The sequence below is a fragment of the Shinella yambaruensis genome, from assembly GCF_022899355.1.
GTDB classification, from domain to species: Bacteria; Pseudomonadota; Alphaproteobacteria; order Rhizobiales; family Rhizobiaceae; genus Shinella; species Shinella yambaruensis.
The window spans coordinates 1-113,127 of sequence record NZ_JALJCK010000009.1 but is presented as its reverse complement, the minus strand read 5'-3'; the positions used below and the strand labels follow the sequence as shown (position 1 = coordinate 113,127).

Genomic DNA, 113,127 nt, shown 5'->3' with positions numbered 1-113,127 from the left:
GCCGGCCATCGAGAGCCACGCATCGGTGAAGCGCCAGCCGAGCGACGGGTCCTTCTTGCCGTAGTCCATGTGGCCATAGACCTTCTTGCCGTCGATCTCGCGGCCGGTGAAGAACTCGGCGATGTCCTCATAGGCCGACCAGTTGACCGGAACGCCGAGGTCGTAGCCGTACTTCTCCTTGAAGTCCGCCTTGTTCTTCTCGTCGTTGAACCAGTCGTAGCGGAACCAGTAGAGGTTCGCGAACTGCTGGTCGGGCAGCTGATAGAGCTTGCCGTCCGGCGCGGTCGTGAAGGACTTGCCGATGAAGTCGTCGAGGTCGAGGCCGGGATTGGTGACGTCCTTGCCTTCGTTCGCCATGAAATCGGTCAGCGAACGGGCTTGCTGGTAGCGCCAATGGGTGCCGATCAGGTCCGAGTCGTTGACATAGGCGTCGTAGATGTTCTCGCCCGACTGCATCTGCGTCTGGAGCTTCTCGATGACGTCGCCTTCGCCGATCAGGTCGTGGGTGATCTTGATGCCGGTGATGGCGGTGAAGGCCGGCGCAAGGACCTTCGATTCGTATTCATGCGTGGTGATCGTTTCCGAAACGACCTTGATCTCCATGCCGGCGAAGGGCTTGGCGGCATCGATGAACCACTGCATCTCCGCTTCCTGGCCGGCGCGGTCGAGCGCGGACAGGTCGCCGATTTCCGCATCGAGGAATTTCTTGGCGGCATCCATGTCCGCGAATGCGGAGCCGGTGAACGCCAGCAGCATGGCTGCCGTCGTCGTCAGAAGTTGCTTTCGCATATTGATCCTCCCTTGGGGTTTTGCGATTGCATGCGCGAAGGCCCCTATTCTCCCCGGGGCCTCCCTTTCCTTTGCCTAGACGAAGCGGAACACGCCGATGGCGTAGACCACGGACAAGGCAAGAGCCCACCACAGGTTGGGGCCGACGAGCCCCAGCCATGCGAGATGAATGAACGCCGAGCCGAGCAGCGACACGAAGAGCCGGTCGCCGCGGGTCGTCTCGAAGCGCAGGATGCCGACGCGCGGGGACCCGCCCGGACGGGCATATTCCCACACCGCCATCAGCGCGATCAGCGTGAAGATCGTCAGAAAGAACATGGCCGTCGGGAACGACCAGGCCATCCAGCCGCCCGGAATGAGCGAGGCGAACCAGTCGCGCGCGCCGTCCTTGACGGGGATCGCCATGACGAGGAGGCCGGTGATGACGGCATAGGCGGCGAGCACGGCGGCAAGCGCCACGGGCCAGCGGTTGTTGCGGTTTGCGACGGCGGCCATCAGACCCTCCCCAGGGCAAAGCCCTTGGCGATGTAGTTGCGGACGAAATAGATGACGAGCGCGCCGGGAATGATGGTGAGCACACCGGCGGCGGCCAGCACGCCCCAGTCCATGCCCGAGGCCGAGACCGTGCGCGTCATCGTGGCGGCGATCGGCTTGGCGTCCGTCGTCGTCAGCGTACGGGCGATCAGGAGCTCGACCCAGGAGAACATGAAGCAGAAGAAGGCGGCGACACCGATGCCCGAGGCGATCAGCGGCACGAAGATCTTGGCGAAGAACTTCGGGAACGAATAGCCGTCGATATAGGCGGTCTCGTCGATCTCCTTCGGCACGCCGGACATGAAGCCCTCGAGGATCCAGACGGCGAGCGGCACGTTGAACAGGCAGTGCGCGATGGCGACGGCGATATGCGTGTCGATCAGGCCGAAGGCCGAATAGAGCTGGAAGAACGGCAGCGCGAAGACGGCCGGCGGCGCCATGCGGTTGGTCAGCAGCCAGAAGAACAGGTGCTTGTCGCCGAGGAAGCGGTAGCGCGAGAAGGCATAGGCCGCCGGCAGCGCCACGGCGACCGAGATGACCGTGTTCAGGACCACATAGAGGATCGAGTTGATATAGCCCGAATACCAGGCCGGATCGGTGAAGATCACGGCGTAGTTGCGGAGCGTCGGCGACTGCGGCCAGAGCGAGAAGACGCCGGTGATCTCCTGGTTCGTCTTGAAGCTCATGTTGACGAGCCAGTAGATCGGCAGCATCAGGAAGACGATGTAGAGCGTCGGAATGAGCCAGGAGAGGCTGCGCTTCGAGCCGGCCCCGGCCTTCGCGCCGGCATTGCTCGCAACGCCCGTCTGGATGGTGTTTGCGGTGGTTGCCTGTGAGGTCATGGTTTCCTCCCTCACGCCTGTTCGTCGCTGCTGGTCATGACCGTGTAGAAGATCCACGAGAGCAGCAGGATGATCAGGAAGTAGATGATGGACATGGCCGCGGCCGGGCCGAGGTCGAACTGGCCGATCGCCATCTTGACGAGGTCGATCGACAGGAAGGTGGTCGAGTTGCCGGGGCCGCCGCCGGTGACGACGAAGGGCTCGGTATAGATCATGAAACTGTCCATGAAGCGCAGCAGGAAGGCGATGAGCAGCACGCGCTTCATCTTCGGCAACTGGATATAGCGGAACACGGCCCAGCGCGAGGCGCCGTCGATCTTGGCGGCCTGGTAATAGGCCTCCGGGATCGAGACGAGGCCGGCATAGCAGAGTAGCACGACAAGGCTCGTCCAGTGCCAGACGTCCATGATGATCAGCGTCAGCCAGGCATCGAAGACGTTGTTGACATAGTTGTAGTTGATGCCGAGCGAATGGAGCGTGCGGCCGAGCAGGCCGATGTCGACGCGGCCGAACACCTGCCAGATCGTGCCGACGACATTCCACGGGATGAGCAGCGGCAGCGCCATCAGGACGAGGCAGACCGGCACGCCGAGGCCCTTCTTGGGCATGTTGAGCGCGATCAGGATGCCGAGCGGGATCTCGATGGTCAGGATGATGCCGGAAAAGAGCAGGTTGCGGCCGAGCGCCTGCCAGAAGCGGTCGGATTCCAGAACGTCGGAGAACCAGCCGACGCCGTTCCAGAAGAACTGGTTGTTGCCGAACGTGTCCTGCACCGAATAGTTCACCACCGTCATCAGCGGGATCACCGCCGAGAAGGCGACGAGCAGCAGGACGGGCAGGACCATGAACCAGGCCTTGTTGTTCCAGGTCTTGTTCATCGTCAGCCCTCCCTGCCGACACGCCAGGAATCGGCGTAGATGTTGATGGCCGCGGGATCGAAGGTGACGCGCGGCTCGGCGGGGATTTCGCCGTCCTCGGGAACGACGATGGCGATCGGCTTACCGGCGAATTCGGCGCGCACGATCTTCTGCCGGCCGATATCCTCGACCTTGCTGATCGAGACCGGCATGCCCTCGCGCGACAGCGCGATGAATTCCGGGCGGATGCCGAGTTCCGTCTTCGCGCCGGCGGCGACCTGCGGCCGGTAGTCGAGCGTAAGCGTCTCTTCACCGACCCTGATGCTGTTGCCGTCGATGAATGCCGGCAGCACGTTCATGCCCGGCGAGCCGATGAAGTAGCCGACGAAGGTGTGGCTCGGCTTTTCGAAAAGCTCGGCCGGCGTACCGATCTGCACGATCTGGCCGTCATACATGACCACCACCTTGTCGGCGAAGGTCAGCGCCTCGGTCTGGTCATGCGTGACATAGACCATGGTGAAGCCGAACTGCCGGTGCAGCTTCTTCAACTGCGAGCGCAGCACCCATTTCATATGCGGGTCGATGACGGTCAGCGGCTCGTCGAACAGGATGGCGTTGACGTCGTTGCGCACGAGGCCGCGGCCGAGCGAGATCTTCTGCTTCTGGTCGGCGGTGAGCCCGCGCGCCGTCTTCTTCGCCCAGCCCGCGAGATCGATCATTTCCAGGATCTCGCGCACGCGGCGATCGACTTCCGGTTCGGCGACGCCGCGGTTGCGCAAGGGGAAGGCGAGATTGTCGTAGACCGTCATCGTGTCGTAGATGACCGGGAACTGGAAGACCTGCGCGATGTTGCGCTGCTGCGTCGAAAGGTAGGTGACATCCTTGCCGTCGAACAGGATGCGCCCCTCGGACGGCTGCAGCAGGCCGGAGATGATGTTGAGCAGCGTGGTCTTGCCGCAGCCCGAGGGGCCGAGCAGCGCATAGGCGCCGCCGTCGTTCCACTCGTGGTGCACTTCCTTCAGCGCATAGTCCGCTTCCGATTTCGGCTTTTCGCCGTAGGCGTGGCGGATGTGGTCGAGATTGATGCGTGCCATGGTCTCCTCCTCAGGCCGCCGCGGCCGCGGGTTCCGCGATCGCCCTGCCGTCCGTGCCGAAGGCCATCAGGTGGCGCGTGTCGACATGGACGGTGATGACCGCGTCCGGCTCGATGTCGTGGATGCCCGGCGAGAGCATGACCCAGCGGCTGCCCTCGAACTCGATGTGAATGAAGCTTTCCGAGCCGGCGATCTCGGAAATCGCCGTGCGCGCCTGAAGGCTCGCAGAAGCCGGATGCTGGCTGGCGAGCGAAAGGTGATGCGGATGGAAGGCGATGGTGCAGGGGCCGTCCGGCAGCGCGACAAGATGCGCCGGCACCGGCAGGACCGGCTTGCCGCCGATCTCGAAATGGCCGCCGGTCTTCAGCACCTGCATCGTGTTGAGCGGCGGGTCGGCGAAGGTGCGGGCCGTCAGAAGATCGTTCGGCCGGCGGTAGACGTCGATCGTGCGGCCGAACTGGGTGATACGGCCCTCGGAGAGCGTCGCCGTGTTGCCGCCGAGCAGCAGCGCCTCGGAGGGTTCCGTCGTCGCGTAGACGAAGATCGCGCCGGAGGCGGCGAAGATCTTCGGCAGTTCGAGGCGCAGTTCCTCGCGCAGCTTGTAGTCGAGGTTGGCGAGCGGCTCGTCGAGCAGCACGAGGCTGGCATTCTTGACGATGGCGCGGGCGAGCGCAGTGCGCTGCTGCTGGCCGCCCGAAAGGTTGAGCGGCGTGCGGTCGAGATAGGGCGTCAGCTTCAGAAGATCGGCCGCCTTGCGCACTTCCCGGTCGATGGTCCCGTTGTCGGCGCCCTTGATGCGCATCGGCGAGGCGATGTTCTCGTAGACGGTCAGCGCCGGATAGTTGATGAACTGCTGGTAGACCATGGCGACGCCACGATCCTGCACGCGCACGCCCGTCACGTCCTTGCCGTCGAACCAGACGGAACCGGATGTCGGCGTGTCGAGGCCGGCCATCAGCCGCATCAGCGAGGTCTTGCCCGACAGCGTCGGGCCGAGCAGCACGTTGAGCGAGCCGCGCTCGAGCACGAGGTTGGTCGGATGGATGTGCGTCTCCGCCCCCGCCACCTTCGTGATGTTCTTGAGTTCCAGCATTCCTGTCTCCGTCGTTCCTCCCAGCCACCGGAAAAGGTCGCTAGTGGGGGGCCGCCTGTGCAGCCGCCATGTAGTCTTCCAGAACAGCCGCCTCCGCGGCTGTCAGATGCAATCCGCGTTTGGTCCGCCGCCACAGCACGTCCTCGGCATGCCGGGCCCATTCTTCCTTCATCAGCCAGCGCACTTCGCGCTCATAAAGGTCGCTGCCGAAATGCCGGCCGAGATCGTCGATGCCCTTCGCGCCGTCCAGCATCGCCGCCGCCCGCGTGCCGTAGAGCCGCACGAGCCGGCGGGCATGGGCCGGGGCGAGGAAGGCGAACCGCGCGGAAAGCCCCTTCACCTCGGCATCGAACCCGTCGACCTTGAAATCGCCGCCGGGCAGGCGCGAACCGGCCGTCCAGCGGTCCCCCTTCGCGCCGATCGCATCCCCGATCTTCTCCAGCGCCGATTCGGCGAGGCGCCGGTAGGTGGTGAGCTTGCCGCCGAAAATGTTGAGCAACGGCGCCTGGCCATCGCCGCCCTCGACCTTCAGCACGTAGTCGCGCGTCGCTTCCTGCGCCTTGCTGGCGCCGTCGTCGAAGAGCGGGCGCACGCCGGAATAGGTCCAGACGATGTCGTCCCGCTTCACCGGCTCGGCGAAATATTCGCTCGCCGAGGCGCAAAGATAGTCGATTTCCGCGTCGCTGATGCGAACATCCCGGGGATCGCCCTGGTAGTCCCGGTCGGTCGTGCCGATCAGCGTGAACTCTTCCTGGTAGGGAATGGCGAACATGATACGCCCGTCCGGGTTCTGGAAGAAGTAGGCGCGCGGATCGGAGAACTTCGTCTTCACGACGATGTGACTGCCCTGCACGAGACGGACATTGTGCACGTCGTTGCGGCCGAAGGCGGTGGAGAGGACCTTGTCGACCCAGGGACCGGCCGCATTGACCAGCATGCGCGCCCGGAAATTTTCACGCGCGCCCGTCTCGACATTCTCGGTCTCGACGGCCCAGTGGCCATTTTCGCGGCGCGCGGTGACGACCCGGGTAGCCGTGCGGATATCCGCGCCGCGATCGGCGGCGTCGCGGGCATTCAGGACGACGAGGCGGGCATCGTCCACCCAGCCGTCGGAATATTCGAAGGCCTTGCGGAAGAGCTTCTTCAGCGGCCCGCCCGCCGGGTCCTTTGCAAGGTCGAGCGTGCGGGTGGCCGGCAGCAGCTTGCGCCCGCCGATATAGTCATAAAGGAACAAGCCGAGGCGGATGAGCCAGGCCGGGCGCAGGCCGCCCTTCTGGAAGGGAAGCACGAAGCGCATCGGCCAGATGACGTGCGGCGCCATGGCCCAGAGCACTTCGCGCTCCATCAGCGCCTCGCGCACCAGGCGGAATTCGTAATGTTCGAGATAACGCAGGCCGCCGTGGATGAGCTTGGTGGAGGCCGAGGACGTGCCCGACGCAAAGTCCTTCATCTCGGCAAGCACGACCGAATAACCACGGCCCGCCGCATCGCGCGCGATGCCGCAGCCATTGATGCCGCCACCGATAACGAAAATATCGCGGATCACGTCGCCGTTCAAATTCCCCTCCCATTTCGCATCGCACAAATCTGCGCAGTTGCGAAAGCCAGTGGAGTTAAAACGAAAACATTTCGAATGTCAAACGAATGTGAGTGAAAACGTCATTTCCGCCCTCAGGGTGGAGAGGACGTCTCCACGAGACGCACGTCATGCTCCTGGCAAATGCTGCGAATGCCCTCGAAAGGACAGCTGTCGGTGATGAAAGTGTGGACCTGCGAGAGGTGGCCGATGCGAACCGGCGCGGTCCTTTCGAATTTCGTCGAATCCGAAACCAGGATGACGTGGCGCGCGTTCGCGATGATCGCCTGCGCCACCTTCACCTCGCGATAGTCGAAATCGAGCAGCGCGCCGTCCTCATCGATCGCGGAAACGCCGATGACGGCATAATCCACCTTGAACTGGCGGATGAAATCGACCGCCGCCTCGCCGACGATGCCGCCGTCCGCGCCGCGCACGACACCGCCGGCAATCACCACCTCGATCGAGGGGTAGACGCGCAAACGGTTGGCGACGTTGATATTATTGGTGATGACCATCAATTCCTTGTGATCGAGCAGCGCTTCGCCCACCGCCTCCGTCGTCGTGCCGATATTGATGAAGAGCGAGGAATTGTCCGGGATCATGGCGGCGGCGGCGCGTCCGATCGCCTGCTTTTCCGGCGCGGCGATGGAGCGGCGCGCCTCGTATTTGACATTCTCGTTGCCGCTCGGGAACAGCGCCCCGCCATGGATGCGCGTCAAGACCTTGTTATCGCAGAGATCGTTGAGATCCTTGCGGATGGTCTGCGGCGTCACGGAGAAGCGCGCCGCAAGGTCCTCCACGAGCACGCGGCCCTCGGCCTTGGCGAGATCGAGGATCTCCGCCTGGCGACCTGTCAGAAACATTGGCTCCTCCCATTGCTTTCGTTTGTTTTCATAATATGCAAAAACGAAAGCACATCAATTGATCCGCCCCGCCTTCTTGGAGTGCGCCCCACTTTTTGTGATACTGGGCGGGCAGCGGGTTGCGGCGAGCATCGGGAGGAAAGCACATGTTTCATCCGGCCTTGTTCAAGGGCGCCAACGTCGTCGTGACGGGCGCGGGGCGCGGCATCGGCCTGGAGATCGCCCGGCAGTTCCTCGATTGCGGCGCCCATGTGCTGCTGCATGGCGGGCGGGCGCCTTCCGGCCCATTGCCCGATTTCCTGGAAAACGCCGTCGCGGAGGCCCGCGCCCATATCGTCTATTCCGACTTCCTCGTCGAAGGCGGCATCGGCGCGATCCTGCAGCGGGTGGACAGCCTCTTCCCGCATGTCGACGTGCTCATCAACAATGCCGGCACGATGGTCGGCCGCTTCCCGGCCGCCGAGCTGACGGACGAGCAGTACGAGACCGTCGTGCGCCTCAACCAGACCTCCGTCGTCGAGGTGACGCGCGCGCTGCTGCCTTCATTGCTCCGGGCGCCAAGCGCCGCCATCGTCAACACGGTCTCGATCTCGGCGCTCACCGGCGGCAGCCCGGGTTCGGCGATCTATTCGGCGACCAAGGCCTTCGTTTCGACCTATTCCAAGGGGCTGGCGCGCGAGCTCGCGCCGGACGGCATCCGCGTCAACTGCGTCTCGCCGGGCACGATCACCACCGACTTCCATTCGCGCTATTCATCGGCCGAAAAGCTGGAGGCGACACGCAAGACCATTCCGCTGCAGCGGCTCGGCACGACGGAGGACTGCGCCCCCGCCTATCTCTTCCTCGCCTCCAAGGCCCTTTCCGGCTATATCACCGGCCAGGTGCTGGAGGTGAACGGCGGCCAGCTGATCTGCTGAGACCGGTGGCCCGGTCAAGCGTTGACGTCTATGACGACGCGGCCTTTCACCTTGCCCTCGAGGATCCTGCCGGCCAGCTCCGGCAGGTCGGACAGCCGGTGCTCCACCACCATGGCCTCCAGCTTGTCCATCGGCAGGTCGGCGGCGATGCGATTCCAGGCATCGACGCGCTGGTCGTAGGGCCGCATGACCGAATCGATGCCGAGCAGGCTGACACCACGCAGGAGGAACGGGATGACTGTGAAGGAGGGAACCGCGGCACCGGCGGCAAGGCCGACCGCGGCGACGGCGCCGTCATATTTCATCTGCTTGAGCACCCGCGCCAGCATGTCGCCGCCGACCGCATCGACGGCACCGGCCCAGCGCTCCGATTCCAGCGGCTTGCTGCTCGCCTCCGACAGTTCGCCGCGGTCGACGATCGTTTCGGCGCCCAGTTCCTTCAGGTAGCCCGCCGCTTCCGGCCGCCCCGTGACGGCGGCGACCGAATAGCCGAGCCGTGCCAGCAGCGCGACCGCCACCGAGCCGACGCCGCCCGCCGCGCCCGTCACCAGAACCTCGCCCTTCAGCGGCGAAAGGCCGGCCTCTTCCAGCGCGATGACGGACATCATGGAGGTGAGTCCCGCCGTGCCGATCGCCATGGCCTGCCGGGTCGACAGCTCCTCCGGCAGCGGCACCAACCAGTCGGCCTTGACCTTCGCCCGCGTCGCGTACCCGCCCCACCAGACTTCGCCGACCCGCCATCCGGTCAGCACCACCCGGTCGCCGGGGCGGTAGCGCGGATCGTCCGAGGCTTCGACCGTGCCGGCGAAATCGACGCCCGGCACATGCGGGAAGGCACGCACCAGCCCGCCCTTGCCGTTGATGCAGAGCCCGTCCTTGTAGTTGAGCGTCGAATATTCGACGGCGACGGTGACGTCGCCGTCCGGAAGCCGCGAATCGTCCAGTTCCTGGACCGACGCGGAAACCGCGCCATCCGCCCCCTTCTCCACCAGCAATGCCTGGAACGTCATGGCTTTCTCCTCGTGCTCATCCATTCGTCCCAGATATAGGGCGCGGGGCATTGGTGCCGCCACTGTTCTTTTGTATCAAGGACGCGGAGGCACGGGATGATAGACAAGCTCGAATACTTCATTGCGCTCGCCCGCGAGAGACATTTCGCCCGGGCGGCGGAAGAGCTCGGCATCTCGCAGCCGACGCTTTCGGCGGCGATCCGCCAGCTGGAGGACCATCTGGGCGTGATGCTCGTCGTGCGCGGCTCGCGCTACCAGGGCCTGACGCCGGAAGGCCAGCGCGTGCTCGAATGGGCCCGCCGCATCGTCGGTGACACGCGCACCATGCGCGAGGAGATGCGCGCGGCGCGCAAGGGCCTGTCCGGCCATATCCGCCTTGCCGCCATCCCGACGACGCTCGCCATGGTGCCGCGCATCACCGCGCCCTTCCAGGAAAAGCACCCGGACGTCACCTTCTCCATCGTCTCGACCACGTCGATCAAGATCCTCGGCCTCCTGGAGAACCTGGAGATCGACGCCGGCCTCACCTACCTCGAGAACGAGCCGCTCGGCCGCGTCACCAGCGTGCCGCTGCTGCACGAGCACTATTGCCTCGTCACCGCCCGCGGCACGCCCTTTGCCGATCGCCAGACCGTGACCTGGCAGGAGGCCGGCGGCGTTCGACTTTGCCTATTGACCGCCGACATGCAGAACCGGCGCATCATCAACCGGCACTTTGCCGAAGCGGGCGTTTCGGTGGAGCCCTCGCTGGAAGCCAATTCGATGATCGTGCTGTTCTCCCATGTGCGCACAGGACGCTGGGCGAGCATCATGCCGCGAAACGTCGCAAAATCGTTTGGATTTCCTGATGAAATAAGTATAGTTTCCCTCGTCGATCCCGAGCCGCACCACACCGTCGGCCTCGTCGCCACCCATCGCGAGCCCTTCACCCCGCTCGTGTCCGCCCTGCTGCACGAAGCGCGCGTGCTGGCGGAAAAGGGAATCGATTGATAGGTTTTTTCTATCGATCAACGGCTTTGCTTTATTGACCGGTCGTCTCCCGGCTGAGAAGCTGTTAGAATAGCGCGTGGATCGACAGGGTTCCGGTCTTCGCCGAGCAGTTTCAATGGTATCGGCGCGGCAGAACCCGGAGGCCTTGCGGTTCATTCGTGTCGGTTGGGAGGCCTGACGATGAATGTGCACGTACCCGGCAGCGATGTCGGCGCAAGAACGCTGGCGATCGTCAGCGAACTGAAGGGGCTCGAAGGGCCGCTTCTTCCCATCCTGCACGAGATCCAGGCGGAGTTCGGCTTCGTGCCGCAGGAAAGCCTGCCGGTGATCGCCCGCGCGCTCAACCTGTCGCGCGCCGAGGTGCATGGCGTCGTCACCTTCTATCACGACTATCGTGACCACCCGACCGGACGGCATGTGCTCAAGCTCTGTCGCGCCGAGGCCTGTCAGTCGATGGGCGGGGACGAGCTGGCGGAGCGCGTGAAGGCGCTGCTCGGCATCGATTTCCACCAGACGACGCTGGACGGCGCCGTCACGCTGGAACCGATCTACTGTCTCGGGCTCTGTTCCTGCGCACCCGCCGCGATGCTCGACGGCGAGGTGCATGGACGGGTCGATGCGGATCTGGCGAAGGAACTCGTCGCGGAGGCACGCCGATGACCGTTCGTCTTTACGTTCCCCGCGATGCCGCAGCCCTTGCGCTCGGCGCAGACCGCGTCGCCAAGGCCTTCTCCCGCGAGGCGGAGACCCGCGGGCTCGACATCACGATCGTGCGCAACGGCTCGCGCGGCATGCACTGGCTGGAGCCGCTGGTCGAGGTCGAGACGGCCGAAGGCCGCATCGCCTACGGGCCTGTCAGGCCCGCCGACGTGCCCGCCCTGCTCGATGCCGGCCTGCTGGACGGCAAGGCTCATCCGCTCTGTCTTGGCGGAACGGAAGAGATTCCGTTCCTGAAGAACCAGACCCGCCTCACCTTCGCCCGCTGCGGCGTCATCGATCCCCTTTCGCTCGAGGACTACAAGGCCCATGGCGGCCTCCGAGGCCTCGAAAAGGCCATCGCGATGGCGCCCGCCGACATCGTCAAGGAAGTCACCGACAGCGGCCTGCGCGGCCGCGGCGGCGCAGGCTTTCCGACGGGCATCAAATGGAAGACGGTTCTCGATGCGCCGGGTGACCAAAAATACATCGTCTGCAACGCCGACGAGGGCGACAGCGGCACCTTCGCCGACCGCATGATCATGGAAGGCGATCCCTTCGTGCTGATCGAGGGCATGGCGATCGCGGGCCTTTCCACCGGCGCCACCAAGGGCTACGTCTACACCCGCTCCGAATATCCGCACGCCATCGCCGTGATGAACGATGCCGTCGCCATCGCGCGTGCCGCCGGCATGCTCGGCCCGTCTGTGCTCGGCTCCGGCAGGGCCTTCGACATGGAGATCCGCGTCGGCGCAGGCGCCTATGTCTGCGGCGAGGAGACGGCGCTGCTCAACAGCCTGGAAGGCAAGCGCGGCATCGTGCGCGCCAAGCCGCCGCTGCCGGCCCTGCAGGGCTTCATGGGCCGCCCCACGGTGGTCAACAACGTCATCTCGCTCGCCTCCGTGCCGGTTGTGATGGATAAGGGCGCCGCCTATTACCGCGATTTCGGCATGGGCCGCTCGCGCGGCACCATCCCGATCCAGATCGCCGGCAACGTCAAGCATGGCGGGCTCTACGAAACCGCCTTCGGCCTGACGCTCGGCGAGATCGTCGACACGATCGGCGGGGGCACCGCCTCCGGCCGGCCGGTCCGCGCCGTGCAGGTCGGCGGCCCGCTCGGCGCCTATTTCCCACGCGCCCTGTTCGACACGCCCTTCGACTACGAGGCCTTTGCCGCGAAGGACGGCCTCATCGGCCATGCCGGCATCACCGTCTTCGACGACACGGTCGACATGCTGAAGCAGGCGCGCTTCGCCATGGAATTCTGTGCCGTCGAAAGCTGCGGCAAGTGCACGCCCTGTCGCATCGGTTCGACGCGCGGCGTCGAGACCGCGGACAAGATCGCCCAGGGCATCGAGCCCGAGAAGAACCGCGAACTGCTCGCCGACCTCTGCAACACCATGAAGTTTGGTTCGCTCTGCGCCCTCGGCGGCTTCACGCCCTATCCTGTCATGAGCGCCATGACGCATTTCCCGGAGGATTTTTCCCCGGCCCCGATGGTGGAGGCGGCGGAATGAGCGCGACGGAAAAGGTCAAGGGCCCCGCATCCTACTTCCCCTCGATCGAGAAGACCTACGGTCAGCCGATCGAGCACTGGAAAGAGATCATCCGCGCGCAGGACGGCAAGGCGCATATGCAGATCGTCGCGTTCCTCAAGGAAACGCACGGTCTCGGCCATGGCCATGCCAATGCGCTCGTCGCGGCGACGCTCGCCGAGACGAAGTCGTAGAAACAAGTGAAGTCGCCGCCCACCCGCGGCGCAACGGATTGACCCGGAGGTTCCCATGTCCCTCGTTCCAGAAATCGACTTCGGCACTCCCGCCTCCCGCTCGGAAAGGATGGTGACGCTCACCATCGACGGGAACGAGATCACCGTTCCCGAGGGCACCTCCATCATGCGCGCCTCGATGGAGGCCGGCATAAAGGTGCCGAAACTCTGCGCCACCGACATGGTGGATGCCTTCGGCTCCTGCCGGCTCTGCCTCGTCGAGATCGAGGGCCGCAACGGCACGCCCGCCTCCTGCACGACCCCGGTGGCGCCCGGCCTCATCGTCCACACCCAGACGAGCCGGCTCAAAAACATCCGCAAGGGCGTGATGGAGCTCTACATCTCCGACCACCCGCTCGACTGTCTCACCTGCGCGGCGAACGGCGACTGCGAGCTGCAGGACATGGCCGGAGCGGTCGGCCTGCGCGACGTGCGCTACGGCTACGAGGGCGACAACCACGTCAAGGCGCGCAGCAACGGCGAGATCAACGCCCGCTGGATGCCGAAGGACGAATCGAACCCCTATTTCACCTACGATCCGTCGAAATGCATCGTCTGCTCGCGCTGCGTGCGGGCCTGCGAGGAGGTGCAGGGCACCTTCGCGCTGACCATCGAGGGCCGCGGCTTCGACAGCCGCGTCTCGCCCGGCATGCACGAGCACTTCCTCGAATCCGAATGCGTCTCCTGCGGCGCCTGCGTGCAGGCCTGTCCGACGGCGACGCTGACCGAGAAATCCGTCATCGAGATCGGTCAGCCGGAACACTCCGTCGTCACGACCTGCGCCTATTGCGGCGTCGGCTGCTCCTTCAAGGCGGAAATGCGCGGCGAGGAGCTGGTGCGCATGGTGCCCTGGAAGGACGGCCAGGCGAACCGCGGCCATTCCTGCGTCAAGGGCCGCTTCGCCTATGGCTACTCGACCCATAAGGAGCGCATCCTCAACCCGATGATCCGCGAGAAGATCTCGGACCCGTGGCGCGAGGTGACCTGGGAGGAAGCCAATGCCCACGTCGCCGCCGAGTTCCGCCGCATCCAGTACCAGTACGGCCGGGATTCGATCGGTGGCATCACCTCCTCGCGCTGCACCAACGAGGAGACCTTCCTCGTCCAGAAGCTGATCCGCGCCGGCTTCGGCAACAACAATGTCGATACCTGCGCCCGCGTCTGTCATTCGCCGACGGGCTACGGCCTCGGCCAGGCCTTCGGCACTTCCGCCGGTACGCAGAATTTCGACAGCGTCGAGCACACGGACGTCGTCATCGTCATCGGCGCCAACCCGACGGACGGCCACCCGGTCTTCGCCTCGCGCCTGAAGAAACGCCTGCGCCAGGGCGCCAAGCTGATCGTCATCGATCCGCGCCGCATCGAGCTCGTCTCCTCGCCGCACATCAAGGCGTCCTACCACCTGCCGCTGAAGCCCGGCACGAACGTCGCCGTCGTCACGGCGCTCGCCCATGTCATCGTGACGGAAGGCCTCTTCGACGAAAAATTCATCCGCGAGCGCTGCGACTGGTCGGAGTTCGAGGATTGGGCCGCTTTCGTCGCCGAGCCGCGTCACAGCCCCGAGGAAACCGAAGCCTTCACCGGCGTGCCGGCGGAGACGCTGCGCGGTGCCGCCCGCCTGTTCGCCACCGGCGGCAACGGCTCGATCTATTACGGCCTCGGCGTCACCGAGCACAGCCAGGGCTCGACGACCGTCATGGCGATCGCCAACCTTGCCATGGCGACCGGCAATATCGGCCGCGAGGGCGTCGGCGTGAACCCGCTGCGCGGCCAGAACAATGTGCAGGGCTCGTGCGACATGGGCTCCTTCCCGCACGAACTGCCGGGCTACCGCCACATCTCCGACGACGCGACGCGCGAGATCTTCGAGAAGCTGTGGGGCGTGACGCTCAACAACGAGCCGGGCCTGCGCATCCCCAACATGCTGGACGCCGCCGTCGAAGGCTCGTTCAAGGGCCTCTACATCCAGGGCGAGGACATCCTCCAGTCCGACCCGGACACCAGGCACGTCTCCGCAGGCCTCGCCGCCATGGAATGCGTCGTGGTGCAGGACCTCTTCCTCAACGAGACGGCGAACTATGCCCATGTCTTCCTGCCGGGCTCGACCTTCCTCGAAAAGGACGGCACCTTCACCAATGCCGAGCGCCGCATCAACCGTGTGCGCCGCGTGATGACGCCGAAGAACGGCTATGCGGACTGGGAAGTCACCCAGAACCTCGCCAGGGCCATGGGCCTTGCCTGGAACTACAGCCATCCTTCCGAGATCATGGACGAGATCGCCGCGACGACGCCGAGCTTCGCCCTCGTCTCCTATGACTATCTGGAGAAGAACGGCTCGGTGCAGTGGCCCTGCAACGAGAAGAACCCGCAGGGCTCGCCGATCATGCACGTCAACGGCTTCGTGCGCGGCAAGGGCAAGTTCATCCGCACGGAATATGTCGCGACGGACGAGAAGACCGGCCCGCGCTTCCCGCTACTGCTCACCACCGGCCGTATCCTCAGCCAGTACAATGTCGGCGCTCAGACACGGCGTACGGAAAACGTCGTCTGGCACGAGGAGGACCGGCTGGAGATCCACCCGCACGACGCGGAAAACCGCGGCATCCGCGACGGCGACTGGGTGCGCCTCGCCAGCCGCGCGGGCGAGACGACGCTGCGCGCCCTCGTCACCGATCGCGTCGCGCCGGGCGTCGTCTACACGACCTTCCACCACCCGACGACGCAGGCGAACGTCATTACCACCGATTTCTCCGACTGGGCGACGAACTGTCCGGAGTATAAGGTGACCGCCGTGCAGATCTCGCCGTCGAACGGCCCGTCCGACTGGCAGATCGAATATGACGACCTGGCCCGCCGCTCGCGCCGGATCAGGGGCAAGCTGGAGGCAGCGGAGTAGGATAGCAGCGTGCCGGATTTTTCCACCACGACCAAGGTCGCCGAGATCGCCCGCCGCAACGGGCGGCTTGCGGAGGGCGAACGCTTCGTGCCGGAGGAGACCCCGGTCGCCTTCTCCTATGCCGGCTCGACCCATGCCGTGATGATGGCGACGCCCGCCGACCTCGAGGATTTCGCCGTCGGCTTCAGCCTGACGGAAGGCATCATCACCGACCCCGGAGAGATCGAGACCATCGAGGTGCTGGCCGAGGACAAGGGCATCGACGTGCAGATCCGGCTGGCGGACGCGCAGAACGACGCGCTGACCGCCCGCCGCCGCCACATGGCCGGCCCCGTCGGCTGCGGTCTGTGCGGCATCGAATCGATCGAGCAGGCGGTGCGCGTGACGCCCTCGGTGCGTGCCTCCTCCCTTACGCTCAGCGAAGATGCGGTCGTCGAGGCGGTACGCCTCCTGAACGGCCAGCAGCCGCTGCACATGGTGACGCGCGCCGTGCATGGCGCCGGGTTCTATGTCCCGGGCGACGGCCTCATCGCCGTGCGGGAGGATGTCGGCCGGCACAATGCGCTCGACAAGCTCGTCGGCGCCGCACGGCGGGCGGGGCATGCGGGCAGCGCCGGCGCCGTCGTGGTGACGAGCCGCGTTTCCGTCGAGATGGTGCAGAAGACCGCGATCATCGGCAGCCCCTTCATCATCGCCATTTCCGCGCCGACGGCGCTTGCCATCCGCACCGCCGAAGAGGCCGGCATGACGCTGATCGCGCTGGTGCGCGGCGAGGAGTTCGAGATTTTCACCGGCGCGGAGCGCATCGTCTCCGGCACACAACGCCGGATCGGCAACGGTTAGGAGACAGGAATGTCGGAAGGCAACAAGCTCGTCAGGATGGCAAACCAGATCGCCACCTTCTTCCACTCGCAGCCGGCGAGCGAGGCGGCGAACGGCGTGGCGACCCATATCAACAAGTTCTGGGAGCCGCGCATGCGCCGGCAATTCTTCGACATCATCGACAACCATGGCGGCGAAGGGCTCGACAGCCTGGTCCTTCAGGCCGCGCCGCTGATCCACCGCCCACCGCCGGCCGAGGTGCCGCCGGCAGCACGGGCCGGCAACGCCGCCGCCCATTGATCCCATCCCGAGAACGCGAACGGCCGGCATTGCTGCCGGCCGTTTTCATGCCGCGGTGCGCTCAGAACTCTTCCCAGTTCTCCGCTGCCGGCGCCGTGGAGCCGCGCGGCGCACGCAGGGCGCGCGCCATGGCATGAAGCTGCGATACGGGGGTGGGCGACGGCGTGCGCTGCACCGGCTGGGCGGGGTTGCCCGCAAGCCGGAACCGGCGGATGAGCGCGTGCAGCGCCTCCGCCTCGCGCGCCATGGCGTGGCTCGCCGCGGTGCTCTCCTCGACCATCGCCGCGTTCTGCTGCGTTGCCTGGTCCATCGCATTGACCGACTGGTTGATCTCGCGAAGCCCGGTCGATTGCTCCCGCGAAGCCTCGACGATCGCCACCACGTTGGCATGCACGCCCTGCACCTGCACCAGGATTTCCTGAAGCGCCCGCCCCGTCTCGTCGACCAGCGCCACGCCGCTCCTGACCTGCTCGCCGGAGGTGGTGATCAGCGCCTTGATGTCCTTGGCGGCGCTGGCGGACCGCTGGGCGAGCTCGCGCACCTCCTGCGCCACGACGGCAAAACCCTTGCCCGCTTCGCCCGCCCGTGCCGCCTCGACACCGGCATTGAGCGCCAGGAGGTTGGTCTGGAAGGCGATGTCGTCGATGACGCCGATGATGTTGGAGATCTCCCGCGAGGAACTTTCGATCTGGCCCATCGCGTCGATCGCCTTCTTGACGACCGCGCCGGATTGTTCCGCGCCCGCCCGGGTCTTGCCGACCAGCATGCCGGCCTCGTCTGCCCGCCGGCTCGAATCGCCGACCGTGGTGGTGATCTCGTCGAGGGCGGCGGCGGTTTCCTCGACGGAAGCCGCCTGCTGCTCGGTGCGCCGCGCCAGGTCGTCGGCGGCCGAGCGGATCTGCTGCGCACCGGAGGCGATCGCATTGGCGTTGCTCTCGACCGTGCGCATTGCCTCGTGCAGGCCGGCCACCGCATCGTTGAAGTCGCTGCGCACCGTCTCCATCGACGGCACGAAGGCCGTGGCGAGGGTTTGCGTCAGATCCCCCTCGGCCAGCGCCTTCAGCCCGGCGCCGAGCGCATTGATCGCCGACATGCGCTCGGTCACATCCGTCGCGAACTTGACCACCTTGTAGACTCGGCCGGAAAGGTCGCGGATCGGGTTGTAGGCCGCCTGGATCCAGATCTCGCGCCCGCCCTTGCCGTAGCGCACGAATTCGTTGGAGATGAAGCGGCCCTCGGCCAAGCTTCTCCAGAAAGCCGCATAGGCCGCGGTCTGCACATAGGCGGGGTCGCAGAACATGCGATGATGCTTGCCGCGGATTTCGGAAAGGTCATAGCCAAGGGCCGCACAGAAATTCTCGTTGGCGGTCAGGATCTCGCCGGTCGGCGTGAACTCGATCACCGCCTGCGAACGGGCGATCGCGTCGAGCTTGCTGGCATCCTCCGCCGCCCGCTTCCTCGCCTCGGTGATGTCGGAAGCGAACTTGACGACCTTGTAGGGTTTTCCGCCGCGGAAGACCGGATTGTAGGTCGCCTGGATCCAGATCTCGCCGCCGTCCTTGCGCAGGCGCTTGTAGCTGTTCGAATCGTATTCGCCCCGCGCCAGCCGCGCCCAGAACTGACGGTACTCGTCGCTCGCCGTATAGGCCGCCTCGCAGAACATGCGATGGTGCTTGCCGACGATCTCCTTCAGCTCGTAGCCGAGCGTCCGGCAGAAGTTTTCGTTGGCGGTCAGGATCGTACCGGTGAGATCGAACTGGATCACGGCCTGCGAACGCGACAGCGCGTCGAAGATATGGCCCGCATCCATGGATTTTGCGAATGAAAGCATGCCCTGTCCCCCTGTGCGATGACCACGGCCGGGATTGCGCGCGTGGCGATCGTCCTGGTGTTGACTCTCAGGCACGGACGCCTCGGCGGCCGCGCACTGGCAGCGGTGAAAACAATCTTCGCGGGAGGCTTCATGCCGGAGCGATGAAATGCGCATCTACAATCAAAGATGGCATTACAGGCTTAAGAATCCATGAAAATCGAGCGACAGGATTCGGGAAATCCTATATAACAATGCCTTACGCCTGATCCTGGAGCGACGGACTCAGGTTACGCTAGGTGAGCGTCATCCTGAGCGCAGGCAAACTATCGGTAAAGTTGCATAAACAGGCCGGCAACAAAAAACCGCCGTACAATCGTACGGCGGTCCGGATAGCGGTGATGTGTCGGAAAGGTCAGGCTGCCATCTCTTCCACGTCGCGCTCCTTGAACATGCGCGCCAGGTTGAGGAAGCAGATCATGCCGTTCTCATGGGCGATGATGCCTTCCGCATAGACCTTGTCGAACGAGGTCGTCACTTCCGGCACCGGCTGAATCTGCTCGCTGCGGATGGTGAGGATGTCGGAGACGCGATCGACGACGAGGCCGACGACCATGCTGTGCACTTCGGCAACCACGATGGCGCTGCGCTCGTTCGCTTCGGTGCTCTTCATGCCGAGCTTGTGGGCAAGGTCGATGATCGGGATCACCGTGCCGCGCAGATTCATCACGCCGATGACATCCGGCGGGGAATGCGGGATCGGCGTGGACGGTGCCCAGCCGCGGATTTCGCGGATCGTCGTCGTCTTCACGCAGAATTCCTGATCGTGCAGGCGGAATGCGATGATTTCGAGCGTGTCGCCGGCAAAGCCGGCCGTCTTGATGGAGGTCATCGGGGTCTTTCCAGTTTCATCTGCTTCGTGACCCGATCCTATGCACGCCCTAGTTAAAATCTTTCAAACGCACCGCGGTTTGTCGTGCCGGAAATGCAAAAGGCCCCGCACCATAGCGGGGCCGCATATTTTCAGCCTTACCGGCAGAATATTCACAGCGGAACAACCGGCCGCCTCGCCGGCACCCGTCAATATTCCTTCTCGTAAAAGATGCCCGCGCCGGCGCTGCCGGCGCTGCCGGCCTCGCCGCGCAGCTTCAGGCCGCGGCCGACATCGAGGTTGATGACCGCCTTGGCGCCGTTCGTCTCCGGGTCCTGCTTCAGTTCGATATAGGTCCGCTCGTTGAGATATTTGCCGGCGGAGACCGCCGCCCGGCCTTCCGCATCCGTCGTGATGTCGAGATCGTCGACGCCGAGCTTGCTGCGCAGGCTGTCGAGCAGGCCGGTCGAGCTGCCGCCGGCAAGCTGGCTGGCAGCGGAGGCGAGCTGGGCGATCTGCACCGCGGAAAGGTTCGACATCGAGCGGTTGAAGATCAGCTGCGCCAGGATCTCATCCTGCGGCAGCGAGGGAGAGGAGGCGAAGGTGACCGTCGGGTTGTTGGCAAGGCCGGCCACCGTCACCGTGATTTCCGTCGAGCCGGCCGTGCTGGCGGCCACCAGATTGACCGTCGGCACGAGGCCGCCGGCAAAGCCGATATGGGCGCTGGTGAAGTCGAGACGACGCGTCAGGATCTCCATGCGCCCGCGCTCCAGTTCGAAGCCGCCGGACACGACCGGCGAGGCGGACGTGCCGGTGATCTTCAGGCTGCCGCCGAGTTCCGCATTGATGCCGCGGCCGCGCACGAAGAGCTGGCCCGGCGCCTCGATGGTGAGGTCGAGCGCGATGCCGCGCGAGGCACCGCTACTGCCCTGGTCACGCTGCACGTCCGCCGTCATGCGCTTGACGTCGGCCGGCGCGTTGCGGTGCTTGATGTCGATCTCGGAGAGCGAGGCCGGCAGTTTCTGCGGAATGGTGATGTTCGCCTTGTTGATGCGCAGCTTGCCGCCGAGCGAAAGCCCTGCCACCGGCCCCTTCAGCGTCAGGTCGCCCGCGACATTCGCCGTCACCAGCGTGCCGTCGACATAGGTGATGTCGCCGAGCTTGATGGCGACGTCCACCGGAAAACCGCTGGCCGGATCGATGCCGACGCGCCCGCTGGCCGAAAGCTGGCCGCCGCTGGCGAGCCTGCCGGAGACCGTCTCGATCACCGCCTGCCGTCCGTCCATGGTGACGCGGATCGTCAGGTTCTCCACCGCGAGGTTGCGGCGCACATCGACGAGCCGCGCGCCACCGGCGGTGATGCTGCCGGTGATCGAGGGTGCGGCCGCCGTGCCGCCGATGGAGACATCGACATCGGCATTGCCGGTCAGGACGAAGCCCTGGGCGGAAAGCTGGCCCTGCAAGAGGCCGAACGGCACCGTGCCGTTGAACTTGAGCCCGAGCGGCGTCGCCCCGCCGATGCCGACCGTGCCGCCGCCGCGGAAGGAGAGGCCGCCACCGCCCGAAAGCACCGTATCGAGCCGCACCTGGTTGTTGGCGAATTCCCCCTTGGCATTGATGGTGAGCGCGCCGATGCCCGCGCCGCGGGTCTGGCTCGTCACGGCCCCGTCCCAATCCAGCGCATAAGTGACGACCGGCGCCGCCGCGCGGCCCTTCACAGTGACCGTGCCGCCGATCGTGCCCTCCGCACCGAGGCCGGCGGCGAAATTGTTGACGAGCGCCGCCGGCAGCGCCGTAAGGCGGACGGACAGATCCAGCGTCTCGCCCGCCCGGCCGGAGACCGTGGCGGAGCCGCGGCCGGCCTGGATCGTCAGCCCGTCGAGCGCGGCGACGCCATTGGTGACGCCGATCGTCGTCGGCTTGGCCAGTTTCAAGGCAATGCGCCGCGGGGCGGCCTCGAAGGCCTCGAGGGCGACGTCCAGCCCGCCGTCACGCTGGATGACCTTGCCCTTCGTCAGAAGCGGCGCGTCGTCGAGGCGGCCGGTCAGGTCGAAATTGGTCGCCTGCCCTTCGCGCGAAAAGTCGAGCTTGAGCGCTTCGAGCCGGTTCTCGCCCGAGGCGACCCGCTCGGCGCGCACCGTGCCGGTGATCGCCGCGGTGGAAAGATCGGCAATGGTGAGGTCGACCGCCGGCCTGGTGATGCTGAGGGTATCACGCCGGATGGCGGAACCCGAAGCCTGGACGGTCGCGGACGTCCTGCCATTGCCGGTTGCGATTTCCACCTGGCCGGAGAGATCGCCGGCCGCCTGCTGGCCCGCCATTGCGGCGAGCAGGCCGAGATCGGGGAAATCGAAGCGGATCGTGCCGTCCGGCATGAAGTTCTGCGCCAGCGCGAGCGAGCCCTTCAGCGTGTTCGGACCGATTTCCGCCTCCAGCACCGGCACGGAGATGCGCCCGCCCTGAGAGGTGATGCTGGAGCGCACATTGATCGGCTGGCCGTCGAGCGCACCGGTCACCGTCAGCTCGCCGGACGGGCTGTCGGCGACGGCCTTGCCGGTCAGCGTCACCACGAGATCGCTGAGCGTGCGGCCGGAGAGGGTCGCCCCGCTCGACGTGACCTTGGCGGACACGTCGAGCCCCGCGACAGGGCCGGTGGCGGAAAGTTCGAAGGCCGCCTCGCCCGCCGCATCGGCGAGCAGCTTGCCGAGGTCCAGCACCTTGCCGGTCAGCGCGGCGTCGAGCGTGCCATTGCCGAGCGACACCGTGCCCGCCGTCTCCAGCGTGCCGGACTTGACCTGCAGCCCGGAGACCTGAACGGCGCCGTCACCCGCCAGCTGGACCCGCCCCTCCATCGCGATCGTCGTGTCGAACTTGCCGGCCAGCGCCGGCGGCAGCACGGCCGGCAGCGCGAAGAGGCGGAAATTGACGTCAGCCTCGCGGCTCGTGAGCCCGTAGCGGCCCGACAGCGTACCGCCGATGCTGGCGCTTTCGAGCGTCGCGGGATCGAAGGCGATCTCGTCGGGCGAGACGGCAAGTGTCGCCACCAGCTTTGCCGGTCCCTTCACCATGCGGTCGAGATCGGCGCTGGCAAAGGCCGTCACGCCGGTTTCGAGCACCGCGTCGATGCGGCCGGACTGACTGGCGACGTTGAAGGCGTCACTTTTTGCCGTGAGGCGGATATTTTCCACCCGGCCGGCCGGCAGCGCGGCCGAAACGACGGTGGCATTGGCCTCAAGCGCCGCCGCGGTCGCCTCGCCGGTGAGCGACAGGTCGGCGCCCTCGATCAGCACGCGCGCATCGCCCTCGGCGAGCGGCCAGCGGAAATCGATCGGTCCATCCTTGCCGGAAAGCTTGACGTCGAGGTCGTTGGCGCCCTTGGCGCTGACGGTGCCCGAGGCGGCCAGCGTCATGGCGCCCGTCGAGATCGAGCCCTTCTCGATGCGCAGCATGTCCGAGCCGTCGAAGGCAGCGACGACATCGATGCCCGTCTCGCCGGCAAAGAGCGGGCGAAGCTGCGGCGGCATCAGCGCATCGAACGTGCCGCCGCCATTGAGGGCGATCGTGTGCAGGCCGTTCGCCGAAAGGTCGTGGCGCCCGTCGACCCGCAGCATTTCCGTGCCGTCCAGCGCGGCGGAAAGCCGACCCGTCCATTCGGAGAGCGGACCGTCGCCCGTCAGGCGGATCGCGACGGCAGGGTCGTTCGGCAGCTTGAGCAGCGCCGCGAGCAGCCCGCCCTTCGGCTCGGCGACGTCGGCCTCGAGGCGAAGCTCGTTGTCGGCGGGATTGAAGACGATATCGGCGGCGACGCGCGCATCCGGCCGCGCCTTTTCCGAGGCGGAGAGCTTGATCGCGACGCTCTCTGCGGTCGCATCGCCGCTGCCGGAGACGACGATGCGCTGGTCGCGGCCGGCGACCGTGCCGGAGACGAAAAGCTCCGGGATCGCCAGCGCATCGACATGCACCTCCACCGGCAGGGTGAACGGTTCGTCCGATGGTTCCGGCTCGGCCTTCGGCTCCGGCAGGCGCAGCAGGGAAACGGAAGAGGCGGAGACGCGCTCGGCCTCGAAGCTGAAGAACAGAAGCTCCCAGGGCGACCAGTCGACGGCAAGGTCGCGGATTTCCGCATAGGTGCCCTTCGCATCCCCGACCGTGATCGTGCCGGCCCGGAGCCTGCCCGTGAGCAGGCCCGAGGGCTCGCTGATCGAGATCACCTGCCCGCTCGCCGCGGCGATCTTTTCCACCTGCGAGACGGCAAAACGCGCGCCCGCATCCGTAAAGCCGACAAAACCGATCAGCCCGGCAAGAAGGACCACGAGAACGGCAAGGCCGTAGCCGATAAAACGGAGCGTGGCGCGGAGAATTCGGGACAGCCTGTTCATGCCTTATCCATTTCGCGTGCGAAGAGCGCAAGGAATCGCTCCGGTCCGTCTTGAATCTGAATCGCGCGGCCGATCAAGAGCCTAGACGAAAATTGAGGCGACAGTCAGAAGGATTGGCCGATGCCGGCATAGACGCCGAAGGAGGTGCCGCCGGGATATTTCTTCAGCGGCACGGCGACATCGAGGCGCAGCGGCCCGAACGGCGTCGCATAGCGCAGGCCGATGCCCGCGCCGGCCCGGATGTCCTTGAAATCGGGCACTTCGTCGGTCGAGACCGTGCCGACGTCGATGAAGGGCACGACGCCGATCGTCTCGGTGACGCCGATGCGCGCCTCGGCCGTGGCCGCGACATAGGAACGGCCGCCGAGCAGCTTGTTGCGGCCGTCGCGCGGCGAGATCTCCTGGTAACCGTAGCCGCGCACCGTGCCGCCGCCGCCGAGGAAGAAGCGCCGCGTCGCCGGAATGTCCGAGAGGTCGTCGCCGCCGATGATCGTTCCGGCGGCAAGCTTTCCGGCCAGCACGAAACGCTTTTCCTCGCCGAACGCCTGGTAGCCCGTGATCGCGCCTTCAAAACTGGAGAAGAAGGTGCCGCGCTCGATCTCGTAGCTCGGCTTCGCGTTGATCATCGCGCGATAGCCCTCGGTCGGGTTCAGCTTGTCGTCGCGCGTGTCGCGCACATATTCGATCGGGATGGCGAGCGTGAGGTACTTGTTCTTGCCGAAAGCGTCCTCGACATCGCTCCACATGACCTCGCCGCCCGCGCTGACCGTGTCCGTGTCGGAAAGCTCGATGCTGACGCCGGCGGCAGCCGTTGTGGTGAAGGCCTTGTAGGCATCGGGATCGACGATCGAGGCCTTGAGGCTGGCATTGAAGGTCGAGGCCGGTCCGAACGCGCCGGGCTTGGAGAAGAGGATGCCCGCCGAATAGTCGAGATTGCCGATATCCGACTCGCCGATGCGGCTGACCGAGCCTTCCAGGCGCAGGGACTCGGCCTGGCCGAAAAGGTTGCGATGGCCCCAGTAGCCCTGCAGGCCCAGGCCATCCGTGTTCGAATATTGCGCGCCGACGCCGAAATAGCGGTGCTTGCCTTCGGAGACCTCGATGGTCATAGGCAGCGAGCCGTCCGGCGCCAGCTTGTCGGCCTCGCGGATCGTCACGCTGGAGAAGACGCCGAGCGTGCGCAGCCGCTCGGCCGCCTTGGTGAGCGCTTCCGGCGAATAGGGCTGGCCGGCATTGATGCGCGAATAGCGCTGCACGAAGGCCGGATCGACCGTCTTGGTGCCGGAAACGCCGACCTCGCCGACGGGCGCGACCGGCCCGCCCTCGGCCGCGATCACCACGTCGACGGTCTGCGTCTTGTGGTCGGCCGTCGCATTGCGCTCGGTGAGCCTCGCCAGCGGCCGGCCCTCGGCCTTCAGGTCGACGACGACCTTTTCGCCGGCTTTCAGGATGAGGGTGGAATCGGCCCGGGCGCCGGGCACCAGCCCGTAATCGGCGGGATTGCGTCCCTCCGCATCGCCGGAAAAGGCGATCTCGCCGAAGGTGAAGGCCGGGCCGGGCTCGACGCTGATCGTCACCGGAACGGCGCCACGCTGGTTGAATTCGGGGTTGGGCGGCAGCGAATCGAGGTCCTGCCCGCCGACCGTCACGGTCACCACGCCGCCGTAGCGGGCCTTTTCATAAAGCGCCGCCAGGATGCGGTCCCGGTCGTCGCGCGCCTTGATGACGAGGCCGAGATCGCCGGACACCGGCTTGCCCTCGTCCTGCTTGAGACGGGCGGTGTTCTCGATCGCTTCCTTGAGATCGGCGTCGTCCGTGCCGGGATCGAGCGTCAGCGTGTAGTTGACGGGATCGATGACGGCGGCGGCGGCTTCCTCGTCGTCGTTCTCGAAGAACTTCATGCCGAAGATCTCGAAGGCCGAGGCGGGCGCGGCGGACAAGGGGCCGCATACGAGGGCGGCCGCGACCGCGAGCGCGGTTCCAGCTCTCAAAAACGCAAAACTCTTTTCCGGCCGGTTCACTTTATCCCGCATCCGCAGCTATCCGTCGCCTTTCTCCTTCAGGTGCGGTGCACGCGGCAAACCGACAGCTTCCGTCACGAACTTCAGGCGCCCCGCCTCATACGGGGCTTTCAGGCAGGAAAAGACCCTAACGCGTTAGGTTTTCCGTAATGTTAACGGCGGTTTTACACGCATGGAGACAAGATTTGAAGCACCGGAGCGGTGATTTTCCGTCACCCTCGGAAAAGCAAAAGCCCCGGAGACACTCCGGGGCTTCGCATAGGTTGCATGAACCGACGATCAGTAACCTGACGGGCACCGGTCGATGTAACGGCGGCCGTAGCGGTCACGGTAGTAGCACTGGCCCGGCTGTTCGGAGACGCTGCCGATGACAGCACCCGAGACGCCGCCGATGGCCGCGCCGACGGCGGCACCGCGCACGTTACCCGTGACAGCGCCACCGATGATCGCGCCGGAGACGGCGCCGATACCCGCACCCTTTTCCGTCTGCGTGCAGCTGGCCACGGCCAGGCCGACCAGAACGAGCGCAATGACTTTCTTCATGAAGATATTCTCCAAAGTTGAGCGGCGGCCGCGTTTGCCGGGTCCGCCCTATCCCCTTCTACTCAGGAAACATACCGCGGCCGTCTTCAACGGTGAGGTTTGTCCAAGACCGAAAATATACCCGGAAATCGGGAAGTCCATGGCATTCAACTATTTTTTTGACATGCGAATAAATATCGTTTCCATTTCGTTTGATTGCTCCCGGCCTGTCGACCGGTCACGAGAAATTTCGCGATTGCCTGAAAGTACCGGTTGATCGCCGCCGCAAAAAGTCAAATGATATGACTGTTGATGCCGCGCCGGCGGTCGGAGGAACGGCCGGCGGCATCCCGCTACGAATGTAATGCACGCGAACAGACAATGCTGGTGTCGTTTGATCCCAGGCCCGCGTCGTGAGGACGCCCGCTGCATGTGACGTCGGATCGATCGCCCCAGCGGACAGTGAACCGCCAGGGAGGAACGCATGGCGAAAGTGGCAATGACCGTCAATGGCCGGAAGGTAAGCCGCGAGTGCGAGGACCGCACGCTGCTTGTCCATTTCATCCGCGACCAGCTCAGTCTCACCGGAACCCATGTCGGCTGCGATACGTCCCAGTGCGGGGCCTGCGTCGTGCATATGGACGGCAAGGCGGTGAAGAGCTGTTCGATCCTGGCGGCTCAGGCCGCCGGCGCCGAGATCCTCACCATCGAGGGCCTTGCGGCCAATGGCGAGCTGCATCCCGTCCAGGCCGCCTTCAAGGCCAATCACGGCCTGCAATGCGGCTTCTGCACGCCCGGCATGGTGATGAGCGCGGTCGACATGATCAACCGCTACGGCGCAAGGCTCGACGAGAAGACGGTGCGGGAAAACCTCGAAGGCAACATCTGTCGATGCACCGGCTACCACAACATCGTGAAAGCCATCCTGGCCGCCGCCGAGGAAATGGGCGCGGCAGGCCGGCAGGCAGCGGAATAGGCGTTAGGCAATAGGCAGTAGCCAGTAGGGCGGCCAATTGCGCGACGGTGAATCCCTAGCGCCTATTGGCTAACGCCTACTGCCTCACTTCTCTGGAGGAGATGAAGATGGGTGTCGAAGGCATCGGCGCGCGCGTCGCGCGAAAGGAAGACAAGCGGTTTCTCATGGGCCAGGGCCGCTACACGGACGACATGTCCGTGCCGGGCATGCGCTATGCGGCCTTCGTGCGCTCGCCGCATGCGCATGCGAGGATCAGGAGCATCGATACGTCGGCGGCAGGGGACATGCCCGGCGTCATCGCCGTGCTCACCGGCAAAGAGATGCTCGACGACGGCATCGGCAACCTGATCTGCGGCTGGATGATCCATTCCAAGGACGGTTCGCCGATGAAAATGGGCGCCTGGCGGCCGATCGCGCATGAGACGGTGCGCTATGTCGGCGACGCCGTCGCCGTGGTTGTCGCCGACAGCATGGGCGAGGCGCGCGATGCGGCCGAGGCTGTCCTCGTCGACTACGAGGTGCTGCCGGCCGTCACCGACGCCGTCAGGGCACTCGAAGCCGGCCAGCCGCAGCTCCATCCCGAGGCGCCCGGCAACCTCATCTTCGACTGGCAGCTCGGCGATTCCGACGCCACCGATGCGGCCATCGCCGCCGCCGCCCATGTCACGGAGATACGGATCGTCAACAACCGGCTCGCGCCGAACCCGATGGAACCGCGCGCCGCGCTCGGCATCTATGATTCCGCCGAGGACCACTACACCTGCTACACGACCAGCCAGAACCCGCATGTCGCCCGCCTCGTCATGAGCGCCTTCTACAATGTCGCGCCGGAAAACAAGCTGCGGGTCATCGCCCCGGATGTTGGCGGCGGCTTCGGCTCGAAGATCTTCATCTATCCGGAGGAGATCGTCTGTCTGTGGGCCTCCAGGCGCGCGGGCGTGCCGGTGAAATGGACGAGCGACCGCACCGAGGCCTTCCTCACCGATGCGCACGGCCGCGACCATGTCTCGACCGTCAAGATGGCCTTCGATGCCGACAACCGCATCACGGCCCTGAAGGTCGACACGATCGCCAATTTCGGCGCCTACATGTCGCTCTTCTCCTCCTCGGTGCCGACTTACCTCTATGCCACCCTGCTCTCCGGCCAGTACGCCATCCCGGCCATCCATGCCAATGTGCGCGCGGTCTACACCAACACCGCCGCCGTCGATGCCTATCGCGGCGCCGGCCGGCCTGAGGCGACCTACCTGCTCGAACGCACCATGGAGACGGCGGCGCGCGAGCTCGGCGTTTCGCCGGCGGAGCTGCGCCGCATCAACTTCATCCGCGCCTTCCCCCACCAGACGCCCGTCATCATGAATTATGACGCCGGTGACTACGAGGCCTCGCTGGAAGCCGCCATGGCGGCCGCCGACTGGAACGGCTTTCCCGCCCGCAAGGCGGAAGCCGCAAGCCGCGGCATGAAGCGGGGCATCGGCATGAGCTGCTATATCGAGGCCTGCGGCATCGCACCGTCGGCGGCGGTCGGCTCGCTCGGTGCCGGCGTCGGCCTCTGGGAATCGGCCGAGGTGCGCGTCAACGCCGTCGGCACGATCGAGGTTCTGACCGGCTCGCACAGCCACGGCCAGGGCCATGAAACGACCTTCGCCCAGCTCGTCGCCGAACGCTTCGGCGTGCCGATCGACAGCGTCTCCATCGTGCATGGCGACACCGACAAGGTGCAGATGGGCATGGGCACCTACGGCTCGCGCTCCGGCGCCGTCGGCATGTCCGCCATCGTCAAGGCGCTCGACAAGGTGGAGGCCAAGGCCAAGAAGATCGCCGCCCACCTGATGGAGGCCGACGAGAGCGACATCGTCATCGAGAACGGCGCGCTGAAGGTCGCCGGCACGGACAAGTCGGTGCCGTGGTTCCAGATGGCGCTGGCCGCCTATACCGCGCACAACCTGCCCTCCGGCATGGAGCCGGGCCTGAAGGAAGGCGCCTTCTACGACCCGTCCAACTTCACCTTCCCGGCCGGCTGCTACATCGCGGAAGTCGAGGTCGACCCGGAAACCGGCAAGACGACAATCGTCCAGTTCGTCGCCGCCGACGATTTCGGCAACATCATCAACCCGATGATCGTCGAGGGCCAGGTGCATGGCGGCATCGCCCAGGGCATCGGCCAGGCGCTGCTCGAAGGCGTGCACTACGATCCGGAAACGGGCCAGCTTCTGACGGCGAGCTACATGGACTACACCATGCCGCGTGCCGACGACCTGCCCTCCTTCAAGGTCTCGCACCAGGTGACCCCTTGCCCGGGCAATCCGCTCGGCATCAAGGGCTGCGGCGAGGCGGGCGCGATCGGCTCGCCGCCGGCGCTGATCAACGCCATCACCGACGCCATCGGCAACAATGACCTCACCATGCCGGCAACGCCCCAGAAGGTCTGGGCGGCGGCGCTGGCCGCCGGCAACTGACGGAGGACGCCATGTACGCCACGAATTACCATCGCCCCTCCTCGATCGCCGAGGCCGTCGCCCTGCAGTCCTCTTCCGATGAGGCGAAATACGTCTCCGGCGGCATGACGCTGATCCCCACCATGAAACAGCGCCTCGCCGCCCCGTCCGATCTCGTCGACCTCCGCCACATCGCGGAGTTGAAGGGCATCTCCGTCAACGGCAGCCGGGTGCGCATCGGGGCCGGCACGACGCATGCCGAGGTCTCGGCCTCGCCCGAGCTCGCGGCCGCCTGCCCCGCGATCTGCCACCTCGCCACCCATATCGGCGACCCGCATGTGCGGCATATGGGCACGATAGGCGGTTCCATCGCCAACAACGACCCGGCCGCCGACTACCCTTCCGCCATGCTGGCGCTGGGTGCGACGATCGTCACCAATGCCAGGGAGATCCCCGCCGACGACTTCTTCACCGGCCTCTTCGAGACGGCGCTGGAAGACGGCGAGATCGTCGTCGCGGTGACCTTCGACGCGCCGGCGAAAGCCGGCTATTCCAAGTTCCCGAACCCGGCCTCGCGTTATGCCATGACCGGCGTCTTCGTGGCGAAGGCGGAGGGCGGCGGCGTGCGGGTGGCGGTGACGGGCGCCGGCGCCAACGGCGTCTTCCGCCATGCCGGGCTGGAAGCCGCGCTTTCCGCCGACTGGTCGGCCGATGCCGCGGCAAGCGTGACCGTCGATGCCGGCGACCTGCTCTCGGACATCCACGGCAGCGCGGAATATCGCGCCAATCTCGTGAAGGTCATGGCCAAGCGCGCCGCCGCCGCCGCCTGACCCTTCGAAAAACTTGAAACTGTTCGATTAAAAGGACGGTTGAGGCCGTCCTTTTTTCATGCAGACTTGACATGCATCAACAGGAAATGGCCTTTGGGGGCTTAGGATACATTGGAATGGTTCAAAGGTGGCGCCGATTTGCCGCAGCGGATACCGTTGCGGGAAAAGGGCGACTGATATAGCCGATTGAACGACCGCCAACGACGATGATGTCCGGGTTTCCGCCGGACAGGAGACTCTGGATGGACTTCGAGACCTACTTCAAGAACGAGCTGGATGGCCTGCATCAGGAAGGCCGCTATCGCGTTTTCGCCGACCTGGAGCGCCAGAAGGGCAATTTCCCGAGGGCGACCCGCCACACGGCGAACGGCCCGCAGGACGTCACGGTCTGGTGCTCGAACGACTATCTCGGCATGGGCCAGCATCCCAAGGTGACCGAGGCGATGAAGCTCGCCATCGACCAGTGTGGCGCCGGTGCCGGCGGCACCCGCAACATTTCCGGCACCAACCACTACCATGTCCTTCTGGAGCGCGAGCTCGCCGACCTGCACGGCAAGGAATCGGCCCTGCTCTTCACCTCGGGCTACGTGTCCAACTGGGCCGCGCTCGGCACGCTCTGTTCCAGGATCCCCGGCATCATCTGTTTCTCCGATGCCGGCAACCACGCCTCGATGATCGAGGGCATCCGCCATTCGAAATGCGAGCGGGTGATCTGGAAGCACAACGACCTGAAGGATCTTGAAGCCAAGCTTTCCGCCGCCGATCCGAAGGCGCCGAAGCTGATCGCCTTCGAATCGGTCTATTCCATGGACGGCGACATCGCCCCCATCAAGGAGATCTGCGATCTTGCCGATAAATACGGCGCGATGACCTATCTCGACGAAGTGCATGCCGTCGGCATGTATGGCCCGCGCGGCGGCGGCATTGCCGAACGCGAAGGCCTGATGCACCGCCTCACCCTCATCGAGGGCACGCTCGGCAAGGCCTTCGGCGTGATGGGCGGCTACATTGCCGGCTCCGCGGCGCTCTGCGACTTCGTGCGCTCCTTCGCCTCCGGCTTCATCTTCACGACGTCGCTGCCGCCGGCGATCGCCGCCGGCGCGGCCGCGGCAATCCGCCATCTCAAGGAAAGCCAGGTCGAGCGCTTCGCCCACCAGGAGCGCGTGCGCAAGCTGCGCGGCCTGCTCGACCGCAGCGGCATTCCGCACATGCCCAATCCGAGCCATATCGTGCCGGTCATGGTGGGCGATGCGGCCAAGTGCAAGTGGATCTCGGACCTGTTGCTCGACAATTTCGGCATCTACGTCCAGCCGATCAACTATCCGACCGTGCCGAAGAAGACCGAGCGCCTGCGCATTACGCCGACGCCGCTGCATTCGGATGCGGATATCGAGCATCTCGTCGGCGCCCTGCATTCGCTCTGGTCGCGCTGTGCGCTCGCGCGCGCCGTCGCCTGACGGCGCGGCGTAAGCCGGCACTATCCGATGAGCCCGGCGGCCACCCGCCGGGCTTCTTCGTCCGCGGCGAAGACATCGTCCATCGCGGCGGCCGGCGGCAGGTGGGCAAGCCTGTCCATCACCGCCTCGGCAATATCGGCCATCGCGAGGAAGCCGATGCGCCCGCCGACAAAGGCGTGGAACGCCACCTCCTCGGCCGCATTCATCACCGCGCCCTGCAGGCCGCCGCGCGTGAGCGCCGTGCGGGCCAGGCGCAGCGCCGGGAAGCGCTCCTCGTCCGGCGCCTCGAAATCGAGCCGCGACAGTTTCGCGAAATCCAGCCGGTCGACATTGAGCGGCGAACGCCCGGGATAGGTCAGCGCATAGCCGATCGCCGTGCGCATGTCCGGCGCGCCGAGCTGCGCCAGCACCGAGCCGTCGACATAACCGACCATCGAATGGATGATCGACTGCGGATGCACCACCACCTCGATCTGGTCCGGCCGAACGTCGAAGAGGTGCTTCGCCTCGATCATCTCCAACGCCTTGTTGAACATGGAGGCGCTGCCGATCGAGATCTTGAGGCCCATCGACCAGTTGGGATGAGCCCGGGCGATATCGGCGGTGACATCGGCCATCTGCGCGCGGCTCCAGGTGCGGAACGGCCCGCCGGAAGCCGTCAGCACGATGCGCTCGACCGCATGGCGCTGGTCGTCCTCCAGCGCCTGGAAGATCGCGCTGTGCTCGCTGTCGACCGGGATGAGCCGCCCGCCGCCCGCGGCGACGGCCCGGACGAAGAGGTCGCCGGCCGAGACGAGGCATTCCTTGTTGGCAAGCGCGATGTCCGCGCCCTTCCTCGCCGCCGCCAGCGTCGGCGCAAGGCCGGCCGTGCCGACGATCGCCGCCATCACCCACTCCGCATCGCCGGAGGCCGCTTCCAGCAACGCCGCGCGTCCGGCAGCCGCTTCGATGCCGCTGCCGGCAAGGGCCTCCTTCAGCGCGCCGTAGCGGCTCTCGTCCGCCGTCACCGCCATCCTCGCTCCGCAGTCCTTCGCCTGTGCGGCGAGGAGATCGACATTGCCGTTGCCGGTCAGCGCCAGGACCTCGTAGCGATCCTGCCCGCCGAGCTGGCGCACCACGTCGAGCGTGCTGGTGCCGATGGAACCTGTCGAGCCGAGAATGGTGATGCGGCGCTTTTGCCGCGCGTCGGGAGCCATGGTGAAGTCCGCGATTTTCTTGTTATCGACAAAAGGCTCTACAGGCGAAAGACGCCTGCAACAAGTCATGGAAATGCTGTAAAGCGAAGGCTGCGCCCGTCTTCGCAAACCCGCGGCTTGACCTTTTCGCCCGGACGGCCATAACGTCCCGGCAAAGCGGTCTTCCGCCCTGACGCGATTGGAGAAATCTGTGCACCGACGCCTGAGAGTATGGACCCTCGCCTGCCTCGCCTTCATGGCGGCAGTTCCGGCCTATGCCGACGAGCCGGTCCCGGGCGGTCTCGGCGGCACCTGGCTTGCCGAGGATATCGGCGGCAACGGCGTCATCGACGACCTGCAGACGACGCTGGAGATCAAGCCGGACGGTTCCTATGGCGGCAATGGCGGCTGCAACACCTATCGCGGCAAATTGAAGGTACAGAACGGCAACATCGCCTTCGCCCCCGCCGCCGCCACGCGCAAGATGTGCGCGCCGGCCATCATGGACCAGGAGCAGAAGTTCTTCGACGCGCTCGGCACCGTCACCTCGTGGAAGCTCGAAAACGGCATCCTCCACCTGACGGGCAAGGAGGGCGCCCCCGCGATCCGCCTCGCCGGCCTCAAGAACAACACCGACATCGTCATCCGCCTGCCGGGTCCCGAACAGAGCGTGGCGCGCGAGACGATCAACTACCAGTGCGACGCCGAGCAGCGCGTCGTCGTCGAATACATCAATGCAGGCACCAATTCGCTCGCCGTCCTGAGGATCGCCGAGGAGACGGTCATCGCCGCCAACGTGCTCTCGGCCTCCGGCGCCAAATATGCCGGCGGCCAGTATGAATGGTGGACGAAGGGCGACGAGGCGACGCTCTACGACCTGACCAGGGGCGAGAACGCGCCGGGCGTCAACTGCCGCAAGACCGGCTGAGCCGGCCGGTCATTGGAGGAGGGACATCGCATGCCCACATTCCGCGTCGGACAGAAGGTCGTCTGCATCAACGACCGCTTCAAGAACGTCTCGATCGACCAGGGCATCCGCAAGGGGCAGGTCTACACGGTCCGCTGGACCGGCCACTACCGCCACTATGTCGACGGCGATTTCTACGGCATCAAGCTGATGGAGCTCTACCGCGGCAAGGACGACGGCCCGGAAGGCTACGGCGCCGACGACATGCCCTTCCGCGCCACCCGCTTCCGCCCGCTCGTTTCCGACCGCATCCGCAGCCTCCTCGGCCTCAAGGCCCCGCAACCGAAGGTCGTCACCAAACCCTCCGCCATCCCCTCCATCCGCCCGAAACCCCGCGTCGTCACGCCGGAGCGCGAGACGGAAGACGTCTGACGCAGCTCCTCGCGGGAACAGCGACCTGAAGCGATTCGCGCCAACGGCTTCGGCGTGCGAGGCGTACAGGAACACGAAGGTGAAGGGCCGGATGCGCCACATCATTCTCATCGCCGCCATCGCCTTGCTCGGCGCCTGCACGGCCGGCCGGCCCGCAAACTGCGTCGTCACGCCTATGGACCTCGTCGAGTGCCATGAGAAGTGAAGGCCCTGAGGAAGCGAAGCGGGCGTCATTCCTGAATGACGAAACAAACCGTCGGTGATCCGCACCGTCCTGAATGGCGCGGCACCACGCAAGCCTCGAAAATGAGTGGTGATCCCGCCGCGATTCGAACGCGGGACCCCCAGATTAGGAATCTGGTGCTCTATCCTGCTGAGCTACGGGACCACTGATTGCACCCATACAAAAGCCGGGGCTTTTAGCCAAGTGGTTTTCAGGCGGGAAGGCGGCTTTCGGCGAGCTTGACCCAGTAGCTCACCCCATGGGGGATGGCATCGTCGTTGAAATCGTAGGCCGGGTGGTGCAGGCCGGCGCTGTCGCCGTTGCCGAGGAAGACGAAGGCGCCCGGCCGGGCGAGCAGCATGTAGGAGAAATCCTCGCCGCCCATCATCGGGTCGAGCGCCGGGTCGACGGCGGCCTCGCCGGCGATCTCGCGCGCGACGGCGACGGCGTGGCCGGTCTCCTCGGGGTGGTTGGCCGTGACGGGGTAGTTGCGGTGGTAACCGACCGTGATCTCGGCGCCGTGGGCGGCCGCAAGGCCGTCGCAGACCTGGCGGATGCGGGTTTCCGCCTCCTGGCGCATTTCGGCGCTGAGGGTGCGCACGGTGCCGGCAAGCTGCGCCGTCTCCGGGATGACGTTGTGGGCGAAGCCGGCGTTGAACTTGGTGACGGAGACGACGAGGGACGCGATCGGGTCGGCGACACGCGAGACGATGGTCTGGAGCGCGGAAACCACCTGCGCGCCGATGACGATCGGATCGACCGTCTTGTGCGGCAGGGCGGCATGGCCGCCGCGCCCCCTCACCGTGATGCTGAACTCGTCGGTCGCCGCCATGATCGGGCCGGGGCGTGTGCCGAAGGAGCCGACCGGCATGCCGGGCAGGTTGTGCATGCCATAGACCTCGGCAATGCCGAAGCGCTCCATCATGCCGTCCTTGACCATCTCGTTGCCGCCGCCGCCGCCCTCCTCGGCCGGCTGGAAGATGACCGCGACATTGCCGGAGAAATTGCGTGTCTCGGCAAGGTATTTCGCCGCGCCGAGCAGCATGGCCGTGTGGCCGTCATGGCCGCAGGCATGCATCTTGCCCCTGGCGGTCGAGGCCCAGGGCTTGCCGCTCGTCTCCTCGATCGGCAGCGCGTCCATGTCGGCGCGAAGGCCGATCGTGCGCCCCGCGCCCCTGCCGCGGATGAGGCCGACGACGCCGGTGCGGCCGATGCCGGTCACGATTTCGTCGACGCCGAATTCACGCAGCTTCCCGGCCACGAAGGCGGCGGTCTTCTCCACGGCGAAGAGGATTTCCGGCTCCCGGTGGATCTGCCTGCGCCATTCAGCGATTTCGTCCTGCATCTCTGCGGCGCGGTTGAGGATGGGCATGCAACACTTCCTGTCATTTCGGCCGCAAAACCGGCCATCTGCTTTCGATGGCTTTGCCATCACGGTGCCATATAGGTTAAATAGGGCGACGGTTCGAGACAACTCCCGATTTCGAGGTGAGACCTTTGCAGACGAACGGACGAACGACGCGCCGGAGCACACGGTTTTTGGGCTCCAGCCTGCTGCTCGCAGCCTCCCTTCTGGCAACCGCGGCAACCGCCGCCCCGCGTATCCTGGTGGACGTCAACACACTGAAGGTCATCGAGCACGAGGATGCCTTCCAGCGCTGGTATCCGGCCTCGCTGACCAAGCTGATGACCGCCTATACCGTGTTCCGCGCCATCAAGGCCGGCGAGCTGACGCTGGAAAGCCCGGTCGTCATGAGCAAGCACGCCGCCGCCGAACCGCCGAGCAAGATGTATTTCAAGCCCGGCCAGAAGATGACGCTCGACAGCGCGCTGAAGATCATCCTCGTCAAGTCGGCCAACGACGTCTCCGTCGCCATCGCCGAGGCGGTCTCCGGCTCCGAGCAGGCCTTCGTCGACCGCATGAACGCGGAGGCCGCCCGCATCGGCATGAGCTCCTCGCGCTTCATCAACCCCAACGGCCTGCCCGGCAAGGGGCAGTACACGACGGCGCGCGACCTGGCCGTGCTCGCCGTGACGCTGAAGCGCGAATTCCCGCAATATGCCTCCTATTTCGCGTTGGAAGGCTTCACCACGGGCAAGAAGCAGTATCCGAACTTCAACATGCTGATCGGCCGCTTCGACGGCGCGGACGGCATGAAGACCGGCTTCATCTGCGCCTCCGGCTTCAACCAGGTGTCCTCGGCCACCCGCAACGGCCGCAGCGTCGTCTCCGTCGTGCTCGGCTCCGACAGCCTTGGCGCGCGCGCGGACATTTCCGCCGGCATGCTGGAAAAGGGCCTGACGAAGCAGGCGGGCAATGTGCCGACGCTCGGCCAGCTGCGCCCCTATGGCGAGACGCGCGACGTCGTCGCCGACGTTTCGCAGGAGATCTGCTCGAAGCACGCCGCCAAGGTGCGCAGCGAAAGCCGCGACGAAGCCGGGCGCCAGAAGCTCGTCTCGCCCTATATCCATGAGCTGAACCGGCCGTTGAGGCTGGTCTTCGCCGGCCTCATGGGCGGCGACACGGCCAAGCCCGCCGGCAACGAGCAGGTCGCCGTCGGCGATACCGGCGGCCTTGCCAACGTGCCGATCCCGATCCCGCGTCCCACGACCTTCTGATTGGCCCCGTTTGATTGGCCCTGTTTGATTGGAAAGACCATGACCCTTGCTGAGCGGCGCGTGCCGGTTTCCGTGCTGACCGGATTTCTGGGCGCGGGCAAGACGACCCTGCTCAATCGCCTGCTGAAGGACCCGGCGCTCACCGACACGGCCGTCATCATCAACGAATTCGGCGAGGTCGGCATCGATCACCTGCTCGTCGAACAGTCGAGCGACGGCGTCATCGCGCTTTCCGACGGGTGCCTGTGCTGCACGATCCGCGGCGAGCTGGTCGACACGCTCGCCGACCTGATGGACCGCATGCAGACGGGCAGGATCCAGCCGCTGAAGCGCGTGGTGATCGAGACGACCGGCCTTGCCGATCCCGCGCCGGTGCTGCAATCCGTCATGGGCAATCCGGTGCTCAGCCAGTCCTTCAGCCTCGACGGCGTGATCACGGTGGTCGATGCCGTCCACGGCCTGTCGACGCTCGCCAACCATCCCGAAGCGGTCAAGCAGGTCGCCGTCGCCGATCGCGTGCTGATCAGCAAGATCTCGCTTGCCGATGCCGCGGCGGTGGAAGCGGTGAAGCGAGAGATCGCCGCACTCAATCCGCGGGCGAGCATCTCGGACATCGACACCCCCGGCCTCGTCGGCCCGGCCCTCCTCGCCAACGGCCTCTACGATCCCGGCAGCAAGATCCCCGACGTCCGCCGCTGGCTGCACGAAGAGGCGCACGACCACCATGATCATGGACACGGTCACGCGCATCACCACGATCATGACCATCACCATCACGGCCATGACCACGAACATCATCACCCTCATGCCCACCAGCACGCTCATGACGTGACCCGTCACGACGCGACGATCCGCTCCTTCAGCATCGTGCACGACCGGCCGGTCGATCCGATGGCGCTGGAGATGTTCATCGACCTCCTGCGCTCCGCGCACGGGGAAAAGCTCCTGCGCATGAAGGGCATCGTGCTGATGTCCAACAATCCGGAGCGGCCGCTGGTGCTGCAGGGCGTGCAGAGCGTCTTCCATCCGCCGGAGCGCCTTTCCGCCTGGCCCGATCCGGCCGACCGGCGCACGCGGCTGGTGCTGATCACCAGGGATCTGCCGGAAGCCTTCGTGCGCGATCTCTTTGATGCCTTCACCGGCACGCCGAAGATCGACCGGCCGGACCGCGCCGCGCTGTCCGACAATCCCCTCGCCATTCCGGGCCTGCGCCTCTGATACCGGGCGGGGCAGGCGCTTACGGCACCCGCTGGAAGCGCCTTGCCATGCGCATCGTCGGCGCAGTGGCGCTGCGCAGGCATTCCGCACCGCGGCCGTCGTCGATCGTCAGCATCCTGCCTTCGATGCGATAGGGGCAGGATTTGTAGATGGAGCCGTCGTGCTCGAGCATGTCGACGCTGCCCTTCCTCTCCAGCTGCCAGCCGACCCGAAGGATGGTGCGCGTCGGCGCGGCCGCATAGACGAAATCGAACTCGCCATTCTCCCGGAACTCGATCGTCAGGCCCGAGCCATCCTCCGGCGCCCACAGGCCGATCAGCGCCGCGCGGTCCTCCGGCGTCGCGGATGACGAACAGCCGGTGAGCGACAGGGCAAGAAGGAGCGCGATGAAGGCGGGTTTCATGGAGAAGATCCCTGAAGATGGCCTCTTGCGCATGACGCTGAACGGCGGGCGTTTATTCACCGCCGCCAGAAACGGCAAAGACCCGGATGCAGGGGACATCCGGGCCTTCGGGGAAGTCAGCGGGAAAAGCGCTTACTTGCAGACCTTGATCTTCTTGATGACGACATTGCCGTAATAGTCGTAGGCCTTGACCTTCTTGATGAAGCAGTGCGGCTTGTAGCCGTAGTAGCCGGCCTGCGAAGGGGCGGCGAAGGAGACGGCGGCAACGAGGGCGATGGTGGCGGAAACGATGATCTTGCGCATGGGTCTCTCCTGATCTCTTTGAAGGATGAGCCTCTCTCATCCGATGATCAGAAGGTCTCACATCCCCCCGCCCGCCGCTGTTCCGCAGGAAACAGGCAGGTTTGCACCTCCCCGGCGCTCAGAAACGCGCGCCGGCGAAATGGGCGACCTGCGCGCCGAGCTCATAGTAGCCCTCGCGCATCGAGCGGAAGGATTGCGCCTCGGGCGCGCTCACCGGCAAAGGCAGGTCCATCTCGGCGATCTCGCCGGAAATGAGCGCGGCCAGCGTGCGGCCGAAGACCGTGCCCGGCGCGATGCCACGGCCATTGTAGCCGGAAAAGCCGATGACGTTCTCGGCAAGGCGGTGAAAGCGCGGCAGGTTGTCCGTCGTCATGCCGATCTTGCCGTACCATTCCGCCTCGAAGGCGACGTCGCCGATCGCGGGGAAGAGCTTTTTCAGCGCGCGGCGCGCCCAGGCCTTGTGGATGCCGGTGCCCGTGCCGCGCAGCGCGCCGACGCTGCCGAACACCAGCCGGCCGCGCTTGTCGAAGCGGAAGGAGGAGAGCACGTCCTTCGTGTCCCAGGCCCCCTGTCGCTCCGGCAGGATCTTCGCCTGCATCTCGGGCGAAAGCGGCACGGTGGCGAAGTTGAAATAGGGCAGGTGTACAAGCTCGGCGCGCACCTCGTTCCAGGGTGCCACCGTATAGGCATTGGTGGCGACGACCACCCAGTCCGCCGTGACGGAGCCGCGCGCGGTCTTCACCGTCCAGCGTTTTCCCGTCCGCTCCGCACCCGTCACCGGGCTTGCCGTGAAGACGGCAGCACCGGCCGCAATCGCCGCGCGGGCAAGACCGCGCGCATAGGCGAGCGGCTGGATCGTGCCGGCACGCAGGTCGAGAAGCGAGCCCGCATAGGCCTCCGTGCCCACCTTCGCCGCCGTCTCGGCCGCGTCCAGCAGGCGTACCGGCGCGCCGCGGCGGACCCATTGCTCGGCGCGCTGCTTCAGTTCGTCGAGACCGGATTGGCCGACGGCGCAATGCAGCGTGCCGGCCGGGTTGATCTCGCAGTCGATCGCATGCTTCTCGACGAGGTCGAACACGGCGCGCGGCGCATTGCCGAGAAGCTCCAGCAGCCGGCTGCCGTACAGGTCGCCGAGCACGCCGGGCAGTTCGTCGGGCATCACCCACATGCCGGCATTGACGAGGCCGACATTGCGGCCCGAGCCGCCATAGCCGATCTCCGCCCCTTCGAGCAGGACGACCCGCGTGCCGCGCTCGGCCAGATGCAGCGCCGTCGAAAAACCGGTATACCCGCCGCCGACGATGACGACATCCGCCTCCGCCCTGCCGGAAAAGGCGACGGTTTCGGGGGCGGGCGGAGCGGTCATCTCCCAAAGGCCATGGGAGCGCGGGTCGTTGAGCATGGCGTCAATCTTTTCCGAGGAGGAGGGTGTCTCGCCGCACAATCGGCCATGCGGCAGGACGACTAAAGCAAAAAATGAGAACGGGGTCATGCCCCCGCCGCATGATCGGCCGCCGAAATGCTATGCCGGGACCTGCTTGGAAATCCAGCTGCGAAATGCCTGGCTCAGCGGGTTTTCGAGCTTTCCTTCCGGCACGACGAGATAATAGCTGTTCTCCGTCTCCATCGGCCGGTCGAAGACGACGGCAAGCCGGCCGCTCGCCAGCTCCTGCTCGATCAGGTAGTGCGGCAGCAGCGCGAAGCCGAGCCCCGCGACGGCCGTCTCGATGACCATGGAGAACTGGTCGAAGCGATGGCCGCGATAGGCGGTATCCGCCGAGCCGCCGTTCAGCTCGAACCATTGCGCCCAGAGCTTCGGGCGCGTCGCAAGATGCAGGAGCGGCGCCCGTTCCAGGTCCTTCGGTTCGGCAAGGTTCCAGGATTTCACCAGCTCCGGGCTTGCCGCGGGCAGGATGACCTCGCTGCACAGATAGGTGCAGGCGGCCCGCGCCCAGACCGGCTGGCCGTAGTGGATCGCGAGGTCGAAATTCTCCTCGTCGAAATCGAACGGCGCCGAGCGCGAGGCGATGTTGATGATCGTGCCGGGATTTTCCGCGAGAAAGCCGGGAATGCGCGGCGTCAGCCAGCGGCTGCCGAAGGTCGGCAGCGTCGCGATGGAAAGGCTGTGCTCGGAGGAGGCCGACGCCATGGCGCGCAGCATGGTCTCCTCCGTCTGGTGCAGCAGCTTGCGCACTTCCGGCAGGAAACGGCGGCCATCGTCGGAGAGCACCACGCGCTGGCGCACGCGCTCGAACAAGAGCACGCCGAGCTGTTCCTCGAGGTCCTTGATCTGACGGCTGACGGCGCTCTGGGTGAGGTTCAGCTCATGGGCCGCCTGCGTGAAGCTGCCGTGGCGCGCGGCGCATTCGAACGCCTGTAGCGTGGTGACGTCGGGGATCAGCCTACGACTGAGCTTCATTCTTTCCTCGCATCAACATAGTCAGAACGGTCGCAATCGCGGGAAGAAACGATCCGGTATGATCCGTTTTGAGAATGATCAGGGCCTCCACCCCTTCTAAAGCAATTCCCGGAAAAGTGTGAAGCGGTTTTCCATCCGGAATTGCGCAACACCAGGATGAGACCGCTCCCATGAACGCAAATTCGCACGTTTCCGCTGATAAGATCCGCGCGGATTTCTCCGCCGCGATGTCCGCCATGTACCGCAACGAGGTTCCCGCCTATGGCACGCTGATGTCGCTGGTGGCCGAGGTGAACGCGGAAACGCTCGCCGCCGATCCCATCCTCAAGGGGCGCCTGGAGGCGACCGACACGCTGGAGCGCATCTCCGAGGAACGCCATGGCGCCATCCGCCTCGGCACGCCGGGCGAGCTTTCCATGATGCGCCGCGTCTTCGCCGTCATGGGCATGTTCCCGGTCGGCTACTACGACCTCTCCACCGCCGGCGTTCCCGTGCACTCCACCGCCTTCCGCCCGGTCGGCGCCGAAAGCCTCAGCCGCAACCCGTTCCGTGTCTTCACCTCGTTGCTGCGCCTCGATCTCATCGCCGACGAAAAGCTGCGTGAAGAAGCGGCCGACGTGCTCGCCGCACGAAAGATCTTCACCGACGAGGCCGTCAGGCTCGTCGAGAAGGCTGAGCGTGACGGCGGTCTCGGTGAAGCCCATGCCGCCCGCTTCGTCACCGAAGTGCTGGAAACCTTCCGCTGGCACGACCAGGCCATCGTCAGCGCCGGCATGTATAAGCGCTTGCACGACGCGCATCGCCTGATCGCCGACGTCGTCTCCTTCAAGGGTCCGCACATCAACCACCTGACGCCGCGCACACTCGACATCGACAAGGTACAGGCCCGCATGCCGGAAGAGGGCATCGCCCCGAAGGCCGTCGTCGAGGGCCCGCCGACCCGCACCTGCCCGATCCTCCTGCGCCAGACCTCGTTCAAGGCGCTGGAGGAGGCCGTCTCCTTCATCGGTGCCGACGGCGCCTGGCAGCAAGGCTCCCACACGGCCCGCTTCGGCGAGATCGAGCAGCGCGGCGTGGCGCTGACGCCGAAGGGCCGCGCGCTCTACGACCGGCTGCTCACCGAGACGCGCGCCCGCGTGCGCCCGGCCGCCGATGGCTCCAACGCCGCCGAATACGAGGCCGCGCTCGCCGACGTCTTCAAGGCTTTCCCGGATGACTGGGACGGCATCCGCAAGGCGGGCCTCGGCTATTTCACCTATTGCCTGACGGAGAAGGGCAAGTCCGTCACCGGCCGCAACGCCGATCTCGAAACGGCGATCGAAGCCGGCCTCATCCGCTTCGACCCGATCGTCTACGAGGATTTCCTGCCGGTCAGCGCCGCGGGCATCTTCCAGTCGAACCTCGGCGACGACGCGACCCAGGACTTCGTCGCCAGCCCGAACCAGGTGATGTTCGAACGCGATCTCGGCAGCGCCGTCCTCGACGAATTCGCCCACTATGCCGCCATCCAGCGCGCGTCGCTTGAAATGTGCCTCGGCATCGTCAACATGGCTGCCGCTGCGGAGTGACGGAAGAGCGCATGATCGAGGCACGCCATATCGAAGCGCTGAAGGGCCTTGCCGGCGAGAAGGGTCTTCTCACCGAAGAAGCCGACATGGCCGCCTACGAGACCGGCGCACGCTACGACAGGGGCCGCGCCGCCTTCGTCGCCCGCCCGGCCACGACGGCGGAGGCCTCTGCCATCGTCTCCTATTGCGTGCGGAACGCCATCGCGCTCGTGCCGCAGTCCGGCAATACCGGCCTCGTTTCCGGCTCGACGCCCGACGGGAGCGGCCGTCAGGGCGTGCTCAGCCTCAACCGCCTGACCGCCCCCTTCGACCTCGACCGGGTGAACCGCTCGGTCAGGGCCGGGGCGGGCCTGCGCCTTTCCGACCTCAACGGCCGGCTGGAAGAGAGCGGCCTGTTCTTCCCCATCGACCTCGGCGCAGACCCGCGCCTCGGCGGCATGATCGCGACGAACACCGGCGGCTCGCGGTTCCTGCGCTACGGCGACGTGCGCCGCAATGTTCTCGGCCTCACCGTGGTGCTCGCCGACGAGGCCGGCACCGTGCTCGACCTTTCCTCAGACCTGCGCAAGAACAATACCGGTGTCGACTGGAAGCAGCTCTTCATCGGCACGTCGGGCGCCTTCGGCGTCGTCACCGAATGCGTGCTGAACCTCGAACCCGCCCCGAAACAATCCGCCACCGCCCTGCTCGTGCCCGCCTCGGCAGACCAGGTCGCGACGCTGCTCGTCGCCATGGAAGACGCGCTCGGCAGCTATCTCTCGGCCTTCGAGGGCATGTCCGGCAACGCCGTCGCCGCCGCGCTCGACCATGTGCCGTCGCTGCGCAATCCCTTCCAGGGCGGCGTGGTGCCCGGCTTCGTCATCCTCGCGGAAATCTCCCGCGCCACCCCGCCGCGCGCGGGCGAGCAGCCGCTCGACGCGGTGCTGGAAGAGGTGCTGGCCGCGATCTGGGAGCGCGAGGACGCACCGCTCGCCGACGCCTTCGTCGGCCAACCGCACGAGATCTGGGCGCTGCGCCATGCGCTCTCGGAGGGCGTGAAGCATCGCGGGCGATTGATCGCCTTCGATCTGTCCTTCCGCCGGGGTGACATCATGCCCTTCCTCGCCCATATGAAGGCGGAAATGCCGGACCATTTCGAGGACGTCACGATCTGCGACTTCGGCCATATCGGCGATGGCGGCGTGCACTTCAACCTGGTCGTCGCGAAGGACGACCCGCGGCTTGCCGATCCCGATTTCGAGGCGGACCTGCGCGAATGGGTCTTCACCGTCGCGGTCGAGCAGTTCGGCGGCAGCTTCAGCGCGGAACACGCCATCGGCCGCAAGAACCAGGCCTTCTGCGACAGATACACCCCGGAAAAGCTCCGCGCGCTTGCGGCCGGGCTGAAAACCATCACCTCGCCGGGCCCGCTCGGCACCATCACATTCTAAAAACAGACAGGGAGACACCCCATGACGAAAGTCGACGTGAAACAGGAAACCGAAACCCTTCTCGACAAGCTCGGCATCGCACGCAGCGCTTGGCAGGGTGGCGACATGGCCTCCTACAGCCCGGTCACCGGCGAGGAGATCGGCAAGCTGAAGACCGTTTCGGCCACTGATACCGACAAGGCGATCGACGCCGCCCACGAAGCCTTCAAGGCCTGGCGTCTCGTTCCCGCCCCCAAGCGCGGCGAACTCGTCCGCCTGCTCGGCGAGGAACTGCGCGCCGCCAAGGCCGATCTCGGCCGCCTCGTCTCCATCGAGGCCGGCAAGATCACCTCCGAGGGTCTTGGCGAAGTGCAGGAAATGATCGACATCTGCGATTTCGCCGTCGGCCTCTCCCGCCAGCTCTACGGCCTGACGATCGCCACCGAACGCCCCGGCCACCGCATGATGGAGACCTGGCACCCGCTCGGCGTCGTCGGCATCATCTCGGCCTTCAACTTCCCGGTCGCGGTCTGGTCGTGGAACGCCGCGCTCGCCATCGTCGCCGGCAATTCCATCGTCTGGAAACCCTCCGAAAAGACCCCGCTGACCGCCCTTGCATCGCAGGCGATCTTCGAGCGCGCCCTTTCTCGCTTCGGCGACGCCCCGGCGAACCTGTCGCAGGTTCTCATCGGCGACCGCGCCATCGGCGAAGCCCTTGTCGACAACCGCAAGGTCGCGCTCGTCTCGGCCACCGGCTCCACCCGCATGGGCAAGGAAGTCGGCCCGCGTCTTGCCAAGCGCTTCGCCCGCTCGATCCTCGAGCTCGGCGGCAACAATGCCGGCATCGTCTGCCCCTCGGCCGACCTCGATATGGCGCTGCGCGCGATTGCCTTCGGCGCCATGGGCACCGCCGGCCAGCGCTGCACGACGCTGCGCCGCCTCTTCGTGCATGACAGCGTCTACGACCAGCTCGTGCCGCGCCTGAAGAAGGCCTATACCAGCGTTTCCGTCGGCAACCCGCTGGAAACCTCGGCACTCGTCGGCCCGCTCGTCGACAAGCAGGCCTTCGACGGCATGCAGAAGGCGTTGGCAGCCGCCAAGGCCGAAGGCGGCACCGTCACCGGCGGCGAACGCGTTGCCGAAGCCGGCAAGGAAACGGCCTATTACGTCAAGCCCGCCATCGTCGAAATGCCGAAGCAGGCCGGCCCGGTTCTCGAAGAGACCTTCGCGCCGATCCTCTACGTCATGAAGTATTCCGACTTCGACGCCGTCCTGGACGATCACAATGCCGTTTCGGCCGGCCTCTCCTCGTCGATCTTCACGCTGAACATGCAGGAAGCCGAGCGCTTCCTCGCCGCCGACGGCTCGGATTGCGGCATCGCCAATGTCAACATCGGCACCTCGGGCGCGGAAATCGGCGGTGCCTTCGGCGGCGAGAAGGAAACCGGCGGCGGCCGCGAGAGCGGCTCCGACGCCTGGAAGGCCTATATGCGCCGCGCCACCAACACGGTGAACTATTCGAAGGCCCTGCCGCTCGCCCAGGGCGTTTCCTTCGACATCGAGTAGGCCGTGATGGACAACCGGACCAAGACAGAGGAGGCGGGCTTTACGCCCGCCTCGCGCATCGCCGCCATCGGCGTCTCGAAAATCCTGCAGATCGGCGCCCGCGCCGCTGCCATGAAGAAGGACGGCCTGCCGGTCATCATCCTCGGCGCCGGCGAGCCGGACTTCGACACGCCGGACAATGTCAAGGCCGCCGCCAAGGCCGCCATCGACCGCGGCGAGACGAAATACACCGCGCTCGACGGCACGCCGGAGCTGAAGAAGGCGATCTCCGAAAAATTCCGCCGCGAGAACAACGTCGACTATGCAATCGACGAGATCACCGTCGCGACGGGCGCCAAGCAGATCCTCTTCAACGCCTTCATGGCGACGATCGATCCGGGCGACGAGGTGATCATCCCGACGCCCTACTGGACCTCCTATTCCGACATCGTGGAGATCTGCGGCGGCGTGCCGGTGCTGATCCCCTGCGACGGCGAGGCCGGTTTCCGCCTGAAGGCCGAGCAGCTGGAAAAGGCGATCACGCCGAAGACCCGCTGGGTGCTGTTCAACTCGCCGTCCAACCCGTCCGGCGCCGCCTATGGCGAGGCCGACTACCGTCCGCTCCTCGACGTGCTGCTGAGGCATCCGCATGTCTGGCTGATGGTCGACGACATGTACGAACACATCGTCTACGATGGATTCAGGTTCGTCACCCCCGTCGCCATCGAACCGCGCCTGAAGAGCCGCGCCCTGACGATCAACGGCGTCTCCAAGGCCTATGCCATGACCGGCTGGCGCATCGGCTATGCCGGCGGCCCGAAGGCGCTGATCAAGGCGATGGCCGTGATCCAGAGCCAGGCGACCTCCTGCCCGTCCTCGGTCAGCCAAGCCGCCTCGGTCGAGGCGCTGAACGGCCCGCAGGATTTCCTGAAGGAGCGGCAGGCAAGCTTCAAGCACCGCCGCGACCTCGTCGTCTCGGCGCTGAACGCCATCCCCGGCCTCACCTGCCGCACCCCGGAAGGCGCCTTCTACACCTTCGCCGGCTGCGCGGGCGTGATCGGCAAGGTCACGCCGAAGGGCAAGCGTATCGAGGCCGACAGCGACTTCACGGACTATCTCCTGGAAGACGCCCACGTCGCCGTCGTGCCCGGCTCGGCCTTCGGCCTCTCCCCCTATTTCCGCATCTCCTACGCCACGTCGGAAGCGGAACTATCGGAAGCGCTGAAGCGCATCGCGGACGCCTGCGCACGGCTTTCCTGAGCCACGCCCGGTAACCCGCAAAAGAAAAGGGGCCTCGCAAGAGGCCCCATTTTTATGGTCCGCGCCTTTCCGGCGTTCTCTTCTTCCCCGCGGCTGGGCCACAGATGCGAAAACGCCCCGGCATTGCACCGAGGCGTTTGAAGGGTCTGGAAGATCAGGCGGCGCGGGCGCCGTGGTTTTCCTGGGCGTAGTAGTGGCCGAAACGGTTGGCGAGGAAGGTGTCGAGGGCGATTTCCTCCTGGCGGACGAAACCCTCGGCGCGCAGCGAACCGTCGGCGAGCATGTCGAGCACGGCGCAGATAGAGCCGGCCGTGGTGATCTGGATGGCGGAATGCAGGCTGCCGGCGACCGGGGCGCTGTAGACCTTGTTGGCGTAGGTTTCCTGGATCAGGCGGCCGCCCTTGCGGCCCGAGACGGTCACGAAGATGATGACGACGTCCTGCGTGGTGGTCGGCAGGGCGTTTTCGAAGATGTCCTTCAGGACTTCGCGGCGGTGGCGCAGGCCGAGGTCGTTCAAGAGCGCCTTCATGATGGCGGCATGGCCGGGATAGCGGATCGTCTTGTAGTTCAGCGTGCGCACCTTGCCCTTCAGCGTATCGCAGAGCGTGCCGAGGCCGCCCGAGGTGTTGAAGGCCTCGTAGGTGACGCCGTCGAGCGAGAATTCCTCGCGCTCTTCGAGGGCCGGAACCTCGATCAGCGCGCTTTCGACGATGGCTTCGCAGGGCTCGATATATTCGTTGATGACGCCGTCCGTGCTCCAGGTGAGGTTGTAGTTGAGCGCATTGGACGGGTACTGCGGCAGGGCGCCGACGCGCATGCGCACGCTTTCGAGCGAATCGAAGCGGCTGGCAAGGTCGTTGGCGACGATGGAGATGAAGCCCGGTGCAAGGCCGCACTGCGGGATGAAGGCCGTCCTGGCATTTTCCGCGATGCGCTTGACCTGGCGGGTGGATTCGACGTCTTCCGTGAGATCGAGATAGTGCAAGCCCGCATCGGCGGCGGCTTCCGCGATGGCGACGGTCAGGTGGTAGGGCGCGGCAGAGAGAACGGCGAACTTGCCGGCGAGAAGGGCGCGGAGCGCGGCACCGTCGGCAATGTCGACGACGGCGGTCGAAACGGCAGCATGGCGCTCGATGGCAGCAAGCTGCTCGTCCGAACGGTCGGCGACGGTGACGCGGTAATCCCCGCTGTGAGCCAGCATGCGGGCGATGGTCGAGCCGATCTTGCCTGCGCCGATGACGACGATGTCCTTCATGTGATTTCCCTCCGGCATGAATTGATGTTGATATTTTGAGGGTGAAGGCTGTCGATTTAAAGCGCCACATCTGGCATAATACATTATCGATATCGGCAGAATGACGGTAGAAATGAGCATTTCGACGCTAGGCGCCAAGGATCGCGAGCTGCTTGCCATCCTCAGCGAGAACGCCCGCGAGCAGACCGCGACGATCGCCCGCAAACTGGGCCTGTCGCGCACGACCGTGCAGGCGAAGATCGACCGGCTGGAGCGGGACGGCGTGATCGCCGGCTATGGCGTCAAGCTTTCGGACGCCTATGAGAGCGGCATGGTGAAGGCGCATGTGCTGATCACCATCGCGCCGAAGACCTTGGCGCGCATCACGACGGAACTGCACGCCATCTCGGCCGTGCGCACGCTGCATTCGGTCAGCGGCAGTTTCGACCTGATCGCCGTGGTCGAGGCGGCATCGATCGCCGAACTCGACCACCTGATCGACCGCATCGGCGCGATCGACGGCGTGGAGCGCACGCTGTCGTCGATCATTCTGTCGACGCGAATTAGGCGTTAAGAAGTCGCTCGGAACTAAGGATCGCCAATCAAAGCCGGCCAACAAGGCCCGACCCCTCTCCTCTGTCATCCTCGGGCTTGACCCGAGGATCCACGTCACGAACTCAAGGCGTGCCGCGTGGATCCTCGGGTCGAGCCCGAGGATGACGGAGGGTGGGGTGAGCGCGGTGGGTGATGGCGACCGATGGGATCAGGCTGGGCGACACTCCTCGCTCCAACGACGCTTTGATACCACGCAATCGCTTTCAGGCGATGAACCGCTCCGGCCGATACGGCCCGATATTGATCACCGTCCGCTCGCCCAGCATCTTTTCCGCCAGCACGCGGCCGGTGATCGGGCCCAGCGTCATGCCGTGATGGGCGTGGCCGAAGGCGAACCAGAGGCCGGCGTGGCGCGGGGCCTTGCCGATGATCGGCATCATGTCCGGCGTGCAGGGGCGGGCGCCCATCCAGGGCTCCTCGTCACGCCGTTCGGCGAGCGGGAAGAACTCGCGCGCCACCTTCTCCGCCCGGCGCAGCTGGACGGGGGTCTTGCGCGTGTCGCGCTTCGCGAATTCGGCGCCCGTCGTCAGGCGGATGCCGCGCAGCATGGGCGCGAGGAAATAGCCGCGCTCGGCATCGAGCACCCAGTTGTTGAGCCTCGCGCCTTCTTCCGTGCCGTAATGCATATGATAGCCGCGCTTGACGGCAAGCGGGAACCGGTAGCCGAGCTTGCGCGTCACCGTATCGGCCCAGGGGCCGAGCGCGACCACGACTTCCTTGCCCTCGAGCGGGCCTTCAGGGGTGGCGATGCGCCATCCCTCGCCTTCGAGAACATGTTCGATGGTCGCCGCATCGCCCGATTTCAGCTGGCCGCCGAGCGACTCGAAATAGGCGAGGTAGCGCTTCAACAGGCTCTGCGGATCGAGGATCGACCACGGGTCGGTCCAGCGCAGACCCCCGGTGAGCTCGGCGCGGATGGAGGGTTCGGCCTCCGCCACCTCCCGCGTCGTCAGCTTCTGATGGTTGACGCCGAAATTGGCGGACAATTTCTCCGCATCCGCATAGGCCTTGTCCCTCTCCTTCTCCGTGCGGAAAACCTTCATCCAGCCGTCCTTGCGGATGAGTTCCTCCGCGCCGGAGGCGGCGATGAGGTCCGCATGTTCGGAAATCGAGTTCTCGATGAGCGGCGCATAGAGATGGGCGATGCTCTGGTGCTGGCGGAAGCCGGAATGCCACCAGTAGCGGGCAAGGAACGGAATGATGCCGGGGATCGCCGAAGGGTGATAGTGGGCGTCGATCGTGTTGTTCAGCGCATAGCGGAAGAGCGCGCCGAAATCGTGCGGGAAGCCATAGGGGAAGACGCCCTCGCGCTGGATGAGGCCGGCATTGCCGTAGGAGGTCTCTTCCGCCGCCCCGCGCCGGTCGACGAGCACGACCGATTTGCCGCGCCGGACGAGATGGATCGCGGTCGAGATGCCGACCACCCCCGCGCCGAGAACAATGACATCCGTCTTCATCTGCCTGCCCCACATCCATAGTCACATGTCCTGATCCATTGCATGGGCCGAATGCGAGATGCAAGCCGCTTGGCTGCATCGCGGAGGCATGGGCAGGGAGAGGTCGACACGGGCAGCATGGAGCGATAGCGTCAGGACAGGACGAGACCTTTGAAAGGAAGCGGGATGCGGCTTGGCGTGGCAAGCGAACTCTGGCGTTATCCGGTCAGCTCTCTGACCGGCGAGCGGCTCGAAACCGTCGATATCGACGACACCGGCGTTGTCGGAGACCGGCAATGGGGTCTTTTCGAAGCGGACGGCGCAGCCGTCGCGGCGCCGGAAAAGGAAAAGCGCTGGAGACCTGTCCCGGCGCTTCGCTCCCGGCTGGAAACCGACAGGCCGGAGATCAGCCTCGACGCCATGGCCTGGCATGGCGTTCCCTCGCCGTCGGCCGACAGGGTTGCCTCGGATCATCTCGGATTTCCCGTCCGGTTCCTGTGTTTCGGCGCGGCGGATACCGCACCGCGCTACGATCGCGGGCACCTGCACATCCTGACCACGTCTTCGCTGGCACGCCTGCAAGCGCTGCTGCCGGACGCCGTCATCGATACCAGGCGCTTTCGGCCGAACATCCTGATCGGCACCGATGACGGCGATGCCGATTTCGTCGAGCAGCGTCTCGTCGGCCGCAGGCTCGGCATCGGCGAGACGGTCGTCGAGATCACCGAACCCTGCGCGCGCTGCGCCTTCACCGCCCTTGGACAGCCGGGCATCCCCTTCGACAAGGATGTGCTGCATGCGATTGCCAAACATGGCGGCGGCGGCTTCGGCGTGCTGGCAAAGGTCGTCGCGCCGGGCAAGGTGTCTTGCGGCGACACGGTGAGCGTGAATTAGGCTACTGCCCGGCGAGCCGCAGCAGGTTCTCGATCGCCGCCCGCTCGAAACCGCCGATGCCTTCGGAAATATCGGCCTTGATCGCCGCCGCGACTGCGTCCTCGTCGCGCTTGCGCAGCGCGGCGATGGCCTCCTGATGGCGATCGACGAAATAGAGCTGGGCGACATGCTCCATGGCGATGCCGAGGAAGGGGCCGAGCTGGAGCCAGATGCTCTCCACCATCGGCAGGATCACCTGCTCGGGATTGGCGGTGTAGAGCGCGCGATGGAATTCCTGGTTCAGGAGCAGCGCGTTGGCATTGTCCTTGCGGGCGATCGCCTCGTCCTGCGCCCTGTCGATCTCTTCCAGCCGGTCGATCCGGCGCTCCGTGATGTGCGGCACCGCCCGGCGGGCGGCGTGCTGCTCCAGCACCGAGCGCAGCGAGACGAGCTCGCTGAACCGGTCCGCCGTCATGCGCGGCACCATGATGCGCCTGTTGTCGAGCACGCGCAGCGCGCCTTCGGAGGAAAGGCGGCGCAGCGCCTCGCGCACCGGCGTCGGGCTACTCTCCATCGCCTCGGCGATGCCGCGGATCGTCAGCGATTCCCCCGGCCGGATCGAGCCGACCATGATGGCCTGGCGCAGGCGCCGATGCGCATATTCATGCGTCGTCATGCCTTCCGGCCGGTCCAGCGGCTCAAGCGCCAAGTTGCCCAATCCATCCCTCCACGAAAGGCTGCCAGATGCTATCCTATGCTTTGTGACAGGTTCTAGCAGCTTGACCCCCGACAAGAAAGTGTGCATATTTTGAAAATGTGATCACAAAAATAATTATGTGATACGGAAGGGAACCATGACTCCGAACGACGATGCCAATTGGCTGATCAATGCCGACGGCGTGGAGAGCATCCAGGCCGTGGTCTGCGACCTGAACGGCATCCTGCGCGGCAAGCGCGTGCCCGTCGGGCAGGCGGAAAAAGTGCTAAAGGGCGGCATCCGCATGCCGCTGTCCATCGTGGGCGTGGACGTGTGGGGCGAGGATATCGTCGGCTCCAGCCATGTCTTCGCCTCGGGCGACATGGACGGCATCTGCAGCCCGACCGGCCGCGGCGCACTGCCCGTCAACTGGACGCTGAAGCCGTCGGCCGTCGTGCCGCTCTGGCTGTTCAAGGAGGACGGCACCCCCTTCCTCGCCGATCCGCGCCAGGCGCTCGCCAACATCGTCCGGCAGTACCACGAACTGGGCCTGCGCCCCGTCGTCGCCTCGGAAATGGAATTCTACCTGATCGACGCCGAGCCCGACCATGCCGAGCCGCCGATCTCGCCCTATACCGGCAAGCGGCTCGATTCCGACGCCATCCTTTCGATCGACGAGCTCGACGATTTCGGCCAGTTCTTCTCCGACGTCTATGCGGAATGCGAGCGGCAGAACGTGCCGGCGGATTCGGCCGTCGCGGAAAACGGCATCGGCCAGTTCGAAATCAACCTGATGCATTCCGACGACCCGTTGAAGGCCGCCGACGACGCGCTGTTCTTCAAGCGCATCATCAAGGGCGTCGCGCGCAAGCACGGCTTTGCCGCCACCTTCATGGCAAAACCCTACGGCATGCGCTCGGGCAGCGGCATGCACATGCATTTCAGCCTGATCGACGAAGACGGCAACAACGTCTTCGACAACGGCACGCCCGAAGGCTCCGACATCATGAAACACGCCGTCGCGGGCCTGACGCGCGGCATGGCGGAATCGACGCTGCTCTTCGCGCCGCACTTCAACTCCTACCGCCGCCTGCGCCCCGACACGCACGCGCCGACCTCCGTCTCCTGGGGCTACGAGAACCGCACCGCCGCCATCCGTATTCCCGGCGGCAGCAACAAGGCGCGGCGCATCGAGCACCGCGTCGCCGGCGCGGACGCAAACCCCTATCTCGTCATGGCCGGCATTCTCGGCGCCGCCCTCGTCGGCATCCGCAACACCTGGGAGCCGCCGGCGCCGGTTTCGGGTCGCGCCTATCAATCGCAGCTGCCGCGCATTCCCTCGGAATGGGGTTCGGCCGTCACCGCCTTCGAGAACGGCGCGATCGTCTCGGAGATCTTCGACACCGACCTTCGCTCCATGCTGATCGCCTGCAAGCGGCAGGAGATCGCCGGTTTTGCCGAACAGGTGACCGACTTCGAATTCAGCGCCTATCTGGAAATCGTCTGATGGCCAACACGCAATCCTATGCCGGCGACGGCACCTATCCCGACAGCTACTACGCCGCCTCGCGCAACATCATCCGCACGCCGAAAGCGCTCGAGGGTGCGGTCACGGCCGATGTCGCCGTGCTCGGCGCCGGCTATTCCGGTCTTTCCACCGCCATCCACCTTGCCGAAAAGGGCTACAAGGTGGTGATGGTCGAGGGGGCGGGCATCGGCTGGGGCGCTTCGGGGCGCAATGGCGGCCAGATCGTCAACGGCCTCAATGCCAGTCTTGACACGATCAAGCGCCGCTACGGCGATCAGGCCGGCGCCTTCGTCGGCGGTCTCGTGCAGGAGGGCGGCAGGATCATCCGCCGCCTGGTCTCGCAGTATGATATCGATTGTGACCTAAAGGACGGCAACATCTACGCCGCCTACACGCCCGCCCACATGAAGGACCTCGAGCACAAAAAGGCGCTGTGGAAGAGCTACGGCATGGACGACCACCAGATGCTCGACAAGGCGGCGATGCGAAAGCTCGTCAACACCGACGCCTATATCGGCGGCATGCTGGATACGACCGGCGGCCACATGCACCCGCTCAACCTCACGCTTGGCGAGGCCAGGGCGCTGGAGACGCTCGGCGGCGTGATCTACGAGCAGTCGCCCGTCACCCGTGTCGAGCACGAGGCGGAAAAGCCCGTCATCCACACGGCAAAGGGCAGCGTCACGGCAAATGTCGCCGTCATCTGCGGCAATGCCTATCTCGGCCATGTCGTGCCGAAGCTGGTTTCGCGCGTCATGCCGGTCTCCACCCAGATGATCGCCACCGAGCCGCTCGGCGCCGAGCGCGCCGATGCGCTGATCCCGAGCGACATGTGCGTGGAGGACGTGCGCTACATCCTCGATTATTTCCGCCTGTCGGCCGACAAGCGCATGATCTTCGGCGGCGGCACCGTCTACGGCGGCACGGACCCGGCCGACGTCAGGGCTAAGATTCGCCCGAACCTCGAAAAGGTCTTCCCCTCGTTGAAGGGCGTGAAGATCGATTATGCCTGGAGCGGCAATTTCGCCCTCTCCTTCTCGCGCGTGCCGCAGATGGGCAAGATCGGCAAGAACACCTATTTCGCCCATGGCTACAGCGGCCACGGCGTCACCGGCTCGCATCTCTTCGGCCGCATCCTCAGCGAGGCGATCGACGGCGACCTCTCGCGTTTCAGCCAGTTCGAGAAACTGCCCTGGATCCCCTTCCCGGGCGGGCGCATGTTCCGCGCGCAATATTCCACCATCGGCTCCTGGTGGTACCAGTTCAAGGACGCCTTCGGCCTTTGAGGCCGAATGGACAAGTCGCGCTTGCGCGAGCCCTCGGATTATTGGCGAAGTCCGCCAACCTCTCCTCCGTCATGGTCGGGCCTGACCCGACCATCCACAGTCGCGGATGACGCGTGGATCCTCGGGTTAAACCCGAGGATGACGACAGAAGGCGGGGTGATGTGTGTCATCGAACCAAGCCTGGCGCCAGCACCAGCCTTCCGCTTGCCCCTTGCGCGCCGCCTCGCGCAGGATTATGCCTTGCCTTGCTCTAACGGGGTGCCCGGGGTTCTTTCCTCCGGCTGAGAGGCGGTTTCGCCAACCCGAAGAACCTGATCCGGCTCGTACCGGCGGAGGGATTAGACGGCACATCCAGCGCCCTACTCCCGTTTTGTGAACAGCAAGGAGGCGCGGATGCGCAAGACTTCTCTTTCCACCATCGCGGCACTCGCCGTTTCCCTCGCCTTTCCCGCGCTCGCGCAGGAAAAGACGCTGACCGTCTACACCTATGAGAGCTTCGTCGCCGAATGGGGCCCCGGCCCCAAGGTCAAGGAAGCCTTCGAAAAGACCTGCGGCTGCACCGTCGAGTGGGTCGGCGTCGCCGACGGCGTCGAACTTTTGACGCGCCTGAAACTCGAAGGCGAGGGCACGAAGGCCGACCTGGTGCTCGGCCTCGACACCAACCTGATCACCGAGGCCAAGGCGACCGGCCTCTTCGAGGCGCACGGCCTTTCGCCGGCCGACCTCACCGTGCCCGGCGGTTTCTCCGATGATACGTTCCTGCCCTACGACTACGGCCATTTCGCCGTCGTCTATGACAGCGAGACGCTCAAGAACCCGCCGGCGAGCCTGAAGGAGCTGGTCGAGGGCGATCCCTCGCAGAAGATCGTCATCGAGGATCCGCGCACCTCGACGCCGGGTCTCGGCCTCCTGCTCTGGGTGAAGTCGGTCTATGGCGACAAGGCGGGCGAGGCGTGGGGCAAGCTGAAGGACCGCGTGCTGACCGTCACGCCCGGCTGGTCGGAAGCCTACGGCCTCTTCACCAAGGGCGAGGCGCCGATGGTGCTGTCCTACACGACCTCGCCGGCCTACCACGTCATCGCGGAACAGACCGAGCGCTACAAGGCCGCCGCCTTCTCCGAGGGCCACTACGTGCAGATCGAGGTCGCCGGCCTGACGCGCACCGCCGACGACAAGGACCTTGCCCGCCAATTCCTGACCTTCATGACCGGCCCGGACTTCCAGTCGATCATCCCGGAGACCAACTGGATGATGCCGACCGCGAAGACGAAGAACCCGCTGCCGGCCGCCTTCGACGCGCTGGTGAAGCCGGAAAAGACCTTCCTGATGCCGTCGGACGAGGTCGCGGCCAACCGCAAGGCCTGGATCGACGAATGGCTGGCGGCGATGAGCGCCAGGTAGCGTGATCTTCGCCCGCACTGAGCGACGGACGCTGCGTGTCGCCGGGGGCCTCGCCCTCGGCACCGTGCTCGCCTTCGTCGGCGCGGCGACGGCCGTGCTTCTCGCCCATGCCGGCCCCGGCGCCGGCGCGCCGCTCCTCGATGCCTATATCGGACGCGTCGCGCGGTTCACGCTGCTGCAGGCGACGCTCTCCACGCTGCTGTCCGTCCTCCTCGCCATTCCCGTCGCCCGGGCGCTCGCCCGGCAGCGGGATTTTCCGGGCCGCGTCTGGATCATCCGGCTGTCCGTCGTACCGCTCGGCCTGCCGGCGCTGGTCGCCGCGCTCGGCGTCATCGAGATCTGGGGCCGGCAGGGCGTCGTCAACGACCTGCTCGGGCTTGCCGGGCTGCAGAGCCCGGTCAGTGTCTACGGGCTTGCCGGCATCCTGATCGCCCACGTCTTCTTCAACCTGCCGCTCGCCGCGCGCTTCCTGCTGGCGGCCCTCGACCGCATTCCGGCGGAATACTGGCTGACCTCCGCCAATCTCGGCATGGGCGGCGGCGCGGTCTTCCGGCTCATCGAATGGCCGGTGATCCGGCGGGTCCTGCCGGGCATCGCCGGCCTCGTCTTCATGCTCTGCGCGACGAGCTTCACCATCGTGCTGACGCTCGGCGGCGGACCGGCGGCGACCACGATCGAAGTGGCGATCTACCAGGCGCTGCGCTTCGATTTCGACCCGGAGCGCGCCGTGCTGCTCGCCTTCCTGCAAATCCTCGTCACGGCAAGCCTGCTCTGGCTGATCTCGCTGTTCGGCCGCCCGCCCGAGGAAGGCATGACGGCGGGCCGCGCCATCCGCCGTTTCGACGGCCGCGGGCGCCGCCTCCCCGATGGCCTTGTCATCCTTCTCTTCACCCTCTTCACCGCCGCCCCGCTCGCCGCCACCCTCGTCTCGGGCCTTTCCGCCGATCTCGTCCGACTGGCGCTCGATCCGCTGCTGCACCGGGCGCTCCTTACCAGCCTCGCCATTTCCTTCGCCTCGGCCTGCCTCAGCCTCGCGATCGCGCTGCCCATCGTGCTCGTGCCGCGACTTGCCGAAACGGGCGAGGCGGGCATCGCGACGCGGCTGATGGGCCGCGCACTGCCGGCAGTCGGCTCGCTCATCCTGCTCGTGCCGCCGGTCGTCGTCGCCACGGGCTGGTTCCTCGTGCTGAGGACTTTCGGCGAGACCGGGCGCTTCGCCCCCGCCGTCGTCACCGTCCTCAACGCGCTGATGGCGCTGCCCTTCGTCGTGCGCGTGCTGGAGCCGGCCTATCGCACCCACCTTTCGCGCACCGCCCGGCTCGCGCTCAGCCTCGGCGCCACCGGATTGCATCGCCTGCGATGGATCGACCTGCCGGCCCTGAAGAAGCCGCTGCTAACGGCCTTCGCCTTCGCCATGGCGCTGTCGCTCGGCGATCTCGGCGCCGTCGCCATTTTCGGCGCGGAAGGCTTCGTCACCCTGCCCTGGCTGCTTTTCTCCCGCATGGCGAGCTATCGCACGGCGGACGCCGCCGGCATCGCGCTGCTGCTCGGCGTGATATGCCTTCTCCTGACGCTACCCTCGACCACGGCGGAGCGCCCGACCGAAAGCCAAAGCGCCGATGCCTGACCTTGCCATCCGCCTCACCGACGTCACCGTGCGCTTCGAGGAGAAGCGGCTTTCCTTCGACTGCGCCATTCCCGCCGGCGCCGCAGTCGCCGTGGCAGGCCCCTCGGGCGCGGGAAAATCGACACTGTTCAACGTGATCGCCGGCTTCCAGGCGCCGGCTTCGGGCGATGTCCGGCTGCTCGGCGAAGACATGGCAGGGCGGGACCCCGCGGAACGGCCGGTCTCGATCATCTTCCAGGACAACAACCTCTTTGCGCACCTGACGATCGCCGACAATGTCGGCCTCGGCATCGATCCCGCGCTGCGGCTGGACGCGCCGGCGCGCCAGCGCGTGTTCACCGCGCTCGCGCGCGTCGGCCTCGGCGGCTACGAGCGGCGCCTGCCGGGCTCGCTCTCCGGCGGGGAGCGGCAGCGCGTGGCGCTCGCCCGCGCCCTCGTGCGGCGCCGGCCGATCCTGCTGCTCGATGAACCCTTCGCCGCGCTCGATCCGGCCATGCGGGCGGAGATGGCGAAACTTCTGGCGGAACTGCGCGACGAAACGAAGAGCACGATGCTCTTCATCACCCACCAGCCGGAAGACATCCGCCGGCTGGCCAACCGGGTGATGTTCCTGGAGGCGGGCGGGATCCTTCTCGATGAGCCCGCCAGCGATTTCCTCTCGCGGCGCGAACCGCCGGCCGTTGCAAAATTCCTCGGTCATTCCGCGCTTTAGCAGCACGGCCGGCAGGGCATCCCGGCGGCACGCCACAATTTGGACGCCCCCCTGTGTCACCGGAGCCACAAGGGAAGCGTTTGTCGAATCGGGAGTTGCCGGCCAGGTATGGTGCGTCTATCTCATCCATTCGAGGACCCGGTTCGGGCTGTGGGCAAGAGATATGGCGAGAGCAACGCAGGAAGCTGCAATGGTATGCGGACGCGGGGTTTTGAAGCCCCTTGCGGCGTTGATGCTTGCCGGCACGCTGCTGTCAGGCTGCCAGTCGATCATCGAGCAGACCTATGAGCCGACGATCTCGCCCTCATCCAATCCGCAGATCGTCGAAGAGGTGCAGAAGAACGACCCGCGCGCCCAGATGGGCGCCCGCGAGCACCCGCGCATCGTCGCAAGCTACGGCGGCGAATACAAGGACGCCAAGACCGAGCGGCTCGTCGCCCGCATTGCCGGCGCGCTGACGCTCGTTTCGGAAAACCCGAATCAGTCCTACCGCATCACCATCCTGAATTCTCCCGCGATCAACGCCTTCGCGCTGCCGGGCGGCTATCTCTACGTCACCCGCGGCCTGCTGGCGCTCGCCAACGACGCCTCGGAGGTCGCCGCCGTGCTCTCGCACGAAATGGCGCACGTCACCGCCAACCACGGCATCGAGCGCCAGAAGAAGGAAGAGGCCGAGGTCATCGCCAGCCGCGTCGTGGCCGAGGTGCTTTCCAGCAACATCGCCGGCAAGCAGGCCCTGGCGCGCGGAAAGCTGCGCCTGGCCGCCTTCTCGCGCAACCAGGAACTCCAGGCGGACGTCATCGGCGTGCGCATGCTTGGCGAAGCGGGCTACGATCCCTATGCCGCCGCGCGCTTCCTCGATTCCATGGCGGCCTATGCCCGCTTCACCGCCGTCGATCCCGATTCCGACCAGAGCCTCGACTTCCTGTCGAGCCACCCGAACGCGCCGCAGCGCGTGGAGCTGGCGCGCCTGCATGCCCGGGCCTTCGGCGCGGAAGGCTCTATCGGCGACCGCGGCCGCGACTATTACCTCGCCGGCATCGACGGCCTGCTCTACGGCGATGCGCCGGAAGAGGGCTATGTGCGCGGCCAGACCTTCCTGCACGGCAAGCTCGGCATCCGCTTCGACGTGCCGGCCGGCTTCCAGATCGACAACAAGGCTGATGCGGTGCTGGCGACGGGTCCCGGGGATGTCGCGATCCGCTTCGACGGCGTCGCCGACAGCCGCAAGCAGAACCTCGTCAATTATATTTCGAGCGGCTGGGTGACCGGCCTTCGGCCGGAGACGATCCAGCCCATCACGATCAACGGGCTGGAGGCGGCGACGGCCAAGGCGGCGGCCGACCGCTGGGAATTCGACGTCACGGTCGTGCGCATCGACAACCAGATCTACCGCTTCCTGACCGCGGTACCGGTGGGCTCGAAGGCGCTGGAGCCGACCGCGGCGATCCTCAGGGCCTCGTTCCGCAAGCTGACGCCGCCCGAAGTCGCCTCGCTGAAGCCGCTGCGCGTGCGCGTCGTCACGGCGCGGGCAGGCGACACCGTCGCCTCGCTCGCCGGGCGGATGATGGGCACGGACCGCAAGCTCGACCTCTTCCGCCTGATCAACGCGATGACGGCGGCAAGCACCGTCCGCCCCGGCGAAAAGTTCAAGATCATCAGCGAATAGGCATCTTGCCAAACAGAAACCCCGCCGGAAACGGCGGGGTTTCTGTTTGTTGACGAACCTCGCCTCACCCCCGACGTCATCTTCGGCCTTGAGCCGAGAATCCACCGGCGTGCCCTGGATCGTGGATGGTCGGGTCAAGCCCGACCATGGCGGAGGAGAGGTTTGGCGGACTGTCTCTCTTCGAAGTGAGACCCCGCCGTCTCCGGCGGGGTTCTTTCATTCAGCCATCCATCCGGCTTGGCGTTACTCGCGGTTGCCGAGGAAGCGCAGCAGGAACAGGAAGAGGTTGATGAAGTCGAGGTAGAGCGTCAGCGCACCCATGATGGCCTTGCGGCCGGCCACGGCGACGTCGTCGGCTTCAAAATACATTTCCTTGATCTTCTGCGTGTCCCAGGCCGTCAGGCCTGCGAAGACCAGGACGCCGATCGCGGAGATCGCGAAGTCGAGCGCCGAGGACTGCAGGAACAGGTTGACGAGCGAGGCGATGATCAGGCCGAACAGGCCCATGATCAGGAACGAGCCGATCGCGGACAGGTCCCGCTTCGTCGTGTAGCCGAACAGCGACAGCGCGCCGAAGGCGGCGGCGGAGACGAAGAAGGTCTGCGCGATGCTGGCGCCCGTGTAGATCAGGAAGATCGACGACAGCGACAGGCCCATCAGGCCGGCATAGACCCAAAAGGTCGTCTGCGCGGCCGAAACGCTCATCGTATGGATGCGGAAGCTCAGGAAGAAGACCAGCGCCAGCGGGGCGAGCATCACGACCCACTTCAGCGGGCTCACATAGATCGCATAACCGAAGCTCGTGAGCTGGCCACCGGCAAAGGCGGCCTGCGAGGCGAAATACGCCACGACACCGGTGATCGCGAGACCCAGGGCCATCAGGTTGTAGACCCGGAGCATATAGGCGCGCAGGCCCTCGTCGATGACGGCACCGGCCTGAGCGCCGGCATTGGCCGTTCGGGTCTGGTAGTTGCGGAGATCAGCCATGTTTTCCTCTCGTAAAGCCCCCTGTGGTGACGGTGTCGGGTTCCCGTTTATTCGCCGAGGGTCCGGCGCAAGGGATCCGGGCAGCCGCTGCGGGGCTCCAGCTTGCCTGCACTCAATATGCGCATGAATTGTGTCTCGTACAAGACCCGCGCGCCCTGCGGGAGCCCGGATCCTGCCGATGTCAGAGCTCGCGCAGCACGGGCGCGGCCTTCTGCCCCAGGATGCGCCAGGTCCCGGCAAGGCCGATGCCGACGGTCATGACGAGCGCCGTTACGACCGTCATGACGGCCACGTCCGGCAGGAAGCTCGACGGCAGCGTCATGATGCGGCTCACAACGAACCAGGCCGCCACCCCGCCGGCGAAGAGCGCGAAGACCGCCGTCGCCAGCCCGAGCATCAGATATTCGTAGCTGAAGGCGCGGATCAGCGTGGCGCGCGTCGCACCCAGCGTCTTGAGGACCACCGCATCGTGCACGCGCGCCCGGTTGCCGGCGGCGAGCGCCCCGGCGAGCACGAGGATCGAGGCGATGAGCGCGACGGCAGCCGCCGCCCGGATGGCGGTGGCGAGCTGCCCGACCAGTTCGTTGACCACGTCGAGCGCATCCTTGACGCGCACGCTGGTGATCGTGGGGAAGGCATTGGTGACGGCCTTCAAGGTCGCCGCCTCCTGCCCGGCCGTCGCCTGCGGGTCGATCACCGTCGCCAGCCACGCATGCGGCGCGCCGGCAAAGGTGTTCGGCGAGAAGACCATGACGAAGTTGATCGACAGCGATTCCCATTCGACATTGCGGAAGTTCGCGATGCGCGCCGTGATGTTGCGGCCGAGCACGTTGACCGTCACGCTGTCGCCGATCTTGAGGCCGAGCTCGCGGCCCTCCTCGGCGGCGAAGGAGACGAGCGGCTCGCCGGAATAATCCTCCGGCCACCATTCGCCCTCGGCAAGCGTGGAATTCTCCGGCGTGCGCTTGGCATAGGTGATACCGCGGTCGCCGCGCAGCACCCATTGCCCCTCCGGCGGCACCTTGACCTTCGAGACCTCGACACCGTTCAGCTCCATGACGCGGCCGCGCAGCATGGGCACCTCGATGATCTTGCCGTCGGGCATGTTCGCCTGCAGCACGGTGCGGAACCCGTCGATCTCGCTGCCCTGGATATCGACGAAGAAGAAGTTCGGCGCCCGTTCCGGCAGGTTGCCGGTGAGCTCCCGGCGCAGGTTGCCGTCGATCAGCGTCAGCGTGACGAGAAGCGCAAGGCCGAGGCCGAGCGACAGCACGACGGACGCGGTAAGCGCGCCCGGCCGGTGGATATTGCCGACCGCCAGCCGCAAGGCGGGCGAATTGACGCGCGGGCTGCGTTTCGCGACCGCGGTGATCAGCATGGCGACGACGCGCAACACGACGAAGGCGAAGGCGATCGCCCCGAGGAAGACGACGGCGATGTAGCGATCATAGGCCGTGGCGATGGCAAGCCCGGCCAGCGCCGCAAGAAGCAGCACCGCGCCCGCGACATAGGGCCAGCTCGGCAGGCGGCCGGCCTCGAAACCCTGCTCGCGGAAGAGCGCCGTCGCCGGCACCTCGCGGGCATGGCCGAGCGGCATGATGGCAAAGGCCAGCGCCGTCAGGAGGCCGAAGACGGCGGCAAGCAACAGGGCCGGGGGATAGATCGTCGCCTCCGCCGGCACCGGCAGCACGCCGTCGAGGAAGCCCATCGCCACCACGGGCATCAGCGCGCCCGCCACGAGGCCGATCAGGATGCCGACCGCGGCGATCAGCGCGATCTGCACAAGATAGACCAGCGCCACCAGCGAGGCCGGCGCGCCGAGGCACTTGAAGGTGGCGATGACGGAGCGCTTGGAATCGAGATAGGCGCGCACCGCATTGGCGACGCCGACGCCGCCGACGATCAGCGCCGTCAGGCCGACCAGCGTCAGGAACTGCGAGAAGCGCGTGATATTGTTGGTCAGCGAAGGCGCCGCGCTGTTGGAGGTGCGGATCGACCAGCCGGCCTGCGGGAAGGCTTTCGTGGCGTCCGCCCGCACCTTCGACAGCGACATGCCGGCATCGGCGAGCCGGATGCGATAGGCGTTCTCCACGAGGCTGCCGGTCTGCACGAGACCGCTCGCCTGCATGGCCTCTTCCGAGATCATCAGCCGCGGCGCGAAGCCGAAACCTTCCGAAACGGCGTCCGGCTCGCGCACCAGCGTCGCCGTCACCTTCAGCCGGGCGGTGCCGAGCAGGATCTCGTCGCCGACGGCAATGCCGAGACGGTCGAGCAGCAGCGGCGCGACGACCGCGCCGTAGCTCTCGCCCTCCCTGGCGAAGAGCGCGGCGGACGGCTGCTGCGGGCTGGTCTCCAGCGTGCCGTAGAGCGGATAGGCGCCGTCGACGCCTTTCGCCTCGACCAGCGTCTGGTCGGACCCGTCGGGCAGGCGCGCCATGGAGCGCAGGCTTGAGGAGAGGGAAACATCGCCCAGCCCCCGGAAGTGCTTCAGCTCTTCCGGGGTCGCGAAGCGGTTGTTGAATTCGAAGCGCACGTCGCCGGCAAGCAGGGTCTGCCCCTGCGAGGCGATCGCCTGCGTGATGGCGCTCGACACCGAGTTGACGCCCGCGATCGCCGCCGTTCCGAGCGCGATGCAGGCGAGGAAGATGTAGAACCCCTTGAGGCCCCCGCGCATTTCGCGCAGCGCCAGGCGAAGCGCCAGAGGAAACTGTCTCAGGACCGTGCCGATCCTCATGCGGGCACCGCCTCGGCCAGCGTCGCCTTGATCGGCGCCGCGCCGGAAACGATCTCGCCGGAGCGCATGGCGACCTGCCGGCTGCACCGGGCGGCGAGCGAGGGATCATGCGTGACCAGCACCAGCGTCATGCCGCGCTCGGCTTGCTTTGCGAAGAGAAGATCGGCGATCTGCCGGCCGGTCTCGGTGTCGAGGTTGCCGGTCGGCTCATCGGCGATCAGCAGTTTCGGCGAGGGGGCGAGCGCCCGGGCGATCGCCACGCGCTGCTGTTCGCCGCCCGAAAGCTGGCCGGGATAATGCGACAGGCGCTCGCCGAGGCCGACCGCCGTCAATTCCCGGCGGGCGATCTCGAAGGCGTCCCGCACATTGGCGAGCTCCAGCGGCACCGCGACGTTTTCCAGTGCCGTCATGTTGGGAATGAGGTGGAAGGACTGGAAGACGATGCCGATATTGCGGCCTCGGAAATCGGCCACCTGGTCCTCGGTCATGCCGTGCAGGCCCGCGCCGTCGATATGGATCTCGCCGCTGTCCAGCCGTTCGAGCCCCGCCAGCACCATCAGGAGCGTCGATTTGCCGGAGCCGGACGGGCCGACGATGCCGACCGATTCACCCCCCTCGATCGAAAGGTCGATTCCCTTCAGCACATGAACGGAGGCGGCCGCCCGGCCGAGGGTGAGATCGGCTTTTTTGAGATCGATGATGGTTTTGGCCAAGGAATTCTGCCCTATATGTCTTGAAGCAACTGGAATGCCAGCAATCTAGGATCAGCGACATGTCGTTTAAAGCGGCGCTTGGATTTTTCGCCTCACTTGCAATCACAGCTTTGTTATCCGTGAATGCCGCCCGGGCGGAGCCCGTGAAGCTCGTCGGCTTCGGCGACAGCCTGATGGCCGGCTACCAGCTGCCCGCGACGGACGCCTTTCCGGTGAAGCTGGAGAAGGCGCTGCGCGAAAAGGGCTACGAGGTCGAGATCGCCAATGCCGGCGTTTCCGGCGACACGAGCTCCGGCGGTCTTGCCCGGCTCGACTGGTCGATCCCCGAGGGCACGCAGGGCGTGATTCTGGAACTCGGCGCCAACGACGCGCTGCGCGGCATTCCGCCGGAACAGACGGAGAAGAACCTCGACGCCATGCTGACGCGCCTCAAGGAGCGCGGCATCGCGGTGCTGCTTGCCGGCATGCTGGCCCCGCCGAACATGGGCCCCGACTACGGCGAGCGCTTCAACGGCATCTACCAGCGCATGGCGGAAAAGCACGGTGTCGCGCTCTATCCGTTCTTCCTCGACGGGGTCGTCACCAAGGCGAACCTGCAATTGGAGGATGGCATGCATCCGAATTCCGAGGGGGTGGACGTGATGGTCGCGACGATCCTTCCGGCCGCCGAAGCGTTCATCAAATCGATACCGGCGAAGGAGTAGTTTTCGCGGGTGCGAAATAAGGGTTGCGCAAAAATCCATTGCGTGATTCGCTGACAGTACATTCCAGCAGGGAGAAGTCGCCATGCCGAGACTTTTCGTCGCCCTCGAAGTGCCGCGCAATGCTGCCATGAGCCTCTCCTTGCTGAGAGGCGGACTTCCCGGAGCCCGCTGGATCGATGTCGAGAACTTCCATATTACCTTGCGTTTCATCGGCGATATCGACGGCCGCACCGCCGACGAGGTGGTCGACAAGCTCGACCGCATCGAGCGCCCGGAATTCCAGCTGGCCCTGTCGGGCATGGGCTCCTTCGGCTCGAAGAAGCCGCATTCCGTCTTCGCCGGCGTGACGCAGGCGCCGGAAATGTACGCCCTCCAGGGCGAAATCGAGCGCATCTGCCAGCGCCTCGGCCTTCCCGCCGATCCGCGAAAGTTCACGCCCCACGTCACGCTCGCCCGCCTGCGCAATGCCCGCACCGAGGACGTCGCCCACTACCTTTCCGGCCGCGGCAATTTCCACACAGCCCCCTTCACGGTGAACCGCTTCGTGCTGATGTCCTCGAAGGAATCGGTCGGCGGGGGGCCGTACCTTACGGAAGAGGTTTTCCCGCTCTACGAGGCAGGCGGCGGCTGGGACGGCGCGGACCTGCGCGACCATCCGGTTTGACAGAACGGACAGACAGCTGCGGGCACGTCATTTCAGCTGGGCAACGGCGGCAGGTCAGGTGCGGTCAGTCCCGCGAAGGGCTCGCGCCACGCATCGATCCGTTCAAGCCGTTCGTTCCAATCCTGTATCGCCGGATATTCGTCAAGCGGCAGCCGGGCGACGTCGTTGTAGGGCAGGAAGGTCGCCATCCGGAAATCCGCGAACGAGACGGTGTCGCCAACGAGCCACGCGCGGTTTGACAGTTCGCTTTCCAGGATGCGCGCGGCCTTGTGAAACTGCCGAAGTCCTTCCGCGACCATCTGCTCGTCGCAGGCGCCGATGCCGTAGCGCGGTTTGGTCCCGCGTTCCCATTGCACGATGTCGCATGCCTTGACGAAATTTTCCTTCGCCCAGCTGATCCAGCGGATCATGTCCGGCTCGTCATCGTCGGTGCGCCAGAAATTCGAACGGGCGTTTCGGGAGAGCCAGCAGACGATGGCGTCGCTTTCCCAGAGCGTCCGGCCCGGAAGCTCGAGAATCGGCAGCAACAGGTTCGGGTTCAGCGGCCTGTAGCGCTCCGCCTGACCCGCCGCCAGCGGCGCTGCGAACGCGAATTCGACGTCTGCCTTCAAAAAGCGCGCGGCTGCGACCGCCACGCGGGGATTGGGGTTGCGGCTGAAATAGATCTTCATTCGGCTTGCCTCCATTTGCATACCCCGAAAGACGCCCGGGCGAAGGACGGGCCGACATCGGCGCGAAAAGAAACCGCCGCGGTGTCCGAAAGGCCCGAAGGCTGCAAGCTCCCCCGCGCTTAGTCCCTGGCGCGATTCAGCATTTCGTGTCGACCCGCCCGAATCCCGTCAATCCCTTGTGGTGAACAAACCCTGAATCCGCCCGAGTCAGTGATTCGTCTCCGATTCGTTCGCAGACTGTTCCGGGTACCGTCCGACCCTGGAGAAAAGCCGCGTCCTTCGTCTTGCCCCTTGCCATCGGGCCTCCCGATGGGCATCTGTTGCCTGCCGGATGCGTCCGGCGGAAATTGAAACCTGCCGGGGCGTGACTTGTCGCAAGCACCCATGATCTTGAGCGGCCGCGGGGTCACCGCGGTGCTCGGCCCGACCAATACGGGCAAGACCCACTACGCAATCGAGCGCATGGTGGCACATGAGACGGGCGTGATCGGCCTGCCTCTGCGCCTCTTGGCGCGCGAGGTCTATACGCGCCTCGTCGACAAGGTCGGCCCGCACAATGTGGCGCTCGTCACCGGCGAGGAGAAGATCACGCCGCACATGGCGCGCTATTCGGTCTGCACGGTGGAGGCGATGCCGCGCGAGACGCGCGCCTCCTTCGTCGCGATCGACGAGGTGCAGCTGGCCGGCGATCTGGAACGCGGCCACATTTTCACCGACCGGGTGCTGCATCTGCGCGGCCGCGACGAGACGCTGCTGCTCGGCGCCGCCACCATGAAGCCGATCCTCGAACAGTTGCTGCCGGGCCTTAACGTCGTGGAGCGCCCGCGGCTCTCCCAGCTCTTCTATTCCGGCTCCAAGAAGATCACCCGCCTGCCACAGCGCACGGCCATCGTCGCCTTCTCCGCCGACGAGGTCTATGCGATCGCCGAACTGATCCGCCGCCAGCGCGGCGGGGCGGCGGTGGTGCTCGGCGCGCTCTCGCCCCGCACCCGCAATGCACAGGTCGCGCTCTACCAGGAGGGCGACGTCGAATATCTCGTCGCGACCGATGCGATCGGCATGGGCCTCAACCTCGACGTCGACCATGTCGCCTTCGCCCAGGACCGCAAGTTCGACGGCTACCAGTTCCGCAACCTCAACCCCGCCGAGCTCGCCCAGATCGCCGGCCGCGCCGGCCGGCACCTGCGCGACGGCACCTTCGGCGTGACGGGCCGCGTCGATCCCTTCGACGACGAGCTGGTCAAGCGCATCGAGACGCACCAGTTCGACCCCGTGCGCGTGCTGCAGTGGCGCACCACCCGGTTCGACTATTCCTCCCTCTCGGCGCTGCGCCATTCGCTCGACGCGCCGCCGCCGATAAGCGGGCTGACACGGGCGCTGCCGGCCGTCGACCAGCAGGCGCTGGAGCACCTGTCGCGCTACCCCGACGTCCGCGATCTCGCAACGACGCCGGAGCGCGTCGAGAAACTCTGGGAGGCCTGCGCGCTTCCCGACTACCGCCGCATCGCCCCCGCCCAGCACGCCGACCTCATCTCGACGCTCTATGCGGACCTCATAAAGCGCGGCGCGGTCAACGAAGACTTCATGGCCGACCAGGTGCGCCGGGCCGATCGAACCGATGGCGAGATCGACACGCTTTCGGCGCGAATCGCACAGATAAGGACATGGACCTATGTGTCGAATCGGCCCGGATGGCTTGCCGATCCGACACACTGGCAGGAAAAGACGCGGGAAATCGAAGACCGATTGTCCGATGCGCTACATGAACGGTTGACGAAACGCTTTGTTGATCGCAGGACATCTGTGCTCATGAAGCGCCTGAGAGAGAATGCGATGCTGGAAGCTGAAATCAGTGTGAATGGCGATGTCTTCGTAGAGGGACATCATGTCGGGCAGTTGGCCGGTTTCCGGTTTACGCTGGCCTCCGGAACGGAAGGTCCCGATGCGAAGGCCGTGCAGGCGGCTGCGCAGAAGGCGCTTGCGCTGGAGTTCGAAGCCCGGGCCGCACGCCTGCATGCCGCCGGCAACGGCGACCTCGCGCTCGGCTCCGACGGCACCGTGCGTTGGCTCGGCGATCCCGTCGCGCGCCTGACGGCGAGCGACCACGTCATGCGCCCGCGCGTCATCCTGCTCTCCGACGAGCAGCTGACCGGCAATGCGCGCGACCACGTCGCCGCCCGCATCGAGCGCTTCGTGAACCATCACATCGCGACCGTGCTGAAGCCGCTCGACGACCTTTCGCGCGCGGAAGACCTGCAGGGTCTCGCCAAGGGCCTCGCCTTCCAGCTCGTCGAGAACCTCGGCGTGCTCTTCCGCCGCGACGTGGCGGAGGACGTGAAATCGCTCGACCAGGAAGCCCGCGCCTCGATCCGCAAGCACGGCATCCGCTTCGGCGCCTACCACATCTTCATGCCCGCGCTCTTGAAGCCGGCCCCGGCCGAGCTCATCACCCTGCTCTGGGCGCTGAAGAACGATGGCCTCGACAAGCCGGGCTACGGCGACCTCATCCCGGTGCTCGCCGCCGGCCGCACCTCGGTCGTCACCGACCCGAGCTTCGAGCGCGCCTTCTACAAGCTCGCCGGCTTCCGCTTCCTCGGCAAGCGGGCCGTGCGCATCGACATCCTGGAGCGCCTCGCCGACCTCATCCGCCCGCTGCTGCAGTGGAAGCCGGGCACGCCGCGCCCCGAGGGCGCCTATGACGGCCGCCGCTTCATGGCGACGACCGCCATGCTCTCCATCCTCGGCGCGACGCCGGACGACATGGAAGAGATCCTCAAGGGTCTCGGCTACCGTGCCGACAGCGTGAAGGCCGAGGAGGTCGCCGCCCATCTTGCCGCCGCGACCCCGGCTCCGGCCGATGCCGCCGCCGCAGCGCCCGCCGAAACAAATACGGAAGTGTCCGACGAACACGATGCCGATGCGGCGGAGGGCGAAAGCGAGGCCCCGGCGGTCGCCGCAGAGGCATCGGCCGCCCCGGCCGAAGCCCCGGCCACCGAGGCCGCCGAAACCGCGGAAGCACCGGCAGCGGCGGAAGCCGCCGCCGAAGGCGAGCCGGCCGAAGCCAAGCCGGTGCTGCTCTGGCGTCCGGGCTCGCGCCATGACAACCAGCGCCAGGGCCACCGCCACGGTGGGGAACGGCAGGGCGACCGCCAAGGCCAGGGCGCGCGTCGTGGCGGCGAGCGCCATCGTGGCCAGCCGGCCGGGGAGCGCGGCGAGCGGCGCGACGGCGGCCGCGGCCGTCCGGACCAGGCCAAGGGCCGCGACGGAAAGCCGCAGGGCGGCAATCGCCCCGATCGCAATGAGCATCGCCCCGATCGCAACGATCGCGGCGGCAAGCCGCAGCAGGCGAAATTCGAGGCCCGGCCGCCCCGCAAGGAAAAGCCGATCGACCCGGATTCGCCCTTCGCCAAGCTCGCGGCGCTCAAGGAGCAGCTGAAGAAGTAAGCCGATGGCACGCGACGAGGAACAGCCGGCAGGTCAGGCGCGACAGCGCATCGACAAATGGCTGTTCTTCGCGCGGCTGCGCAAGTCGCGCTCGCTGGCGGCGAAATCCGTGGAAGCGGGCGATGTCAGCGTCAACGGCCAGAACATCCGCCAGCCATCGCATATGGTGCGCCCCGGCGATGTCGTGGTGCTCTCGCTCGACCGGCACGACATGGTGGTGAAGGTGCTGCAGGCCGGCGAACGCCGCGGGCCCTACGAGGAAGCCCGCCTTCTCTACAGCGACATGACGCCACCCCCGCCGCCGCGCGAGGAGCGCTCGCTCTTCGAGCAGGCGACACGCGAGCGCGGCGCCGGCCGGCCCACCAAGCGGGAACGCCGCGAAACCGACCGCCTGCATGGTTTTCCCGGCGGCGACGAGGATTAGAATTCTATACCTCGCATGCGCCCGGCAGCGCATGTATTACGCTTGCAAACCGCCCGCAAAGCCTTTACCTCAGCCACCGGATGGCCCTCGATGCGCGCGGCCTCTCCTGTCCGGCAAGCCGGTCGCGTAACGGGTTCTACGGTGACGGACGGCCTCGTCCGCGCCCGCCTTATGACGTTTCTGGAGTTCCTCATGACGTATGTCGTGACCGACAACTGCATTCGCTGCAAGTACACGGACTGTGTGGAAGTGTGCCCCGTCGACTGTTTCTACGAGGGGGAGAATTTCCTCGTCATCCACCCCGACGAATGCATCGATTGCGGTGTCTGCGAACCGGAATGTCCCGCCGAGGCGATCAAGCCGGATACCGAGCCGGGCCTCGATAAGTGGCTGCAGATCAATGCGGAATTCGCATCCGTCTGGCCGAACATCACGGTCAAGCGGGACGCGATGCCGGAAGCGAAGGAAATGGACGGCGAGGAAGGCAAGTACGAGAAGTACTTCTCTCCCAATCCGGGCCAGGGTGATTGATCGCCGCACAGGGCGGCAACCGAAGCTGGGGAAAAAGACCTGCTCCCGCCAAAAGGCGATGGGACAGGCTTGATGACCCATGCGAAGCAAATTATTGATTTCGGCACTTTTTTGTGGTAGGGTCCCGATACTGATCCACATCGCGGCATTTTGCGTGCCCGAACACCACCACGAAAGCAAACGATCCCTCAACGCCGCTCACCTCCCATAGGCAGCCCCGGTTGCTCAAATGTGAACGCGTCGCAGGGGACCTTTTTGCGCATGGCGGACGGACCAGAGTGGTGACACCGCAACGGTGCCCCCCGTCTTTCCCGGGTCCCCGGACCCACCCGGCCATGCCGGGAGCGTAACAGGGAGTATTTGAACAGAATGACGACCCAGCAGAAGAAATCTTCCACGCGCCAGGGCTTCAAGACCGGTGAATCGATCGTCTATCCCGCTCACGGCGTCGGCCAGATCGTCGCCATCGAGGAGCAGGAAGTCGCCGGCATGAAGCTTGAGCTTTTTGTCATCGATTTCGAAAAGGACAAGATGCGTCTCAAGGTGCCGGTTGCCAAGGCCGTTTCGATCGGCATGCGCAAACTGTCGGAGACCGATTTCGTCGACCGCGCGCTGAAGGTTGTCCAGGGCAAGGCCCGTGTGAAGCGTACCATGTGGTCGCGCCGCGCGCAGGAATATGATGCCAAGATCAATTCGGGCGACCTGATCTCGATCGCCGAAGTGGTCCGCGACCTCTACCGTGCGGAAAACCAGCCGGAACAGTCCTATTCCGAGCGCCAGCTCTACGAAGCCGCGCTCGACCGCATGGCCCGGGAAATCGCCGCCGTCAACAAGATGTCGGAAACCGAGGCCGTCCGCCTCGTCGAGACGAACCTTGCCAAGGGCCCCAAGCGCGGCAAGGCGATCGAAGAGGACGACTCGCAGGACGAAGCCGCCTGATCTAGGGCAGCGCTTCCGATTTTAAAGCCCGGCTGGCAACAGCCGGGTTTTTTATTGGAACTTTTCCGGCGGCAGGCCGTTTGGCGATCGAGGACGATCCGGCTTCGGGCGGCCGGCGGGGTGGCTTGGTCACTTTATTTTCTCGAAAACCGTTTTCGAGTGATCCGTTGGTCTTTCCGAAACGTCATCGTCAAGCAGGGCGCAGGGTCAGGAGCAGGAATGGGCCTGCCTGCGCCGGTTCGGTTTACGTGGAGAGACCCGCCATGGCTACGACGACCGCAGACCGCCGCATGATCAAGCTCGCAATGTCCGCGCCCTATCTCGAACGGGACGAGGAGCAGGCGCTGGCCCAGGCCTGGAAGAACAACAAGGACCAGGAAGCCCGCAACCGCATCGCCATGGCCCATATGCGGCTGGTGGTCTCGATGGCCGGAAAGTTCAGGAACTTCGGCCTTCCGCTCGGTGATCTCGTGCAGGAGGGCTATATCGGCCTCTTGGAAGCTGCCGCCCGTTTCGAGCCGGAACGGCAGGTGCGCTTTTCCACCTATGCCAGCTGGTGGATCCGCGCCTCGATCCAGGACTACGTGCTGCGCAACTGGTCGATTGTGCGCGGCGGCACCAGTTCGGCGCAGAAGGCGCTCTTCTTCAACCTCAGGCGCCTGCGCGCCCGGCTTGCCCGCGGCGACATCCATCTGACCGCCGAGGCGATGCACCAGGAGATCGCGGCCGCGCTCGGCGTCAGCACCGCCGACGTGCGCACCATGGATGCCCGTCTTTCCTCCTCCGATGTCTCGCTCCAGGCGCCGATCTCCTCCGCCGAGGGCGAGGGCTCGAACCGGCTCGACTTTCTCACCAGCGACGCCCCCCTTCCCGACGAACAGGCGGAAGGCAGCATCGACGGCGAACGCCGCCATCACTGGCTGCATGCCGCGCTCGGCCAGCTCAACGAACGCGAGATGAAGATCATCCGTGCCCGGCGGCTGGCGGAAAACGGCGCGACACTCGAGGAACTCGGCGCCGTTCTCGGCATTTCCAAGGAGCGTGTACGCCAGATCGAGAATCGCGCGCTGGAGAAGCTGCGCGCCGTGCTGGTCAGCAAGACCACGGATTTCGCCTACGCCTGACGACAAGGCTGACCTCAGGGTCCCGGGACGGCCACGGGACCCACGCTGCAAGATCGCGCCGTTTCGCCCGGCAATCAAACGTGATCATCCCCGTTCATTGACGTTTCTGCCGATTCATGCGCATTGCTACGCAATCGTGCATGTTTGGATTCGACGATGTCGGGACAAGACCTTCTTCTGCTCGGGGAGCGGCAAGACCTGATCCGCGCGCGGCTCGACCTTTCGGGGCGGGTGATCGCGGCGGAACTGGCACAGGAGCTCGGCGTGTCGGAAGACACGATCCGGCGGGACCTGCGTGAAATGGCGGCCTCTGGCCTCTGCCGCCGGGTCTATGGCGGGGCCTTGCGCATGACGCACGCTTCCACCACGATGAACGAGCGCATGGCGATTGCCGGCGCGCGCAAGGCGGCGCTCGCCCGCGCGGCCGCCGGGCTCATCCCTGCCGGCACCACCGTCTTCCTCGATGCTGGCAGCACCAATGTCGCGCTCGCCCGCGCCTTGCCGACGGCCGCCGGCCTCACCGTTGCCACCAACGGGCCGGCCATCGCCGCGGCGCTTCTCGAGCGCGACATCGCGACGATCCAGCTCGGCGGGCTGATCGATGCGCGCTCGGGCGCGGCGATCGGCGCCAAGGCGATGCGCGATGCGGAGGCCCTTCGGCCTGACATCCTGGTGCTCGGCGTCTGCGGCATCGATCCGGAGGCCGGCGTCACCGCCGACAGTTTCGAGGAGGCGGAATTCAAACGCTTCGTCGCCTCGCGCAGCCGGACGGTGATCGTCATCGTCACCAACGACAAGCTTTTCACCGCAGCCCCCTATTCGGTCGCCCCCCTTGCCCGCGTGGCAAGCGCCGTGATCGAGGCGGATGCGGGCGAGGCCGAGGCGGCAGCGCTCGCCGACGCCGGCATCGACATCCTGCGGGCCGGATAGGCGCCCCTCCCAGAATCCTGAAACGGACCTCCCATGACGACGCCCGAAAATGCCATCAAAGGCACCGCCTTCGCGAGAACCCATTTTCCCCCGACACGGCTGGCCGTCTCCGGCCTTTTCCTGCTGAACGGCACCTTCGCCGGCGCCTGGGCGCCGAAAATCCCGGAATTCGCCAGCCGCCTGTCGCTCTCCGAATCCGGCCTCGGCCTGATGATCATGTGCTTCGGCATCGGCTCGCTCGTGCTGATGCCGATCGCCGGCATCCTGATCGCCCATTACGGCACGACGCGCACGGTCAAGGGCGCCGCGGTCCTCTTCCTGTCCACCCTCATCCTGCTTTCCCTTGCCCCGACCGTCCTGCTCGGCGCGCTCGCCATCTTCCTCTTCGGCGGCCTGATGGGCGCGATGGACGTGGCGATGAACGGCAATGCGGTCGAGGTCGAAAAATCCATGCGGCGGGCGATCATGTCGTCCTGCCACGCCTTCTGGAGCCTCGGCGCCTTCATCGGCGCCACGACCGGCGGTTTCCTGATCGAGACGCTCGGCGTGACGGGCCATGCGGTGCTGCTCACCGCGCTCGGCGCCGTCGCGCTCGGCCTTGCCTGGCCCTTCGTGCTGCACGACGCGCCGCACCCGAACGAGGAGCGCCAGAAGGTGCGCCTGCCGATGACGCTCCTGCCCTGGCTGATCGGCCTCATGGCGCTGTTCTCCATGGTGCCGGAAGGCGCGATCCTCGACTGGGGCGCGCTCTACATGCGCGACGAGCTCGGCGCCTCGCTGGCAGTCTCCGGCTTCGCCTTCGGTGCCTTCTCGCTCACCATGGCCGCCATGCGCTTTGCCGGCGACCATGTGCGCGACCGCCTGGGCGCGGTGAAGACGCTGCGGTTCTGCACTGTCATGGCGATGATCGGCATGGTGGTATCGGGCATGGCGCCGAATGCCTATGTGGCGGTCCTCGGCTTCGCCATCTGCGGCATCGGCATTTCCAACATGGTGCCGATCGCCTTTTCCGCCGCCGGCAACCTGCCGGGTTTCGCGCAGGGCGTGGCGCTCTCCGTCGCGACGGTCATGGGCTATTCGGGCTCGCTCTTCGCACCCTCCGTCATCGGCTTCATCGCCGAGCATACGGGCTTTTCCATCATCTTCGCCCTGCTGCCGGTGCTCTTCGTCGTCGTGCTGCTGCTCTCGCACCATGCCGTGCATGCGGACGTGCGCGAACGGCCTTGAGCGCGCAACGCGCGGCGATCAAATCGTCGCGCGTTCCGGCCCCGGCGGTTGACAAGCCCCGTTTCCTGATCCACCTGAGGGCAAAGGCTGCACGAGCGATGCCGCATGCGGCCGGTTTTCGAGCAAGAGGCTCCAGAATGTCCTTCTCCTTCGACTTTGAACCGAAGCCGCGGCGCAGGTCCGTCGGCGTCGATGTCGGCGGCGTGCTTGTCGGCGGCGGCGCACCGGTCGTCGTGCAGTCGATGACCAATACGGATACCGCCGATATCGACGGGACGGTGGCGCAGGTCGCCGCCCTCCACCGCGCCGGCTCGGAGATCGTGCGCATCACGGTCGACCGCGACGAGAGCGCGGCGGCGGTGCCGAAGATCCGCGAGCGCCTCCTGCGCCTCGGCATGGACGTGCCGCTCGTCGGCGACTTCCACTATATCGGCCACAAGCTGCTTGCCGACCATCCGGCCTGCGCCGAGGCGCTGGCGAAATACCGCATCAATCCCGGCAATGTCGGCTTCAAGGACAAGAAGGACAGGCAGTTCGCCGCCATCGTCGAGACGGCTATCCGCCACGACAAGCCGGTGCGCATCGGCGTCAACTGGGGCTCGCTCGACCAGGAGCTCCTGACCCGGCTGATGGACGAGAACCAGGACAAGGGCTTTCCGCTGACCGCCCAGCAGGTGATGCGCGAGGCGATCTGCCAGTCGGCGCTGCTGTCCGCCGAGCTTGCCGAGGAGATCGGCCTGCCGCGCGACCACATCATCCTCTCGGCGAAGGTCTCCAACGTGCAGGACCTCATCGCCGTCTATGCGATGCTCTCGGCGCGCTCGGACCATGCACTGCATCTCGGCCTGACGGAAGCCGGCATGGGCACGAAGGGCGTCGTCGCCTCCTCCGCCTCGCTCGGCATCCTCATGCAGCAAGGCATCGGCGACACGATCCGCATCTCGCTGACCCCCGAGCCCGGCGGCGACCGCACCCGCGAGGTGCAGGTGGCGCAGGAACTGCTGCAGGTCATGGGCTTCCGCCAGTTCATACCCGTCGTCGCCGCCTGTCCGGGCTGCGGGCGCACCACCTCCACGGTCTTCCAGGAACTCGCCCAGAAGATCCAGGACGACATCCGCAAGAACATGCCGGTCTGGCGGGAAAAATATCCCGGCGTCGAGGGATTGAAGGTCGCGGTCATGGGCTGCATCGTCAACGGCCCGGGCGAGAGCAAGCATGCCGATATCGGCATCTCGCTGCCCGGCACCGGCGAATTGCCGATCGCTCCCGTCTATGTCGACGGCAAGAAGGCCCTGACGCTGCGCGGCACCAACATCGCCGGTGAATTCGAGACGCTCGTCAACGACTATATCGAGAAGCGCTACGGCCAGGGCCAGGCGGCCGCCGAGTAGGCGGCGGTCCTGGAGGATTTGTCGCATTTCCAGGAAAACCGGTATCCGCTTTTCCTGGAAGTGCTCCAAACCTCAGACGATCTCCTCGACAGCCGCGATCAGCCGGTCGCATTCCTCGGGCGTGCCGATGGTGATGCGCAGGAAATCGGAGATGCGCGGCTTGGCGAAATGGCGCACCAGCACGGCGCGCTCGCGCAGGCCCCTCGCCAGCGCCTCGCCGCTCACGGCCGGATGGCGGGCGAAGACGAAATTCGCCTGCGAGGGCAGCACCTCGAAGCCGCGCTGACGGAGCGCGCCTGTGACGCGCTCGCGCGTGTCGATGACCTTGCCCCGCATCTCGTCGAACCATTCGCGATCGTCGATGGCGGCCGCGGCGCCGGCCTGCGCGATGCGGTCGAGCGGATAGGAGTTGAAACTGTCCTTCACGCGCTCCAGCGCGTCGATCAGCGGGCGCTGGCCGATGGCATAGCCGACGCGCAGGCCCGCCAGCGAGCGGGACTTCGACAGCGTGTGCACGACCAGCAGGTTGTCGTATTTCCTGGTCAGCGGGATCGCGCTTTCACCGCCGAAGTCGATATAGGCCTCGTCGACCACCACCGGCTGGTCCGGGTGTGCGGCAACCAGCGCCTCGATGGCGGCAAGCGGCAGGCCGATGCCGGTGGGGGCGTTCGGATTCGGCAGGATGATGGCGCCGCAGGGCCGATCGTAGTCAGCAAGATCGATGGTGAAGTCGTCCTTCAGCGCAATCTCCTCCGCCTGAATGCCGAAGAGCCGGCAATAGGTCGGGTAGAAGCTGTAGGTGATATCAGGATAGACGAGCGGCTTGTCGTGCTTGAGGAGCGCGACGAAGGCGTGCGCCAAGACTTCGTCCGAACCGTTTCCGACAAAGACCTCATCCACGTCCACGCCGTGGAAACGGGCGATCGACTGGCGCAGCGCCAGCGCGCTCGGATCCGGATAGAGCTTCAGGCTGTCGGCGACGGCGGCCTGCATGGCGGCGATCGCCTTCGGCGACGGGCCGTAGGGGTTTTCGTTGGTGTTGAGCTTGATGAGGTTTTGAATGCGCGGCTGTTCGCCAGCGACATAGGGCTTGAGCGTGGCGACGATCGGCGACCAGAATTTGCTCATGACGTCAATTCCTGCGATTGGCAATGAAATGGGCGGTTTCGATCAGGATGCCGGCGCGATGGCTGAACGGCGCAAGAAGCGCCTCGGCCTCCGCCACGAGTTCCCGAAGACGGTTTTCCGCCCAGGCCTGGCCGCGCCGGGCGACGAGCGTCGCCTTGCCGCGATCGGCATCCTTGCCGGTCGCCTTGCCCATGGTCGCGGCATCGGCGGTGAGGTCGAGCAGGTCGTCGGCGATCTGGAAGGCAAGGCCGACCGTCTCCCCGTAGCGGCGCAGCGTCTGCCGGTCCCCCGCCGAGGCCCCCGCGACGATGGCGCCGGCCTCGCAGGCGAAGCGCAGGAGCGCGCCGGTCTTCATCTTCTGCAGCGTCACGATGCCCGCCTCGTCCGGCGCATCGGTCTCTGCCGCAAGGTCGAGCGCCTGGCCGCCGGCCATGCCGCCGATGCCGGCGGCGCGGGCGAGCGCCAGCACCAGCGCCGTCTTGGTGGCATCGGGCAGACGCGTTTCGGGCGCCGCAACGATATCGAAGGCCAGCGTCAGCAGGCTGTCGCCGGCAAGGATCGCCGCCGCCTCGTCGAAGGCGATATGCACGGTCGGCTGGCCGCGGCGCAGGTCGTCGTCGTCCATGGCCGGCAGGTCGTCATGCACGAGCGAATAGCAGTGGATGCATTCGAGCGCGGCGCCGACGCGCAGCGCCGCCGTGCGCTCCACGCCCGGAAAGAGCGCGGCGGATTCGATGACGAGGAAGGGCCGCAGCCGCTTGCCGCCGTTGAGCACGCCGTGGCGCATGGCGGCGAGCAGCCGTTCGGGGCGGGCGATCTCGTCCGCCGAGACGCTGCCCGACAGCAGCGTTGCCAGCAGTGCCTCCACCGCCTCGGCATTGCCCTTCAGCAGGGACTGGAATTCCTGGTAACGTTCGCTCATGGCCGCTCTTTGGCATGGGCTCCGGGCCGAAGCAACGGCCATGCCCGGGCTGCTTCAAAGAATCGCGCCGCAGACTGGTTTTTGGCGAGCCGTGACGGTATGAAGGCGCAACGACGGAAGGACGGACGCCGGCTCTTGGACATCGTACCGGAAACACGCACAGATTCGGTCAACACGGAGGCAGAAGCCGGTGAAAGGGACGGTTGGATGAGCCGGCTTCGCCGGAACTGGCGACGCCTCGTGCTTGTCGTCCTGGCCATCGTCGCGCTGCCCTATGTGCTGATCCTGCTCTACACGATCGAATTCGTGCGCCCGGTTTCCACGCTGATGCTGCGCGATCTCGCCCTCCTGCGCGGCTACGACCGGCAATGGGTGGCGTTCGACGAGATCTCGCCCAACCTGGTGCAGGCGGTCATGATGTCCGAGGACGGCCAGTTCTGCCGCCATGGCGGGGTCGACTGGGGCGAGATGCGCGCCGTCGTCAACGAGGCGCTGGCCGGCGAGCAGACGCGCGGCGCCAGCACGATCCCGATGCAGACGGCCAAGAACCTGTTCCTCTGGAACGGCCGCTCCTTCGTGCGCAAGGCGATGGAACTGCCGCTCGCCGTCGCGGCGGATTTCGTCTGGAGCAAGCGGCGGCTGATGGAGATCTACCTCAACATCGCCGAATGGGGCCCCGGCATCTACGGCATCGAGGCCGCCGCGCAGCACCATTTCAAGGTGCCGGCCGCCAAGCTCTCGCGCCGGCAGGCCGCCCTTCTCGCCGTTTCCCTGCCCAACCCCTACGAGCGCAATGCCGGAAAGCCGGGACGCGGCCTGCAGCGCCTCGCCCGCCTGATCGAGCGGCGCGCCAGCCGCTCGGGCGAATATATCAAGTGCCTTTATGAGTGAGTTCAGGCCTTTTCATTGGTGCCGGCCCCGGTGAAGGCCTAGGGTCTCCGCCGTATCAAGAGCGCGCGGGAGCACCATGTCGGACCTCATCCTCTATATCGGCAACAAGAACTATTCCTCCTGGTCCTTCCGGCCCTGGATCGCCATGACGGCGGCCGGCGTGCCGTTCACCGACAAGGTCATCCCCTTCGACTTTCCCGCCGGCAACCCGGAATTCAGCAAGATCTCGCCGACGGGGAAGGTGCCGGTGCTGCATCACGGCGCGGTGCGGGTGTGGGAATCGCTCGCGATCATCGAATATGTCGCCGAGCTCTTTCCCGATGCCGGGATCTGGCCGAAGGACGGCGCGGCACGGGCCGAGGCGCGGGCAATCTCGATGGAGATGCTCTCCGGCTTCCGGGCGCTGCGCAATGCCTGCCCGATGAACATCCGCCGCAAGCCGGGCGAAATCGACCTGCCGGACGGCGTGACGGATGACGTCGCCCGCATCGAGACGATCTGGAAGACGGCGCTCGCGCGCTCCGGCGGGCCGTTCCTGTTCGGCGCCTTTTCCGCAGCCGATGCGATGTATGCGCCGGTCGTCAACCGGTTCGAGGCCTATTGCTTGACCCGCGACGAAACCGTATTGGCCTATATGGCGCGCATGAAGGCGCATCGGGCCTGGCAGACGTGGCAGGCGGCGGCGCTGGCCGAGCCGTGGATCGTGCCCGAGGACGAGGCGTGACCGGCGGAATCGAAAAAAACCGCCCGGGGACTGGTCAAGCGGGATTTTGCTGTGTATAAGCCGCCCCAATTTCCGAGATAAAGACATGTCCCTGTCGCCCATCCGGTGGCCCGTGGATGTGTTTGCCCGATAAGTGGAGTTAGTGAAATGGCTGTACCGAAAAGAAAAACGAGCCCGTCCAAGCGCGGTATGCGCCGTTCCGCAGACGCTCTGAAGGGTTCGACCTACATCGAAGACAAGAACTCGGGCGAACTGCGCCGTCCGCACCATATCGACCTGAAGACCGGCATGTACCGCGGTCGCCAGGTTCTGACGCCGAAGGAAAACGCATAAGCGTTTTCGGCATCAGCTGATATCAGGGGCCGGCTTGCCGGCCCTTTTCTTTTGGGCCATCCGCCCCCCCCGAATGCCTGTCGTCGCGGCGGCGACATTTTCTTGCGCCGATTCGTGGGCTAAGAGAGAAACGGGGCCGCTCGTGCGAAGACGGTCGTTGGAGCATTTCCGCTTTTCTTCGAATCGTAAAAACGCTCTATCTGTTTGTTTTACGCAATTCCGGATGCAAGACCGCTTCGCACTTTTGCTGGAATTGCCCTGGATTCTTGTTTTCCGCATTATCCGGCGCCGAAGCGACTTCGCTTCGGCTGGAAATGCTCTAGGAGACCGCCGCCCATGCTTCTGGCCATACCGCTGCTGATCATCCCGTTCGCCCTCTACAACCTCGCCATGACCGGCCTTTTCGGCGACGGCGGCGTCGCCGTGCTCGACAGCGAGGTGATGGCGGTCAACATGTTGTCCGGCACGACCTGGACCATGGCCTTCGGCGACCTCCTTATCCTCATCGCGCTCGTGCTGCTCTTCGTGGAGATCCTGAAGGCCACGCGCCCGGGCTCGCGCGCGCTGCTCGATCACATGCTCTCGATGGTGCTGTTCGTGGTGTTCCTCGTCGAGTTCCTGCTGGTGCAGGGCGCGGCGACGCAGATCTTCTTCATCCTGATGACGATCACCTTCATCGATGTCATCGCGGGTTTTGCCGTGTCGATCCGCACGGCGAGCCGGGATCTTTCGATCGGGCTGTGACGGGCGCGGGGCAGGCCCGCGCCAACCGTGTCGTCAGCTCAAGCTGTCGAGCTTCGTCTGGAGCGCGCGCAATTGCTCCTTCAATTCGTCGAGGTCCTTGGCGTCCGCCTTGCGGGTCTCCTTCGGCGGCGCAGCATTGGCGAAGGGCGAGAACATCTTCATCGCCTGCTGGAACAGCTCCGTATTGCGCCGCGTCGTCTCCTCGATCAGCGCCATCGGCACCTGCAGGTTCTTGCCGAGCGGCGTATCGCCGAAGGTCTTGTTGATCTGCTCGCGCATCTGCGACTGCTGCTCGGTGAAGGCCTGCATGGAGTGTTCGAGATAGCTCGGCACCACCATCTGCATCTGGTCGCCGTAATAGGAGATCAGCTGGCGGAGGAACGAGATGGGCAAAAGCGTGTTGCCGGTCTTCGATTCCTGCTCGAAAATGATCTGCGTCAGCACCGAATGGGTGATGTCCTCGCCGGATTTGGCGTCCTGTACGGTGAAATCCTCGCCCTTCTTCACCATGACCGCGAGATCGTCCAGCGTCACATAGGTGCTGGTGCCCGTATTGTAGAGCCGCCGGTTCGCATATTTCTTGATGACGATCTGACCGTCGTTCCTGGCCATTAGGGTCTCCTCATCCCCGTATTTCCATTTCTTTTTTGGTCCTGACGAGTATCGGCAAAAAGACGCGCGCTGACAATCGAATTGTGCGATGCGGCGAGCAATGCTGCGCAACATGGATTTTCATGCTGCACGCCGCGTCGATGAAATTTTAGCGGCATCGGATATCCCGTTTGACTCTCCTCCTCCGCTTTGCCAGTTTTGATTTCGGGAGAACCGCCGGGCTCGCGCCGTTCGTGCGCCGAGCCTGGTTCCAAGGCCGGCCGCAAGGTCGTCAGAACTGAGGAAGCACACATGAGCACCCCATCCATCGTCATCGCCAGCGCCGGCCGCACCGCGGTCGGTTCCTTCAACGGAGCTTTCGCCAACACGCCCGCCCACGAGCTCGGGGCGGCGGTCATTTCGGCGGTTCTGGAGCGCGCGGGCGTTGCGGCGGGCGAGGTGAACGAGGTGATCCTCGGCCAGGTCCTGCCGGCCGGCGAAGGCCAGAACCCGGCCCGCCAGGCCGCCATGAAGGCCGGCGTCCCGCAGGAGGCGACCGCCTGGGGCATGAATCAGCTCTGCGGCTCGGGCCTGCGCGCCGTGGCGCTCGGCATGCAGCAGATCGCCACGGGCGATGCCGGCATCATCGTCGCCGGAGGCATGGAATCCATGTCCATGGCGCCGCATTGCGCGCACCTGCGCGGCGGCGTGAAGATGGGCGATTTCAAGATGATCGACACGATGATCAAGGACGGCCTGACCGACGCCTTCTACGGCTACCACATGGGCATCACCGCCGAGAACGTCGCCAAGCAGTGGCAGCTTTCGCGCGACGAGCAGGATGCCTTCGCCGTTTCCTCGCAGAACAAGGCCGAAGCCGCCCAGAAGGAAGGCCGCTTCAAGGACGAGATCGTTCCCTTCATCGTCAAGGGCCGCAAGGGCGACGTCACGGTCGACGCCGACGAATATATCCGCCATGGCGCGACGCTCGATTCGATGGCCAAGCTGCGGCCCGCCTTCGACAAGGAAGGCACCGTGACGGCCGCCAATGCCTCCGGCATCAATGACGGCGCGGCCGCCGCCCTCCTGATGAGCGAGGCGGAAGCCTCCCGCCGCGGCATCCAGCCGCTCGCCCGCATCGTCTCCTGGGCGACCGCCGGCGTCGATCCGAAGATCATGGGCACCGGCCCGATCCCGGCCTCCCGCAAGGCGCTCGAGCGCGCCGGTTGGAAAATCGGCGACCTCGACCTCGTGGAAGCCAACGAGGCCTTCGCCGCCCAGGCCTGCGCCGTCAACAAGGATCTCGGCTGGGATCCGTCGATCGTCAACGTCAACGGCGGCGCCATCGCCATCGGTCACCCGATCGGGGCCTCCGGCGCCCGCATCCTCAACACGCTCCTCTTCGAGATGAAGCGCCGCGGCGCCTCGAAGGGCCTCGCCACGCTCTGCATCGGCGGCGGCATGGGCGTGGCGATGTGCGTTGAGAGCATGTAAGCAAAAGCTTACAAGCTACTTTGCCAGGACCCGCCGCCGGCGGGGCGACGGGTCGACTCGAAAAACAGTTTCAGGGGAGTGAGCCACATGAGCAGGGTAGCATTGGTAACGGGCGGATCGCGAGGCATCGGCGCGGCCATTTCGGTGGCGCTGAAGGCCGCCGGATACAAGGTGGCCGCGAACTATGCCGGCAATGACGACGCCGCGAACGCCTTCAAGGCGGAGACCGGCATCCCGGTCTACAAATGGGACGTTTCGAGCTACGAATCCTGCGTCGAGGGGATCGGCAAGGTGGAGGCCGACCTCGGACCGGTGGACATCCTCGTCAACAATGCGGGCATCACCCGCGACGCGATGTTCCACAAGATGACCCCGGACCAGTGGGGCGCGGTGATCAACACCAACCTCACCGGCCTTTTCAACATGACCCATCCGGTCTGGTCCGGCATGCGCGACCGCAGCTTCGGGCGCGTCATCAACATCTCCTCGATCAACGGCCAGAAGGGCCAGATGGGCCAGGCGAACTATTCCGCCGCCAAGGCCGGCGACCTCGGCTTTACCAAGGCGCTCGCCCAGGAAGGCGCCGCCAAGGGCATCACGGTCAACGCCATCTGCCCGGGCTACATCGGCACCGAGATGGTGCGCGCCATCCCGGAAAAGGTGCTGAACGAGCGGATCATCCCGCAGATCCCGGTCGGCCGCCTCGGCGAGCCGGACGAGATCGCCCGCATCGTCGTCTTCCTCGCCTCGGACGATGCCGGCTTCATCACCGGCTCGACCATCTCAGCCAACGGCGGCCAGTTCTTCGTCTGACCGCCTTTCATCGCAAACGGAACACGGCGCCTTCGGGCGCCGTTTTCCATGGTAGGATCGACCGGAAAGGAGCGCGCCATGAAACAGGAAAAGTTGAGCGAAGAGGCGATTTCCGCGGCGATCGCGGCCCTTGACGGCTGGACCCGCTCGGATGACGGCATCGCCATCGAGAAGAAATTCAAGTTCAAGACCTTCCGCGAAGCCTTCGGCTTCATGACCGAGGGCGCGCTGGCGGCGGAAAAATTCAACCATCATCCCGAATGGTTCAACGTCTACAACCGCGTCGAGGTGCGCCTCACGAACCACGATGCGGGCGGCCTCACCGAGCTCGACGTCAAGCTGGCGACGGCAATGGACAACGCGGCGGCCGCGCGCACGAAGAGTTGAAGACCCGTGAAGCCGTTCCCATATCATTCCCGCCGGATTTTTTCCGGTATCGCCACCTGAAGGAGGCCATGCATGAATGATGTGAAGATCGGCGAGATTCTTCTGCCGGGAGACGAGGACGAGCAGGAGCGTCAGGAGAACCGCGTGAAGAAGCGGTTCTGGCCGGTCCTCAAGCGCGCGATGCGGCAGGTGCCGTTCTCCCGCGACCTCGTCGCCGCCTACTATTGCGCGCTGGATTCCCGCACGCCCACCAAGGTGCGCGGCATCCTGCTCGCCGCCCTCGCCTATTTCGTATTGCCGCTCGACGGCATTCCGGATTTCTTCGCGCTGGTCGGCTTTTCCGACGACATCGCCGTGCTGACCGCCGCCTTCGCCGCCATCCGCGGGCATATCCGCGAGGACCACTACGTGGCCGCCGACAAGGCGCTCGCGGACGAGCCGGATGTCCAACCGGCCGGCTGAGCCCGGCCGCCGCCCGTCCTGCACTCGACCCGCGGTGGCGAAGTCAAATTCTTGCCCTATTCCTTGTGCCTTAAATGGCTTCGACGGGTTCTATCTCACCAAATGGGGACTGGGCACGCTCGCCTTTCTCAGCGATTCCAGCAAACGTGCATAGCGGTTTTGCGCCCGGGATTGCGCCGACAGGAGCGGGAGCGTTTTCACGACCGGCGGAAGCGCTCCGGAAGGCAGCAGCGGAAACTTGACGCGAATTTGTCCCGGTGCGGCGCGGATGACCTTTGTAAAATGAGCGCATGTTGACGGTTTGGTAACCTGAATTAAGTCAAAATGAATCAAATCGTCATCATGCGTGGCCGACACCGGCATCGAGGGCACCGCCTTCGGCCGGGCAATCACTGGCAAGACAACCGGCAGGAAAACATGTTCGTAAGAAAGCTCGCAACCGCACTCGCCCTCGTCGTCGTGACCGCAGGCGTTGCCTCGGCCCAGACGCCGACGCGCATTCAGCAGTTCAATGCCTGGGGTGCCTATTCCTACCAGGCGAAAGGCGGCAAGGTCTGCTACGTGCTGTCGGTGCCGAAGGAGAAGAACCCGGCCGGCGTCGACCATGGCGACGTCTTCTTCCTCGTCTCCCAGCGCCCGGGCCAGAACATCAGCTACGAGCCGCAGGCGATGATGGGCTATCCGCTGCAGGAGGCCTCCAAGGTCAACGTCGTCATCGACGGGCGCACCTTCGTGATGTTCACCAAGGGCAATTCGGCCTGGGTGGAGAACGCCGCGGAAGAGCCGGCCTTGGTCGCGGCCATGAAGGGCGGCAGGGACATGCAGGTCCAGGCGAAATCCCGCCGCGGCACGGGCACCTCCTACTCCTATTCGCTGTCGGGCATTTCGGCGGCGCTGAAGCAGATCGAAAGCTGCCGCTGATTTCCCTGCGGGCAGAAACGGAAAGGGCCGGCGTTCTCGCCGGCCCTTTCGTTTGCGGAATGCTCAGGCCTTGCTTTGCGCAAGAAGGATGAAGGCCGCAAGGACAAGCGCCGCCGCCACCGCGAAGGTCATGTGCATGCCCGTGGCGATCGCCGCGGGGTCCGCGCGCGTCACCGCCTTCGTGCCGACGGCGAGCGTGAAGATCGCGCCCATCAGGGAGGCGCCGGTGATGAGGCCGAGATTGCGCGACAGGACGAGCAGGCCGGACGTGACGCCACGCTCCCCGGCGCCGACGCCGCCCATGACGGCCGCATTGTTGGCAGCCTGGAAAAGCTGGTAGCCCGGCGTCACCACGGCGATGGCCATGACATAGCCGGCAAGGCCGAGGAGCGCGGACAGAACGGACAGCCCGAGCGCGCCCGCGACCATTACGGCAAGCCCGCCCAATGCCATGCGCCGGGCGCCGAACCGGTCGACGAGGCGTCCTGCGACAACGCCGCTTGCCGTGGAGACGAAGGGCCCGACCGCCAGCACGAAGCCGACGCCGGCCGGGCCCAACCCCAGCGCGCCGGCAAGATAGAACGGCCCGACGACGAGCGTCGCCATCATCACCGTGGCGACCAGCCCATTGGCGGCAAGGCTTGCGCGAAACCCGGCGCGGTGGAATGCGGCGGGCCGGATCAGCGGCACCGCCGCCCGCTGCTGCCGCAGGATGAAGAGAGCCATGCCCACCGCAGAAGCGGCAAGGAAGACGGCATTGACCGGCCCGAAGGCGCTCGTCCCCATGGTCATCGCCAGCGCATAGGCCGTGAGCGTTGCGGCGAGCAGGCCGGCGCCCGGAAAATCGAAGCGGGCGACCGCCGCGCTGGCGCGATCGGCGGGCAGGAAGCGCCAGACTAGTGCCAGCGCGGCAAGGCCGAAGGGGACGGCGACGAGGAAAATCGCCGGCCAGCCGAAACCGGCGATCAGCAGGCCGCCGAGCGAGGGGCCGAGAGCGGTGCCGACCGCGGACATGGTGCCGATGAGGCCCATGCCGCTGCCGATCCGCTCCTGCGGCACGGTCTCGCTGACGAAGGCCATGGCGAGCGCCATCATCGCCGCCGCCCCCAGCCCCTGCAGGGCCCGGGCGGCGATCATGAGCGGCAGCGTCGGAGCCAGACCCGCCAGCGCCGACGCGGCGGTGAACAGTGCAAGCCCGGCCAGAAGCAGCCGGCGACGACCGAAAAGGTCGCCGAGGCGGCCGAGGCCGACGACCAGCACCGTGCTCGCCAGAAGATAGGCCAGTACCACCCACTGCACCTGCCCGAACGGCGCGGCAAAGGTTTCCGCGAGCGTCGGCAGGGCGACATTGGCGATGCTGGTGCCGAGCGAGGAGAGCAGGATGGCGAGCGACAGCCCGCAAAGCGCGCCGGTCGTGCGGCGTGTCGTCGTGATGGTCGGTGTATCCGCCATGGCGCTCTCCTGTCGTTGTCTCCTCCGACAGATAGATTCTCACCGGATAGGGCGGAAGGCGCATCGCCTGCACTTCATTCGTGCATCTGGCGCCATGTCATCCTTCTGTAAAAATGCTAGGATCGCTCCATGGCCCGGCCCGATCTCAACCTTCTCGTCACCCTCGACGTGCTGCTCGCCGAAGGCAGCGTCGCACGCGCGGCGCAGCGGCTGCGGCTCAGCCCTTCCGCCATGAGCCGGGCGCTCGCCCGTCTTCGCGACGTGACCGGCGATCCGCTCCTGGTGCGCGCCGGGCGCGGCCTTGTGCCGACGCCGCGGGCGCTCGTCCTGCGCCAAGCGGTCGGACGCGTCGTCGAGGAGGCCGAAACCCTGCTGCGGCCGGCCGAACTGCTCGACCCCAAAACCCTCGTGCGAACCTTCACGCTGCGCAACCGCGAGGGTTTCGTCGAGACCTTCGGGCCCGCCCTCCTGGCGCGCGTCGCCCGGGAGGCGCCGGGCGTGAAACTCCGCTTCGTGGCGAAGCCCGACAAGGAGAGCACGCCTTTGCGGGACGGCGCGGTGGATCTCGAAACCGGCGTGATCGGCAGCACGACAGGGCCGGAAGTACGGGCGCAGGCGCTGTTTCGCGACCGGTTCATCGGTGTCGTGCGTAACAAGCATCCGCTCACCGAAGGCCCGGTGACGCCGGAGCGTTATGCAGGCGGAACGCACATCCTCGTCTCCCGACGGGGACGCGATGGCGGCCTAGTCGACGAGGCGCTCGCCCGGCTCGGCCTGGCGCGCCGCATCGCCGTCACCGTCGCGAGCTTTTCCGAGGCTTTGGCACTCGCCCGGGACTCCGACCTCGTCACGGAGGTGCCGGAGCGCTATACGGCGCGGCTGCGGGAGGGCATGGCGGCCTTCGCCCTGCCGCTTGCCCTGCCCGAGCACACCGTCTCCATGCTCTGGCATCCGCGCCTCGATGCCGATCCGGCCCATCGCTGGCTGCGGGCGTGCCTGCGCGCCGTCTGCACGGAGAGGTGACTTTCCGGCGGAACAGTGCTAAAGGGCCGGCTACCGGGCCGCAAGCCGCGTTTTCAGACGCTCCTGGCCCCCAATGAACTTCTATCGAGCATGGACCGCTTGCGGCGCAGGAACCTGCGCCGGCGTGCCATGATCTTGAGGATGACCCGATGGCAAGCATGGACTTTCTCAACACGGCCGAGCCCGTCAAGGCGCCGCTGGTGCGCACCCTTCCCGCCGCTGAAAAGCCCTCGCTGATCGGCCTTTCGCGCGAGGAGATGGGCCGCGCGCTCGTCGAAAAGGGCGTCAACGAGCGCCAGGTGAAGATGCGCGTCAGCCAGCTCTGGCACTGGCTCTATGTGCGCGGCGTTTCCGATTTCGACGACATGACCAATGTCTCCAAGGACATGCGCGAAATGCTGAAGACGCATTTCACCATCGCCCGCCCCGAGATCGTCGACGAGCAGATCTCCAGCGACGGCACGCGCAAATGGCTCTTGCGCTTCCCCCCGCGCGGCGCCGGCCGGCCGGTCGAGATCGAGACCGTCTACATTCCCGAGGAAGGCCGCGGCACGCTCTGCATTTCCAGCCAGGTCGGCTGCACGCTCACCTGTTCCTTCTGTCACACCGGCACGCAGAAGCTGGTGCGCAACCTGACGGCCGAGGAAATCCTCTCGCAGTTGCTGCTCGCCCGCGACCGGCTGGGCGATTTCCCGGACCGCGACACGCCGGCCGGCGCCATCGTACCGGCGGAAGGGCGCAAGGTCTCCAACATCGTCATGATGGGCATGGGCGAACCGCTCTACAATTTCGAGAGCGTCAAGACGGCGCTGCTGATCGCCACCGACGGCGACGGCCTGTCGCTCTCCAAGCGCCGCGTGACGCTGTCGACCTCGGGCATTGTGCCGGAGATCTATCGAACCGGCTCGGAGATCGGCGTCATGCTGGCGATCTCGCTGCATGCCGTGCGCGACGACCTGCGCGACATGCTGGTGCCGATCAACAAGAAGTATCCGCTAAAGGAACTGCTGGACGCCTGCCGCGCCTATCCGAGCCTGTCGAACGCCCGGCGCATCACCTTCGAATATGTGATGCTGAAGGACGTCAACGACACGCTGGAGGACGCCAAGCTGCTGGTGCAGCTGCTGAAGGGCATTCCCGCGAAGATCAACCTCATCCCCTTCAATCCCTGGCCGGGCACCAACTACCAGTGTTCCGACTGGGAGCAGATCGAGCGTTTCGCCGATTTCATCAACCAGGCCGGCTATGCCTCGCCGATACGCACCCCGCGCGGCCGCGACATCCTCGCCGCCTGCGGCCAGCTGAAGTCGGAATCCGAGCGCATGCGCAAGGTCGACCGCATGGCCTTCGAGGCGATGATGATCGTCGGGCACGGCGAGGACGACTGAAGGGGCTCCTCATCCGGTTGCGCCGGGGCCGCGTCCTCCCGAGGTGAGAACCTCTCCTTCGGCATGCTCGGGCTCGACCTGAGCATCCACGCCGCGGGTGCCAGGTGCATCCTCGGCTCAGGGCCGAGGATGACGAAGTGGGTGGGGCAATACCTGCCGGCCATCCTTCCCTTGCGAGACGCTTCCCCGAAGGGCCGGGCACGGACAATGCCCCTTGCTCGACACTTTGCCGCACCTATCTCATCATGAATTGTGATTGAAGCAGTCGATTCCGAGAATTGATTTGAAGGCACGTTTTGCCTAGAACCGGCCTAAAATCATTCTAGGGAGACCATCCATGCGCCATCTTCTGCTCGCTTTCGCGGCGACGCTCGCGATTTCGCTGCCGGCCAAGGCCGAGGACGTCACGGTTGCCGTGACCGCCATCGTCGAACATCCGGCCCTCGACGCCGCCCGTGACGGCGTGAAGGAAGCGCTGGAGGCCGCCGGCTACAAGGAAGGCGAGAACCTGAAGTTCCTCTACGAATCGGCGCAGGGCAACCCCGCGACGGCCGCGCAGATCGCCCGCCAGTTCGCCGGTGAAGACCCGAGCGTCATCGTGCCGATCTCCACGCCCTCCGCCCAAGCCGTGGTTTCCGCGACGAAGGACATCCCGATCGTCTTCACGGCCGTCTCCGACCCGCTCGGCGCGCAGCTCGTCAGGGACATGGACAAGCCCGGCGGCAACGTCACCGGCCTTTCGGACATGTCGCCGGTCGCCGAGCACATCGCGCTGATCAAGGAAATCCTGCCCGAAGCCAAGACGGTCGGCTACCTCTACAATTCGGGCGAGGCGAACTCCGTCTCGCTGCTCGCCGTCTTGAAGGAAGAAGCCGAAAAGGCCGGCCTGACAGTCGTCGAATCCGCCGCGACCAAGTCCGCCGAAGTCCAGGGCGCCGCCCGCGCGCTCGTCGGCCGTGCCGACGCGATCTATATCCCGACAGACAACACGATCATCTCGGCCCTCGAAGGCGCGGTCGCCGTCGCCGAGGAAGCCAAGCTGCCGCTCTTCACCGCCGACACGGATTCCGTCTCGCGCGGCGCCATCGCGGCTCTCGGCTTCAACTACAAGGATGTCGGCAAGCAGACGGGCGAGATCGTCGTGCGCATCCTCAAGGGCGAGAACCCGGGCGACATCGCCGTGAAGGTTGCCGCCGGCACCGACCTCGTCGTCAACAAGGGCGCGGCTGCCAAGATGGGCGTCACGCTTCCGGAAGCCGTCGTCGGCCGTGCGACCCGCGTGATCGAATAAGCCCGGGTTACCCGGACATTCCCAATCGGAATCAACCGCTGCCGGATCGCCCGGCAGCGGTTGATCTGTTAAGAAGACCCCTCCCGCGGAAAATGCGGAACGGGTGACAAAGAGAAAGCCGAAACCGTGAGCCTGATTGCCTTCTGGGGTGCCGTCGAACTGGGGCTGGTCTATGCCTTCGTCGCGATCGGCGTCTACCTTGCCTTCCGCGTGCTGGATTTTCCGGACCTGACGGTGGACGGTTCGTTTCCGCTCGGCGCGGCCGTCGCGGCCGTGCTGATCATCGCCGGCGTCAACCCGTGGATCGCTGCGGCGGTCGCCATGGTGGCCGGCGCCATTGCCGGCCTCGTCACGGCGATGCTGAACGTGCGCTTCCGCATTCTCAACCTGCTCGCCTCGATCCTGACCATGATCGCGCTCTTCTCGGTCAACCTGCGCGTCATGGGCAAGCCGAATGTCGCACTGATCAATGCCGACACGATGATCAGCCCGTTCTTCGGCCATGGGCTGCGTGATTTCTACGTCCGCCCGCTCTTCGTCGGCATCCTGGTCGTCGTCGCGGTCGTGGTCGTCTGGCGCTTCCTGGAAAGCGATGCCGGCCTCTCGATGCGCGCGACGGGGGCGAATGCCCGCATGGCCCGCGCGCAGGGCGTTAACACCAACCGCCAGATCTACCTCGGCATCGCGCTCTCCAATGCGCTCGTCGCACTCGGCGGCGCGCTCTTCGCCCAGACGAACGGCTTTGCCGATGTCACTTCGGGCGTCGGCACCATCGTCGTCGGCCTTGCCGCCGTCATCATCGGCGAAACGCTGTTCGGCGCCAGGGGCATCCTCATCGCACTGATCGGCTGCGTGCTCGGCTCGATCCTCTACCGCATCGCCATCCAGCTCGCGCTCTCCTCCGACGTGCTCGGCCTCCAGGCCTCCGACCTCAATTTCGTGACGGCCCTGCTCGTCACCGTGGCGCTCGTCCTGCCGCGCCTTCGCCGCGGGGGAGCCGCCTGATGATCTCCGTCTCCGATATCAAGGTCGTCTTCGGCAAGGGCACGCCGCTGCAGAAGCAGGCGCTGAACGGCGTCAGCCTCACCATCGAGGAAGGCCAGTTCGTCACCGTCATCGGCTCGAACGGCGCCGGCAAGTCGACGCTGCTCGGCGTTCTCGCCGGCGACGTCATCGCCACCGAAGGCCAGGTCAAGATCGGCACGACGGACGTGACCCGCCAGGGCACCGCCGCCCGCGCCGGCCGCGTCGCCCGTGTCTTCCAGGATCCGCTGACCGGCAGCTGCGGCGCGCTCTCCATCGAGGAGAACCTTGCGCTCGCCGCCCGCCGCGGCGAACGGCGCGGCCTTGCCTCCGCCCTCGGCCCCCAGCGCCGCGCACTTTTCCGCGAGCGCATCGCCGAACTGAACCTCGGCCTCGAAAACCGCATGCGCGACCGGATGGACCTGCTCTCCGGCGGCCAGCGCCAGGCCGTCTCGCTCGTCATGGCGACGCTCGCCGGCTCCGACGTGCTGCTGCTCGACGAACACACCGCGGCGCTCGACCCCGGCATGGCCGAGTTCATCATGACCCTCACGCAGAAGATCGTCTCCGAGCGCAAGCTGACGACGCTGATGGTGACGCACTCCATGCGCCAGGCGCTGGACTACGGCCACCGCACCGTCATGCTGCACGGCGGCGAGATCGTTCTCGACGTCTCCGGCGACAGCCGCAAGACGCTGCAGGTCGAGGACCTGATCGCCATGTTCCGCAAGATGCGCGGCCAGACGCTGGACGACGACGCGCTGCTGATCGGCTGAGGCGCCACCAAAGCGCCCGATTCCCTGCGCAGCGTGGCGCGTCGGAGAAGGAGGCGCCCATGCTGTTTCGTCGCGCGCTGCTTGCAGGCGGCCTGGCCTCGGGGGCCGCCCTCGTTTTGCCGGCGGGCTTGCGGGCACAGCCGGCCGAAGGCGACGCGCAAAAACTCGTGGCGGCGGCACGGCGGCAGATCGGCGTTACGCTGACCTATGATCCCGCCTATTCCCGGCTGGACTATCCCGGCGGCGACGTGCCGCGGGAGCGGGGCGTGTGCACCGACGTGATCGTGCGCGCCTATCGCGACGGCCTTGCCGTCGATCTCCAGGTCCTCGTGCACGAGGACATGCGCAAGGCCTTTTCCGCCTATCCGCCGCTCTGGGGCCTGAAGCGCACCGACCGCAACATCGACCATCGCCGCGTGCCGAACCTGCAGACCTTCCTGAAGCGGGCGGGTGCCGCCCTGCCGGTCAGCAGGGACGGCGCGGACTACCGGCCGGGCGACATCGTCTCGCAGATGCTGCCGGGCAACCTGCCGCATATCGGCATCGTGGCGGACGACCGCAGCGCCGACGGCGCGCGCCCCCTCCTCGTGCACAATATCGGTGCCGGAGCGCGGCTGGAGGACGTGCTCTTCGCCTATCCCCTCACCGGTCACTACCGCTACCGGGTGTGACCCCGCTCAGCGCGCCTGCGTGAACAGGATCTTCGCCGCGAAGACGGAGAAGACGCCGGCAAACGTATAGTCGATGCCGCGCAGCACCCTGGGGTTCTGCTGGAGCCAGGACGCCAGCTTGTCGGCGGCGAGGATCACCAGGATGTTCACGGGAATGCCGACGACGATGAAGAACAGGCCGAGGAAGATCAGCTTGCCGGTGACATCGGGATCGCCCGCGCTGATGAACTGCGGCAGGAAGGTCATGAAGAAGATGATGACCTTCGGATTGAGCAGGTTCACCCAGAAGCCGCTGGAAATATTGGCCAGCGCCGTGCCGCGCGGCCCCGCCGTCGCCTTGACGGAGAGGCTGGAGCCGTAGCGGATCGCCTGAATGGCCAGCCACAGGAGATAGGCGGCACCGCCGGTCTTCAGCATCAGGAAGGCGGTCGGCGAGGCGGTGATGAGGGCGGAGATGCCGAAGGCGACCAGCAGCGTGTGCACCACGATGCCGAGGCTGGTGCCGGCCACCACATAGAGCGCCGGCCCGCGCCCCTGCGAGAGCGCACGGCTGATCGACAGCGTCATGTCGGGGCCGGGCGTCATCGCGAGCAGCAGGCTCGCGGCCGTGAAGGCGAGAAGCGTCGGAAGCGTGGGCAGGAAGTCCATGGTGAAGCCCTGAAAGCCGGAGGAGGTGAGAAACCTCTAATCCGGCTTTCCGGAAAATGCCAATCAAAGTCTATGATCGGCTGTAACGGCGATCCTTTGTCACCCGCCCTCCGCCATGACGGGATGTCTGGGCAAGGCTCGCCGGCATCAGGCGCCTTCGACGAAGGCGCGGAACTTTTCGGCATAATCCTTGTGCCAGCGCGACAGCGGCGGACGGTTCTCGATGACATCGCCGATCGCCCAGGCCATGCGACGCTCGTCGAGCGCGCGCGGCACGTCGTTGTCCGGGCACAGGATGTAGAAATCGCCGCGCTCCAGGCTCTCCATCATGAAGGCGACGGTCTGGGCCGGCGTCCAGGCGGCATCCGGCTTCTCCGTCCGGTCGCCCTTCGTCAGCTCTGTGAAGACGAAACCTGGGATCAGGAGATGGGCCGAGAGCCGTGCCCCCGCCGTGTTGCGCAATTCGTGCTGGAGCGCCTCGGTGAAGACCTTCACGCCGGCCTTGGAGACATTGTAGGCGGGGTTGCCGGGCGGCGTGGTGATGCCCTGCTTGGAGCCGGTATTGATGATGAGGCCCGGTTCGCCATGGGCCAGCATGTTCGGGCCGAAGACCTGCGTACCGTGGATGACGCCCATCAGGTTGACGGCGAGGATATGGTCCCAGTTCGCCTCGGCGCTGAAGATGGAGGTGTCCGGCTGGATGCCGGCATTGTTCATCAGCACATGCACGCGCCCGAAGCGTTGCAGCACGGCACGCTCCAGCGCCTCCAGCTCATGCCGGTGCGCGACGTCCGTCTCCACGGCCATGACATTCGCCTCGCCGGCAATGGCCTCGAGTTCGACGCGCGCCTCGCCCAGCCGGTCGGCGTTGAGATCGGCGATGGCGATGCACATGCCGGCCTCGGCGAAGCGCCGTGCTGCGGCAAGGCCGATGCCGGCCGCGCCGCCCGTGATGACGGCGACATTGGATTCCTTGATGATATCTCGCATGTTCGTCATGGGATCATCCCCTTCAATGGTCCACTCAGGGGAATATGGGGCCTGCGCCGGCCGGGTCAAATCACCCTTGCGTCACGTCGCGTCGGCGCGCGCCCTTGCGTCACGCGCCAATCTCGCTAAAAGTGCCGCGATACCGGGCCTTCGCGGGTTTGCCGCGCCCCTTCATGCAACGGACCTCATCACCATGGCATCACATAAAGACGTGAAGAAAGTCGTGCTGGCCTATTCGGGCGGCCTCGACACCTCGATCATCCTGAAATGGCTCCAGACCGAACTCAACGCGGAAGTCGTGACCTTCACCGCCGATCTCGGCCAGGGCGAAGAGCTGGAGCCGGCGCGCAAGAAGGCCGAGATGCTCGGCATCAAGGAGATCTTCATCGAGGACGTGCGCGAGGAATTCGTGCGCGATTTCGTCTTCCCGATGTTCCGCGCCAATGCCGTCTACGAGGGCGTCTACCTGCTCGGCACCTCGATCGCCCGCCCGCTGATCTCCAAGCATCTCATCGAGATCGCCGCCAAGACCGGCGCCGACGCCATCGCGCACGGCGCGACCGGCAAGGGCAACGACCAGGTCCGCTTCGAGCTGTCCGCCTATGCGCTGAACCCCGACATCAAGATCATCGCGCCCTGGCGCGACTGGTCGTTCAAGAGCCGCACGCATCTCCTGGAATTCGCCGAGCAGCACCAGATCCCGGTCGCCAAGGACAAGAAGGGCGAAGCGCCGTTCTCGGTCGATGCTAACCTCCTGCACTCCTCCTCCGAGGGCAAGGTGCTGGAAGACCCGGCCGTCGAGGCACCGGAATATGTGCATATGCGCACCATTTCCCCGGAATCCGCACCGGACAAGGCGACTATCATCAAGGTCGGCTTCGAGCGCGGCGATGCCGTCTCCATCAACGGCGTGCGCATGTCGCCGGCGACGCTTTTGGCGACGCTCAACAATTACGGCCGCGACAACGGCATCGGCCGCCTCGACCTCGTGGAAAACCGCTTCGTCGGCATGAAGTCGCGCGGCGTCTACGAGACGCCCGGCGGCACGATCCTGCTCGCCGCGCACCGCGCCATCGAGAGCATCACGCTCGACCGCGGCGCCGCGCATCTCAAGGACGAGCTGATGCCACGCTACGCCGAACTGATCTACTACGGCTTCTGGTTCTCGCCGGAGCGCGAGATGCTGCAGGCGCTGATCGACAAGAGCCAGGAACATGTCGAGGGCGAAGTGACGCTGAAGCTCTACAAGGGCAATGTCATGGTCATCGGCCGCGAATCGGACAAGTCGCTCTACTCCGACACGCTGGTCACCTTCGAGGACGACCAGGGCGCCTACGACCAGAAGGATGCCGCCGGCTTCATCAAGCTGAACGCGCTGCGCCTGCGCACGCTCGCCGCCCGCAAGCGCCGCGGCTGATCGCCGGATCGCGACCAGACCAGAGGCCCGCTACCGTTCCCGGCAGCGGGCCTCTTCGGTTCCGGCAGGCGTTACTCCGCCGGCTCGGCGGCAAGCTGCGCATCGCGGCTGCAGATCGCGCGATACCAGGCGTAGGCAAGGATCCCCACCAGGCCCATGGCGGGAATGATGGTGCCGAAGGCGAAGAGCGGCATGCCGATGGCGGCGGCAAGCAGGCCCGCAAGAAAGCCGGCCCCCATCTGGATGAAGCCCATGGCCGCGGAAGCCGAACCGGCGATCTCGGGGAAGGGCTCCATGGCGGCCGTCATCATATAGGGCATGACGAAGGCGATGCCGAAGGCATAGATGCCGACCGGCCCCATGACGCTGAGGAAGCTCGGCGTCAGCAGATGCGACGTGAGCGCGATCAAAATGCTGGCAAAGCCGATGAAGCAAAGGCCAGGTAGCACGATCCGGGCGGGCGCGACCGTGCGCATCAGAAGGCGCACGCAGACCGTGCCGGCGAAGAAGAAACCCGACTGCATGAGCATGCCGACGCCGAACTCCGTCGGCGTCAGGCCGACCGTGCCGATCAGAACGAAGGGCAGCATGGTCGCCTGGCCGTAGAGCGCCCCGACCGCGCCGGCCATGACAAGCGTGGCGGAAACGAAGCGGTGGCTCGTGGCAAGCGCTGCATAGCCGGCAAGGATCGGGCCGATGCGGCCCTTCGCCGGATCCGGCACCGTGGTCTCGGCCATAAAGAAATAGACCGCGCCGCAGGCCGCCAGCGCAAAGCCCACCATCAGGAAGAAGATCGACTGCCAGCCGAACAGGCCGAGCGCGAAACCGCCGAGCGTCGGCGAGACGGCCGGGCCGACGGCGAGCATCATGCCGACCATGTTCATGATGCGGGCGGCCTCGGTGCCGGTGAACTGGTCGCGCACGATGGCGCGCGAGACGGTCATGCCGACCGACGCGCCGATGCCCTGCACGAGACGGCCGGCCAGGAGCACGCCGACGCTCGGCGCGAAGGCCGCCATCAGGCTGCCGGCGAGATAGACGATCATGAAGATCAGCGTGGTCTTCCGCCGGCCGAGCACGTCCGACATGGTGCCGGAGACGAGCTGCGACAGCGCGAAACCGGCGAAATAGAGCGAAAGCGTCAGCTTGATCGCCGATTCCGTCGAGGAGAAGGCGCGCACCAGCTCAGGCATGGCCGGCGTATAGAGCGCCATGGAAACGGGGCCGAGCGCAACGAGGAAGGCGGCGATGATGCTGGTGCGGCGCTCGCTCATGCGCGGCGTCGTCATCGGCCGGCTTCCTTTGCCAGCACGGGTGCGGCGCCGTCTTCCTCGAGGGCGCAGAGATTCGCGCGCAGGCGCTTCAGCCGGTCGCGCATCAGTTCCAGCTCCTCCGGGCCGATGCCGCTCGTCACATGCTCCATCAGCTCGATCTGCTCGGTGCGGATACTGGCGATGAGGGCGCCCGCGATCGGCGTGGTGAAGATCAGCTTGGCCCGGCGATCGGCCGGGTCGGGACGGCGCTCGATGTAGCCAAGGCTCTGCAGGCGGTCGAGATAGGTGGAAAGCGTCATCGGCTCGATGCCCATGCGCTGGGCGATGTCGAGCTGGCGGCTGCCCTCCAGCGTGGCGATGCGCACGAGGGTGCGCGCCTCGCCCGGCGTGAGGCCGAGACCGGCGGTGGCGATGCGGCGCTCGAAGGCGCTGCGCAGCATGCGGGCAACGTCGATGAGGACGAAACCGAGGGCGTCGGGATCGGGTCGAGAGGACATGTTCGCTTTCTGGCTTATTGTAAGCGTAGCTTACTATGCATTGCCGGAAGGAACAACCGCCCAGCTACGGCCACAACGCATGGCTGCCTTGCGAAACGGCAAATTTTGCCGGGCACCGCTCGGATGAAAACAACCGGAATGCTGAAAATTCAACAGGATAGCCAGAATCCTCGACCTGCTATTCGGCATCGTCATGGCTGCCCTGCTTCAAGCTCGGCACTCCTTCCCCCGTAACAGAAGGCAGGGGAGAGGGGCGGTGGCAAGGCACGCATTCCCGGACAGCAGGGTCCTAACCATCCACCGCGGGGAAGCGGATCGTCACGCAGAGGCCCCGGCCGTCCGCACCGCAGTCCAGCACCATCGTCGCATCGAACAGGGCGGCGATTTCCTCCACGATGGGCAGGCCGAGGCCCATGCCCGGCGCATCGCGGTGCTCGCCGCGGGAGAAGCGCTGGCGCACGAGGCCGCGGCGCTCGGGCGCAATGCCGGGACCGTTATCCTCCACGCCGAGAAGCACGGCATCCGCGGCGCGACGCACGCGAACCGTCACCTCCGCCCCGTTGCCGGCATAGGCGATGGCGTTTTCCAGGAGATTGCGCAGGAGCTCGCCAAAAAGCAGCGGCTCGGCGCGGGCGAAGGCAGGCCCCTCTCCCTCGAAGCCGAGATCGATGCCGGCCTCGGCAGCCGTGGGCACGCGGTCGGCGGTGAGCTGCTGGGCGAGCGCGGCAATATCGACCGGCGCCGTCTTCTGCGGCTCGTTGGAGCCGGCGGCATCGATCTTGGCCATCAGTAGGAGCTGGGCGAGGATGCGCTCGGCATGGGCGACGGCGGCATCGCCCTTGCGGGCGGCCTCCTGCGCCTCCTCCAGCGTGCCGGCGCGGCTCGCCAGCGCGAGCTGGGTGCGGATGATGGCGAGCGGCGTGCGCAGCTGGTGGCTGGCATTGCCGGAAAAATGCCGGAGCGCGTCGAGCGCCGATTGCAGGCGCACCATGAAGGAGTTGACGGTATCGACGAGCCCCTGCACCTCGCTCGGCACGCGCTGCTCGATCGGGTGCAGGTCGTTCGGGCTGCGCTCGGCAATGGCATCGCTAAGCCTGTAGAGCGGCCGGAGCGACACGGTGACGGCGATCCAGACGATGAGGGCGGCCCCCGCGATCATCATGGCAAGGCGCAGCGCCGACCGCAGCAGGATCGTCTGGGTCAGCTGGCGGCGGGCGATGGTGGTCTCGGCGACGGTGACGGCGAAGGGCACGGAATTGATGCCGGTCGACGCCGAACGCTGCAGCACCGCGATGCGGATCGGCTCGCCGCGGAAGGTCGCATCCGCAAAGCCCATCGGCTGGCCCGCCGTCTCCGGGATCGTCGGCAGGGTCTGGTAGCCGGTGATGAACTGGCCGGGCGGTCCGTCGACGCGGTAGAAGACCCGATCCTGCGCGGCCGAGGTCAGCATTTCCAACGCGACATAGGGAATGTCCACCTCGAGCGTGCCGTTTTCCGTCACCACGACCCGCTCGGCGATCGCCAGCGCCGACCCGGCCAGCACCCGGTCGGAAACCTCGTTCGCCGTCTTGACGGCCTCGTGATAGGTATCGACGAGCGCGACCGTGCCGATCACCGCCGTCGAGACGAGCAGCCAGAGCAGCAGGCGGCGGCGCAGCGATGAGGCCGGAAGGAGCGTCAAGCGGCGGGCGCCTTGTCGAGATAGTAGCCGATGCCGCGCGCGGTGCGCACGGTCAGCCCATGCGGCGCCAGCCTCTTGCGGAGCCGGCTGACATATTGCTCGATGGCATTGGCCGAGAGGTCGTCGTCGAAGGCGGCGAGCGATTGCATGATCGCTTCCTTGGCGACCACCTTTCCGGCGCGCATGAAGAGGATTTCGAGCAGGCCGAGTTCACGGGCGGGAATGTCGAGCGGCGCGCCGTCGGCGGAAAAGCTGCGCGAGTTGAGATCGAGCACGACGCCGCCGAAGGTGATCGCCGCCGAACGCAGCCCCGCCTGCCGGCGCAGCAGCATGCGCACGCGCGCCTCGAATTCCGAGATGTCGAAGGGTTTTATCATGTAGTCGTCGGCGCCGAGGTCGAGGCCGCGCACCCGCTCCTCCGGCGCGCCGCGGGCGGTGAGGATCAGGACGGCCGCCTTGCTCCGGCGGGCCCGCATGGCGCGCAGCACGTCGAGGCCGTCCATCTCGGGCAGCGTGAGGTCGAGGATGACGAGATCGAAGCTCTCCGACGTGATGGCGGCATCGGCGGAGGCGCCGTCGCGCACCACGTCCACCGCATGGCCGGTGCCCTTCAGGATGGCGGAGAGGCCATCCGCCAGGGCTTCGTTGTCCTCGACCAGTAGAATGCGCACGTCGTTCGTCCTCCCGCCGTGAACTTAACGGCGGGCGGCGCACTTGTGAACGGCCTCGCGCTTTGGCAAGGTCGCCCCATGCGTCTTGTCCTCATGCTTCTCGCGCTCCTGGCGGCGCCCCTGCCCGCATTTTCCGAGCCGGCCTTCTTTCCGGCCCGCAACGGCGATGCGGATGCGCCGGTGCTCATCGTCTATTCCTCGCTGGACGAACCGCTCGCCCGGCCGATGATCGAGGGCTTCCAGCAGGCCAATCCCGATGTCGCGCTGCGCTATGACGAGATGCTGACCGGCGAGGTCTACGACCGCATCGTGCGCGAGACGGACGCGGGGGAGAAGACCGCCGATTTCGCCTTCTCCTCGGCGATGGACCTCCAGGTCAAGCTCAGCAATGACGGCTATGCCCAGCGCAGCGACCTGCCGATGAGCGACCGCTGGCCGGCCTGGGCCAACTGGCGCAACACCGCCTATGCGCTGACCTTCGAGCCCGCCGTCTTCGTCTACCACAAGCCGAGCTTCAAGGACGAAAAGCCGCCGGCCTCGCGCGCCGAGTTCGTCGACTACCTCAAGCGGCAGGGCGAGACGGTCTACGGCCGCATCGGCACCTACGACATCGAGCGCTCCGGCGTCGGCTTCCTCTTCATGGCGCGCGACCAGGAGCAGTTCGGCGACATCTGGACGGTGATCCAGGCCATGGGGGCTGCGGGTGTGAAGCTCTATTCCACCAGCTCGGCCATCCTGGAGCGCGTCGCCGACGGACGCTTCGTGCTCGGCTACAACATCCTCGGCTCCTATGCGGCGGACTGGGCCTCGCGCCATCCCGATGTCGGCATCGTGCTGCCGAAGGACTATACCGTCGTCATGTCGCGCATCGGCCTCGTGCCGCAGGCCGCCGCCTCCCCCGAGCTCGGCCGGCGCTACCTTGCCTTCTTCATGTCGAAGGAGGGCCAGACGATCATGGCCCGCGAACTGCAGATCGCCGCCGTCAGCCCCGAAGTGTCGGGCACCAACACGGCGCGCACGATGAGCGCGCTGCTCGGCGCGCAGCTGAAGCCCGTACCGGTGAGCCCGGGCCTGATGGTCTATCTCGACCAGGTGAAGCGGGCCCGGCTGATCGCCCGCTGGAACGAGGTTCTGCGCACGCAGTAGCGTGAAGCGCGACCGTGCGGCAGCGCAATGTCAGGTAGATGTCAGCTTCCTGTGGTGCCTTTGGGCTCTTCATCGTCCGTGGAGGCGGACGGAAGACCGGGAGGAGAATTCTGCCGAGATCGCGCCGCGAACAACCGTTCGCGCCGCCACCGGCCGCCCATCCTCCCGCCAGAGGCAACGATGCGCGCAAAGCCGCGCCTGACGGAGGATACACTCTTGAAACACTTCTTCCTGGCATCCCTCATCGCCGGCGCCATGGCGCTTCCGGCGCTTGCCGCCGATTACACGATCATCGCCCCGGCCGGCCCGGGCGGCGGCTGGGACCAGACGGCCCGTTCGCTGCAGACCGTCCTGCAGGACGAGAAGATCTCCGGCAGCGTGCAGGTGGTGAACGTTCCGGGCGCCGGCGGCACGATCGGCCTTGCCCAGTTCGCCAGCCAGAACAGCGGCAACCCGAACGCCCTCATCGTCGGCGGTTACGTCATGGTCGGCGCGATCCTCACCAACCAGTCGCCGGTGACGCTCAACGACGTGACGCCGATCGCCCGCCTCACCGGCGAATATGAAGCGATCGTCGTTCCGGCCGCCTCGCCGATCCAGACCATGGACGACCTCGTGACGGCCCTGAAGGCCGATCCCGGCGCGGTTTCCTGGGCCGGCGGCTCGGCCGGCGGCACGGACCACATCACGGCCGGCCTGATCGCCAAGGCCGCCGGCGTCGATCCGACCAAGATCAACTACGTCGCCTATTCCGGCGGCGGCGAGGCGCTTGCCGCCATCCTCGGCAACCAGGTGACGGCCGGCATTTCCGGCTATGGCGAGTTCGAGGCCCAGGTGAAGGCCGGCACGCTGCGCCTGATCGCCATCTCCAGCGCCGAGCGCGTGGACGGCATCGACGCCCCGACCATCAAGGAAGGCGGCCTCGACGTCGTCGTCGAGAACTGGCGCATGGTCGCCGCGGCACCCGGCCTTTCGGCCGAGCAGGTAACCGCGATCAACGCCGATATCGAGAAGGCGGCGAATTCCGACGCCTGGAAGGACATCCTGAAGACCAAGGGCTGGCAGAACACCTATCTGGCCGGCGACGCCTTCAAGGAACAGCTCGGCAAGGACATCGCCGCGACGGAAAGCATCCTCAAGGACATCGGGCTCGTCAAATGAGCGGGATCCCCTCCAACGAAAGGCGCCGCCCCGACCGGGCGGCGCTGGTCATCGCCCCCGTCCTCTTCGCCATAGCCGCCTTGATCTGGTGGGATGCCGGGCGCCTTGCGGAGATGAGCAACTATTCCCGCATCGGCCCCGCCACCGTGCCGCATGTCGTTGCCATCGGCCTTGCCCTGCTCGCCGTCTGGACGGGCTTCGAAGCCTGGCGCGGCGACTTCCCGGAGCGCGAGCCGATCGAGGTCAAGCCGGTCGTCTTCATCGTGGCGGGCCTTGCCGGGCAGATGCTGCTGCTCAAGACCGCGGGCTTCTCGATTGCGACGGGCGCGCTCTTCGCCCTGACCGCCTTCGGCTTCGGCCGGCGCAAGCTGTGGATCTCGCTGCCGATCGGCATCGCCTTCAGCTTCGTCGTCTACATCATCTTCGGCCGCTTCCTGCAACTCTCGCTGCCCGCCGGGCCGCTGGAACACCTGTTCTTCTGAGGAGCTGACGATGGGTACATTCGAATTCCTGCTGCAGGGCGTCACCATCGCCGCCCAGCCGATGAACCTGCTCTATGCGCTGATCGGCGTGACGCTCGGCACCGCCGTCGGCGTTCTGCCCGGCATCGGCCCGGCCCTCACCGTGGCGCTCCTGCTGCCCGTCACCTACAAGCTCGATCCGGCCGGCTCCCTCATCATGTTCGCCGGCATCTATTATGGCGGCATGTATGGCGGCTCGACGACCTCGATCCTGCTCAACACGCCGGGCGAAAGCGCCTCCGTCGTCACCGCGCTCGAGGGCAACAAGATGGCCCGCGCCGGCCGCGGCGGTCCCGCGCTCGCAACGGCAGCGATCGGCTCCTTCGTCGCCGGGCTCATCGCCACGCTCTGTCTCGCCTTCATCGCGCCCTTCGTGGTCAAGTTCGCGCTCTCCTTCGGCCCGCGGGAATATTTCGCGCTGATGGTGCTCGCCTTCGTCACCGTCTCAGCCGCCTTCGGCGATTCGACGCTGCGCGGCCTCACCGCCCTCTTCATCGGCCTTGGCCTTGCCGTCATCGGCATCGACCAGCAGACCGGCCAGGCGCGGCTTTCCTTCGGCATTCCGGACCTGCTCGACGGCATCGAGGTAACGACGCTCGCCGTCGCCATGTTCGCCATCGGCGAGACGCTCTACGTCGCCAGCCAGGGCGACCGCATCCCCGACAAGGTGGAGGCGGTGAAGGGCTCGGTCTGGATGAGCGCGCAGGACTGGGCCCGCTCGTGGAAACCGTGGCTGCGCGGCACCTTCATCGGCTTCCCGATCGGTGCCATGCCGGCCGGCGGCGCCGATATCGCCAGCTTCCTCTCCTATTCAACGGAAAAGCAGTTCTCCAGCCACAAGGACGAGTTCGGCAAGGGCGCCATCGAAGGCGTCGCCGGCCCGGAAGCGGCGAACAATGCGTCGGCCGCCGGCACGCTCGTGCCGCTGCTCTCGCTCGGCCTGCCGACCACGGCGACGGCGGCGATCATGCTTGCCGGCTTCCAGCAATACGGCCTGCAGCCAGGCCCGCTCCTGTTCGCGACCAATCCGCAGCTCGTCTGGGGCCTCATCGCCAGCCTGCTCATCGCCAATTTCATGCTGCTGGTCTTGAACCTGCCGCTGATCGGCCTCTGGGTGAAGCTGCTGACGATCCCGAAACCCTGGCTCTATGCCGGAATCCTGCTCTTCGCGACGCTCGGCACGATCGGTGCCAACCCGTCGGTCTTCGAGCTCGGCATGCTGCTCGCCTTCGGCCTGCTCGGCTTTGCCATGCGCATCTTCGGCTATCCGATCGCGCCCGTCGTCGTCGGCCTCATCCTCGGGCCGATGGCGGAGCAGCAGCTGCGCCGGGCGCTGGCGATCAGCCAGGGCGATGTCTCCGCGCTCTTCCTGTCGCCGATCGCCGCCGTGCTCTTCGTGCTGGCCATCCTCGCCGTCGTCGTGCCGCTCATCCTGCGCGCCCGCGGCAAGGGCGAAGTGCTCTCGCAGTTCGCGGCCAACGAAGACTGAGCCTTACCGACGGTCCCTCCCAAGGCCGAACAGGACGCAGGCCGGAAACACCCGTTTCCGGCCTGCGTCCGTTGCATGGCTGGGCTGAGATTCCGTCGCTTGTCCTTTGAGGCGCGAGACATCATCTTCTGCTCGTAAGCTAAAACAGAAAGCGAGCAATCCAATGACCACCCTCCGCAACTCCTTCGCCCAGGGCTTCTTCGGCCGGGCCTTCGCCGTACTGAGCGCTGCCAATGCAGCCGCCGCGGCTGTCGAAGGGCACCGCCGCCCGAAGGAACGCGACCTGAGAACGCTCGGCATCAACCCCGCCGACTTCCCGCGCGTCTGACGCCGTAGAAAGAATTCCTTGAACGAAAAGGCCCGCTGGTCGCAAGACCGGCGGGCCTTCTGTATTCGGGGCCTCGTCTTCTTCTAGAGCATTTCCAGCCGAAGCGAACTCGCTTCGGCGTCGGACAATGCGGTAAAGACGAGGAAGCCGGCCGTCGAAACGGCCGGCCGATGGTGCCTCAGGCGCGTTCGCCGAGTTGGGCCGCCACACGGTCGGAGCCGTGCAGGTCGCCATGGCTTTCTCGCGCGCGTTCCCGCTTGTTGTAGCGGATCGACGACCAGAGCGAGATGCCGATCAGCGTCGCGCCGCCAAGGCCGGTGATGACTTCCGGGATGTGCACCAGCGTCTGGCAATACATGACCACCGAGAGGATCAGGATCGCGTAGAACGCGCCGTGCTCCAGGTAGCGGTATTCGGCAAGCGTGCCCTTGTCGACGAGCATGATGGTCATCGAGCGCACATACATGGCGCCGATGCCGAGGCCGATCGCGATGACGAAGAGGTTCTGCGTCAGCGCGAAGGCGCCGATGACGCCGTCGAAGGAGAAACTGGCATCGAGCACTTCCAGGTAGATGAAGGCGCCGAGGCCGCCCTTGGCCGCTTCCGACATCGCCTTCTGCGAGGCATCGAGCAGGCCGCCGACGACTTCCACCGCAAGGAAGGTCAGGAGGCCGTAGATGGCGGAGAAGACGAAGGTGTTGGCTTCCTCACCCTCGAGCAGGTTCGAGAAGACCAGGATCAGGAGCAGCACGAAGGCGATCTCGATGCCCTTGACGGTGGCCGAGCGGGCCATGTGCTTCTCGATGAAGCCGATCCAGTGCACGTCCTTCTCATGGTTGAAGAAGTAGGTGAGGCCGACCATCATCAGGAAGGTGCCGCCGAAGGCGGCGATCGGCAGATGCGCCTCGTTCATGATGCGGGCATATTCCGCCGGCTCGCGGGCCGCCAGCAGGATCGCCTCGAACGGGCCGATGCGCGCCGCGATCACCACGATCAGCAGCGGGAAGACGATGCGCATGCCGAAGACGGCGATAATGATGCCCCAGGTCAGGAAGCGGTGCTGCCACACCGGCGTCATGTCCTTGAGCTTGTTCGCGTTGACGATGGCGTTGTCGAAGGAGAGCGAGATCTCCAGCACCGCAAGCACGGCGCAGATGAAGAAGATCGTCGCCATGCCGGAGAGCGTTCCGGTCGTCTGCCAGCCGAGCCAGGCGCCGAGCACCAGGCCGATGGCGGTGAAGATGAATGCCCACTTCAGGTAGGAAAGGGTGGATTTGCCTTCGCCGTTACCGATCATGACAGCACCTCCTGGGTGGAAGCCACGGTGTTGCGGAAAAGGAAATAACGCATACCGGAAAGGGCATGCGGGTCAGGCATTGTCAGGATTTTCATGTTTTTGAATCCGCCGGCTCGATTGCTGGCGGTACCGACATCACGAGAGCGCCGTAAAACTCTCGCCAGAGGGGCCCGGCACCTAAGTTCACCGCGGCTACCGATGTCCAAGGCCGCGGTTATCCGGTGTTTTCACCGAAGTTGCCGTCCGCGTCAAGGGGCGGGGTGCCGCTTGGCCTACAAATGCCGCAGGCCGCGCGCCGGTTCCGTATTTTAAAAGCTGCCACCCTGTACCAACCCCCTCCTCCATTCCTATATTCGCCGCACGGTGATTTGCCAGAAAGGACCAGACCCCCATGACCGAAACGCGCATCGATCCCGCCCTCGTCGAGTGGACCGGCCTCAACGGCCTGCCGCGTTTCGATCTCGTGAAGGATGACGCCTTCGCGGGCGGGTTTGCCGCCGCGCTTGCCGCGCACGAGGCGGAGATCGACGCCATCGCCGGCAATCCGGAGCCCGCGACCTTCGACAACTCGATCGCCGCGCTCGAAACTGCCGGCGACGAACTTTCCCGCGTCTCCGCACTCTTCTGGAGCCGGGCCGGCGCCAACACCAACGACACGATCCAGGCCCTGGAGCGCGACATCGCGCCCAAGATGGCGCGGCACTATTCGAAGATCGGCACCAATGCGGCGCTCTTCGCCCGCATCGACGCGCTCTGGGAGGGCCGCGAGGCGCTGAACCTCTCGCTGGAACAGACCCGCGTGCTGGAACGGCACTGGAAGGGGTTCGTCAAGTCCGGTGCCAGGCTGGCCAAGCCGGAGCAGGACCGCCTCGCCGCGATCAACGAGACGCTGGCCGGGCTCGGCGCGAAATTCGGCCAGAACGTGCTGGCCGACGAGAAGAACTGGGCGCTCCTGCTCGACGAGGGCGATGCGCTCGACGGCCTGCCGGACTTCCTGAAGGACGCCATGGCCGCCGCGGCCCGCGAACGCGGAGAGGACGGCCGCTTTGCCGTCACGCTGTCGCGCTCGATCATCGAGCCCTTCCTCACCTTCTCCGCCCGCCGGGACCTGCGCGAACAGGCCTTTCGCGCCTGGGTGGCGCGCGGCGAGAACCATGGTGAAACGGACAATCGCGGCATCGTCAGGGAAACGCTGGCGCTGCGCGCCGAAAAGGCCGGCCTGCTCGGCTATACGAATTTCGCCGCGCTGAAACTCGACAACACCATGGCCAAGACGCCGGAGGTGGTGAACGGCCTCTTGATGCAGGTCTGGGAAAAGGCCGTGGCGCGGGCGCGCGAGGAAGAGGCGGAGCTCGCCGCCCTCGCCGCGGAGGAAGGCCACAACCACGCGGTCATGCCCTGGGACTGGCGCTATTACGCCGAAAAGCTGCGCGCGAAGAAGTTCAGCTTCTCAGAGGCGGAGCTGAAACCCTATCTGCAACTGGAAAAGATCATCGACGCCTGCTTCGACGTCGCCGGGCGGCTGTTCGGCATCCGCGCCGTCGAGAAGACCGGCGTGCCGGTCTATCACCCCGATGTCCGCGTCTTCGAGATCCGCGACCGCGACGACCGGCTCGTCGCCATGTTCCTCGGCGACTACTTCGCCCGCGCCTCCAAGCGCTCGGGCGCGTGGATGAGCGCCTACCAGAGCCAGCACCGCCTGCCGCTCAAGAACGGATCGGTCGGCGAACTGCCGATCATCTACAATGTCTGCAACTTCGCCAAGCCTGCCGAAGGCAAGCCGGCGCTGCTTTCGCTCGACGATGCGCGCACGCTCTTCCATGAATTCGGCCATGCCCTGCACGGCATGCTCTCCGACGTCACCTATCCCTCGGTCTCGGGCACGGGCGTCGCGCGCGATTTCGTCGAACTGCCCTCGCAGCTTTACGAGCACTGGCTGACCGTGCCGGAAATCCTGACGCGCTATGCGGTGCACTACCAGACCGGCGAGGCGATGCCCAAAACGCTGCTCGACAAGGTGCTCGCCGCCCGCACCTTCAATTCCGGTTTTGCGACGGTGGAGTTCACGTCCTCCGCTCTGGTCGACATGGCCTTCCACACGCGCGGCGCCGTCGAGGACCCGATGGCGGCGCAGCAGCAGGTGCTGGAGGCGATCGGCCTGCCGGCATCCATCGTCATGCGCCACGCCACGCCGCATTTCCAGCACGTCTTCTCCGGCGACGGCTATTCGGCGGGCTACTATTCCTACATGTGGTCGGAAGTGCTCGACGCCGACGCCTTCGCCGCCTTCACCGAGACGGGCGATGCCTTCGACCCGGCCATGGCCGCGCGGCTGAAGACCTATATCTACGCCGTCGGCGGCTCGGTCGATCCGGAGGACGCCTACAAGGCCTTCCGCGGCAAGCTGCCGAGCCCGGAGGCCATGCTGGAAAAGAAGGGCCTCGCCGCCTGAGGGCCATTCCGGCCGGGCTCCATGGCCCGGCCGGGCAGCCTGTCTCAGCCGGCCTGCGCCGGCGCGCCGAGCGCCTTTTCGATGGCAGGATAGAGCCCGTCCTCGAGGCTCCTGTCGTCGAAGGGGCCGACCTTCTTGTAGAGGATCGTGCCGTCCGGCCCGACGAGGTAGGATTCCGGGATGCCGTAGACGCCCCAGTCGATCGCCATCTTGCCGACAGGGTCGAGGCCGATGGCGGAGAAGGGATTGCCGAGCTCGCCGAGGAAGCGCAACGCGTTCTCGCTGCCGTCCTTGTAGTTGACGCCGACGACATTGAGACGCGGGTCCTTGGACAACGCCAGGATGACCGGATGCTCCTGCCGGCAGGGCACGCACCAGGACGCCCAGAAATTGACGAGCGTCAGCTTGCCCTTGCCGCTCTCGGCCGTCAGCGCCGGCACCTGCGCGCCGTCCTTCATCGCCCCCACCAGCGGCTCGAGATCGCGGTAGGGCGCCTTGGTGCCGATCAGCGCGGAGGGGATTTCGGACGTGTTGCGGTTGGGATCGGTCAGCATGGCAAAGAAGATCGCCGCCATGCCCGCGAAGATCGCCAGGGGAAGCGCCGCAAGGACGAGGCGCGTGCGCTTTCCGCCGCTCTGCGCATCGCCGTCGGTGTTGCTCATGGTTTTTCCCCGCTGCGCGCCGAACGGCGGCGGATGCCCGCCGCTTCGAGCTGCGCCAGTTCGCGGTGGCGCGCGCGGTGGTCCAGCCAGACCCAGAGAACGAGACCCGCTACGACGGCGAAGGCGGCGACATAGGACGCCGTGACATAGAAGGCGTGGCTCATGCCGCATCTCCCGAACGGCCGGCGGACCGGGCGGCATGCCGGCGCAGCACGGCGATGCGCCGGCGCAGGATCTCGTTGCGCATGGCAAGGACGTGCAGCGTGAAGAACAGGAGCGTGAAGGCGACCGCCATCACGAGGAGCGGCCAGAGGAATTCCGGGTCGATGGTCGGCCCGTCGAGCCGCACGACGCTGGCCGGCTGGTGCAGCGTGTTCCACCATTCGACGGAGAACTTGATGATCGGGATGTTGACGAAGCCGACGAGGATCAGCACGGCGCTGACCTTGGCCGCCCGCGTCGGGTCGTCCATGGCGCGGTTGAGCGCGATCAGGCCGAGATACATCAGGAACAGCACGAAGACGGAGGTGAGCCGCGCATCCCACACCCACCAGGTGCCCCACATGGGCTTGCCCCAGAGCGAGCCGGTGATGAGCGCGACGAGCGTGAAGCAGGCGCCGATCGGCGCGGCCGCCTTGGCGGACACATCGGCGAGCGGATGGCGCCAGACGAGCGTGCCGAGCGCCGAAAGCGCCATGACCGTGTAGCACATCATGGAAAGCCAGGCCGCCGGCACATGCACATACATGATGCGCACCGTCTCGCCCTGCTGGTAGTCGCCGAGCGTCGTGAAGGACAAATAGAGCCCCACGGCGAAAAGACAGAGCGTCAGCCCGGCAAGATAGGGCCAGACGATCGCGACCAGCGCCAGGAACCGGGTCGGGTTGGCGAGGTCGCTGAATTTGCGGATGGCAAGGCTCGGTTCGCTCATGATGGTTCTTTAACGCGGAAGCCCCCCGGCTTCAATTGATCTGCCGCAATCACATTCCCGTCAATTCGTCGCGTCAGTCGCTCGAAAGCCGAAGCGCCGCCGCCGCCGCCACCGGCCCGATGACGGCGAAGAACAGGTTGAGCGCGACGAGGACGAGGAAGGGCGGCAGGAAGGGCGCCGGATCCTCGATCGCCGCATGGACCGCGCTGACGCCGAAGATCAGCACGGGAATGGCGAGCGGCAGAACGAGGATCGACACGAGCAGGCCGCCACGCGGCAGCGCCACGGCAATGCCCGCCCCCGCCGCCCCGATGAAGGTGAGCGCCGGCGTGCCGGCAAGGAGCGTCAGCGTCGTCGCCCCGATCGCAACCTCGTCCATGTTCATGAACAGCCCGAGCAGCGGCGAGGCGACGACGAGCGGCAGGCCGGTCGCGATCCAGTGCGCCAGGCACTTGACGAACACGGTCAGCACCAGCGGCGTCTCCTGCATCAGGAGAAGGTCGAGCGATCCGTCCTCGCGCTCGGCCTGGAACAGCCGGTCGAGCCCGAGCAGCGCGGCCAGCAGCGCGCCGATCCACAGGATCGCCGGGCCGATGCGCGAGAGCAGGTTGAGGTCGGGTCCGACGCCGAAGGGGATGACCGCGACGACCGTCATGAAGAACAGGACACCGATCAGCGCGCCGCCGCCGGCACGCACGGAGAGTCTGATATCGCGCAGGAGCAGGGACATCATGCCCAGCTCCCCGCATCGACCGGCGCGAAGCCCGCCATCCGCAATTCCCGCGCGCCTGTCAGCCCGAGCGGCTGGTGCGTCGCGGCGATGGCGAGGCCGCCGCGGGCAAGATGCGCCATGACGAGGTCGGAAAACATCTCCTCGGCGGCAATGTCGAGCGCCGCCGTCGGCTCGTCGAGGATCCAGACCGGGCGCCAGGCGACGAGCAGCTTGGCCATCGCCATGCGGCGCTGCTGGCCCGCCGAGAGGTAGCCGAACGGCAGGTGGGCGATGCCGCCGAGGCCGACGGCCTCCACCGCCGCATCGACCGCCATGCCCTGTCCGCCGGCAAAGTCGCCGAAGAAGGCCTTCCAGAAGGCGAGATTCTCCTCCACCGTCAGCTCGCGCTTCATCGCATTGCGGTGGCCGAGATAATGCGCGCCCTCGCCGACACGCTCGACCGGGTGCGCTGCCGCAAGAAGTTTCGCCGTTCCCGATTCGGCCGGCAGAAGGCCCGCGAGCACCCGCAGCAGCGTGGACTTGCCGGAGCCGTTCGGCCCCTTGACGACGAGCGCCTCGCCGCCAGCGATTTCGAAGGAAATATCTTGGAAAATCAGGTCCTCGCCGCGCTTGGCACTCAATCCTTCGGCGACGAGCCGCATGATGTTTCACTTTCCCTTACGACCTTGGTCGCAACGCAAAAAATTGTCCGATTGCCGGCCGGCACTCTGGAACGTTTCTTAGAAATTATCTATAACGCGGTCGCCACGCCAGCGGTCGGCGTGAATTTGATGTTCAGCGCCGAACACGGGGAGTGATT

The 113,127-nt window shown here is 66.0% G+C and carries 103 protein-coding genes, 1 tRNA gene and 1 riboswitch (1 of these 105 only partly in view); of the genes, 60 read left to right on the top strand and 44 right to left on the bottom strand.

What is annotated here, in order from left to right:
* The 8 genes from MUU56_RS21050 to MUU56_RS21015 all read right to left on the bottom strand — a co-directional run.
* Positions 1–789, bottom strand: the 5' portion of a protein-coding gene (locus tag MUU56_RS21050; RefSeq protein WP_244769242.1) for an ABC transporter substrate-binding protein. Its footprint begins 933 nt before the window's first position; 789 of the gene's 1,722 nt are visible here — the first part of the coding sequence; it begins with the start codon at positions 787–789; its stop codon lies beyond the left edge, outside the window.
* A 75-nt stretch (positions 790–864) separates the two neighbouring features.
* A complete protein-coding gene (locus MUU56_RS21045; RefSeq protein WP_084438163.1) occupies positions 865–1,284 on the bottom strand; it encodes a DUF2160 domain-containing protein in 420 nt (139 codons plus the stop codon).
* Positions 1,284–2,165 (bottom strand): carbohydrate ABC transporter permease, encoded by an 882-nt coding sequence (locus MUU56_RS21040; RefSeq protein ID WP_244769241.1) that lies wholly within the window; start codon positions 2,163–2,165, stop codon positions 1,284–1,286. Before MUU56_RS21040 ends, MUU56_RS21045 begins: the two co-directional genes overlap by 1 nt.
* Before the next feature lie 11 nt (positions 2,166–2,176).
* Positions 2,177–3,043, bottom strand: a complete 867-nt coding sequence (locus MUU56_RS21035) for a carbohydrate ABC transporter permease (RefSeq protein ID WP_244769240.1) — start codon at positions 3,041–3,043, stop codon at positions 2,177–2,179.
* A gap of 2 nt (positions 3,044–3,045) precedes the next feature.
* Positions 3,046–4,116 carry an ABC transporter ATP-binding protein gene (locus MUU56_RS21030; protein ID WP_244769239.1) on the bottom strand — a complete coding sequence of 357 codons (1,071 nt, stop codon included), beginning with the start codon at positions 4,114–4,116 and terminating at the stop codon, positions 3,046–3,048.
* Positions 4,117–4,126: 10 nt separating this feature from the next.
* On the bottom strand, positions 4,127–5,209 hold the full coding sequence (locus MUU56_RS21025) for an ABC transporter ATP-binding protein (protein WP_244769238.1): 1,083 nt from the start codon (positions 5,207–5,209) through the stop codon (positions 4,127–4,129).
* A gap of 40 nt (positions 5,210–5,249) precedes the next feature.
* A complete protein-coding gene (gene glpD / locus MUU56_RS21020; RefSeq protein WP_244769237.1) occupies positions 5,250–6,767 on the bottom strand; it encodes a glycerol-3-phosphate dehydrogenase in 1,518 nt (505 codons plus the stop codon).
* A gap of 113 nt (positions 6,768–6,880) precedes the next feature.
* On the bottom strand, positions 6,881–7,651 hold the full coding sequence (locus MUU56_RS21015) for a DeoR/GlpR family DNA-binding transcription regulator (protein WP_244769236.1): 771 nt from the start codon (positions 7,649–7,651) through the stop codon (positions 6,881–6,883).
* 146 nt (positions 7,652–7,797) lie between these two features.
* On the opposite strand from MUU56_RS21015, the gene MUU56_RS21010 reads away from it, so the two are divergent.
* Positions 7,798–8,568 carry an SDR family NAD(P)-dependent oxidoreductase gene (locus MUU56_RS21010; protein ID WP_244769235.1) on the top strand — a complete coding sequence of 257 codons (771 nt, stop codon included), beginning with the start codon at positions 7,798–7,800 and terminating at the stop codon, positions 8,566–8,568.
* Positions 8,569–8,582: 14 nt separating this feature from the next.
* Here the strand turns inward: MUU56_RS21010 and acuI are convergent, their stop codons facing one another.
* Positions 8,583–9,578: an acrylyl-CoA reductase (NADPH) gene (gene acuI, locus MUU56_RS21005; RefSeq protein ID WP_244769234.1), complete on the bottom strand. Its 996-nt coding sequence runs from the start codon at positions 9,576–9,578 to the stop codon at positions 8,583–8,585.
* Positions 9,579–9,674: 96 nt separating this feature from the next.
* On the opposite strand from acuI, the gene MUU56_RS21000 reads away from it, so the two are divergent.
* The 7 genes from MUU56_RS21000 to MUU56_RS20970 all read left to right on the top strand — a co-directional run bounded on the left by MUU56_RS21000 (position 9,675) and on the right by MUU56_RS20970 (position 17,050).
* Positions 9,675–10,568: a LysR family transcriptional regulator gene (locus tag MUU56_RS21000; RefSeq protein ID WP_244769233.1), complete on the top strand. Its 894-nt coding sequence runs from the start codon at positions 9,675–9,677 to the stop codon at positions 10,566–10,568.
* A 180-nt stretch (positions 10,569–10,748) separates the two neighbouring features.
* Positions 10,749–11,228, top strand: coding sequence for a formate dehydrogenase subunit gamma (locus tag MUU56_RS20995; protein ID WP_244769232.1), 480 nt, complete (start codon positions 10,749–10,751; stop codon positions 11,226–11,228).
* Complete coding sequence (locus MUU56_RS20990; protein WP_244769231.1) at positions 11,225–12,781, top strand: formate dehydrogenase beta subunit; 1,557 nt, start codon at positions 11,225–11,227, stop codon at positions 12,779–12,781. The genes MUU56_RS20995 and MUU56_RS20990 overlap by 4 nt, the downstream gene beginning before the upstream one ends.
* A complete protein-coding gene (locus tag MUU56_RS20985; RefSeq protein WP_244769230.1) occupies positions 12,778–12,993 on the top strand; it encodes a DUF4287 domain-containing protein in 216 nt (71 codons plus the stop codon). The genes MUU56_RS20990 and MUU56_RS20985 overlap by 4 nt, the downstream gene beginning before the upstream one ends.
* Positions 12,994–13,048: 55 nt before the next feature.
* Positions 13,049–15,928 carry a formate dehydrogenase subunit alpha gene (gene fdhF / locus MUU56_RS20980; RefSeq protein ID WP_244769229.1) on the top strand — a complete coding sequence of 960 codons (2,880 nt, stop codon included), beginning with the start codon at positions 13,049–13,051 and terminating at the stop codon, positions 15,926–15,928.
* Between the two features lie 9 nt (positions 15,929–15,937).
* Positions 15,938–16,771, top strand: coding sequence for a formate dehydrogenase accessory sulfurtransferase FdhD (gene fdhD / locus MUU56_RS20975; RefSeq protein WP_244769228.1), 834 nt, complete (start codon positions 15,938–15,940; stop codon positions 16,769–16,771).
* 9 nt (positions 16,772–16,780) lie between these two features.
* Positions 16,781–17,050, top strand: coding sequence for a formate dehydrogenase subunit delta (locus MUU56_RS20970; protein WP_244769227.1), 270 nt, complete (start codon positions 16,781–16,783; stop codon positions 17,048–17,050).
* A 61-nt stretch (positions 17,051–17,111) separates the two neighbouring features.
* Here MUU56_RS20970 and MUU56_RS20965 read toward each other — a convergent pair whose 3' ends face one another.
* From MUU56_RS20965 to MUU56_RS20945, 5 genes are all read right to left on the bottom strand, one after another.
* Entirely contained in the window at positions 17,112–18,881 is a 1,770-nt protein-coding gene (locus tag MUU56_RS20965; RefSeq protein WP_244769226.1) for a methyl-accepting chemotaxis protein, read from the bottom strand.
* 394 nt (positions 18,882–19,275) lie between these two features.
* Positions 19,276–19,752 carry a chemotaxis protein CheW gene (locus tag MUU56_RS20960; RefSeq protein WP_244769225.1) on the bottom strand — a complete coding sequence of 159 codons (477 nt, stop codon included), beginning with the start codon at positions 19,750–19,752 and terminating at the stop codon, positions 19,276–19,278.
* Between the two features lie 188 nt (positions 19,753–19,940).
* Positions 19,941–24,110 carry a translocation/assembly module TamB domain-containing protein gene (locus MUU56_RS20955; protein WP_244769224.1) on the bottom strand — a complete coding sequence of 1,390 codons (4,170 nt, stop codon included), beginning with the start codon at positions 24,108–24,110 and terminating at the stop codon, positions 19,941–19,943.
* A gap of 104 nt (positions 24,111–24,214) precedes the next feature.
* Positions 24,215–26,143 carry an autotransporter assembly complex protein TamA gene (locus MUU56_RS20950; protein WP_244769223.1) on the bottom strand — a complete coding sequence of 643 codons (1,929 nt, stop codon included), beginning with the start codon at positions 26,141–26,143 and terminating at the stop codon, positions 24,215–24,217.
* A 267-nt stretch (positions 26,144–26,410) separates the two neighbouring features.
* Positions 26,411–26,674, bottom strand: coding sequence for a YMGG-like glycine zipper-containing protein (locus MUU56_RS20945; protein ID WP_064331830.1), 264 nt, complete (start codon positions 26,672–26,674; stop codon positions 26,411–26,413).
* 463 nt (positions 26,675–27,137) lie between these two features.
* On the opposite strand from MUU56_RS20945, the gene MUU56_RS20940 reads away from it, so the two are divergent.
* From MUU56_RS20940 to hemA, 4 genes are all read left to right on the top strand, one after another.
* Positions 27,138–27,629 (top strand): (2Fe-2S)-binding protein, encoded by a 492-nt coding sequence (locus MUU56_RS20940; protein ID WP_244769222.1) that lies wholly within the window; start codon positions 27,138–27,140, stop codon positions 27,627–27,629.
* Between the two features lie 107 nt (positions 27,630–27,736).
* The gene (locus tag MUU56_RS20935; protein ID WP_244769221.1) at positions 27,737–30,088 is read left to right on the top strand and encodes a xanthine dehydrogenase family protein molybdopterin-binding subunit; all 2,352 of its coding nucleotides are present in this window, start codon (positions 27,737–27,739) and stop codon (positions 30,086–30,088) included.
* 11 nt (positions 30,089–30,099) lie between these two features.
* A complete protein-coding gene (locus tag MUU56_RS20930; protein WP_244769220.1) occupies positions 30,100–30,897 on the top strand; it encodes an FAD binding domain-containing protein in 798 nt (265 codons plus the stop codon).
* Between the two features lie 242 nt (positions 30,898–31,139).
* Positions 31,140–32,354, top strand: a complete 1,215-nt coding sequence (hemA, locus tag MUU56_RS20925; protein ID WP_244769219.1) for a 5-aminolevulinate synthase — start codon at positions 31,140–31,142, stop codon at positions 32,352–32,354.
* 20 nt (positions 32,355–32,374) lie between these two features.
* Here hemA and dxr read toward each other — a convergent pair whose 3' ends face one another.
* A complete protein-coding gene (dxr, locus tag MUU56_RS20920; RefSeq protein ID WP_244769218.1) occupies positions 32,375–33,550 on the bottom strand; it encodes a 1-deoxy-D-xylulose-5-phosphate reductoisomerase in 1,176 nt (391 codons plus the stop codon).
* A 190-nt stretch (positions 33,551–33,740) separates the two neighbouring features.
* Between dxr and MUU56_RS20915 the strand changes: the two genes are divergently transcribed.
* Both MUU56_RS20915 and MUU56_RS20910 read left to right on the top strand, forming a co-directional pair.
* Positions 33,741–34,457, top strand: a complete 717-nt coding sequence (locus MUU56_RS20915) for an META domain-containing protein (protein ID WP_244769217.1) — start codon at positions 33,741–33,743, stop codon at positions 34,455–34,457.
* A gap of 30 nt (positions 34,458–34,487) precedes the next feature.
* Entirely contained in the window at positions 34,488–34,868 is a 381-nt protein-coding gene (locus MUU56_RS20910; protein ID WP_244769216.1) for a CAP-Gly domain protein, read from the top strand.
* A 311-nt stretch (positions 34,869–35,179) separates the two neighbouring features.
* On the opposite strand, the gene MUU56_RS20905 is transcribed toward MUU56_RS20910, so the two are convergent.
* A tRNA-Arg gene (locus tag MUU56_RS20905) sits at positions 35,180–35,256 on the bottom strand.
* A 46-nt stretch (positions 35,257–35,302) separates the two neighbouring features.
* Positions 35,303–36,463 (bottom strand): M20 aminoacylase family protein, encoded by a 1,161-nt coding sequence (locus MUU56_RS20900; protein WP_244769215.1) that lies wholly within the window; start codon positions 36,461–36,463, stop codon positions 35,303–35,305.
* A 167-nt stretch (positions 36,464–36,630) separates the two neighbouring features.
* Here MUU56_RS20900 and MUU56_RS20895 point away from each other — a divergent pair, with 167 nt between their 5' ends.
* A complete protein-coding gene (locus MUU56_RS20895; RefSeq protein WP_244769214.1) occupies positions 36,631–37,710 on the top strand; it encodes a D-alanyl-D-alanine carboxypeptidase family protein in 1,080 nt (359 codons plus the stop codon).
* A 39-nt stretch (positions 37,711–37,749) separates the two neighbouring features.
* On the top strand, positions 37,750–38,928 hold the full coding sequence (locus tag MUU56_RS20890) for a CobW family GTP-binding protein (RefSeq protein WP_244769213.1): 1,179 nt from the start codon (positions 37,750–37,752) through the stop codon (positions 38,926–38,928).
* A gap of 19 nt (positions 38,929–38,947) precedes the next feature.
* Here the strand turns inward: MUU56_RS20890 and MUU56_RS20885 are convergent, their stop codons facing one another.
* From MUU56_RS20885 to MUU56_RS20870, 4 genes are all read right to left on the bottom strand, one after another.
* Entirely contained in the window at positions 38,948–39,331 is a 384-nt protein-coding gene (locus MUU56_RS20885) for a hypothetical protein (protein WP_244769212.1), read from the bottom strand.
* A 132-nt stretch (positions 39,332–39,463) separates the two neighbouring features.
* A complete protein-coding gene (locus tag MUU56_RS20880) occupies positions 39,464–39,634 on the bottom strand; it encodes a hypothetical protein (RefSeq protein ID WP_244769211.1) in 171 nt (56 codons plus the stop codon).
* A 118-nt stretch (positions 39,635–39,752) separates the two neighbouring features.
* Entirely contained in the window at positions 39,753–41,036 is a 1,284-nt protein-coding gene (locus MUU56_RS20875) for an NAD(P)/FAD-dependent oxidoreductase (RefSeq protein ID WP_244769210.1), read from the bottom strand.
* A 120-nt stretch (positions 41,037–41,156) separates the two neighbouring features.
* Positions 41,157–42,053 carry a LysR family transcriptional regulator gene (locus MUU56_RS20870; protein WP_244769209.1) on the bottom strand — a complete coding sequence of 299 codons (897 nt, stop codon included), beginning with the start codon at positions 42,051–42,053 and terminating at the stop codon, positions 41,157–41,159.
* A 170-nt stretch (positions 42,054–42,223) separates the two neighbouring features.
* On the opposite strand from MUU56_RS20870, the gene hglS reads away from it, so the two are divergent.
* From hglS to MUU56_RS20850, 4 genes are read left to right on the top strand one after another with little or no spacing between them, the layout of a single operon-like run.
* Positions 42,224–43,621: a 2-oxoadipate dioxygenase/decarboxylase HglS gene (gene hglS / locus MUU56_RS20865; protein WP_244769208.1), complete on the top strand. Its 1,398-nt coding sequence runs from the start codon at positions 42,224–42,226 to the stop codon at positions 43,619–43,621.
* 11 nt (positions 43,622–43,632) lie between these two features.
* Complete coding sequence (locus tag MUU56_RS20860) at positions 43,633–45,051, top strand: FAD-binding oxidoreductase (RefSeq protein ID WP_244769207.1); 1,419 nt, start codon at positions 43,633–43,635, stop codon at positions 45,049–45,051.
* Between the two features lie 21 nt (positions 45,052–45,072).
* On the top strand, positions 45,073–46,596 hold the full coding sequence (gene amaB, locus MUU56_RS20855; protein ID WP_244769206.1) for an L-piperidine-6-carboxylate dehydrogenase: 1,524 nt from the start codon (positions 45,073–45,075) through the stop codon (positions 46,594–46,596).
* A gap of 6 nt (positions 46,597–46,602) precedes the next feature.
* Positions 46,603–47,835: a pyridoxal phosphate-dependent aminotransferase gene (locus MUU56_RS20850; protein WP_244769205.1), complete on the top strand. Its 1,233-nt coding sequence runs from the start codon at positions 46,603–46,605 to the stop codon at positions 47,833–47,835.
* A 154-nt stretch (positions 47,836–47,989) separates the two neighbouring features.
* Here MUU56_RS20850 and MUU56_RS20845 read toward each other — a convergent pair whose 3' ends face one another.
* Positions 47,990–49,090 carry a saccharopine dehydrogenase family protein gene (locus MUU56_RS20845; RefSeq protein ID WP_244769204.1) on the bottom strand — a complete coding sequence of 367 codons (1,101 nt, stop codon included), beginning with the start codon at positions 49,088–49,090 and terminating at the stop codon, positions 47,990–47,992.
* Positions 49,091–49,202: 112 nt separating this feature from the next.
* On the opposite strand from MUU56_RS20845, the gene MUU56_RS20840 reads away from it, so the two are divergent.
* Positions 49,203–49,643: an Lrp/AsnC family transcriptional regulator gene (locus MUU56_RS20840; RefSeq protein WP_206362188.1), complete on the top strand. Its 441-nt coding sequence runs from the start codon at positions 49,203–49,205 to the stop codon at positions 49,641–49,643.
* A 244-nt stretch (positions 49,644–49,887) separates the two neighbouring features.
* Here the strand turns inward: MUU56_RS20840 and MUU56_RS20835 are convergent, their stop codons facing one another.
* Positions 49,888–51,141: an NAD(P)/FAD-dependent oxidoreductase gene (locus MUU56_RS20835; protein WP_244769203.1), complete on the bottom strand. Its 1,254-nt coding sequence runs from the start codon at positions 51,139–51,141 to the stop codon at positions 49,888–49,890.
* A 165-nt stretch (positions 51,142–51,306) separates the two neighbouring features.
* Here MUU56_RS20835 and MUU56_RS20830 point away from each other — a divergent pair, with 165 nt between their 5' ends.
* Positions 51,307–52,014 (top strand): MOSC domain-containing protein, encoded by a 708-nt coding sequence (locus MUU56_RS20830; protein ID WP_244769202.1) that lies wholly within the window; start codon positions 51,307–51,309, stop codon positions 52,012–52,014.
* Between the two features lies 1 nt (position 52,015).
* On the opposite strand, the gene MUU56_RS20825 is transcribed toward MUU56_RS20830, so the two are convergent.
* Positions 52,016–52,669: a GntR family transcriptional regulator gene (locus tag MUU56_RS20825; RefSeq protein ID WP_244769419.1), complete on the bottom strand. Its 654-nt coding sequence runs from the start codon at positions 52,667–52,669 to the stop codon at positions 52,016–52,018.
* Positions 52,670–52,847: 178 nt separating this feature from the next.
* Here MUU56_RS20825 and MUU56_RS20820 point away from each other — a divergent pair, with 178 nt between their 5' ends.
* The 6 genes from MUU56_RS20820 (at position 52,848) to MUU56_RS20795 (ending at position 60,913) form a co-directional block, all read left to right on the top strand.
* The gene (locus MUU56_RS20820) at positions 52,848–54,197 is read left to right on the top strand and encodes a glutamine synthetase family protein (protein ID WP_244769201.1); all 1,350 of its coding nucleotides are present in this window, start codon (positions 52,848–52,850) and stop codon (positions 54,195–54,197) included.
* Positions 54,197–55,504 (top strand): NAD(P)/FAD-dependent oxidoreductase, encoded by a 1,308-nt coding sequence (locus tag MUU56_RS20815; RefSeq protein WP_244769200.1) that lies wholly within the window; start codon positions 54,197–54,199, stop codon positions 55,502–55,504. The genes MUU56_RS20820 and MUU56_RS20815 overlap by 1 nt, the downstream gene beginning before the upstream one ends.
* 244 nt (positions 55,505–55,748) lie before the next feature.
* Positions 55,749–55,859: riboswitch (TPP riboswitch) on the top strand.
* A 38-nt stretch (positions 55,860–55,897) separates the two neighbouring features.
* Positions 55,898–56,905 (top strand): thiamine ABC transporter substrate binding subunit, encoded by a 1,008-nt coding sequence (gene thiB / locus MUU56_RS20810; RefSeq protein ID WP_244769199.1) that lies wholly within the window; start codon positions 55,898–55,900, stop codon positions 56,903–56,905.
* 1 nt (position 56,906) lies between these two features.
* Entirely contained in the window at positions 56,907–58,532 is a 1,626-nt protein-coding gene (gene thiP, locus MUU56_RS20805) for a thiamine/thiamine pyrophosphate ABC transporter permease (protein ID WP_244769198.1), read from the top strand.
* Complete coding sequence (gene thiQ, locus MUU56_RS20800; RefSeq protein ID WP_244769197.1) at positions 58,525–59,244, top strand: thiamine ABC transporter ATP-binding protein; 720 nt, start codon at positions 58,525–58,527, stop codon at positions 59,242–59,244. The genes thiP and thiQ overlap by 8 nt, the downstream gene beginning before the upstream one ends.
* A gap of 190 nt (positions 59,245–59,434) precedes the next feature.
* Complete coding sequence (locus MUU56_RS20795) at positions 59,435–60,913, top strand: M48 family metalloprotease (RefSeq protein ID WP_244769196.1); 1,479 nt, start codon at positions 59,435–59,437, stop codon at positions 60,911–60,913.
* A 243-nt stretch (positions 60,914–61,156) separates the two neighbouring features.
* Here the strand turns inward: MUU56_RS20795 and MUU56_RS20790 are convergent, their stop codons facing one another.
* From MUU56_RS20790 to MUU56_RS20780, 3 genes are all read right to left on the bottom strand, one after another.
* Positions 61,157–61,900: a Bax inhibitor-1/YccA family protein gene (locus tag MUU56_RS20790; RefSeq protein WP_244769195.1), complete on the bottom strand. Its 744-nt coding sequence runs from the start codon at positions 61,898–61,900 to the stop codon at positions 61,157–61,159.
* Between the two features lie 181 nt (positions 61,901–62,081).
* Positions 62,082–64,634, bottom strand: a complete 2,553-nt coding sequence (locus MUU56_RS20785; RefSeq protein WP_244769194.1) for an ABC transporter permease — start codon at positions 64,632–64,634, stop codon at positions 62,082–62,084.
* Positions 64,631–65,347 carry an ABC transporter ATP-binding protein gene (locus MUU56_RS20780; RefSeq protein WP_244769193.1) on the bottom strand — a complete coding sequence of 239 codons (717 nt, stop codon included), beginning with the start codon at positions 65,345–65,347 and terminating at the stop codon, positions 64,631–64,633. Before MUU56_RS20780 ends, MUU56_RS20785 begins: the two co-directional genes overlap by 4 nt.
* Before the next feature lie 59 nt (positions 65,348–65,406).
* On the opposite strand from MUU56_RS20780, the gene MUU56_RS20775 reads away from it, so the two are divergent.
* Complete coding sequence (locus MUU56_RS20775) at positions 65,407–66,051, top strand: arylesterase (protein WP_244769192.1); 645 nt, start codon at positions 65,407–65,409, stop codon at positions 66,049–66,051.
* 82 nt (positions 66,052–66,133) lie between these two features.
* Positions 66,134–66,715 carry an RNA 2',3'-cyclic phosphodiesterase gene (thpR, locus tag MUU56_RS20770; protein WP_244769191.1) on the top strand — a complete coding sequence of 194 codons (582 nt, stop codon included), beginning with the start codon at positions 66,134–66,136 and terminating at the stop codon, positions 66,713–66,715.
* 32 nt (positions 66,716–66,747) lie between these two features.
* Here the strand turns inward: thpR and MUU56_RS20765 are convergent, their stop codons facing one another.
* Positions 66,748–67,386: a glutathione S-transferase family protein gene (locus MUU56_RS20765; protein WP_244769190.1), complete on the bottom strand. Its 639-nt coding sequence runs from the start codon at positions 67,384–67,386 to the stop codon at positions 66,748–66,750.
* 384 nt (positions 67,387–67,770) lie between these two features.
* Here MUU56_RS20765 and MUU56_RS20760 point away from each other — a divergent pair, with 384 nt between their 5' ends.
* The 8 genes from MUU56_RS20760 (at position 67,771) to ispG (ending at position 77,396) form a co-directional block, all read left to right on the top strand.
* A complete protein-coding gene (locus MUU56_RS20760) occupies positions 67,771–70,830 on the top strand; it encodes a helicase-related protein (protein ID WP_244769189.1) in 3,060 nt (1,019 codons plus the stop codon).
* A 4-nt stretch (positions 70,831–70,834) separates the two neighbouring features.
* Positions 70,835–71,254 (top strand): RNA-binding S4 domain-containing protein, encoded by a 420-nt coding sequence (locus MUU56_RS20755; RefSeq protein ID WP_244769188.1) that lies wholly within the window; start codon positions 70,835–70,837, stop codon positions 71,252–71,254.
* 192 nt (positions 71,255–71,446) lie between these two features.
* The gene (fdxA, locus tag MUU56_RS20750; protein ID WP_425314253.1) at positions 71,447–71,785 is read left to right on the top strand and encodes a ferredoxin FdxA; all 339 of its coding nucleotides are present in this window, start codon (positions 71,447–71,449) and stop codon (positions 71,783–71,785) included.
* Between the two features lie 369 nt (positions 71,786–72,154).
* The gene (locus tag MUU56_RS20745) at positions 72,155–72,724 is read left to right on the top strand and encodes a CarD family transcriptional regulator (protein WP_119257839.1); all 570 of its coding nucleotides are present in this window, start codon (positions 72,155–72,157) and stop codon (positions 72,722–72,724) included.
* A 263-nt stretch (positions 72,725–72,987) separates the two neighbouring features.
* Positions 72,988–73,848 (top strand): RNA polymerase factor sigma-32, encoded by an 861-nt coding sequence (locus MUU56_RS20740; protein ID WP_244769187.1) that lies wholly within the window; start codon positions 72,988–72,990, stop codon positions 73,846–73,848.
* Between the two features lie 156 nt (positions 73,849–74,004).
* A complete protein-coding gene (locus tag MUU56_RS20735) occupies positions 74,005–74,778 on the top strand; it encodes a DeoR/GlpR family DNA-binding transcription regulator (protein ID WP_244769186.1) in 774 nt (257 codons plus the stop codon).
* 33 nt (positions 74,779–74,811) lie between these two features.
* The gene (locus tag MUU56_RS20730; RefSeq protein ID WP_244769185.1) at positions 74,812–76,005 is read left to right on the top strand and encodes an MFS transporter; all 1,194 of its coding nucleotides are present in this window, start codon (positions 74,812–74,814) and stop codon (positions 76,003–76,005) included.
* Between the two features lie 137 nt (positions 76,006–76,142).
* Positions 76,143–77,396 (top strand): flavodoxin-dependent (E)-4-hydroxy-3-methylbut-2-enyl-diphosphate synthase, encoded by a 1,254-nt coding sequence (ispG, locus tag MUU56_RS20725; RefSeq protein ID WP_244769184.1) that lies wholly within the window; start codon positions 76,143–76,145, stop codon positions 77,394–77,396.
* Positions 77,397–77,468: 72 nt separating this feature from the next.
* Here ispG and hisC read toward each other — a convergent pair whose 3' ends face one another.
* Together hisC and MUU56_RS20715 are read right to left on the bottom strand one after the other, a co-directional pair.
* The gene (gene hisC / locus MUU56_RS20720; protein ID WP_244769183.1) at positions 77,469–78,524 is read right to left on the bottom strand and encodes a histidinol-phosphate transaminase; all 1,056 of its coding nucleotides are present in this window, start codon (positions 78,522–78,524) and stop codon (positions 77,469–77,471) included.
* Positions 78,525–78,528: 4 nt separating this feature from the next.
* Positions 78,529–79,446 (bottom strand): polyprenyl synthetase family protein, encoded by a 918-nt coding sequence (locus MUU56_RS20715; RefSeq protein WP_244769182.1) that lies wholly within the window; start codon positions 79,444–79,446, stop codon positions 78,529–78,531.
* Between the two features lie 135 nt (positions 79,447–79,581).
* Between MUU56_RS20715 and mtgA the strand changes: the two genes are divergently transcribed.
* The 4 genes from mtgA (at position 79,582) to MUU56_RS20695 (ending at position 82,138) form a co-directional block, all read left to right on the top strand.
* The gene (gene mtgA / locus MUU56_RS20710; protein WP_398431242.1) at positions 79,582–80,337 is read left to right on the top strand and encodes a monofunctional biosynthetic peptidoglycan transglycosylase; all 756 of its coding nucleotides are present in this window, start codon (positions 79,582–79,584) and stop codon (positions 80,335–80,337) included.
* 76 nt (positions 80,338–80,413) lie between these two features.
* Positions 80,414–81,061 (top strand): glutathione S-transferase family protein, encoded by a 648-nt coding sequence (locus MUU56_RS20705; protein ID WP_244769180.1) that lies wholly within the window; start codon positions 80,414–80,416, stop codon positions 81,059–81,061.
* A gap of 147 nt (positions 81,062–81,208) precedes the next feature.
* The gene (rpmF, locus tag MUU56_RS20700) at positions 81,209–81,394 is read left to right on the top strand and encodes a 50S ribosomal protein L32 (protein ID WP_064331868.1); all 186 of its coding nucleotides are present in this window, start codon (positions 81,209–81,211) and stop codon (positions 81,392–81,394) included.
* 336 nt (positions 81,395–81,730) lie between these two features.
* A complete protein-coding gene (locus MUU56_RS20695) occupies positions 81,731–82,138 on the top strand; it encodes a hypothetical protein (protein WP_064331869.1) in 408 nt (135 codons plus the stop codon).
* A 33-nt stretch (positions 82,139–82,171) separates the two neighbouring features.
* Here the strand turns inward: MUU56_RS20695 and phaR are convergent, their stop codons facing one another.
* A complete protein-coding gene (gene phaR / locus MUU56_RS20690; RefSeq protein ID WP_244769179.1) occupies positions 82,172–82,750 on the bottom strand; it encodes a polyhydroxyalkanoate synthesis repressor PhaR in 579 nt (192 codons plus the stop codon).
* Positions 82,751–83,041: 291 nt separating this feature from the next.
* Here phaR and MUU56_RS20685 point away from each other — a divergent pair, with 291 nt between their 5' ends.
* The 5 genes from MUU56_RS20685 to MUU56_RS20665 all read left to right on the top strand — a co-directional run bounded on the left by MUU56_RS20685 (position 83,042) and on the right by MUU56_RS20665 (position 86,806).
* Entirely contained in the window at positions 83,042–84,223 is a 1,182-nt protein-coding gene (locus tag MUU56_RS20685) for an acetyl-CoA C-acetyltransferase (protein WP_244769178.1), read from the top strand.
* An 87-nt stretch (positions 84,224–84,310) separates the two neighbouring features.
* A complete protein-coding gene (gene phbB, locus MUU56_RS20680) occupies positions 84,311–85,036 on the top strand; it encodes a beta-ketoacyl-ACP reductase (RefSeq protein ID WP_244769177.1) in 726 nt (241 codons plus the stop codon).
* Between the two features lie 78 nt (positions 85,037–85,114).
* Positions 85,115–85,423: a 4a-hydroxytetrahydrobiopterin dehydratase gene (locus tag MUU56_RS20675; RefSeq protein ID WP_244769176.1), complete on the top strand. Its 309-nt coding sequence runs from the start codon at positions 85,115–85,117 to the stop codon at positions 85,421–85,423.
* Between the two features lie 72 nt (positions 85,424–85,495).
* Complete coding sequence (locus MUU56_RS20670) at positions 85,496–85,885, top strand: YkvA family protein (RefSeq protein ID WP_244769175.1); 390 nt, start codon at positions 85,496–85,498, stop codon at positions 85,883–85,885.
* A gap of 417 nt (positions 85,886–86,302) precedes the next feature.
* On the top strand, positions 86,303–86,806 hold the full coding sequence (locus MUU56_RS20665; protein ID WP_064331875.1) for an invasion associated locus B family protein: 504 nt from the start codon (positions 86,303–86,305) through the stop codon (positions 86,804–86,806).
* A gap of 63 nt (positions 86,807–86,869) precedes the next feature.
* Here the strand turns inward: MUU56_RS20665 and MUU56_RS20660 are convergent, their stop codons facing one another.
* Positions 86,870–88,258 (bottom strand): MFS transporter, encoded by a 1,389-nt coding sequence (locus MUU56_RS20660; RefSeq protein WP_244769174.1) that lies wholly within the window; start codon positions 88,256–88,258, stop codon positions 86,870–86,872.
* A gap of 129 nt (positions 88,259–88,387) precedes the next feature.
* Between MUU56_RS20660 and MUU56_RS20655 the strand changes: the two genes are divergently transcribed.
* From MUU56_RS20655 to MUU56_RS20630, 6 genes are all read left to right on the top strand, one after another.
* On the top strand, positions 88,388–89,281 hold the full coding sequence (locus MUU56_RS20655) for a LysR family transcriptional regulator (RefSeq protein WP_244769173.1): 894 nt from the start codon (positions 88,388–88,390) through the stop codon (positions 89,279–89,281).
* Between the two features lie 149 nt (positions 89,282–89,430).
* Complete coding sequence (rlmN, locus tag MUU56_RS20650; protein ID WP_064331876.1) at positions 89,431–90,669, top strand: dual-specificity RNA methyltransferase RlmN; 1,239 nt, start codon at positions 89,431–89,433, stop codon at positions 90,667–90,669.
* Positions 90,670–91,006: 337 nt separating this feature from the next.
* Positions 91,007–91,960, top strand: a complete 954-nt coding sequence (locus tag MUU56_RS20645; RefSeq protein ID WP_244769172.1) for an ABC transporter substrate-binding protein — start codon at positions 91,007–91,009, stop codon at positions 91,958–91,960.
* A 126-nt stretch (positions 91,961–92,086) separates the two neighbouring features.
* A complete protein-coding gene (locus MUU56_RS20640; protein WP_244769171.1) occupies positions 92,087–92,965 on the top strand; it encodes an ABC transporter permease in 879 nt (292 codons plus the stop codon).
* Positions 92,965–93,759 (top strand): ABC transporter ATP-binding protein, encoded by a 795-nt coding sequence (locus MUU56_RS20635; RefSeq protein ID WP_244769170.1) that lies wholly within the window; start codon positions 92,965–92,967, stop codon positions 93,757–93,759. The genes MUU56_RS20640 and MUU56_RS20635 overlap by 1 nt, the downstream gene beginning before the upstream one ends.
* Before the next feature lie 59 nt (positions 93,760–93,818).
* A complete protein-coding gene (locus MUU56_RS20630; protein ID WP_244769169.1) occupies positions 93,819–94,430 on the top strand; it encodes a DUF1287 domain-containing protein in 612 nt (203 codons plus the stop codon).
* Positions 94,431–94,436: 6 nt separating this feature from the next.
* On the opposite strand, the gene MUU56_RS20625 is transcribed toward MUU56_RS20630, so the two are convergent.
* Positions 94,437–95,078 carry a LysE family translocator gene (locus MUU56_RS20625; RefSeq protein ID WP_244769168.1) on the bottom strand — a complete coding sequence of 214 codons (642 nt, stop codon included), beginning with the start codon at positions 95,076–95,078 and terminating at the stop codon, positions 94,437–94,439.
* 147 nt (positions 95,079–95,225) lie between these two features.
* Entirely contained in the window at positions 95,226–96,077 is an 852-nt protein-coding gene (locus MUU56_RS20620; protein WP_244769167.1) for an SDR family NAD(P)-dependent oxidoreductase, read from the bottom strand.
* 184 nt (positions 96,078–96,261) lie between these two features.
* Between MUU56_RS20620 and MUU56_RS20615 the strand changes: the two genes are divergently transcribed.
* A complete protein-coding gene (locus MUU56_RS20615; protein WP_244769166.1) occupies positions 96,262–97,485 on the top strand; it encodes an argininosuccinate synthase in 1,224 nt (407 codons plus the stop codon).
* Positions 97,486–97,556: 71 nt separating this feature from the next.
* On the opposite strand, the gene MUU56_RS20610 is transcribed toward MUU56_RS20615, so the two are convergent.
* The 4 genes from MUU56_RS20610 to MUU56_RS20595 all read right to left on the bottom strand — a co-directional run bounded on the left by MUU56_RS20610 (position 97,557) and on the right by MUU56_RS20595 (position 101,608).
* Positions 97,557–98,774, bottom strand: coding sequence for a multidrug effflux MFS transporter (locus tag MUU56_RS20610; RefSeq protein WP_244769165.1), 1,218 nt, complete (start codon positions 98,772–98,774; stop codon positions 97,557–97,559).
* A complete protein-coding gene (locus tag MUU56_RS20605; RefSeq protein ID WP_244769164.1) occupies positions 98,771–99,256 on the bottom strand; it encodes a MarR family winged helix-turn-helix transcriptional regulator in 486 nt (161 codons plus the stop codon). The genes MUU56_RS20610 and MUU56_RS20605 overlap by 4 nt, the downstream gene beginning before the upstream one ends.
* Before the next feature lie 289 nt (positions 99,257–99,545).
* Positions 99,546–100,937 (bottom strand): sensor histidine kinase, encoded by a 1,392-nt coding sequence (locus MUU56_RS20600; protein ID WP_244769163.1) that lies wholly within the window; start codon positions 100,935–100,937, stop codon positions 99,546–99,548.
* Positions 100,934–101,608 (bottom strand): response regulator, encoded by a 675-nt coding sequence (locus MUU56_RS20595; RefSeq protein WP_244769162.1) that lies wholly within the window; start codon positions 101,606–101,608, stop codon positions 100,934–100,936. The genes MUU56_RS20600 and MUU56_RS20595 overlap by 4 nt, the downstream gene beginning before the upstream one ends.
* 93 nt (positions 101,609–101,701) lie before the next feature.
* On the opposite strand from MUU56_RS20595, the gene MUU56_RS20590 reads away from it, so the two are divergent.
* From MUU56_RS20590 to MUU56_RS20570, 5 genes are all read left to right on the top strand, one after another.
* Positions 101,702–102,754, top strand: a complete 1,053-nt coding sequence (locus MUU56_RS20590; protein ID WP_244769417.1) for an ABC transporter substrate-binding protein — start codon at positions 101,702–101,704, stop codon at positions 102,752–102,754.
* 216 nt (positions 102,755–102,970) lie between these two features.
* Positions 102,971–103,915, top strand: a complete 945-nt coding sequence (locus MUU56_RS20585) for a Bug family tripartite tricarboxylate transporter substrate binding protein (RefSeq protein WP_244769161.1) — start codon at positions 102,971–102,973, stop codon at positions 103,913–103,915.
* Positions 103,912–104,397 (top strand): tripartite tricarboxylate transporter TctB family protein, encoded by a 486-nt coding sequence (locus MUU56_RS20580; protein ID WP_244769160.1) that lies wholly within the window; start codon positions 103,912–103,914, stop codon positions 104,395–104,397. The genes MUU56_RS20585 and MUU56_RS20580 overlap by 4 nt, the downstream gene beginning before the upstream one ends.
* Before the next feature lie 10 nt (positions 104,398–104,407).
* Positions 104,408–105,925 carry a tripartite tricarboxylate transporter permease gene (locus MUU56_RS20575; protein ID WP_244769159.1) on the top strand — a complete coding sequence of 506 codons (1,518 nt, stop codon included), beginning with the start codon at positions 104,408–104,410 and terminating at the stop codon, positions 105,923–105,925.
* 163 nt (positions 105,926–106,088) lie between these two features.
* Complete coding sequence (locus MUU56_RS20570) at positions 106,089–106,253, top strand: hypothetical protein (RefSeq protein WP_024270181.1); 165 nt, start codon at positions 106,089–106,091, stop codon at positions 106,251–106,253.
* Positions 106,254–106,431: 178 nt separating this feature from the next.
* Here the strand turns inward: MUU56_RS20570 and MUU56_RS20565 are convergent, their stop codons facing one another.
* Positions 106,432–107,550 (bottom strand): DUF475 domain-containing protein, encoded by a 1,119-nt coding sequence (locus MUU56_RS20565; protein WP_244769158.1) that lies wholly within the window; start codon positions 107,548–107,550, stop codon positions 106,432–106,434.
* A gap of 391 nt (positions 107,551–107,941) precedes the next feature.
* Between MUU56_RS20565 and MUU56_RS20560 the strand changes: the two genes are divergently transcribed.
* Positions 107,942–110,002 (top strand): M3 family metallopeptidase, encoded by a 2,061-nt coding sequence (locus MUU56_RS20560; RefSeq protein WP_244769157.1) that lies wholly within the window; start codon positions 107,942–107,944, stop codon positions 110,000–110,002.
* 44 nt (positions 110,003–110,046) lie between these two features.
* Here MUU56_RS20560 and MUU56_RS20555 read toward each other — a convergent pair whose 3' ends face one another.
* The 5 genes from MUU56_RS20555 to ccmA form a co-directional block, all read right to left on the bottom strand.
* The gene (locus MUU56_RS20555) at positions 110,047–110,664 is read right to left on the bottom strand and encodes a DsbE family thiol:disulfide interchange protein (RefSeq protein ID WP_244769156.1); all 618 of its coding nucleotides are present in this window, start codon (positions 110,662–110,664) and stop codon (positions 110,047–110,049) included.
* Complete coding sequence (ccmD, locus tag MUU56_RS20550; protein ID WP_244769155.1) at positions 110,661–110,828, bottom strand: heme exporter protein CcmD; 168 nt, start codon at positions 110,826–110,828, stop codon at positions 110,661–110,663. Before ccmD ends, MUU56_RS20555 begins: the two co-directional genes overlap by 4 nt.
* Positions 110,825–111,595: a heme ABC transporter permease gene (locus tag MUU56_RS20545; protein ID WP_244769154.1), complete on the bottom strand. Its 771-nt coding sequence runs from the start codon at positions 111,593–111,595 to the stop codon at positions 110,825–110,827. The genes ccmD and MUU56_RS20545 overlap by 4 nt, the downstream gene beginning before the upstream one ends.
* Positions 111,596–111,668: 73 nt before the next feature.
* A complete protein-coding gene (ccmB, locus tag MUU56_RS20540; protein WP_244769153.1) occupies positions 111,669–112,328 on the bottom strand; it encodes a heme exporter protein CcmB in 660 nt (219 codons plus the stop codon).
* Positions 112,325–112,969 carry a heme ABC exporter ATP-binding protein CcmA gene (gene ccmA / locus MUU56_RS20535; RefSeq protein ID WP_244769152.1) on the bottom strand — a complete coding sequence of 215 codons (645 nt, stop codon included), beginning with the start codon at positions 112,967–112,969 and terminating at the stop codon, positions 112,325–112,327. The genes ccmB and ccmA overlap by 4 nt, the downstream gene beginning before the upstream one ends.
* Between the last annotated feature and the right edge of the window lie 158 nt (positions 112,970–113,127).

Bases quoted from the DNA above. Each gene is read 5' to 3' on its own strand.
- MUU56_RS21045 (WP_084438163.1), bottom strand. From the start codon at position 1,284: ATGGCCGCCGTCGCAAACCGCAACAACCGCTGGCCCGTGGCGCTTGCC.
- MUU56_RS20705 (WP_244769180.1), top strand. From the start codon at position 80,414: ATGTCGGACCTCATCCTCTATATCGGCAACAAGAACTATTCCTCCTGG.
- MUU56_RS20850 (WP_244769205.1), top strand. From the start codon at position 46,603: ATGGACAACCGGACCAAGACAGAGGAGGCGGGCTTTACGCCCGCCTCG.
- rlmN (WP_064331876.1), top strand. From the start codon at position 89,431: ATGGCAAGCATGGACTTTCTCAACACGGCCGAGCCCGTCAAGGCGCCG.
- MUU56_RS20545 (WP_244769154.1), bottom strand. From the start codon at position 111,595: ATGAGCGAACCGAGCCTTGCCATCCGCAAATTCAGCGACCTCGCCAAC.
- MUU56_RS20985 (WP_244769230.1), top strand. From the start codon at position 12,778: ATGAGCGCGACGGAAAAGGTCAAGGGCCCCGCATCCTACTTCCCCTCG.
- MUU56_RS21040 (WP_244769241.1), bottom strand. From the start codon at position 2,165: ATGACCTCACAGGCAACCACCGCAAACACCATCCAGACGGGCGTTGCG.
- MUU56_RS20670 (WP_244769175.1), top strand. From the start codon at position 85,496: ATGAATGATGTGAAGATCGGCGAGATTCTTCTGCCGGGAGACGAGGAC.
- MUU56_RS20785 (WP_244769194.1), bottom strand. From the start codon at position 64,634: ATGAGGATCGGCACGGTCCTGAGACAGTTTCCTCTGGCGCTTCGCCTG.
- MUU56_RS20950 (WP_244769223.1), bottom strand. From the start codon at position 26,143: ATGCGGGATAAAGTGAACCGGCCGGAAAAGAGTTTTGCGTTTTTGAGA.
- MUU56_RS20945 (WP_064331830.1), bottom strand. From the start codon at position 26,674: ATGAAGAAAGTCATTGCGCTCGTTCTGGTCGGCCTGGCCGTGGCCAGC.
- MUU56_RS20935 (WP_244769221.1), top strand. From the start codon at position 27,737: ATGGGTGTCGAAGGCATCGGCGCGCGCGTCGCGCGAAAGGAAGACAAG.
- MUU56_RS21035 (WP_244769240.1), bottom strand. From the start codon at position 3,043: ATGAACAAGACCTGGAACAACAAGGCCTGGTTCATGGTCCTGCCCGTC.
- MUU56_RS20560 (WP_244769157.1), top strand. From the start codon at position 107,942: ATGACCGAAACGCGCATCGATCCCGCCCTCGTCGAGTGGACCGGCCTC.
- thiQ (WP_244769197.1), top strand. From the start codon at position 58,525: ATGCCTGACCTTGCCATCCGCCTCACCGACGTCACCGTGCGCTTCGAG.
- ispG (WP_244769184.1), top strand. From the start codon at position 76,143: ATGTCCTTCTCCTTCGACTTTGAACCGAAGCCGCGGCGCAGGTCCGTC.
- MUU56_RS20870 (WP_244769209.1), bottom strand. From the start codon at position 42,053: ATGAAGCTCAGTCGTAGGCTGATCCCCGACGTCACCACGCTACAGGCG.
- MUU56_RS20930 (WP_244769220.1), top strand. From the start codon at position 30,100: ATGTACGCCACGAATTACCATCGCCCCTCCTCGATCGCCGAGGCCGTC.
- MUU56_RS20660 (WP_244769174.1), bottom strand. From the start codon at position 88,258: ATGGCGGATACACCGACCATCACGACGACACGCCGCACGACCGGCGCG.
- hemA (WP_244769219.1), top strand. From the start codon at position 31,140: ATGGACTTCGAGACCTACTTCAAGAACGAGCTGGATGGCCTGCATCAG.
- MUU56_RS20885 (WP_244769212.1), bottom strand. From the start codon at position 39,331: ATGAAACCCGCCTTCATCGCGCTCCTTCTTGCCCTGTCGCTCACCGGC.
- MUU56_RS20835 (WP_244769203.1), bottom strand. From the start codon at position 51,141: ATGAAGACGGATGTCATTGTTCTCGGCGCGGGGGTGGTCGGCATCTCG.
- ccmB (WP_244769153.1), bottom strand. From the start codon at position 112,328: ATGATGTCCCTGCTCCTGCGCGATATCAGACTCTCCGTGCGTGCCGGC.
- MUU56_RS20910 (WP_244769216.1), top strand. From the start codon at position 34,488: ATGCCCACATTCCGCGTCGGACAGAAGGTCGTCTGCATCAACGACCGC.
- MUU56_RS20580 (WP_244769160.1), top strand. From the start codon at position 103,912: ATGAGCGGGATCCCCTCCAACGAAAGGCGCCGCCCCGACCGGGCGGCG.
- amaB (WP_244769206.1), top strand. From the start codon at position 45,073: ATGACGAAAGTCGACGTGAAACAGGAAACCGAAACCCTTCTCGACAAG.
- MUU56_RS20825 (WP_244769419.1), bottom strand. From the start codon at position 52,669: ATGACGACGCATGAATATGCGCATCGGCGCCTGCGCCAGGCCATCATG.
- MUU56_RS20590 (WP_244769417.1), top strand. From the start codon at position 101,702: ATGCTTCTCGCGCTCCTGGCGGCGCCCCTGCCCGCATTTTCCGAGCCG.
- MUU56_RS20740 (WP_244769187.1), top strand. From the start codon at position 72,988: ATGGCTACGACGACCGCAGACCGCCGCATGATCAAGCTCGCAATGTCC.
- ccmA (WP_244769152.1), bottom strand. From the start codon at position 112,969: ATGCGGCTCGTCGCCGAAGGATTGAGTGCCAAGCGCGGCGAGGACCTG.
- rpmF (WP_064331868.1), top strand. From the start codon at position 81,209: ATGGCTGTACCGAAAAGAAAAACGAGCCCGTCCAAGCGCGGTATGCGC.
- MUU56_RS20845 (WP_244769204.1), bottom strand. From the start codon at position 49,090: ATGAAGGACATCGTCGTCATCGGCGCAGGCAAGATCGGCTCGACCATC.
- MUU56_RS20695 (WP_064331869.1), top strand. From the start codon at position 81,731: ATGCTTCTGGCCATACCGCTGCTGATCATCCCGTTCGCCCTCTACAAC.
- phbB (WP_244769177.1), top strand. From the start codon at position 84,311: ATGAGCAGGGTAGCATTGGTAACGGGCGGATCGCGAGGCATCGGCGCG.
- fdhF (WP_244769229.1), top strand. From the start codon at position 13,049: ATGTCCCTCGTTCCAGAAATCGACTTCGGCACTCCCGCCTCCCGCTCG.
- acuI (WP_244769234.1), bottom strand. From the start codon at position 9,578: ATGACGTTCCAGGCATTGCTGGTGGAGAAGGGGGCGGATGGCGCGGTT.
- MUU56_RS20890 (WP_244769213.1), top strand. From the start codon at position 37,750: ATGACCCTTGCTGAGCGGCGCGTGCCGGTTTCCGTGCTGACCGGATTT.
- MUU56_RS20860 (WP_244769207.1), top strand. From the start codon at position 43,633: ATGATCGAGGCACGCCATATCGAAGCGCTGAAGGGCCTTGCCGGCGAG.
- MUU56_RS20565 (WP_244769158.1), bottom strand. From the start codon at position 107,550: ATGATCGGTAACGGCGAAGGCAAATCCACCCTTTCCTACCTGAAGTGG.
- MUU56_RS20965 (WP_244769226.1), bottom strand. From the start codon at position 18,881: ATGCTTTCATTCGCAAAATCCATGGATGCGGGCCATATCTTCGACGCG.
- MUU56_RS20605 (WP_244769164.1), bottom strand. From the start codon at position 99,256: ATGTCCTCTCGACCCGATCCCGACGCCCTCGGTTTCGTCCTCATCGAC.
- MUU56_RS20775 (WP_244769192.1), top strand. From the start codon at position 65,407: ATGTCGTTTAAAGCGGCGCTTGGATTTTTCGCCTCACTTGCAATCACA.
- MUU56_RS20620 (WP_244769167.1), bottom strand. From the start codon at position 96,077: ATGACGAACATGCGAGATATCATCAAGGAATCCAATGTCGCCGTCATC.
- thpR (WP_244769191.1), top strand. From the start codon at position 66,134: ATGCCGAGACTTTTCGTCGCCCTCGAAGTGCCGCGCAATGCTGCCATG.
- MUU56_RS21015 (WP_244769236.1), bottom strand. From the start codon at position 7,651: ATGTTTCTGACAGGTCGCCAGGCGGAGATCCTCGATCTCGCCAAGGCC.
- MUU56_RS20755 (WP_244769188.1), top strand. From the start codon at position 70,835: ATGGCACGCGACGAGGAACAGCCGGCAGGTCAGGCGCGACAGCGCATC.
- MUU56_RS20570 (WP_024270181.1), top strand. From the start codon at position 106,089: ATGACCACCCTCCGCAACTCCTTCGCCCAGGGCTTCTTCGGCCGGGCC.
- MUU56_RS20635 (WP_244769170.1), top strand. From the start codon at position 92,965: ATGATCTCCGTCTCCGATATCAAGGTCGTCTTCGGCAAGGGCACGCCG.
- MUU56_RS20820 (WP_244769201.1), top strand. From the start codon at position 52,848: ATGACTCCGAACGACGATGCCAATTGGCTGATCAATGCCGACGGCGTG.
- MUU56_RS20760 (WP_244769189.1), top strand. From the start codon at position 67,771: ATGATCTTGAGCGGCCGCGGGGTCACCGCGGTGCTCGGCCCGACCAAT.
- MUU56_RS20610 (WP_244769165.1), bottom strand. From the start codon at position 98,774: ATGACGACGCCGCGCATGAGCGAGCGCCGCACCAGCATCATCGCCGCC.
- MUU56_RS20645 (WP_244769172.1), top strand. From the start codon at position 91,007: ATGCGCCATCTTCTGCTCGCTTTCGCGGCGACGCTCGCGATTTCGCTG.
- MUU56_RS20715 (WP_244769182.1), bottom strand. From the start codon at position 79,446: ATGAGCGAACGTTACCAGGAATTCCAGTCCCTGCTGAAGGGCAATGCC.
- MUU56_RS20940 (WP_244769222.1), top strand. From the start codon at position 27,138: ATGGCGAAAGTGGCAATGACCGTCAATGGCCGGAAGGTAAGCCGCGAG.
- MUU56_RS20575 (WP_244769159.1), top strand. From the start codon at position 104,408: ATGGGTACATTCGAATTCCTGCTGCAGGGCGTCACCATCGCCGCCCAG.
- MUU56_RS20555 (WP_244769156.1), bottom strand. From the start codon at position 110,664: ATGAGCAACACCGACGGCGATGCGCAGAGCGGCGGAAAGCGCACGCGC.
- MUU56_RS20955 (WP_244769224.1), bottom strand. From the start codon at position 24,110: ATGAACAGGCTGTCCCGAATTCTCCGCGCCACGCTCCGTTTTATCGGC.
- MUU56_RS20830 (WP_244769202.1), top strand. From the start codon at position 51,307: ATGCGGCTTGGCGTGGCAAGCGAACTCTGGCGTTATCCGGTCAGCTCT.
- MUU56_RS20995 (WP_244769232.1), top strand. From the start codon at position 10,749: ATGAATGTGCACGTACCCGGCAGCGATGTCGGCGCAAGAACGCTGGCG.
- MUU56_RS20630 (WP_244769169.1), top strand. From the start codon at position 93,819: ATGCTGTTTCGTCGCGCGCTGCTTGCAGGCGGCCTGGCCTCGGGGGCC.
- phaR (WP_244769179.1), bottom strand. From the start codon at position 82,750: ATGGCCAGGAACGACGGTCAGATCGTCATCAAGAAATATGCGAACCGG.
- MUU56_RS20880 (WP_244769211.1), bottom strand. From the start codon at position 39,634: ATGCGCAAGATCATCGTTTCCGCCACCATCGCCCTCGTTGCCGCCGTC.
- hisC (WP_244769183.1), bottom strand. From the start codon at position 78,524: ATGAGCAAATTCTGGTCGCCGATCGTCGCCACGCTCAAGCCCTATGTC.
- MUU56_RS20815 (WP_244769200.1), top strand. From the start codon at position 54,197: ATGGCCAACACGCAATCCTATGCCGGCGACGGCACCTATCCCGACAGC.
- MUU56_RS21030 (WP_244769239.1), bottom strand. From the start codon at position 4,116: ATGGCACGCATCAATCTCGACCACATCCGCCACGCCTACGGCGAAAAG.
- MUU56_RS20960 (WP_244769225.1), bottom strand. From the start codon at position 19,752: ATGACCTCCATCAAGACGGCCGGCTTTGCCGGCGACACGCTCGAAATC.
- MUU56_RS20745 (WP_119257839.1), top strand. From the start codon at position 72,155: ATGACGACCCAGCAGAAGAAATCTTCCACGCGCCAGGGCTTCAAGACC.
- hglS (WP_244769208.1), top strand. From the start codon at position 42,224: ATGAACGCAAATTCGCACGTTTCCGCTGATAAGATCCGCGCGGATTTC.
- MUU56_RS20790 (WP_244769195.1), bottom strand. From the start codon at position 61,900: ATGGCTGATCTCCGCAACTACCAGACCCGAACGGCCAATGCCGGCGCT.
- MUU56_RS20875 (WP_244769210.1), bottom strand. From the start codon at position 41,036: ATGCTCAACGACCCGCGCTCCCATGGCCTTTGGGAGATGACCGCTCCG.
- thiB (WP_244769199.1), top strand. From the start codon at position 55,898: ATGCGCAAGACTTCTCTTTCCACCATCGCGGCACTCGCCGTTTCCCTC.
- MUU56_RS20795 (WP_244769196.1), top strand. From the start codon at position 59,435: ATGGTATGCGGACGCGGGGTTTTGAAGCCCCTTGCGGCGTTGATGCTT.
- ccmD (WP_244769155.1), bottom strand. From the start codon at position 110,828: ATGAGCCACGCCTTCTATGTCACGGCGTCCTATGTCGCCGCCTTCGCC.
- MUU56_RS20655 (WP_244769173.1), top strand. From the start codon at position 88,388: ATGGCCCGGCCCGATCTCAACCTTCTCGTCACCCTCGACGTGCTGCTC.
- MUU56_RS20990 (WP_244769231.1), top strand. From the start codon at position 11,225: ATGACCGTTCGTCTTTACGTTCCCCGCGATGCCGCAGCCCTTGCGCTC.
- MUU56_RS20840 (WP_206362188.1), top strand. From the start codon at position 49,203: ATGAGCATTTCGACGCTAGGCGCCAAGGATCGCGAGCTGCTTGCCATC.
- MUU56_RS21025 (WP_244769238.1), bottom strand. From the start codon at position 5,209: ATGCTGGAACTCAAGAACATCACGAAGGTGGCGGGGGCGGAGACGCAC.
- MUU56_RS20615 (WP_244769166.1), top strand. From the start codon at position 96,262: ATGGCATCACATAAAGACGTGAAGAAAGTCGTGCTGGCCTATTCGGGC.
- MUU56_RS20625 (WP_244769168.1), bottom strand. From the start codon at position 95,078: ATGGACTTCCTGCCCACGCTTCCGACGCTTCTCGCCTTCACGGCCGCG.
- MUU56_RS20685 (WP_244769178.1), top strand. From the start codon at position 83,042: ATGAGCACCCCATCCATCGTCATCGCCAGCGCCGGCCGCACCGCGGTC.
- MUU56_RS20675 (WP_244769176.1), top strand. From the start codon at position 85,115: ATGAAACAGGAAAAGTTGAGCGAAGAGGCGATTTCCGCGGCGATCGCG.
- dxr (WP_244769218.1), bottom strand. From the start codon at position 33,550: ATGGCTCCCGACGCGCGGCAAAAGCGCCGCATCACCATTCTCGGCTCG.
- MUU56_RS20970 (WP_244769227.1), top strand. From the start codon at position 16,781: ATGTCGGAAGGCAACAAGCTCGTCAGGATGGCAAACCAGATCGCCACC.
- MUU56_RS20665 (WP_064331875.1), top strand. From the start codon at position 86,303: ATGTTCGTAAGAAAGCTCGCAACCGCACTCGCCCTCGTCGTCGTGACC.
- MUU56_RS21000 (WP_244769233.1), top strand. From the start codon at position 9,675: ATGATAGACAAGCTCGAATACTTCATTGCGCTCGCCCGCGAGAGACAT.
- fdxA (WP_425314253.1), top strand. From the start codon at position 71,447: ATGACGTATGTCGTGACCGACAACTGCATTCGCTGCAAGTACACGGAC.
- MUU56_RS21010 (WP_244769235.1), top strand. From the start codon at position 7,798: ATGTTTCATCCGGCCTTGTTCAAGGGCGCCAACGTCGTCGTGACGGGC.
- MUU56_RS20730 (WP_244769185.1), top strand. From the start codon at position 74,812: ATGACGACGCCCGAAAATGCCATCAAAGGCACCGCCTTCGCGAGAACC.
- MUU56_RS20900 (WP_244769215.1), bottom strand. From the start codon at position 36,463: ATGCCCATCCTCAACCGCGCCGCAGAGATGCAGGACGAAATCGCTGAA.
- MUU56_RS20735 (WP_244769186.1), top strand. From the start codon at position 74,005: ATGTCGGGACAAGACCTTCTTCTGCTCGGGGAGCGGCAAGACCTGATC.
- MUU56_RS20765 (WP_244769190.1), bottom strand. From the start codon at position 67,386: ATGAAGATCTATTTCAGCCGCAACCCCAATCCCCGCGTGGCGGTCGCA.